Genomic DNA, 115,343 nt, shown 5'->3' with positions numbered 1-115,343 from the left:
AGCAGGTTGTGCACGCGATAGTAGATCGCGGCGGCGGTGCGCTTCGCGAACGAATCGCACGCGCGGTTGCTGCGCTTGGCCGCGACGACCTCCGCGCCGTCGCGCCAGTGTTCGATCATCACCGGAATCAGGCTCGGCGGGTCCTGCAGGTCGGCGTCGAGCGGGATCACCGCATCGCCGGCCGCTTCGTCGAGGCCGGCCGTCAGCGCGGCCTCCTTGCCGAAGTTGCGGGTCAGGTCGATCACGCGCACGCGCCGCTCGGCGGCGCCGATCCGGACCAGGCGTTCCAGCGTGTCGTCGCGGCTGCCGTCGTTCACGCAGACGATCTCGAAGCGGATCGCGTCGATCGCGCTCAGCAACGGAATCACGACGTCGAAGAAGCGCTCGACGGCTTCGCCTTCGTTGTAGAACGGCACGACCAGCGAGACGAGCGGCGTGTAGATGGATTCCCGCATGATGATTCCCCTTGTGATGTCGCTTTACCTGCCGGCGCCGAGCGTCGGGCGGCCGGTGCGGCGCATGCCGTGCGCCGGGCGGTGGTGTGGCCGGAGCCGGTGGGTGAACCCGGTCTCGGTCGAGGTGTCGCGCGCGTCGGGCATCGACGGCACGTCGCGTCTTTCCCGGGCGATCCGGCTGACGAGCAGCGCGAGCGACGCGAGTGTCGCGAGCGGCATGAACTGGAACGACAGGTGCGGCACGATCGCGAGGCCCGCGAGCGGCATCGGCCACAGCAGCATCAGCCATTCGCGGTCGAAGCGCCGCCAGCCGCGCGTCGACGCATAGCGTGCGTACCACGCGATCACGATGCCGTACCACGTCAGGTCGTAGTCGTACAGATAGGGGCTGACGAGCAGGCATGCGCACGCGAGGGTCGCGGCGCGCAGGGCATACGAGCACGCGCCGCGCCACGCGTAGACGACGGCGACCGCGGCAACCGCCGCCGACAGCAGTTGAAGGCCGCGCGCGACGAGGGCGGGCCAGCCGGCCATTGTCGCGAGCGCGAACATGGTCGGCATGCGTGCGAGCTTCGCGTGACCGGTGCCCACGATCGTGTAGACGTGGGCGATCAGGTGCGCGAACGCGATCCACGGGGCGACGCCGAACGCGAGCGTCGCGAGCAGGGCGCTGACGGCGATCGTCGCGGCCCATGCGGCCAGCGCGCGCCATTGGCCCGCGCACAGCAGCGCGAGCGGGAACAGCACCGCGAGCTGCGGCTTCATCGTCAGCAGCCCGAAACAGATGCCGGCGCAGACGGGGCGGCGTTTCAGCGCGAGCAGGCCGACGGCGGCGAGCGTCGCGGTGAAAAGGCTCGTCTGCCCGACGATCACCGTGAGGAACACGCCGGGGAACGCGAGCGCGCACAGCCACGCGACATCGCGCTGCACGGTCGCGCGCATTGCTGCGGCGAACAGCGCGATGCCGATGCCGAGCCACAGCACGAGCGCCAGCGTGTACGGCAGCCAGCCCAGCGGCGCCACGAGCAGCAGCATCGTCGGCGGATAGAGCCACGGCAGCGTGCCGTCCGCGAGCGTCATCGTCGGGACCGCGAGCTTCTGGACCGCGAACAGCGCGGAGTAATGCCACGCGTCGGCGCCGTGCCCGTGCGCGGCGAGCCATGCGGCGCTCCAGACCGGCGAGAAATCCTGCGACAGCGGCTCCAGCGCGCCGCCGTGCGACAGGTGCACGCGGATCAGGTAAATGGCGATGAACAGCAGTTCCGTCAGCAGCACGGCGGCCGCATAGAGCCGCACGCGATCGCGATTGAGCCAGTGCGGATGGCGGCGCGGGCCGGCGATCGGGAGTTCCGGATGCAGATCGGCATTCGGGTGCGCGTGACGGGCGAACGACGGCGTCTTCATCGTGCGCTCCGCGACGCGAGCGCCGTACGGCGCACGACGACGAACAGCACCGCGAGCAGCACGACCGGCCCGATCTGCGGCAGCTTCATCAGCCGGTTCAGCATTTCGAAGATCGGCAGCAGCCACGCGAGCACGAGAATGCCCTGGTCGCCGGGCAGCCAGCCTTCGTCGAGGCCGTGCGCGATCAGGCAGAAGAGCGCGATGCCGAGCCACGTCAGCTCGTAGTTCCACAGGTACGGCGTCGTCAGCAGCGTGGCGACGGCCAGCACCGCGCCGCGCAACCGCATGTCGCGCGTGCGGCGCCATACGTTGACAGCCGCGGCGAGCGCGACGAGCGCGACCGCCGCCTGGGCGGCCAGCGCTGCCGCCACCGGCGCGCCCGCGAGCCGCAGCGCGGCGAACGGCGTCGGCGACGCGAGCCAGTACGACGCGAGCATGAAATGCTGCGCGCGTACCGTCGACATCGCATGACTCAGCCCGTGCAGCGCGGCGGGGCCGGCCAGCGCGACGCCGGCCGCCGCGAACAGCGTCGCGCTGAGCGCCGCCGCCGCGAAGGTGCGCCACGCACGCGTCGCGATCAGCACGAACGGGAACACGACGGCGAGTTGCGGCTTGATCGCGAGCAGCCCGATCAGCACGCCGGCCAGCACCGGCCGCCTGCCGAGCAGATGCAGCGCGAGCGCGGCGAGGCCGGCGGTCAGGATGCTGTTCTGGCCGAACAGCGCGGACATGCACACCGCCGAATACGCGACGACGACGAGCGCCGCGGCGCGCGGCACGGGAAGATGCGCGCGCAGCCCCGACAAGCGCGAGACGGCGAACGCGTAGCATAAAAGACTGCCCGCGAAAAAGAGGAAGTAAGCGGGCAGGAAAGGCACGAGGGCAACCGGCGCGATGAACAGCAGCATCGTCGGCGGATAGAGCCAGGGAAGCGGCCGGTTTTGCAGATACGCACCGAAGTGCGCGAACTCGGCCTGCAGGAATGACGACGTGTCGTAGGCCGCCGCGGCATGGCCTTGCAACACGAGATGCGATGCGGTCCAGAAGACCGAGAAGTCGGTGCCGGGTCGGGCGGTGGCGTTCGATGTGAAGCCGTCGGTCACGACACCCCAGACGATCAGGAGCGCGACGAAGAGCATCAGCATGATGCAGCTGTACGGAATGATCCGGTCGGCCGTCAGCCATTGAGCACAGCGTATTGCGCGATCGCGCGTTTCACGATTGGCTGTGTACATGATGCCCCGTCTGTGGTTTGGCCGCGTGGTTTGTCGCAGCCGTTCGATGTTGTCGTGCCTGCGGATCGAATCGCGCTGAATTGGCGTTGTCCGGTGAATTCATTGTTGAAGAAAAAATCGCGTGATGCAAACCGCGCACGGCCGGCCGACATTGAATGTGTTCAGCGATTCGGGTGAAAACCGCCGTTTCTGGTATGAGAAAACGCCGCCGCCGGCATTCGTGTTTCTGGCGTGAAACATTCCGCGATTTTTAGCGGCCGGGCATGCCGCGGAACCCGCGACGCCTGGGCGCGCCGCCGCGTCCGGGAAAATCCCGAGAAAATTTTTTTGGACCTTTGTGCAGCGCGATGACGGGGTTTCATGCCGGCTACATGCGCCGGCGCCGCATATATCAAAGTTGAAACATTTCGGCGGCCGGGCGGTTGGCGGGAGGCCGGGTCGATCGCCGAAACCCTTGGTGCGCCTCGATTTCGCCCGGGATGGTCCGCTCTTTGCGTAAGCGTTGGCACGGCAGTCGACGATGTGACGACCGGGCGGTTCGGGCAACAGGCAGCGGAACCGGCTCGCGAATCACCTGCGGAAAAAGTCGGGCCGGAGCGCGTCGGGGTACACGCAGCTCCCGTTCGATCCACCGCGGCAACCGTCGTCGAACGACCCGAGAGACCCGGTCGCTTCAGGGCAATAAGAAATCGGCATGGCAGTACATGGGGAATAAAAATGAAAGACCACAGCACATCGCGGATCGCAAGCCGCGTTAAAGACACATTGCGGCTTTGCCGGGAATTCATCTCCCGTTCAACCGGATTCCATGCGTCGGACGGCCGTCGTGCCGTTCAGTTCGATCGACCTGCCCGGTTCATCCGGCCGGTCGCACCGTACGCGCGTCTCTCATGCTCCGTCTCGCCGATACCCGTTCGCACGGACCGCGGTGGTCCGCCCCGTTTCCGCGACTGATCGTCGGCTTCCGATTTCCAGAGTAGTGCCGGTGGTGCCCACCCCCGACGTCATGACCGACGAAGGGTATTTCATAGCAGTCCGAAAGGAGAACGCTCATGTCAAGAATCATCGAAAAGATCGCGTGGTTCGTCCAGGATCAGGACGGTGTGACGGCCATTGAATACGGCCTGATCGCCGCGCTGATCGCGATCGGCATCGTCGCCGCGCTGGCGACGGTCGGTACGGATCTGAAGACCGTGTTCAGCACGATCGCCGCGGATCTGGACTCGGCGGTAGCAGGCATCTGATGGACGGTACGACGAACGGTTCGCCCGAATCGTCCGGATCGTTCGTCGGCGCCACACGGCATCAACGACATTCCTCGACGTATCGATGCACGGTCGTCCGACCAGCCGGTGCGCGAGGGTTTTGAAAGTCACCACGCAAGGAGAACATCATGTCCAAGTTCATTCAACAAGCCGGCCGTTTCATTCGCGACGAAGACGGCGTGACCGCCATCGAATACGGCCTGATCGCCGCACTGATCGCAGTCGGCATCATCCTCGCGCTGTCGACCATCGGGAAGGATCTGAAGACCGTGTTCAGCACGATCGCGGCCGACCTCGATTCGGCGGTTGCAGGCATCTGATGGAGCGTGCCGTGGACGGCTCGGCTGGTGCAGCGTTCGAGCCGTCCCCGGCGATTCCGTCAACCGGACACCGGAGACCATCATGAAAGCCATCATGCGTGTCGCCCGTCGCTGGATCGCCGACGAACGAGGTGTGACGTCGATCGAGTATGCGTTGCTCGCGTCGATGTTCGCCATCGCGGTACTGGGCAGCGTCGTCACGCTGAAGGGTTCGCTCGGCGATGCGTACGAGACCATCGCCGCGGCCGTGAGCACCGCCGTGACCACCGCGCTGGCGATGGCTTCCTGATCCACCGATTCGACCCGCGAGGTTCGCCATGTTTCCCGTTGCGCCGCCTTACCCGGTTCCGTTGTGCGTGACGCTGCTCGTGATCGCCGCGGCCAGCACCGACATCGCGACCCGTCGCATTCCGAACCGTCTCGTGCTGCTCGGCCTGGCCGGCGCGCTGGTTGCTCAGTGCCTGTTGCTCGGCGTGCCCGCGGGCGTGCTCGGCTGGCTCGCCGGCGCCGCGACCGGCTTCGGCCTGCTGCTGCCGTTCTACCTGCTGCGCGGCATGGCGGCGGGCGACGTGAAGCTGATGCTGGCGATCGGCGCATGGGTCGGCGCGGAAATGACGTTTTACATCGTGCTGGCCACGTTCCTGGCCGGCGGGATCGGCGCCGTCGCCTACGCGCTGCTGCGCGGGCGGATGCGCCGGATGTGGGCGAACGTGCGCACGCTGGTCGCGCGGCGCTCGCACGCGGCGCGCGCCGAGGCCGCCGACGGCCCGGTCGAGATCGCGTCGGTCGGCACGCTGCCGTACGGCGTCGCGATCGCGGCCGGCACGCTGGGCATGCTGTTCGCGTCGTGCGCATAGCGCGGCGGATCCGAAACGAGGACGCAACGATCATGAACACGAACCATACCGAACCGAGACGCGACGCGCAGGTGGCACGCCTGCCCGATCCGCTGCCGTCGCGGGAGGTCCACACGAAGCTGGGCGCGCAACTGCCGCCGGCGCCGCGCTCGCTAGCGGAAACCGGGTTGAGCATGGCGTTCGTCGCCGGCCTCGTGCTGAAGTCGACGCTGGTGCTCGGCCGCCCGTCGTACGGCGACCTGGTCGAGCGGCACTGCCTGCCGCTCGCGGTGCTCGACGACGTCTTTGCATTCCTGGTGCGCGAGCATCTCGTCGAGCTGACCCATCGCGGCGCGACCGATCTCGACGTGACGTTCCGCCTGACCGATGCGGGCCGCGTGCTCGCGCTCGAGGAGCGGGAACGCAGCGGCTACAGCGGTCCCGCGCCGGTGACGCTCGACGCGTATCTCGCGAGCGTGGCCGCGCATTCGGTGCGCAAGCTGCACATCGGCCAGAGCGACGTGTGGGCCGCGTTCGAGGGCGTCGTGATCGACACGGCGGTGCTCGATGCGGCGGCCGCCGCGCTGAATGCGGGCCGGCCGCTGCTGATCTACGGCCCGGCCGGCAGCGGCAAGACCTTTCTCGCCGAGCGGCTCGGCTCGCTGATGCACGGCCGCGTGCCGGTGCCGCACGCGATCTGCGCGGCGGGCGAAGTGATCCAGGTCTACGACCCGCTCGTGCACGTCGATGCGCAAGCCGCGTGCGGCGGCCAGTCGGTCGATCGGCGCTGGCGTCTGTGCCGGCGGCCGGTGGTGATGTCGGGCGGCGAGCTGACGCTCGACGAACTCGACCTGCGTCGCGACGAAGCGGCCGGCTTCTACCAGGCGCCGCCGCACATGAAGGCGAACATGGGCATGTACGTCGTCGACGATCTGGGCCGCCAGCGCGTCGAGCCGCGCGACCTGCTCAACCGCTGGCTGCGTCCGCTCGATCGCGGCGTCGATTTCATGACGCTCGAATCCGGCAACCGCTTCGTGCTGCCGTTCGACGTGTGGCCCGTGTTCTCGAGCAACCTCGCGCCGGAGCAGTTCTGCGACGACGCGTTCATGCGCCGCCTCGGCTCGAAGCTGCATGTCGGCGCGATGTCGATCGACGACTACCGCGCGGTATACGACGCGGCCTGCGCGACGCTCGGGCTCGTCTCGGCGAGCGATGCCTTCGATTTCCTGCTGCATCGGCTGCATCTGCCGACCGGCAAGGCGTTTCTTGCGTGCTTCCCGGCGGACCTGCTGCGCCTCGTGGCCGCCGGCGCGCGTTACCGCGGCGATCCGCCCGAGGTGACGCACGACGCGCTGTACGACGCGTGGGCGAGTTATTTCGGCGCGGCGCCCGAACGGGACGGCGGCCATCCGCCGCCCATCGAGCGCGGAGGCCGTACGTTCGTCACCGGTTGAGCGGTTTCTTTCACGATTCGTCGAGGAGCATTGCCATGAAAAACAGTCGAGCGGTCATGATGCTGGTCGTCGCGATGATCGCGGGTCTTGCCGCGGTCGTATTCGCCTCCCACTGGCTGATGCAGACATCCACGAGCTCGGTCACGTCCGTCGCGGTGGCCACCACCGACCTGAACCTGGGCGAGCCGCTCGGGCCGAACCAGATCCACATGGTGAGCTGGCCGTCGGGCAGCGTGCCCACCGGCGCGTTCACCGATACGAAGGCGCTCGAAGGGCGCGTCGTACGCACCAGCCTCGCGCGCGGCGAGCCGGTGATCGAGTCGAAGCTCGCGCCGGTCGGCACGAAGGGCGGGCTGTCCGCAGTGATCGCCGACGGCAGCCGCGCGATCACGGTGCGCGTGAACGACGTGGTCGGCGTCGCGGGCTTCGCGCTGCCCGGCAACTACGTCGACGTGATCGTCAACACGCAGGAACAGCAAGGCAAGACCGACGGGCAGAGCATCTCGAAGATCGTGCTCGAGCACATCCTCGTGCTCGCCGTCGCGCAGCAGGTCAGCCGCGACGACACGGCGCCGAAGGTGGTCAACGCGGTGACGCTGGAAGTCACGCCCGACCAGGCCGAACGGCTCGACCTCGCACGCAGCGTCGGCACGCTGTCGCTGGTGCTGCGCAACCAGGTCGACCAGAAGACGCTGGCCACCGGCGGCGCGACGAAGATGACGCTGCTCGGCAAGGCGCCCGCACCGGAAGCGCCGCCGGCGCCCGTCCATGCGCGGCCGGTGCGCGTGCACGTCGCGTCGCATGCGGCACCGGAAGTCCGGCGCGACTGCGTCGGTGTGCTGTCGGGCGTGAAGGGTAGCGTCGAATGTTTCTGAAGCAGATCGAACCAGCCAGATAAACAAACCGGCCGCCGGCAACGCGCGACGGCCTTGGAAGTCGATAACCGGCACGGCGCCGGTCTCTCGGGGGATCAGACGAAATGAAGATCAAACCGCAACGCACAGGTACCGGCCCACTGCGCACACGCGTCGCACGGGGCACGATGATGGCCGCGATCCTCTGTTCGGGATGGCTGACCGTATATGGCGCACTCGCCCAGGAAGGCATCGAATCGGCGGTGCTGACCAAGGGCGGCGCCAGCGCGCCGGCCGCGGTCGGCAAGGGGCCGATGCAGATGACGATCAGCATGTCGCCGGCGCCGGCCGCCGCGCCCGCCGCATCGGCGGGGCCGCTGCGCGGGCCGAACTGCGTCGGCGCCGTGCGCGAATCGACCAGCGTCGCGGTGCCGCTCGGCAAGTCGCTGCTGGTGCCGATGCCGGAGCCGGTCCGCAACCGGACGATCGGCAATCCGGCCGTCGCGCAGGCGACGATGGTGTCGCCGCAGACGCTGTACATCCTCGGGCTCGCGGTCGGCACGACCAACATGATCGTGCAGGGCAGGAGCGGTGCGTGCCGCGTGATCGACGTCGCGGTCGGCGCGGACGCAGGCGGCCTGCAGGCGTCGCTGCTGCAACTGATGCCGAACGAGCGCGACATTCACGTGTCGACGGCGGCCGGCACGATCGTGCTCGCCGGCACCGTGTCGAGCTCGCAGGCCGCGCAGCAGGCGGTGCAGATCGCCCACGCATACGGCGACAGCGCGGGCGATGCAGCGGGCGGCGGCAAGCAGGGCGGCGGCGTGCTCAACATGCTGAACGTCACGTCGCCGCAGCAGGTGATGCTCGAGGTGAAGGTGGCCGAGGTGTCGAAGACGCTGATCAACCAGATGGGCAGCGCGTTCAACATCCAGGGCGGGTTCGGTTCGTGGAGCGGCGCGCTGGTCAGCAACCTGCTCGCCGGTGTCGCGAGCGGCGCCATCTTCAACAAGGCGAACAACAAGCCGTTCAGCATCGCGGCCGACGCGCAGAACACCGACAACCTCGTCAAGATCCTCGCGGAGCCGAACCTCGTGACGATCAGCGGCCAGGAAGCGACGTTCCTCGCGGGCGGCAAGATCTTCATCCCGATCCCGCAGAGCAGCGGCAACGGCACGTCGTCGATCACGCTGCAGGAAGAGGAATTCGGCGTCGCGCTGAAGTTCACGCCGACGGTGCTGGCCAACGGCCGGATCAGCCTGAAGGTCGCGCCGGAAGTGTCGGAGCTGTCGCAGACGGGCGTCACGCTGAGCGCGACCAACATCGGCGGCACGTCGATCCTGCCGCTGATCACGACGCGGCGCGCATCGACGACGGTGCAGATGAGCGACGGCGAATCGTTCGCGATCGGCGGGCTGATCAAGGACAACGCGACCGGCGCGCTGAAGGCGATCCCCGGCGTCGGCGAAGTGCCGGTGCTCGGCGCGCTGTTTCGCAGCACGTCGTTCCAGCAGGACCGCACCGAGCTGATCTTCCTGATCACGCCGCACCTGGTGAAGCCGCTGCAGACCGCCGACGTCGCGCTGCCGACCGACAGCTTCTCGAAGCCGAACGAAATCGACGTGTATGCGACCGGCAACATGGAAGGCCGCCGCGGCGTGCGCAAGGCAGGCGCCCAGCCGATGCAGCCCGCGAACGATGCCGCCGCCGCGCCGCAGACACCGGCCCAGGGGCCCGCACCCGCTCCGGCGCCGAAATCGGAAGCCCCGGTCGCGCCGGCCGCGCTGCCCGCGCCGCGCGCGCCGCAAGCCGCCGTGCAGCCGCCGGCGCCGGCCGAGCCGCCGAAAGCGGCGCCGGTCGCGGCCGCCGCGCCGCAGCCCGATGCGGCCACCGCGGCGCGTGTCGCGCGCATCGAAGCCGCCGCCGCGCGCCTCGCGGCAGCCGGCCCCGATACGCCAGCCCAGCCGGCGGGGCGCGCGAAGCACCGGATCGCCGCGGCGCCCAACGCGCAGATTGCGCGCGCCGGCGCGGAACCGCAGTCCACCGATCGTTGAAGCCATCCAAGGGGAAGCTCATGAAATCCGCCTACCTCGTATTCGTGCGCCGCGCGGCGCTCGCCGTCCCGCTCGCGTTCGCGCTTGCCGGCTGCATGTCGTCGACGCCGGTGTGGGACAGCCGCTTCGGCGACTCCGTCCGCACCGTGATGCACGCCCAGATCATCGATCCGCATGCCGGCGAACATCCTTCGTCGGCATCGGGAGTCGACGGCAACGCCGCCGCGGCCGCGCTCGACAACTACGACAAGTCGTTCAAGCAGGCCGTGCCGCCCGCCAACGCATTCGTGATCGGCATCGGCAAGGCCACGCAGTAACGACACCACGCTCAGGGAGAACGCCATGAACCGCGCAGCCCGCTATCCGAAACTCACGCGTCGCAGCCCGCATCGCCAGCGCGGTGCCGTCGCGATCATCGTCGGCCTTTCGCTGGCGGTGATGATCGGGTTCGTCGGGCTCGCGCTGGATCTCGGCAAGCTGTACGTCACGCGCAGCGAACTGCAGAACAGCGCCGATGCCTGCGCGCTGTCGGCTGCGCGCGACCTGACCTCGGCGATCAGCCTGTCGGTGGCCGAAGCCGACGGCATCGCCGCCGGCCATCTGAATTTCGTGTTTTTCCAGAAGAAGTCGGTGCAGATGTCGACGAACGCGAACGTCACGTTCAGCGATTCGCTGACCAACCCGTTCCTGACCAAGAACGCGGTCACGAACCCGGCGAGCATCAAGTACGTGCAGTGCACCGCGACGCTGAGCAACATCGCGCACTGGTTCATCGAGGTGCTGAACGTGCTGCCGGGCACGAAGCTCGCGAATGCGGCGGAAGTGTCGGCGAGCGCGATCGCGACCGTCGGCGGCGGGCAGACGACCTGCGCGATTCCGGTGTTCGTGTGCCGCGGCCCGTCCGACCCGGCCTACAAGGTCGGCGACTGGATTTCGTCGCCGTCGGGGTCGTCGTCGACGTACGGGCCCGGCAACTTCGGCTGGGCGGCGCTCGACGGCTCGGCGAACGAGACGACGCTCGCGAGCGAACTGTCGGGCAATACCTGCAACATCACAAGCCCGCCCGATCTGGCCACCACGGGCATGAAGGCGGCGTCGCAGCGTGCATGGAATACGCGCTTCGGCATCTACACGAACGGCGCGAACGGCTCGAGCGGCCAGCCCGACTTCACCGGCTACGCGTATGTCGGCCCGAACTACGGGCCGCCGGGAACGCCGGGCATCAAGGGTGATGCATACACGCAGTTCGTGGCCGACCGCGCGAGCTTCAAGCCGTACCAGGGCGACGGCGCGCCACCGTCGGGCAGCGGCATCGCCACCAACGGCACGGCGACGGCGAGCAACTACGCGACCTACGGCAGCGACCGCCGCCTCGCGCTCGCGCCGGAAGGCGACTGTTCGGCGCTGAAGGGCACCAGCGGCAAGGTGCACGTCACGCAATGGGATTGCGTGTTGATGCTCGATCCGCTCCCGTTCAGCGCCGGCAGCGGCGCCGTCGTCGCGCACCTCGAATACCTCGGCTCGTCGGTGTCGGGCAACAACCCGTGCGCGACGCACGGCTTGCCCGGTAGCGGCAGTGCATCGGGCACGCAGGTGCCGATGCTCGTTCAATAGCGGAGAGACGATCATGAAGAAGCCGCCGATTCGTCGTTCGCGCACCCGCGGCGTCGTCGCCGTCGAGTTCGCGCTCGTGCTGATGCCGATGATCATGCTCGCGACGGGCGTGGCCGAATTCGGCCGCGCGATCTACCAGTACGAGACGCTGACCAAGGCCACGCGCGATGCGGCACGCTACCTGTCGGTCTGGCTGCCGACCGACAGCGCGTATCCGGTGTCGCAGGCGCAGTGCCTCGTCGTCTACGGCAGCACGACGTGCGGCACGTCGGGCACCGAGCTCGTGCCCGGGCTCACGACGTCGATGGTCACGATCTGCGACGCACAGCGCACGACCGGCTGCAGCGATGCGTCGGACCCGTCGCAGTTCGCGAACCTGCCCACCTACGATTCGAACAACAACGCGCCAAGCGGCACGGCCACGGGCGCGATCAACGTCGTCGAAGTGAAGATCTCGGGCTACCAGTACCAGCCGATCCCCGCGTTCCCGGGGCTGCCGTCGATCACCTTCGGCAACATCGTCACCGTGATGAGGCAGGTGTCATGAATGCGCGCCATTTCCCGCTGTCACGCCGGCGCGCGCAGCGCGGCGTCGCGATCGTCGAATTCGCGCTGATCGCGTCGGTGCTGATCATGCTGCTGATCGGCATCTTCGAGTTCGGCCGCGTGCTGTTCTACTGGAATACCGCGAGCGAGGCCGTGCGCCTCGGCGCGCGCACCGCGGTGGTGTGCGACGTGAACGCCGCGGGCGTCGTGAAGCGCGTGCGGTCGCTGCTGCCGCTGCTGTCGAACGCGAACGTGTCGGTGAACTACACGCCGGCGAGCTGCGACATCAACACGTGCTCGTTCGTGACGGTGAGCGTCACGAACGTCACCGTCAAGACCATGATCCCGTTCATGAACGTCACGGTGAAAATGCCGCCGTTCACGACGACGCTGCCGCGCGAAAGCCTGAATTCCGCGACGGGCGGCTCCGCCTGCAACTAATCGAAAAGACGAGGCACACGACATGATCAACATCCTCGTAGCTTCCGACGATACCGCGCGGCTTTCGCAGATCGCGCGTCTCGTGGCCGACTGCGGACGCTATCGCACGACGCGCGCCACCGGCCGTCCGTCGCAGATCGAACATCGCACCGACGGGCTCGACGCGTTCGACATCCTGCTGATCGACGGCACGTCGCTCGAGCCGTCCGAGCTGTCGGCGATCGAGCGCATCTGCCGCGCGCATGCGGGCCTGACCTGCATCCTCGTGACGGCCGACGCTTCGCCGCACGTGCTGCTCGATGCGATGCGGGCGGGCGCGCGCGACGTGCTGCAGTGGCCGCTCGATCCGCAGGCGCTCGGCAACGCACTCGGCCGGGCGGCCGCGCAAAGCACGCCGCGCGATACCGACGACACGCGCATCGTGTCGTTCCTGTCGTGCAAGGGCGGGGCCGGCACGAGCTTCGCGGCCGGCAACGTCGCGTTCGAGATCGCCGAGGGCTTCAAGCGCCGCGTGCTGCTGATCGACCTGAACCAGCAGTTCGCCGACGCGGCGTTCCTCGTCAGCGACGAAGCCCCGCCGTCGACGCTGCCGCAGCTGTGCGCGCAGATCGAGCGGCTCGACAGCGCGTTTCTCGACGCGAGCGTCGCGCACGTGACGGACAACTTCCACGTGCTCGCGGGCGCGGGCGACCCGGTCAAGGCCGCCGAGATGCGCGAGGACGCGCTCGAATGGATACTCGGCGTCGCCGCGCCGCGCTACGACTTCGTGATCTTCGACGTCGGCGTCGCCATCAACCCGCTGTCGATGGTCGCGCTCGATCGCAGCGACCAGATCCAGATCGTGCTGCAGCCCGCGATGCCGCACGTGCGCGCCGGCCGCCGGCTGCTGGAGATTCTCGTGTCGCTCGGCTACTCGACCGACCAGATGCGGCTGATCGTGAACCGCACGACGCGAGCGAGCGAGCGCACCCGCACCGCGCTCGAGGAAGTGCTCGGCCTGCACGCGGCCTGCACGATTCCCGACGACGCCGACACCGTGCTCGAAGCGATCAACCAGGGCCATCCGGTGTCGCGGCTCGCGCGCGGCTCGGCGGTCGCGCGTGCGTTGCAGGGCTGCGCGAAGCAACTCGTCGACGGCGGAGTGCGCGCGGGACGCGGCGCGACGCACAGCGAACCGTTGATGTCCCGGCTGTTCGGTCGCAAGGCCACGCCGAAGCTCAAGTCGATGTAATTCTTTCGGGGAACCATCATGTCATTGCGCGAACAGATGTCGTTGCACCGGGCCCAGCCGCTGGCGGCGGGCAGCGAGCCGGCCGGCCCGGCGCATTCGTCGGTGCGCGACGCATACCAGAAGCTGCGCCGCGAAATTCACCTGGCCGTGCTCGAGCGCGTGGAGCTCGAGCGCCTGTCGCGGCTGCATCAGGATCAGGTCCGCATGGAGATCGGCTCGCTGATCGCGCGCATCCTCGACGAGGAGCGGATGCCGGCGAACGACATCGAGCGGCGCCAGCTCGCGATCGACGTGTACGACGAGATGTTCGGCTTCGGCCCGCTCGAGGCGCTGCTGCGCGACCCCGGCATCTCCGACATCCTCGTGAACACCTATCGGCAGGTCTACGTCGAGCGGTGCGGGCAGCTCGAACTGACCGACGTGACGTTCTACGACGACGCGCACCTGATGAAGGTGATCGAGAAGATCGTGTCGCGCGTGGGGCGCCGCATCGACGAATCGAGCCCGATGGTCGATGCGCGGCTGCCGGACGGCTCGCGCGTGAACGCGATCATCCCGCCGTCCGCGATCGACGGGCCGCTGATGTCGATCCGGCGTTTCGCGGTCAACCCGTTGAAGATGGACGACCTGGTGCGCTTCCACAGCCTGACGCCGCCGATGGCCGAGCTGCTCGACGCGCTGTCGCGCGCGAAGGTGAACGTGCTGGTGTCGGGCGGCACGGGCAGCGGCAAGACGACGCTGCTCAACATCCTGTCCGGCTTCATTCCGCGCAACGAGCGGATCGTGACGATCGAGGACGCGGCTGAGCTGCAACTGCAGCAGCCGCACGTGCTGCGGCTCGAAACGCGTCCGCCGAACATCGAGGGCAAGGGCGAGATCACGCAGCGCACGCTGGTGCGCAACGCGCTGCGGATGCGCCCGGACCGGATCATCCTCGGCGAAGTGCGCGGCGCCGAAGCGCTCGACATGCTCAACGCGATGAACACGGGCCACGAAGGCTCGCTCGCGACGATCCACGCGAACACGCCGCGCGACGCGCTGACGCGGCTCGAGAACATGGTCAGCGTGTCGGGCCTGACGCTGCCGCCGAAGACGATGCGTCAGCAGATCGCGTCGGCGATCTCGGTGGTCGTGCAGGCGGCGCGGCTGACCGACGGCAAGCGCAAGATCGTCAGCATCCAGGAGCTGACCGGGATGGAAGGCGACATCATCAACATGCAGGAGATCTTCACGTTCAAGCGCACGGGCGTGGACCGCGACGGCTCGGTGCGCGGCCACTTCTGCGCGACCGGCGTGCGGCCGAAGTTCGTCGAGCGACTGCAGGCGTTCGGCATCAACCTGCCGGATTCGCTGTACGACCCGTCCGTGCGTTACGAAACGGACTGACGACAGGCGCCGTGTGCTGCCGGGGAGGCCTCATGAATGCGATCTTTTACGGTTTTGTGATTCTTACCTTCGTCGCGGTCGTGCTGTCGATCGAAGGCATCTATCAATGGTGGAACGCGCGGCACGGCACCGCCGCGCGCCGGATCGAATCGCGCATTCGCGCGATGTCGGCCGGCGGCAACGTCCAGCAGGAGCGGCTGTCGATCCTGAAGAAGCGGATGCTCGACGAGTCGAAATCGTTCGACCGGCTGCTGCTGCGCATGCCGCGCGTGCACGCGCTCGATCTCGTGATCCAGCAGTCGGGCCTCGACTGGACGCTGCCGAAGCTGATCGCGCTCAGCGCGACGTTCGCGGCGTTCGCGTGGTTCGCGGCGAGTTTCGCGCGCTTGCCGCAACTGGCCGCGGTGCCGATCGCGCTCGTCGCCGGCTGGATGCCGATGGCGTACGTGCTGCGCTGCCGCGCGCGACGGATGCGCAAGCTCGAGCGGCAGTTGCCGGACATCTGCGACATGATCGCGCGCGCGCTGCGCTCCGGTCATTCGTTCACGAGCACGCTCGGGATGGTCGGCGACGAGTTTTCCGAGCCGATGGGCGGCGAGTTCCGCGTCACGTTCGACGAGGTCAACTACGGCGTGTCGCTGCACGACGCGCTGATGAACCTCGCGACGCGCGTGCCGGTGCAGGACCTGCGCTACTTCGTGATCGCGGTGCTGATCCAGCGCGAGACGGGCGGCAACCTGGCCGAGCTGCTCGACAGCATCGCCGGGCTGATCCGCGAGCGCTTCAAGCTGTTCGACAAGGTGCGCGTGCTGTCGGCGGAAGGGCGGCTGTCGGCGTGGATTCTCGGGCTCTTGCCGTTCGGCACCGCGGCGGTGATGGCGCTGCTGAACCGCGAATTCCTGTCCGTGCTCTGGGAGGATCCCGCGGGCATCCGGATGGTCGGCACGATGCTGGTGTCGATGCTGTTCGGCCTGTTCTGGATCCGCCGAATCGTGCGCATTCGCGTCTGACGCGCGCGCCGAATAACGAACCGTTGCGAGGTTGTCATGCAAAACCTGAGCGTGGTCCAGGCCGTGATGCTGGGCGGCTTGTTCATCTTCGTGGCCGGCGGCGTGCTCGTCGCGATGCTGCTGTTCGCGCCGCGCAGCATCCAGCGCCGGATCGAGCAGGCCGGCGGAGCCGGGGCGGGCGCCGTCGCCGGCCCGGGCGACGGCGACGACATGGCGTCGCGCTGGGTCGCGAAGCTGGTCGAGCTGTCCACACCGATCTCGAAGCTGTCGGTGCCGAAGGAAGGCTGGGAGAGTTCGCCGCTGCGCATCCGGCTGATGAATGCCGGCTGGCGCAACCAGAGCGCGGCCGCATTGTATTTCACCGCGAAGACGGTGCTCGCGCTCGGCCTGCCGTGCGCGGCGCTGCTGGTGCTGATCACGACGTCGCTCGGCGACGAGCGCGCGCTGCTGTCGCTGATCCTCGTCGCGCTCGCCGGCATCGGCTACTACATCCCGAACGTCGTGCTGTCGCAGCGGGTCAAGGTGCGCCAGCAGAAGATCTTCGAGGATTTCCCGGACGCGCTCGACCTGCTGACGGTGTGCGTCGAAGCGGGGCTCGGGCTCGACGCGGCGCTGATGAAGGTGAGCGAGGAACTGCGGTTTCGCAGCGAGGTGGTCGCGAGCGAACTCGATCTGCTGCTGCTCGAGATGCGCTCCGGCTTCACGAAGGAAACGGCGCTGCGCAATCTCGCGCTGCGCACCGGCGTGGAGGACATCGAATCGTTCTGCGCGATGCTGATCCAGGCCGACCGGTTCGGCACGAGCATCAGCGAATCGCTGCGCGTGCTGTCGGACATGCTCCGCACGCGGCGCCGGATGCGCGCGGAGGAACGCGCGGCGAAGATCGCGCTGAAGCTGCTGTTCCCGCTGATCTTCTGCATTTTCCCCGCGCTGATGGTGGTGCTGCTCGGCCCGGCGATGATTCACGTGTATCGCGTGCTGCTGCCCACGTTCGTCGGCATCGCGCAATGAGCGATGCACGGATGCGGCTGCGTTCGCATCGATACAGGCTACGTGTGCCGGCCTCCGGTCCAATCGGCGGCCGGCACCGCGACAGGCTTCATGGAGGCTCCCTCCCCAGGCGGCGCCGCGAGACAGATCGACCATAGCGGCGACAATGCATCCTGGACCCATGGTCGATCATGGAACAAGCCGTAGTCCACCGCCTTCACGGCTGCCCCCTACTGCTAACCGTTTGACACGGCGTGCGCCGGATCGGGGCGGCCGGCGCGCGGTGCGTCACTGAAAATGATGCACGTAGCGCAGTACCATCCGCGTCCCCTGGGGCCGGTTGCGCGCATACGTCTCGAAGTACGCGTTGAACAGCAGGTGATCGTGCGGCGAGAAGCTGACCATCGCCCCCGGCCCGATCGCGAATACCGCTTCCCGCGTGCCCGGCACCTCGTGCCCGTTGGCCTTCATGTCGGTGGTCTGGCGCAACCAGTAGCCGTTGAGGCCCAGCCGCAGGCCGGGCCGCACTTCGTACTCGGTCGCGAAGTTCACGTGGATCGCCTGGCCGGCCTGCGTCGACGTCACGTCGGGCCCGAGTGCCGTGGCCGGCCGATGGTTGGTCGCGTTCCACAGATAGTGCAGCCGCCACGATACGGTCCATTTCGGCGTGAGCCACAGCGTCGCCGCCCAGTACGGATCGAACGACCAGAAATGGCTGCCCGGATTGATCGCGCGCGACGGATCGTACGCGCCGGTCGGCACGATGAACTGGAATTCGACGCGCTGCGCGAAGCGCGGGCCCTGCGCGCCCATCACCGGGTCGAACTGGACGAACGGGCCGATCAGCAGATCGCCGAAGCCGGCGCGCGCATTCAGCGCGACGTTGCCGATGCCGTCGTCGGTCCGCGCGGACGCGATCCACGGCAGGATCACGTCGAGGCCCGGATGCATGCCGGCGAACGTCAGCGGCGACTGATAGACGAGCTGGCTCAAGCCCGCGAACAGGTCGATGTCCTGCTTCGGCAACCCGACCTTGTTGCCCGCATTGTCGTTGACGCGGCCGGCCGTGTAGTACTGCAGGTATTGCGTGCCGTACCAGCCGGCGCCGGCCGGCGGCATGCCGTCGAGGAAACTCGTCATGCCGAGGTTGACGGCCGGCAGGTCGGCCGCAAGGGCCGGCGCGTGGCCGGCGAGACCGACGAGCGCGAAGCCCGCGGCGACGAGCAGGCGAGAGCCGAATTTCATGTTCACCACCTCCTGGATATTATTTGTATGTACTAATCAAAACGCGCGCGAAAGATCGGGGTGATCGGCGATCGCGCGATACTGGCCGGCATGGAACACGAGCGGCGCCTTGCCGAACGCGTCGAATTGCTCGATCTCGCCGATGAAGAGCAAATGATCGCCGCCTTCGTAGTGGCCGACGTTGCGGCACACGAAGCGCGCGCTCGCGCCGTCGAGGCAGGGCACGCCGCCGCTTTCCGACTCCGCGTGCGGCACGCCGTCGAACTTGTCGGCGCTGGGCGTCGCGAAGCGGCGCGACAGGTCGATCTGGTCGTGCGCGAGGATGTTGATCGCGAAATGGGTCGCCGCGACGAAATCCGGGCGGCTCGGCGCGACCTTGCGCAGGCTCCACAGCACGAGCGGCGGATCGAGCGACAGCGACGAGAACGAATTCGCGGTGAGCCCCACCTTGCGCCCGTCGGCCGCGCACGTGGTGATCACGGTGACGCCGGTCGGGAACTGTCCGAACGCGGCGCGCAACTGCATCGGGTCGAGGGCCGGACGGTCGGTAACGGTCGTTTCCATGACGGTTACTCCGCTCGCACGCTGTGTTGCCGGATCAGCGCCGCGCATGCCGACGGCTCGAACCACCACGGCGAGAACCGGCGCGGATCGTCGAAGCCGTCGACGATCACCTTGGCAAGCGACGGCGACTGGCCGGCCGCGCCGAGCAGTTCGAGGATGTGCGGCGGCGGCGGGGTGAGCAGCGAGTTGGTCCAGCGCACGACATGCTGCGCATAGGCCCAGTAGCTTTCGAACGTCTGCTGCATCCAGTCTTCGCCGAACGGCGCGGCATCGCGCGCGACGATCGCCGCGAAATACGCGTTCGCGCATTTCGCGGCGTTGTTCGAGCCCTGGCCGGTGATCGGATCGTTGACCACCACCGCGTCGGCCATCCCGAACACGGTGCGGCCCGACGGCAGCCGGAAGAACGGCATGCGTACCGTCGGCGCGAAGCGCCCGGCCAGCGTGCCGTTCGGATCGGTAAGCTCGACGTCGCGGCAGCGCTCGAATTCCCACGGTACGTACTGCTGCAGGAACGACAGGCTCCGGTCCAGATGCTGCTCGGGCGTCTTCACGTCGGCCCAGCAGTCGAGCGGGCCGCCCGGGATGCCTTCGAACACCATGATTTCGCACGGGCCGGTGGTGGTCAGCGCGGGAAACACGAAGTACTCGCCGATGCCCGGCAGCAGGTTGAAGCGCACGCGCGAATACGGCTCGCTCGGCGTCATCCCTTTCACGTAGGTGAGCGCCAGCGCGCGCTGGGGGCGGTCGAACGGGCTGCGCGCATCGTCGCGGCCGAGCAGGTTGACGATGTCGCCCTTGCCCGCCGCGAGCAGCACGAGGTCGTGGCTGCGCGCGAGTTCCTCGAGTTCGGGCACGCCGATGTCGCCGATCCGCACGTCCGCGCCGCGGCGGCGGACGCCGTCGAGCCAGTCGGCCATCTTCACGCGCTGGTCGACCGACTGCGCGTAGCGGGTCAGCCGCGACGACCAGTCGATCACCTTGCGGCCGTTGCCGTCCGGGTGCGGCACCGCGATGCCGATGCCTTCGACGGACGGGCACGCTTCCTCCCACGTATTCAGGCCGAGATCGCGCTCGATCTGCAGCGACGTGTGGAACATGCACTGGCTCGACATGACCTTGCCCGAGCGGATCTGCTCCGCGTCGCGGTTGGTCGCGAGCGTGACGTGGTAACCCTGGTCGAGCAGGGCGAAGGCAAGTTGCAGGCCGGACTGGCCGGCGCCGACGATAGCGATGCGTCTCATGGGAGTGTCCTTGGTTGGCCGTGTGGCGGCCGGAATGATTGCGTGAAGGGGCGGCGCGAAGCGGTCATTCCGCGAGCCGCGGAATCGCCGGTACCGCCTGTTCGGGGCCCATCGCGGCATAGCCGCCGTCCACCGCGTAGTCGGCGCCCGTCACGAAGCTCGCGGCGTCGCTGCACAGGAACGTGACGACCTGCGCGACTTCCGACGGATCGCCGACGCGGCCGAGCAGGTGGAACGGCGCGGCGACGCGATCGGTCTTCGCGCGGTCGCCGTGCGTCAGCTCGTCCATCACGCGCGACCAGGTCCAGCCCGGCGACACCGAGTTGACGCGAATGCGATCGGGCGCGAGATCCATCGCCATGCTGCGCGTGAGCTGTCGGATCGCGGCCTTGGAGGTCGGATACAGCCAGCGGCCGGTCTGCGCGCACTGCGCGGAGATCGAGCTGAAGTTGACGATCGCGCCGCCGCCGCGCCGGGCCATGTGCGGATGCACGGCCTTCGCGAGCATCGCCGCCGACACGACGTTGACGTCCATCGCCGCGAGCCAGTCGTTGCGGGTCGCGTGGATGCCGTTGTCGACGTAGCTGCACGCGAGGTTGACGAGCACGTCGATCGCGCCGAACCGTTCGACGATCGTCGCGATCGCACGCTCGATCGCGCGGTCGTCGGTGATGTCGAGCGCGAGGAACAGCGCCCGTTCGCCGAGCGATGCGGCAACGCGTGCGCCGTTGTCCGCATCGAGATCGAGGATCGCGACGCTCGCACCGGCGCGGCTCAGGTCCTGCGCGACCGCGGCGCCGATCAGCGTGGCGCCGCCGGTGACGAGCGCGACTTTGCCAGCAAGGGCATTCATGGGGTGTCTCCGGGAATCGTGGGGTGAGGGTGGGGCTGCGTCAGCGCGCCTCCGTCGACGGCGCGCTGTCGTGCCAGCGGCGCATCAGGCCGTTCGACGGCACGGTTTCGTCGAGCAGCTTGCGGGCCGTGTCGACGCCCGCGACCGGCAGGCCGGACGGGTCGAGCAGGCCGATCTGCACGAGCACGCTCGCCTGATCCCAGTAGATGTGCTCGTGATAGAGCTTGTCGCCGCGAAACTTGACGATCGCGACGAGCGGAATCTCGACGCGCTTGCCGGTCGGCGCGACGCCCGGCAGCATCCAGTCGATCTCGGTGGTGTGCGTGAAGCGGAACAGCAGCTCGTCGACGATCTGGCTCGCGCCGATCGTGCGCGAGATCGGCGTGATCGTCGTGTCGGGCGGGTTCGCATGCACGAAGTGATGCGTGTAGAAGCGCTTGAGCTCGTCGTGGCCGACGCCGCCCGTCAGCGTCGGAATATGGTTGACGTACGGCTGGGCGACCATCGTGGCCATCGTCGCGTCGACGTTGCGCGTGTCGAACTCGTGCTTCAGGTGCGTTTCCCACAGCGCGGACAGGTCGTAGTGCGGGCCGAGCGCGGCGCGGAACGCGGCGATCGCGCGCTGGTGAGCCATGACCGCGGCGGCCTTGTCGAAATGATCGCCGCCGGCGCGGGCGAACGCGTGATCGACGCCGGGGTAGACGTACACTTCGACGCCGTCGCGGTCCGACAGCGCATCCGCGATGCGCTGCTGCGCGTCGGGCGGGCAGAAGCGGTCCTGCGCGGCGATCTGCAGCACGAGCCGCCCGCGCAGGTGCGCCGCTTCGTCCAGCGCATGCTCGATGCCCACGCCGTAGTAACTGACCGCCGCGGCCACGCCCGGCAGCCGGCACGCGGCGAGATAGGCGAGCTTGCCGCCGAGGCAGTAGCCGAGCACGCCGGCCTCGCCCGTGCATTCCGGCCGCTGGCGGAGCATGTCCAGCGCGGCGCCGATGTCCTCCACGCCCTTGTTTTCGTCGAATTCGCGATAAAGGGCCATCGCGCGCTCGAAATCGGCCGCCGCGTAACCGAGCTCGATCCCCGGCGACTGGCGCCAGAACAGGTCCGGCACGAGCACGGTATAGCCTTCCTCGGCGTAGTAGTCGGCCACGTCGCGCATCGTCGCGTTCGCGCCGAAAATTTCGTGACAGAGCACGATGCCCGGCCCGGTTCCGCCGGCCGGCGTGCTCAGGTACGCGCGGAACGCGCCGCCGCCCGGCGATGGAACCTCGATGTGACGTCCGTTCATGTGTCCCTCCATGCTGTGGGTTTCGGTGATGGGCCCAGTATTGGCGGACGAAATGCGCGCTTCTATCCGCTTTCTTCGGCCGTTATCCGCGAATTCCGGAAACCTGCGACAGCGGCCGCGGCGGGCCGGCGGGCCTCGGCGGACCGCGGGTATGTGCGGATGCGGACAGCCCGCACAGTTTTCTACGATGCGCGAACGGTCCGCTTCTTGCGTGGCTTGGGCTGAACTTGCGTGTTTCGCGGGACGGACTGTCCGGATACTGCGAGCGCTGTCCGGATCGTGCGACGGATTCCCCGAGATCGGGAATGCGTGCACGGCGCGAGTGCGATCGAGCACGACGGGAGAACTTCGATGGCGCAATTTTCCGAAACCGGCTGGCTGGCCGACGCCGCCTGTTTCAATCACGACACGCTGCTGCTGGAGTCGAACGACGTCGACGAGGTGCGCGCGCGCGTCGCCGACGTGTTCAAGCCGCACCGGCTCACGCCGACCGGCGAATCGCGCGCGCTGCACAGCTGCATGCATCATGCGCGCTGGGGCAACCTGTCGTTGAACCTGCTCGATTACGGCGGCGGCGTCAGCATCGAGCCGGGGCCGCTCGAACATTTCTTCCTGCTGCAGATTCCGCTGCGCGGCCACGCCGAGATCGAATGCGGCGCGACGCGCTTCGTGTCGTCGCCGGGCACCGCGTCGCTGCTTTCTCCGACGCTGCCGCTGAAGATGCGCTGGGGCGATGCGTGCCCGCAGGTCATCCTGCGCATCGAGCGCGAAGTGATGGAGCGCCACGCGCAGCGGCATTTCGGCGACGACCGGCGCGCGAGCGTCGAATTCGAACCGGAATTCGACCTGTCGTCGCCGCAGGGTACCTGTCTCGCGCAATTGCTGCCGGTGCTCGCCGGCGCGATCGCGACGGACGCGCATCCGCTGCGTCATCCGCTCGCGTTCGAGCAGCTCGAATCGACGCTGCTCAACCTGCTGCTGCATGGCCACCCGAACAGCGCGCGCAACGGCACGCGACACGTGCCGACGGCGCTTGCGCCGTTCTACGTGCGGCGCGTGGAAGAATACATTCGCGCGCATCTCGACGAGCCGCTGACGATCGAACGGCTCGCCGAACTCGCGGGCGTCAGCCCGAGCACGCTGTTCGCCGGCTTTCGCCATCGCCACGGGATCACGCCGATGGGCTTCGTGCGACAGTTGCGGCTGCAACATGTGCGCGAGGAACTGCTGGCCGGCGACACGTCGGGGCTCGCGTCGGTCACCGACGTCGCGCTGAAATGGGGCTTCGCGCACCTCGGGCGGTTCGCGATCGAGTACAAGCGGGCGTTCGGCGAATCGCCGTCGGCGACGCTCAGGATGCGGCGCGGGCGGAGTTGAACGCAACGGCGGGAACGATGCCCCGCCGCCGCGCGGGTCGGTGCGGCCGATGGTCCGGAGGCGCGTGCCGTGCCGCCTAGGGCGTGTTCACGCTAATAACGGGCTTGCGAACGTGCCTTTCCGCCCGCAGTGCAAGGAGTAAGGAGCGCCGTTTGGCCGTGCCAAACAAGCGACGCACGACGCCGCAATGTGGGCGGAAAGGCACGTTCCCCTGTCTGAAAAATGCATTCGTGGGGCTGGCCCCCAGAAGGGCCGATCGCTGCGTCATGCTCCTCGCGAATACGTCGAGTATTCGCTTCGTCGCAATCCTCGCGCTCGGCCCTTCTGGGGGCCAGCGCAAGCCCGTTATTAGCGTGAACACGCCCTAGGTCACCGTTCCTTTCTTCAGTTCGTCGATGCACGGGATGCCCGCGCGCCGTTTCGGCCGCAGGAATTTCGGCACCGTGCTCGCCTGGCCGACGCCTGCGTGGCTTTGATCGATCCTCGGCTTCGACGCGACCGGCTTGGCCTTGCGCGGCATCCGGCAGCCGCCGGCCGGCAGGTCGCCGTATGGGTCCTCGTCGACGGCGGCCGCAGGGGCCGCCGGCATCGCGGGGGTGGCCGATGCGACCCGCATCGGCGCGAACGGTAACGCATGCAGCCGCTCGCCCGTCAGCACGAACGCACCGTTGGCCACCGCCGGCGCGATCGGCGGCACGCCGGCGTCGCTCAACCCGGTCGGCCGAGCGTCAGACGGCACGAAGAAGACATCGACCGGCGGCGCTTCCTGCATGCGCACGGGCGGATAGTCGGCGAAACCGGCGTTGCGGACGGCGCCATGGTCGACGTCGATCGCAAAGCCCGGCTTCGTCGTGGAGAGGCCGAACAGCGCGCCGCCCTGAATCTGCGCTTGCGCGCCGGTCGGGTTGACGATGCGGCCCGCATACACGCCGGCCGTCACGCGATGCACGCGCGGCTGCTGCGCTTCGATCGACACGTCCGTGACGTATGCGACGACCGAACCGGCCGTTTCGTGCATCGCGACGCCCCACGCGTGCCCTGCCGGCAGCGTGCGCGTGCCGTAGCCGGACTTGTCGACGGCCAGCGCGAGCGCCTGGCGATGGGGCGCGTGCTCGGGGCCGGCCAGCCGCGCCATCCGGTAGGCGACCGGGTCCTGCCGCGCCGCGTGCGCGAGTTCGTCGACCAGCGTTTCCATCACGAACGCCGTATGCGTATGGCCGCCCGAACGCCATGATTGGACCGGCACGTCGGCGTCGGTCTGATGGACCGATACCTGCATCGGGAAGCCGTACGGGTTGTTCGCGACGCCTTCGGTCAGGCCGGGATCGGTGCCATGCTCGAGCATCGTCGTGCGCTCGAGCGGCGAGCCCTTCAGCACCGACTGGCCGACGACGACGTGCTGCCAGTCGCGCACGGCGCCGCTGCCGTCCACGCCGATGTCGACGCGATGCAGCACCATCGGGCGGTAGTAGCCGCCGCGCAAATCGTCCTCGCGCGTCCAGATCGTCTTGACCGGGCCGAGATGGCCGGCCGCGAGATACGCGGCGGACACGCGGGCGGCTTCGACCACGTAGTCCGACGTGGGGGTCGAGCGCCGGCCGTAGTCGCCGCCCGACGTCATCGTGAAGATCTGGACTTTCTCCGGCGCGACGCCGAGCGCTTTCGCGACCGCGGCGCGATCGGCCGTTTGCAGCGACGAGCCGCCCCAGATCTTGATCCCGCACGCGCAGTTCGCCGGCCCGACGTCGACCGTGCAGCTGAGCGGCTCCATCGCCGCGTGGGCGAGATACGGAAATTCGTAATCCTTCACGATTCGCGTGGCCGCCGGCGGCGCGCCGCCGGCGTCGGCCGTGCGCACCAGGGTTCCCGGCGTGCCGGCGAGCTGTTTGTACGCCTGCATCTGTTCGGCGGACGTGACGGTCGAGCCGGCGTCCTTCCACGTGATCTTCAGCGCATCGCGGCCGAGCTTGGCCGGCCAGTAGCCGTTCGCGATGACGGCCACGCCGGTGCCGCCGCGATCGGTCGGGATCTCGACGACCTCGACCACGCCCTTGACGGCCCGGGCCGCCGCCGCGTCGTAGCTCGCGACCTGCCCGCCGAAGCGAGGCGGGCGCGCGACCAGGGCCACCTTCATGTCCGGCAGGCGCCAGTCCATCCCGTACTTGAGCGTGCCGTCGAGCATCGGGCGTGCGTCGATGCGCGGTGTCGGCTTGCCGATGAGGCGGAACTGGTCCGGCGACTTCAACGGCACCCGCCGCGGTACCGGCATCGCCATCGCGGCGGGCGCGAGCTCGCCATAGGTCGCGCGGTAGCTGCCGGACGTGACGACGCCATTCGCGGTCCGGCACGTGGCCGGATCGACGTTCCAGCGTTGCGCGGCCGCGGCGACGAGCATCGCGCGGGCGGATGCGCCGAGTTCGCGATATTGCGTGAACGAGTGATTGACCGACGTCGAGCCGGCCGTCATCTGGATGCCCGTTACAGGGTCCTTGTACGGCTCGCCAGCGGGCGCGAGCACGGTGCGCACGTTGCGCCAGTCGACATCGAGTTCGTCGGCCAGCGCCATCGGCAGCGCGGTGCTGACGCCCTGGCCGGACTCGGTGCGGTTGACGGCAACGGTCACGGTGTTGTCCGGCGCGATGATCAGGAATGCTTGAGGTGGTGAAAACTGCGGGGCTTTGCCCGCTTCGGCCGTGGCCCGGGTCGGCGCGATGCCCAGCGCCAGGCAGCCGCTTGCCGCCATCGTGAGCTTCAGGAAGCCGCGCCGGCCGAGTTTCGGAGAACCTGTTCCGGCGGCCGGCGAAGCGTCGGAGTGGGGGGTGTCGGTGCTCGCCGGGCGCCCGGCAGTGCGAGTACGCATGGTCAATGTCTCCCGGCAGGCTCAGGCAAGCGCGCCGGCCGCATCGTGAATCGCGGCGCGGATGCGCTGGTAGGTCGCGCAACGGCACAGGTTGCCGGCCATCGCGCGGTCGATGTCGGCATCGGTCGGCGCCTTGTTGCTCCGCAGCAGGCCGGCCGCACTCATCATCTGGCCGCTCTGGCAGTAGCCGCATTGCGCGACGTCGTGCCGGATCCACGCGTCGAGGACCGCCTTGCCGACCGCATCGTCGGCGAGATGTTCGGATGTCGTGATGCGCGCGCTGCCCACCGCCGACAGCGCCAGCGTGCAGCTTCGAGCGGGGCGGCCGTCGACGTGAACGGTGCAGGCGCCGCAGTCGCCGGTGCCGCATCCGAACTTGGTGCCGGTCAGCCCGAGATTGTCGCGCAGCACCCAGAGCACCGGTGTCGACGGATCGGCATCGATCTCGGCCGGCCGGTCGTTGATGTTCAACGTCACCATCGTGAAGTTCTCCCTTGGACACCTCGTTATCGTTCGAGAAACCAAACCGCTGCGCGGCGGATGTGAATTCATTAAAGCAGATTGGCGAATAAATCAGCGTCCCTGAAACTGGTTTTTTCCTTTCTTAATAATTTCCCTGCTTCGGTTAAAGCATGAAATTAACATCCATCATACGAATCGATGAATATTCGAGAAAGATTGTTGAGTTTTGACAAAAATATGTTTACCGCGTGGAAAACGTTTGCGGGTCGTGTCTATATTTGTCTCGCGATCACACCGGGAGGCTTATGGACCGAATATTGGGCGCCAGAAAACCTGTACGCGAATCATTCGCAATAGGGTTGATTCGGCGTCCGGTTATTCAGTGTTCGTTTACGACGGCAGAAGGGGTTGATGGAAATGGAGCACAGCGCGTTCGTCGTTTGATCTGTACAGGTACAGATGCCATGCGTGTGGATTGACGAGTCAGCGTGTGCTTTACCTCCGTGAAGCAGGAGTCTCCAATAACTGAAAAAATTACCGAGCAGGGGTCAAAAGTAAAAGATGCCGATTAAATAATACTGGTTGATTAATTCCTGACTGTTTTTAATTCGGCCATCCGCATCGGACTGATGGCGGGGCGGCGTTTTTCCAAAAAACATCGAATGGCGTATTCCGGTATTTGCCTCCGGCATTTCGAATGCGTGGACGGAATACCCGCAGTCGTCGATTCTCTTATGGGAAGGTGTGATTATGCGTATGCGCATGGGATCGAACAAAAAACGCGCGGAAGCACGTCCGAAACTCCTCGTTCCGACCGGCGTGCTGGTCGCGCTGGTCGGCGCCGGGATCGTCCCCGTCGACGCGCTGGCGGCCTGCACCGGAACCACGACCGTCAGTTGCAGCGGAGCCAGCACGTCCTATTCGAACGGCGCGAACAATCTCAACCTGACCGTCGAGCCCGGCGCGACCGTCTCCGTGGTGCCGTTGATCGGCGGCACCGCGCTGTCGCTGACGGGCAGCGGCGTCACGCTGACCAACAACGGCAGAATCGACCCCGCATTGTCCGGCTTGAGCCTCGTGTCGAACGGCACGGTGGTCGGCAATATCGCGTCGGCGAGCACGGTCAACGTCACGAACGCCAGCTCGGGCGTGATGATGGGCTCGACGAGCTCGCTGCTCAACGGCCCGGCGTTGACGGTGTACAACGGCATCGGCGGTACGACGAACATCACGAATGCCGGCACGATCGGCACGACCGGCCTGCTGGGCTTCAGCGCGGGGCCCACCGCGCAGGTCGTCACCACGTCGGGCGGAGCGCAGGCCAACTTCACCAACGCGAGCGGCGGCACGATCAACGGTTCGGTGGTGCTCGCGCCCAGCGGGACGGCGGGCGCCGGCAACACGTTCACCAACGCCGGCACCGTGACGGGCAACGTGTCGCTCGGCGCGTCCGCCGGCACGTCGAACACGTTCAATGCGCTGACCGGATCGTCGGTCGGGCTGGGCGTCGATGCCGGGCTGGGCGGCAACAATACGCTGAACCTGCAACTGAACACCGCGACCGGGAGCCCCGCGAGCGGCGCCATCGCGGTCGATACGTACGGCAATTTCACGCATCTCGCGGTTCAGGGCGGCACGTGGAACATCACCGGCGCGTCGAGTGCGGCCGACGCGTCGCTGGCCGGCGGCACCGCGATCATCAACAACAGCGCGGGGCTGGGCGTGGGGACGATCGTCGCCGGCGGCGGCACGTTGGAGGCCGGCGCGGCCGGCCTCAACCTCCTCAACGACGTGACGCTCGGCGCGGGCTTGACGGTGGACGGCGCGACCGGGCTCGCGCTGTCGGGTACGATCGCCGGCGGCGGCGCGCTGAACGCGAGCGGCACCGGCACGCTCGCGCTGAACGGCGCCAATTCGTTCACGGGAGGAACGAATCTGACGGGCGGCGGCGGGCTCGTCGTCGGCACCGGCACGGCGCTCGGCACGGGCGCGCTGAACGTGAGCGGCGCGGGCGGCACGCTCGGCACCACCGTCGGCGGCACGTTGATCGGCAATGCGGTGAATATCGATACCGGCGTGACGCTGGGCCTGACCGGTTCGGCCAACCTCGGCCTCGGCGGCACGATCGCCGGCAACGGCAGTCTCGCGCAAAGCGGCACGGGGACGACGACGCTGCTCGGCGTGAACACGTTTTCGGGCGGCACGGCGCTGAGCGGTGGCGGACTGATCGCCGGCAATGGCGCGGCGCTCGGCAGCGGCGCGCTGCATGTGACGGGGGCGGGCGGCGCGCTGGCGACGAATGTCGGCGGCACGCTGCTCGGCAATGCAGTCAATCTCGATGCAGGCGCCACGCTTGGCCTGAACGGCGCGGCCGATCTGAGCCTCGGCGGTGCGATCGGCGGGAACGGCGGCCTCGCGCAAAGCGGCACGGGCGTGACGACGCTGCTCGGCGTGAACACGTTTACGGGCGGCACGGCGCTGAGCGGCGGCGGGTTGATCGCCGGCAATGGCGCGGCGCTCGGCACGGGGGCATTGAACGTGTCCGGCGCGGGCGGCACGCTCGCGACGAGCGTCGGCGGCACGCTGCTCGGCAATGCAGTCAACCTCGGCGCGGGCGCGACGCTCGGGCTGAACGGCGCAGCCGATCTGAGCCTGGGCGGCGCGATCGGCGGGAACGGCAGCCTGGCGCAAACCGGCGCCGGTACCACGACGCTGCTCGGCGCGAACACGTTTTCCGGCGGCACGGCGCTGAGCGGCGGCGGATTGATCGCCGGCAACGGCGCGGCATTGGGCACGGGCGCACTGAACGTGGTCGGCACGGGCGGCACGCTCGCGACGAACGTCGGCGGCACCGTGCTCGGCAATGCAGTCAACCTCGGCGCGGGCGCGACGCTCGGCCTGAACGGCGCAGCCGATCTCGGCCTGAGCGGCGCGATCTCGGGCGCGGGCGGCCTGGCGCTCGGCGGTACCGGCGCGACGACGCTGTCCGGCGCGAACACGTTCACGGGCGGCGCGAGCCTGACGGGCGGCGGCAGCCTGATCGTCGGCGGCGGCACGGCGCTCGGCGTAGGCGGCGCGTTGAACGTGAGCGGCCTCGGCGGTTCGCTGAGCGCGGATCTGGCCGCCGGCGCGGCGCTTGCGAACGGCATCAACCTGAACGGCGCATCGTTGACGCTGAACGGTGCGAACGACCTCGGCCTGAGCGGCGCGATCGGCGGCACCGGCGGCCTCGTGCTGAGCGGCACGGGCACGACGACGCTGTCGGGCGCGAACACCTTCGGCGGTGGCACGACCCTGAGCGCCGGCACGCTGCTCGCCGGCAGCAATACGGCGCTGGGCGCCGGCGCGCTGAACGTCACGGGCACGGGCGGCGCGTTGGGCGCGAGCGTGAGCGGCACCACATTGGGCAACGCGGTCAACCTCGGCACGGGCGCGACGCTCGCGTTGACCGGCGCGAACGATCTCGGCCTGAGCGGCACGATCGCCGGTAACGGCGGTCTCGCACACATCGGCTCGGGCATCACGACGCTGCTCGGCGCGAACACGTTCACGGGCGGCACGACGCTGAGCGGCGGCGGCATCCTTGCCGGCAACGGCAGCGCACTCGGCACGGGCGCGCTGAACGTGACGGGCGCGGGCGGCTCGCTCGGTACGACCGTCGGCGGCACGGTGCTCGGCAACGCGATCCAGCTCGGCGCGGGTGCGGCGCTGACGGTTGGCGGTGCGAACGATCTCGGGCTGAGCGGGATCATTTCCGGTACCGGCGGCCTGTCCGTGAACGGCCCGGGCACGACGACGCTCACCGCGGCCGAGACGTTCACTGGCGGCACCACGATCGGCGGCGGCACGCTGGCGATCGGCGCGGGCGGCAGTCTCGCCGCGTCGAGCCCCGTGAACCTGACGGGCGCGAGCGCGCAGTTCAGCATCGCCGGCGCGACCACGCCGCAGTCGATCGGCACGCTGTCGGGCGTCGCGGGTTCGGCGATCGATCTCGGCGCGAACAACCTGACGCTGGCCGGCAGCGGCAGCGGCGTCTTCGCCGGCAACATCGGCGGGGCGGGCGGGCTGACGCTTTCCGGCACCGGCTCGCAGGCGCTCACCGGCAACAACACGTATGCGGGCGGCACGGCGCTGACGGGCGGCAGCCTGCTCGTCGGCAGCGGCGCGGCGCTCGGCCTCGGCGCACTCGACGTCGACGGTTCGGCTTCGCTCGGCGCGAGCGTGCCGGGCGTGACGATCGGCAACGCGATCAATCTCGGTACCGGCGTCACACTGGGGCTGAACGGTGCGAACGATCTCGGCCTGAGCGGCACGATCGCCGGCAACGGCAGCCTTGCGCAAACCGGCTCCGGCACGACGACGCTCGGCGGCACGAACACGTACACGGGCGGCACGACGTTGAGCGCCGGCGGGCTGATCGCCGGCAACGGCAGCGCGCTCGGCACCGGTGCGCTGAACGTGAGCGGCGCGGGCGGGACGCTCGCGACGAACGTCGCCGGCACCGTGCTGGGCAATGCGGTGAACCTCGGCGCTGGCGCGGCGCTGGGGCTGAACGGCGCGGCCGACCTGAGCCTCGGCGGCGTGCTGTCGGGCGCCGGCAGTCTTGCGCAAACCGGCACCGGCACGACGACGCTGCTTGGTGCGAACACCTTCACGGGCGGCACGACCCTGAGCGGCGGCGGGCTCATCGCGGGCAACGGCAGCGCACTCGGCACCGGCGCGCTGAACGTGACGGGCGCGGGCGGCACGCTCGGCACGAGCGCGGGCGGCACCGTGCTCGGCAATGCGGTGAATCTGGGCGCGGGCGCGACGCTGACGGTTGGCGGTGCGAACAATCTGGGCCTCGGCGGCGCGATCTCGGGCGGCGGCAATCTGTCGGTGAACGGCCCGTCGATCACGACGCTGACCGGCGCCGGCACGTACACCGGCAACACGACGATCGGCAACGGCAGCACGCTGGCGGTCGGTGCGGGCGGCAGCCTGTCGGGCGCCAGCCTGTTCGATCTGGCCGGCGCGGGGGCGACGCTCGACCTGAGCGCGGCCACGTCGCCGCAGACGACGGGCGGGCTGGTCGGCACGGCCGGCGCGGCGGTGAATCTCGGCGGCAATACGCTGACGCTCGGCGGCGCCGGTAACGGCACGTTCGGCGGCACGATCGGCGGTGCGGGCGGGCTGACGCTGTCCGGCACCGGCACGGAGACGCTGACCGGCGCGAACACTTACACGGGCGGCACGACGATCAACGGCGGCACGCTGGCGATCGGCGCGGGCGGCAGCCTCGCGGCGGGCGGCGCAGTGAATCTGGGCGGAGCCGGTGCAACGTTCGACCTGAGCGGTGCAGCGCTGCCGCAGACGATCGGCGCGCTGTCGGGCGTGGCCGGTTCGACGGTGAATCTCGGCGGCAACGGCCTGACGCTCGGCGGCGCCGGCAGCGGCACGTTCGGCGGCACGCTCGCGGGCGCGGGCGGCAGCCTGACGCTGGCGGGCACGGGCACCGAAACGCTGACCGGGGCCAACACGTATACGGGCGGCACGAACCTGACCGGCGGCGGCACGCTGGTCGCCGGCAGCGGAGCGGCGCTCGGTACCGGCGCGTTGAACGTCGCCGGCGCGGGCGGCACGCTGGCCGCGAGCGTTGCCGGCATGACGCTGAACAACGCAGTGACTCTCGGCACGGGCTCGGCGCTGACGCTCGGCGGCACGAACGATCTGGGCCTCGGCGGCATCATCGCAGGCGGCGGCAGCCTCGCGCAAACCGGCAGCGGAACGACCGCGCTCACCGGCGCGAACACCTACACGGGCGGCACGACGCTGAGCGCCGGCGGCCTGTCGGTCGGCGACAACCTGGCGCTCGGCACGGGCGCACTCAGCGTCACCGGCAGCGGCGGCACACTCAACGCGAGCACGGCGAACCTGCTGCTGGCGAACGCCGTCGATCTGGGCGCCGGCTCTGCGCTGAATCTCGGCGGCGCGTTCGACTTCGGCTTGAGCGGCATGATTTCCGGCGCCGGCGGCGTGGTGCAGTCCGGCTCGGGCACGACCACGCTCGGCGGCGCGAACACCTATGGCGGCGGGACGACGTTGAGCAGCGGCGGGCTGAGCGTCGGCAGCAATACGGCGCTCGGTTCCGGCGCATTGAACGTGACCGGCAACGGCACGCTGAACGCGAGCGTGAGCGGCACGACGCTCGGCAACGCGGTCACGCTCGGCGCGGGCGCGACGCTCGGGCTGAACGGCGCGAACGATCTCGGGCTGAGCGGCGCGATTTCCGGCAGCGGCGGCCTCGCGCAGACCGGCGCGGGCACCACGACGCTCACCGGCACGAACACCTATGACGGCGGCACCACGTTGAGCGGCGGCGGGCTCATCGCCGGCAACGGCAACGCGCTCGGCACGGGCGCGCTGAACGTCACCGGCGCGGGCGGCTCGCTCGGCACGAACACGGCAGGCACGACGCTCGGCAATGCTGTGAATCTCGGCGCGGGATCGACGCTGACCGTTGGCGGTGCGAACGATCTCGGGCTGGGCGGCGGGATCTCGGGCAGCGGCGGCCTGTCGGTCAGCGGCCCGTCGACGACCACGCTCACGGGCGTGAACACCTATACCGGCAACACGACGATCGGCGGCGGCAGCACGCTGGCGGTCGGTGCGGGCGGCAGCCTGTCGTCGGGCAGCGCGCTCGATCTCGCCGGCACGGGCGCGACGCTCGACATCAGCGCGGCGACCACGCCGCAAACGAGCGGCATGCTGTCCGGCGTAACGGGCACGAACGTGAACCTCGGCGGCAACACGCTGACGCTGGCCGGCACCGGCAACGGCACCTATGCGGGCACGATCGGCGGCACCGGCGGGCTGACGATGTCGGGCGCCGGCACCGAAACGCTGACCGGCACCAACACGTACACCGGCGCGACGACGATCAACAGCGGCACGCTGGCGATCGGCGCGGGCGGCAGCCTGTCGGCGAGCAGCCCGGTGAACCTGGCCGGTGCGGGTGCGACCTTCGACGTCAGCGGTGCGACCACGCCGCAGACGACGGGCACGCTGTCGGGCGTGGCGGGTTCGACCGTGAACCTCGGCGGCAACAACCTGACGCTCGGCGGCACGGGCAACGGCACGTACGGCGGCACGATCGCCGGCGCGGGCGGCAGCCTCACGCTGTCGGGCAGCGGCACCGAAACGCTGACCGGCAACAACACGTACACGGGCGGCACGAACCTGACCGGCGGCGGCACGCTGATCGCGGGCGGCGGTTCGGCGCTCGGAACGGGCGCGCTGAACACGAGCGGCGCGGGCGGCACGCTCGGCACGAGCGTCGCAGGCACGACGCTGACCAATGCGATCAATCTCGGTTCGGGCTCGACGCTGACGGTCGGCGGGGCGAACGACCTCGGGCTCGGCGGTGCGATCGGCGGCAGCGGCAATCTCGCCGTGACTGGTCCGTCGACGACGACGCTCACCGGCGCCGGCACGTACACCGGCAACACGACGATCGGCGGCGGCAGCACGCTCGCGGTCGGCGCGGGCGGCAATCTGTCGTCGGGCAGCGCGATCGATCTCGCCGGCGCGGGCTCGACGCTGGACGTGAGCGCGGCCACGTCGCCGCAGACGACCGGTACGCTGTCCGGCGCAGCGGGTTCGGCGGTGAATCTCGGCGGCAATACGCTGACGCTCGGCGGTTCGGGCAACGGTACGTTCGGCGGAACGGTCGGCGGCACGGGCGGGTTGACGCTGTCGGGCACGGGCACCGAAACGCTGACCGGCAACAACACGTACACGGGCGCGACGACGATCAACAGCGGCACGCTCGCGATCGGCGCGGGCGGCAGCCTGTCGGGCAGCAGCCCGGTGAACCTGGCCGGTGCGGGCGCGACGTTCGACGTGAGCGGCGCGACCATGCCGCAGACGACGGGCTCGCTGTCGGGCGTGGCCGGCTCGACGGTGAACCTTGGCGGCAACAACCTGACGCTCGGCGGCACGGGCAACGGCACGTACGGCGGCACGATCGCCGGCGCGGGCGGCAGCCTCACGCTGTCGGGCAGCGGCACCGAAACGCTGACCGGCAACAACACGTACACGGGCGGCACGACTCTCGCCGGCGGCGGCACGCTGATCGCGGGCAGCGGTTCCGCGCTCGGCACGGGGGCGCTCAACACGAGCGGCGCAGGCGGTACGCTGGCCGCGAGCACGCCCGGGACGACGCTTGCCAACGCGGTGAATCTCGGCAGCGGCTCGACGCTGACGGTCGGCGGCGCGAACGATCTCGGCCTCGGCGGCGCGATCGGCGGCAGCGGCAACCTCGCGGTGAATGGTCCGTCGACGACGACGCTGTCGGGCGCGAACACCTACACCGGCAGCACGACGATCGGCGGCGGCAGCACACTCGCGGTCGGCGCGGGCGGCAGCCTGTCGGCTGGCAGTGCGATCGACCTCGCCGGCACCGGCGCCACGCTCGACCTGAGCGCCGCCACTTCGGCGCAGACGACCGGCGCGTTGTCGGGCGGCACGGGCACGAACGTCAACCTGGGCGGTAACACGCTGACGCTCGGCGGCGCAGGCAGCGGCACCTATGCGGGCGTGATCGGCGGCACGGGCGGGCTGACGTTGTCGGGCACCGGCACCGAAACGCTGACCGGCACCAACACGTACACCGGCGCGACGACGATCAACAGCGGCACGCTCGCGATCGGCGGCAACGGCAGCCTGTCGTCGAGCAGCCCGGTCAGCCTGACGACGGCCGGCGCGACGCTCGACCTGAGCGGCGCCGCGTCGCCGCAATCGACGGGCGCGATCTCGGGCGTGGCGGGTTCGACCGTGAACCTGGGCAACAACAACCTGACGCTCGGCGGGTCGGCCAGCGGCACGTACGCGGGCAACATCGCCGGCACGGGCGGCGTGACGATGTCGGGCACCGGCACGGAGACGTTGACGGGCAGCAATACGTACACGGGCGCCACCACGATCAACAGCGGCACGCTGGCGATCGGCGCGGGCGGCAGCCTGTCGGGAACGACACCCGTGAGCCTGACGGGTGCGGGCGCAACCTTCGACCTGAGCGGCGCGACGACGCCGCAGACGACGGGCACGCTGTCGGGCGTGGCCGGCTCGACGGTGAATCTCGGCGGCAACAGCCTGACGCTCGGCGGCACGGGCAGCGGCACGTATGACGGCACGATCGCCGGTGCAGGCGGCAGCCTGACGCTGGCTGGCACGGGCACCGAAACGTTGAATGGCGCCAACACGTACACGGGTGGCACGAGCCTGACCGGTGGCGGCACGTTGATCGCGGGCAACGGCTCGGCGCTCGGCACGGGTACGCTGAACACGAGCGGCGCGGGCGGCACGCTCGGCACCAGCGTGGCCGGCACGACGCTGACCAACGCGGTGAACCTTGGCGCGGGGTCGACGCTGACTATTGGCGGTGCGAACGACCTGGGCCTGGGCGGCGCGATTTCCGGCAGCGGCAACCTCGCGGTGAATGGTCCGTCGACGACGACGCTTACTGGCGCCAACGCGTACACCGGCAACACGACGATCGGCAACGGCAGCACGCTGGCGGTCGGCGCGGGCGGCAGCCTGTCGGGCGGCAGCGCGGTCGATCTGGCCGGTGCGGGCGCGACGCTCGATCTGAGCGCGGCCACGACGCCGCAGGCGACGGGTGCGTTGTCGGGCGTGTCGGGTTCGACCGTGAACCTCGGCGGCAATGCGCTGACGCTCGGCGGTTCCGGCAGCGGCACGTACGGCGGCACGATCGCGGGCGCGGGCAGCCTCACGCTGGCGGGCACGGGCACCGAAACGCTGACCGGCACGAACACGTACACGGGCGGCACGAGTCTGACCGGCGGCGGCACGCTGCTGGCCGGCAACGGCTCGGCGCTCGGCACCGGTGCGGTGACGACGAGTGGCGCGGGCGGCTCGCTGGGCACGAGCGTGGCCGGCACGACGCTGACCAACGCGATCGATCTCGGCGCGGGTTCGACGCTGACGGTCGGCGGCGCGAACAACCTCGGCCTTGGCGGCGCGATCTCGGGCAGCGGCAATCTCGCGGTGAACGGCCCGTCGACGACGACGCTCACCGGCGCCGGCACGTACACCGGCAACACGACGATCGGCAACGGCAGCACGCTGGCCGTCGGCGCGGGCGGCAGCCTGTCGGCGGGCAGCGCGCTCGATCTCGCGGGCACGGGGGCCACGCTGGACCTGAGTGCCGCGACGACGCCGCAGACGACGGGTGCGCTGTCGGGTGTGTCGGGTTCGACCGTGAATCTGGGCAGCAACACGCTGACGCTGGCCGGTTCCGGTAACGGCACGTATGGCGGCACCGTGGCCGGCACGGGCGGTTTGACGCTGTCGGGCAGCGGCACGCAAACGCTGACGGGCACCAACACGTACACCGGGGCGACGACAATCAACAGCGGCACGCTCGCGATCGGCGCGGGCGGCAGTCTGTCCGGCAGCAGCCCGCTGACGCTGACCGGTGCGGGCGCAACGTTCGACGTCAGCGGTGCGACCACGCCGCAAACGACGACCGCGCTGTCGGGCGTCGCGGGTTCGACGGTGAACCTCGGCGGCAACAACCTGACGCTCGGCGGGGCGGGCAGCGGCACGTTCGGCGGCACGATCGCCGGCGCGGGCGGCAGCCTCACGTTGTCGGGTACGGGCAGCGAAACGCTCACGGGCGCCAACACCTACACGGGCGGCACGAACCTGACGGGTGGCGGCACGCTGATCGCGGGCAGCAACACGGCGCTCGGCACGGGCGCGCTGAACACCGGCGGCGCGGGCGGCACGCTGGCCGCCGGCACGCCGGGCACGACGCTGACCAATGCGGTGAACCTCGGGACGGGGTCGACGCTGACGGTGGGCGGCACCCATAGCCTCGGCCTGAGCGGCCCGATCTCCGGCAGCGGCACGCTCGCGCTCGGCGGCCCCGCGACGACGACGCTTTCCGGCGCCAACACCTACACCGGCGGCACCAGCGTCACGGGCGGCGGCACGCTGGTGGCCGGAACGTCGACCGCACTCGGCAGCGGCACGCTGACTGTGGGCGGCAACGGCGGCACGCTCGGGACCAGCGTGCCCGGCACGACGCTCGCCAATGCCGTGAATCTCGGCACGGGTTCGACGCTGACGGTGGGCGGCGCGAACAACCTCGGCCTGAGCGGGCCGATTTCGGGCGGCGGCAACCTGGCGGTGAGCGGCCCGTCGACGACGACCCTCAGCGGCGCGAACGCGTACACGGGCGGCACGACGATCGGCAACGGCAGCACGCTCGCGGTCGGCGGCAGCGGCAGCCTGTCGGCCGGCAGCGCGCTGACGCTGGCCGGCAACGGCGCGACGCTCGACGTCGGCGCGGCCACGACGCCGCAGACGACGAGCGCGCTGTCGGGCGCGGCAGGTTCGACCGTGAATCTCGGTGGCAATACGCTGACCGTGGCGGGTCCGACGGGTGGCACCTTCGGCGGCACGATCGCGGGCACCGGCGGCTTCGCGGTGCAGGGCGGCGGCACGCAGACGCTGACCGGCGCGAACACGTACACCGGCGGCACGACGATCGGCAGCGGCAGCGCGCTCGCGCTCGCCGGCGCAGGCAGTCTCGCGCCGACGAGCCCGGTGATTCTCGCGGGCAGCGGTGCGACGCTGAACCTGGCGGCTGCGGCGGCGCCGCAGGCGATCGGCACGTTGTCGGGTACGACCGGCTCGAACGTGAATCTCGGCAGCACACCGCTGACGGTCAACACCGCCGGCACCAGCACGTTCGCCGGCACGCTGTCGGGTACCGGCCCGCTGACGCTGGCCGGCACGGGCGCGCAGGTGCTGAGCGGCACGAACACGCTGTCGGGGCCGACCGCCGTGACGGGCGGCACGCTCGCCGTCACCGGTTCGCTGGCCAACTCGCCGGTGACGGTCGGCAACGGCGCGACCGTCACCGGGACGGGCACGATCGGCGGCCTGGTCGTATCGGGCGGCGGCACCGCATCGGTCCTCCAGCTCGGGCAGCCGCTGAAGGTCGCGGGCAACGCGACCTTCCAGCCCGGCTCGACGCTGCAGGTCGGCGCCACGCCGCAACAGAGCGGCGGCCTCGACGTGACCGGCTCCGCCGCGCTCAACGGTGGGTCGGTACAGGTCGTCGCGGCGACCGGGCAATACCAGCCGGGCAAGCTCTACACCATCGTGAATGCCGGCGCGGGCGTGCAAGGGCAGTTCAGCGCGGTGAACTCGACGTATGCGTTCCTCACGCCGACGCTCACGTACAACCCGGCGCAGGTGCTGATGTCGCTGGCGCCGAACGGCACGCCGTTCTCGTCGGTCGCGACGACGCCCGACGGGCAAGCGGTGGCGGGCGCGGTCGGCACGCTCGGCGCCGGCAACCCGCTGTTCGATACGGTGCTGACGTCGGATGCGCCGACCGCGAACCGCGCGTTCACGCAACTGGCCGGCGATCTGTATCCGAGTACGCGAAGCGTGCTGCTGTCGGATAGCCGCTACGTGCGCGACGCGGTGCTCGATCGTGCACGGCTCGGTTCGCAGCCGGGCGGGGCGCTCTGCGGATGCGAGGCGCCGGTGTCGGCGGACGATCACGCGGCGGCGCTCGACCGGCGCATGGCCGCGGAGAACGGCTGCACGCCGGCCAAGTCGTACAAGCCCGCGGTGTGGGGCCGACTGTACGGCTCGCATAGCCGGTTCGACGGCGACGGCGTCGCTTCGATCGATCGCAACCTGTACGGCTTCATCGTCGGTACGGATGCGGAAGTCAGCAGCCACTGGCGCGTCGGTATCGCGGGCGGCGCGTCGCGCAGCCAGCTCAATACCGACCAGAACGAGTCGGCGAAGGTCAACGGCGGGACGATCGCGCTGTACGCCAGCGGCCGATACGACGCGTGGAACGTGCGCGGCGGCGTGTCGCAGTCGTGGTACCGCGTGCATAGCGCGCGCAATCCGTCGTTCGGCAGCTTCGCCGATCACGATACCGCGAGCTACGACGCGAGCGCGACGCAGGTGTTCACCGAGATCGGCTACTCGACGGCGATTCGCAACGTCGCGCTCGAACCGTTCGTCGGGCTCGCGTATGCGAGCCTGCACACCGGCGGCTTCAAGGAGAACGGCGGCGCGGCGGCGCTGCAGGGCGATTCCGACACGACGGGCCTCGGCTTCTCGACGCTCGGCGTGCGGGCGTCGACGGACGTCGCGGTCACGACGAAGGGCAAGATCACGACCTTCGGCACGATTGGCTGGCGGCATGCGTTCGGCAACACGCAGCCGGGTTCGACGCTGTCGTTCGCGAGCGGCGGCGCACCGTTCAGCGTGGTCGGCGTGCCGATCGCGCGCGATGCGGCCGTGCTCGAGGTCGGTGTCGATGCGGCCGTGACGAAGAACCTGTCGATCGGCCTGTCGTATAGCGGCCAGCTCGGCGGCAACATCAGCGATCACGCGCTGTACGGCAATCTGCTGTGGAAGTTCTAAAGGGAGGGCGGCGGCCGCTTGCGATGAAGTTGTCGTGAGCGGCCGATCGTTTGTCGATGGTTCGATGATGGTGGGTTTTCAGATTCGCATTACAGAAGTTTCGTGATGCGAATCACTTTTCAAGAAGTACGTCACGTGGTGTCTGGTATCCCGTTGTATCAGCCTGTTTTAACTTGTTTCAACGCCTTGCCGTATCGGGCAATCCGCGAACGATTCGCGCCGCCTTCGGGCGACGGGGTCCATGCGTCATCGCTCGAGCTGTTCCGCGGTTTTCCAACCGAAATGAGGTTATTCATGAAAACGAAAACGAATGTGAAACTGACAGGCATCGCCTTGTCGGTCGCGGCTTTGTTCAGCCTGGCCGCCACGGCGTCTCAGGCGGGGGTGCTGGCTTCTCCGCTGGGAAGTGTCAGCAAATCCGACGGCCTCATCGTCGGAGGCGGATTGCCCGCGCCCGGGGAACTCGTCGGTACCGTGACGGGATGGGGGAACGGAGTGGTGACGGTCGGCAACCCGAATGCAGGCGGTATCTCGATCGGGCTGGCGGGGACCGGGACGGGAAGCGCGACCATCGATATCGGTAGCGGATTGCTCGAGCCGGTCGCCGGGGTGGCCGGTACGGTGACGGGGGCGTTGGGCGGTGTCGACGGTGGCGGGACCGGCGGTCTCGGCGGCATTGTCGGGACGGTGGGCAACGCGGCAAGCGGCGCAGTGGGTGCGGTGACGGGCGCCTTGGGTGGTGTTGGTAATCCGACCACTGGGCTTGGTGGCGTCGTTGGTACGGTAACCGGCGCACTGGGTGGTGTCGACGGTGGCGGGACCGGCGGTCTCGGCGGCATTGTCGGGACGGTGGGCAATGCGGCAAGCGGCGCAGTGGGTACGGTGACGGGCGCCTTGGGTGGTGTCGGTAATCCGACCGGTGGGCTTGGTGGCGTCGTTGGTACGGTAACCGGCGCACTGGGTGGCATCGGTGGTGGCAACCCGACGGGCGGGCTTGGCGGCGTCATCGGAACGGTAGCGAGCACGGCAACAGGCGCAGTCGGAACGCTGACTGGCGCACTGGGTGGTGTCGGCGGCGGCGCGACCGGTGGCCTCGGCGGCGTTGTCGGGACGGTGGGCAATGCGGCAAGCGGCGCAGTGGGTACGGTGACGGGCGCCTTGGGTGGTGTCGGTAATCCGACCGGTGGGCTTGGTGGCGTCCTTGGTACGGTAACCGGTGCGCTCGGTGGTATCGGTGGCGGCGGGACCGGCGGTCTCGGCGGCATTGTCGGCACGGTGGGCAACGCGGCAAGCGGCGCAATCGGTACGGTGACGGGCGCCTTGGGTGGTGTCGGTAATCCGACCGGTGGGCTTGGTGGCGTCGTTGGTACGGTAACCGGCGCACTGGGTGGCATCGGTGGTGGCAACCCGACGGGTGGTCTTGGCGGCGTCGTCGGAACGGTAGCGAACACGGCAACAGGCGCAGTCGGAACGCTGACTGGCGCACTGGGTGGTGTCGGTGGCGGCGGGACCGGCGGTTTCGGCGGCATTGTCGGCACGGTGGGCAACGCGGCAAGCGGCGCAATCGGTACGGTGACAGGCGCCTTGGGCGGCGTTGGCAATCCGACGGACGGGCTTGGCGGCGTCATCGGAACGGTAGCGAACACGGCAACAGGTGCAGTCGGAACGCTGACTGGCGCACTGGGTGGTGTCGGCGGTGGCGGGGCCAGCGGTCTCGGCGGCGTTGTCGGAACGGTGGGCAATGCGGCAAGCGGCGCAGTCGGTACGGTGACGGGCGCCTTGGGTGGTGTTGGCAATCCGACCGGTGGTCTCGGTGGCGTTGTTGGCACGGTAGCGAACACGGCAACGGGTGCAGTCGGAACGCTGACTGGTGCCCTGGGCGGTGCCGGCGGCGCGACCGGTGGCCTCGGTGGTCTCGGCGGCGTCGTTGGCACGGTCGGCAACACGGCAACCGGTGCAGTCGGAACGTTGGCCGGCGCAGTGGGCGGTGTCGGCGGCGGCGCGACCGGTGGCCTCGGTGGTCTCGGCGGCGTCGTTGGCACGGTCGGCAACACGGCAACCGGTGCAGTCGGAACGTTGGCCGGCGCAGTGGGCGGTGCCGGCGGCGCGACCAGCGGTCTCGGCAGCATCGTGGGCACGGTCGCCAATGCCGGCACTGGCGTCGTCAACGCCGTCACCGGTGTCGCAGGCAACGGCGGCGCGCTGATCACGCCGATCACGAGCATTGTCGGCAATCTCGGCGGCTCGCTGCCGATCGGCGCAGCCACCGGTGCAATCGGCGCAACGTCCGGCGCGATAACCGGCATCGCCGGCAGCGGCACGGCGGCCATCACACCGATCGCCTCGACCGTCACGTCGCTGATCGGATCCGCCACCGGCGGCGCCGGCAACGTCGTCGGCTCGGGAACCGGCGTCCTCTCCGGCGCAACCGGTGCGACGGGATCGCTCGCGACGGTCACCACCGGCCTGGCAGGCTCGCTCGCGCACACCGTGACCGGCACCGCCGGCGCGGTCGCCGGAACGCTTCCGGCACTCAGTGTCGCGCTCAACGGCGGCACGGCAGCCGGTGCGGTCGGCGGGGTGACGAACGCCGCCGGGGCGCTCATCTCCGGCGGTGCGACGATCGCCAACGCGGCGGTGCAATCGGTCGGTTCGGCCGTCGGTTCGGTGGCCGGCATCGTTCCCGCGCTGGCGGTTTCGCTGAACGGCAATTCCGCGCAAGGGGGGGGTAGCGCGTCGGGCGGTCTGCTGGCGCCCGTGACGTCGCTCGTCAGTTCGCTCACCGTCCCGGTGATCAAGAAGTAGTCGACGTCGATACCGCGGCCGCCGCATGCTCGGGCGGCCGCGAATCTTCACGCGTCACGCGCGTCGCCCACGACCCCGGCGGAACGACGAATCGTCTCGAATCGCGCGGCGCCGTCTCGGTGACGCGTCCTTTTGTGTTTCGGGGAACTGCGGCATCGGATGCGGCCATCCCGCACTTCCCGATCTCTTCCCGTCCGCATCGGTTTGCCGCGCATCGAAGGTCGCGATGTGCCGCTTTCCGCCGTCGTCGTCGAATGAGAGAACGGAACCCGCGCGACCGACGCCACGTCGTTCATTCCCGACGCATACGCCGCACGCCGCATGCACAAGCGCGTGCGTATCGAACCGTCAGTCCGGCGCCGTCCCGGTCGATTCGCGCACGACGAGCTCGGGCGCGCCGATCGTATGCACGGCCACGGCCGGCTCGATCCCGTCGATCATGTCGAGCGTCAGCGCGATCGCCCGCGCGGCGATCTGCGCGGTCGGGAACCGCACCGTGGTCAGCGCGGGACGGAACTGGTGGGCGAGCTGGATATCGGTCATGCCGACGACCGACAGATCGGCCGGCACGCGCAGGCCGAGATCGGCGGCGGCCTGCATCGCGCCGATCGCCATCAGGTCGTTGGTCGCGAACAGCGCGGTGAGGCCAGGCTGCTCCCGCAGCAACGCGGCGGCCGCTTCGTAGCCGCCTTCGATCGAGTCGTGCGCCGATACGGTCGTCAGCGCATTCGCGGGGTGGCCGCGTGCCGCGAGTTCGTCGGCGAAACCGCGCAGCCGCACCGACTGCGGACCGCCCGACCCCTTGCCGACGAGCGCGCCGAACGCCCGATGTCGCAGCCCGGACAGATGCGCGGCCGCCAGCGCGCCCGCCGCCGCGAAATCGACGGTCACGCACGGCAGCGTACGCGACGCATGCACGTGTTCCCACATGCACAGCACGATCGATGCGCCGTGACGCGCGATGTCGGCGAGTTCGGCTTCGGCAAGATCGGTGTTCATCACGATCGCACCGGCCGCGAGCGTCCCCGCGATCCGCTCGAGGTAGTTGCGGGTGATCGCCGGATCGTCGTCGGTATTGGACACGAGCAGGTAATGGCCGCGCTTGCGCGCCTCGCGCTCGGCTGCCAGCACGAATTCCGGATAGAACGGGTTCGTGATGTTCGACAGCATCAGCGCGAGCGTCGACGTGCGGCCCTCGGCGAGCGCGCGCGCGGTCAGGTTCGGCCGGTAGCCGAGTTCGCGGATCGCCGCCATCACGCGTTCGACGGTCGCCGGCTTCACCTTCTGCGGATTGCGCAGCACGTTCGAGACGGTCGCCGCCGTGACGTTCGCGCGCTGCGCGACTTGCGCGAGCGTCACCATACGCGGCCTCCGATCGGCCGGCTGGCGTGATGCAGCGGAAGTGAAGCGGGAGAGTGTCTGCTCATATTCTGGGAGTGCATCCCACAAGTTGCACGGCGGTAGCCGATACGCTAATTTCTCGATACATCAGAGGAAGGAGACGACATGGTACGGCGAAGCGGGCGAATCGCGCCATCAAAATTTAAGCGTTTAAATTTTCCGATCCGATGCGTGTGACGGACGACAGGAGAGCGCGATGACCGCCATTTCAATGAAGGACGTCTCGAAGCGCTACGGCGACCATGCGCCGGTGCTGCGCGACGTGAACCTCGAGATCGCGTCGCACGAATTCTGCGTGTTTCTCGGTCCGTCGGGCTGCGGAAAATCCACGCTGTTGCGGATGATCGCCGGGCTCGAGGACGTGACCGAGGGCGAGCTGCGGATCGGCGGCGCACGGATGAACGACACGCCGCCCGCGGCGCGCGGCGTCGCGATGGTGTTCCAGAGCTATGCGCTGTTTCCGCACATGACCGTGTTCGACAACATCGGTTTCGGGTTGCGGATCGCCGGCACGCCGAAGGACGAGATCCGCCGCCGCGTGACCGAGGCCGCGCGTGTGCTGCAGCTCGAAGCGCTGCTCGATCGCAAGCCGAAGGCATTGTCCGGCGGGCAGCGCCAGCGCGTCGCGATCGGCCGTGCGATCGTGCGCGAACCGCGCGTGTTTCTGTTCGACGAGCCGCTGTCGAATCTCGACGCGACGCTGCGCGGCCAGACGCGGGTCGAAATCGCGCGGCTGCACGCGCGCTTCACGCAATCGAGTTCGGTCTACGTCACGCACGACCAGATCGAGGCGATGACGCTGGCCGACCGGATCGTGCTGCTGCATGCGGGCGACGACGTCGCGCGCTTCGGCAGCATCGCGCAGGCCGGTGCGCCGCTCGAGCTGTATCACCGGCCGGCCAACCGCTTCGTCGCGGGCTTCATCGGCTCGCCGCGGATGAACTTCCTGCCGGCCGTCGTCGAGGCGGGCGAGGTGCACGGCTGCCGGCTGACGCTGGAAGGCACCGGCGAAACCCTGACGCTGCGCGATCGCGCGTTGCCGCGCCACGTCGGCCGCGGTGCGCGCGTGACGCTCGGGATTCGTCCCGAGCACCTGATGCTCGCCGCGTCCGGCGATGCCGGCTTGCCGTCGATCGTGCGCGACATCGCGCTCGTCGAGCAGCTCGGCGAAGCCGCATACGTGCATCTCGACCAGCCCGACGGTGTGCCGCTACTCGCTAAATTGCCGGGGCAGGCCGCGTTGCGGCGCGGCGAACGGCATGCGTTTCTCGTGCCGCCGTCGAGTTGCCATCTGTTCGACGAAGCCGGCATCGCGTTGCCGGCCCTTCACGCCGAAGCGGCGTTCGCGTAGCGGCGCCATGCCGACCGGCCGCGTGCGACGCGGCATTCAACACACCAATATCAGGAGACAACGATGAGACTTCGTGCGAGCCGACTGCTGCTTGCCCTGACGACTGCCGCGGCGTGCGCCGCGGGCGCGGCCGACGCGGGCACGCTGAAAGTGAACGTTGCCGCGCGCGGCAACCAGCGCGCGACGTGGCAGGCCGCGTTCGACCAGTTCCACAAGGCGAATCCGGATATCGACCTGAAGGTCAGCTACGTCGGCGAGGAGGCGTACAAGGTGCAGATGTCCGGCTGGCTCGCGACCGATCCGCCGGACGTGCTGAGCTGGAACAACGGCGAGCGGCTCGCGTATTTCGCGAAGCGTGGGCTGATCGAGGATTTGAGCGCGGACTGGCGGAAGAACGGCTGGAACGACACGTATGCGTCCGTCAAGCAGTCGTCGACCTACGGCGGCAAGCTCTACAGTTTGCCGCTCGGCTATGACGCGTACGGGCTGTTCTATCGCAAGGACCTGTTTGAGAAGGCCGGCATTCACGGCGAGCCGGCCGACTGGCCGCAGTTTCTCGACGCGTGCCGCAAGCTGAAGTCGGCCGGCATCGCGCCGATCGCGGTGGCCGCGCGCGATGCATGGACGCTCGCCGCGTGGTTCGACTACCTCGACCTGCGGATCAACGGCTATGCGTTCCACCAGAAGCTGATGGCCGGCGACGTCGCCTATACCGATCCGCGCGTGCGGGCCGTGTACGCAGCATGGAAGAAGCTGATCGACGACAAGTATTTCATCGACAACGCATTGTCCTACGACGTCGATTCGCTGAGCCCGTTGATCGTCAACGGTCAGGCCGCGATGACGCTGATGGGCACCTGGTATTCGGCAGGACTGCTGAGCGCGACGCGCAACCCGATCAGCTTCTTCCGCTTTCCGGTGATCGACGCGTCGGTGCCGCTTGCCGAGGACGGCCCGGTCAACGTGCTGATCGTGCCGGCGAAAGCGCACAACAAGGCCGATGCGCGACGCTTCCTCGCGTTCATGGGGCAGCCGGCGGTCAGCGGCGAGTTCGCGAAAGGGATGGGGCAACTGCCGTCGAACAACAAGGCGCCGGAGCCGCAGGACCCGATCTCGAAGATCGGATTCCATACGCTCGCGACGACGCCGGGCGGCATCGCGCAGTTCTACGATCGCGACATGACGAAGGAAATGGCGGACGAGGGGATGAAGGCGATGCAGCAGTTCCTGTCCGATCCGACGCAGCTCGATGCGATCCTGCAGCGCCTCGAGCAGACCCGCAAGCGCATCTACCGGAAGTAATGCGCCGCGCGGCCGGGCCGGCGGGAATGTCGGCCCGGTGCTGCGTCGTCACCGTCACGTTCGTTTCATCGAAGGTCATCTCATGTCAACCAGCCTGTCCGAAAGCGCCGCGCGCCGCGATGCCGGCCCACGGCGGCCTGCGCGCGCGTCGCTCGCGCGGCGGCGCAATCGCGCGGCCCTGTGGTTCGTGCTGCCGGGTTTTGCGCTCTTCACCGTGTTCGTGCTGTACCCGATCGTCAGCAGCATCTGGCTGAGCTTCCATCAGTGGGACGGGATGACGCCGATGACGTTCGCCGGGCTCGACAACTATCGCGAGCTGCTGCAGTCCGATACGTTCACCGTCGCGCTGAAGAACAACGTGTTGTGGCTCGCGCTGTTCCTCGCCGCGCCGCCGCTGGGCCTCGCGCTCGCGCTGTACCTGAACCAGAACGTGTTCGGCATCCGGCTCGTGAAGTCGCTGTTCTTCGCGCCGTTCGTGCTGCCGGGCGTCGTCGTCGGCCTCGTGTTCTCGTGGTTCTACGACCCGACGTTCGGGCTGCTGAAGCTGATCGTCGGGCACGGGATTCCGGTGCTCGGCGATCCGCGCTATGCGACCTACGGTGTGATCGTCGCCGCGCTGTGGCCGCAGATCCCGTTCTGCATGATCCTGTACCTGACCGGGCTCACCGGCATCAACGGCGAGATCGTCGAAGCGGCGCGGATGGAAGGCGCGCGCGGCTTCACGCTGCTGTGGCACGTGATCCTGCCGCAACTGCGGCCCGCGACGTTCATGGCGGTCGTGCTGACCGTGATCGGCGCGCTGCGCAGCTTCGACCTGATCTCGGTGATGACGGGCGGCGGCCCGTTCGACAGCTCGACCGTGCTCGCGTACTTCATGGTCGACCAGGCGATCAAGTACTACCGCGAAGGCTATTCGGCCGCGATCGCCGTCGTGCTGTTCGCGATCATGCTCGTCTATATCGTGTGGCAGCTGCGCAAGCTGGTGCGCGTCGAATCGTAAGGATCGCAAATGTATCCGATGCCCGTGTCCCGCTGGGGACGTCCCGCCCGCCTGCTGTACCGGCTGTCGCTGCCGTGTGCGCTCGCGCTGTGGCTCGTGCCGCTGCTCGCGGTGCTCGTCACGTCGATCCGCTCGACCGACGAGATCATGGCAGGTCATTACTGGAGCTGGCCGAAGCAGTTCGCGCTCGTCGACAACTACGGCGCCGCGCTCACGCAGACGCCGATGCTCCACTACTTCGCGAACAGCCTCCTGATCACGGTGCCGTCGGTCGCCGCGTCGATCCTGCTCGCGTCGCTCGCCGGGCACGCGCTCGCGAACTACCGGTTCCGCGGCAATCTCGTGCTGCTTGGGCTGTTCGTCGCCGGCAACTTCGTGCCGATCCAGATCCTGATGATCCCGGTGCGGCAGATCATGCTCGCCGTCGGCCTGTACAACACCGTATGGGCGCTCGTGCTGTTCCACACCGCGTTCCAGACCGGCTTCTGCACGCTGTTCCTGCGCAACTTCATCCGCGAGCTGCCGTTCGAGCTGATCGAGGCCGCGCGCGTCGAGGGCGCGTCCGAGTGGGCGATCTACTGGCGCGTCGTGCTGCCGCTCGTGCGGCCCGCGCTCGCGGCGCTCGCGATCCTCGTGTTCACGTTCGTGTGGAACGACTACTTCTGGGCACTGTGCCTCACGCAAGGCGACGACGCGGCGCCGATCACCGTCGGCGTCGCCGCGCTCAAAGGGCAGTGGACGACCGCCTGGAACATCGTGTCGGCAGGCTCCGTGCTCGCCGCGCTACCGTCGGTGCTGATGTTCTTCGCGATGCAGAAGCACTTCGTCGCAGGGCTCACGTTCGGCGCGACCAAGGGCTGACCCGTCCATCCTCTTTCTCCAAGGAATCCACGATGCACCTCGGCGTTTGCTACTACCCCGAACACTGGCCGCGCGAACAATGGGATCGCGATGCGCGGCGCATGGCCGAACTGGGCCTGACGCGCGTGCGGATCGCCGAATTCGCGTGGAGCCGGATGGAGCCGGAGCCCGGCCGCTACGACTGGGCATGGCTCGACGACGCGATCGACACGCTCGCACGCCAGCAGTTGAAGATCGTACTCGGCACGCCGACCGCCGCGCCGCCGAAGTGGCTCGTCGATCGTCATCCGGAGATTCTGCCGGTGGGTGTCGATGGCGCGGTGTGGCAGTTCGGCTCGCGTCGCCATTACGACATCGCGAGCCCCGTGTATCGCGAGCACTGCGTGCGCATTGCCGACGCGATGGCGCGGCGCTACGGCGCGCATCCGGCGGTGATCGCGTGGCAGACCGACAACGAACTCGGCTGTCACAACACGTTGCCGAGCTATACACAGGCGGCACTCCAGGGTTTCCGCACGTGGCTCGCCATGCGTTATGGCGATATCGACGCGCTGAACCGCGCGTGGGGCAACGTGTTCTGGAGCATGGAATATCGCGGCTTCGACGAGATCGAACTGCCGCGTCATACGCCGACCGACGCGAATCCCGCCCACCTGCTCGACTTCCGGCGCTATCAGTCCGACGAGGTCGCGCGGTTTCATGCCGCGCAGGTCGACGCGATCCGTCCGCACGCGCCGGGTCGCGACGTGCTGCATAACTTCATGGGTTTTTTCGCCGAGTTCGATCATTACGCGTTCGCGCGCGGTGGCCTCGACGTCGCCGCGTGGGACAGCTATCCGGTGCCGCGCACCGAAGTGCTGCCGCTCGATGAAGCGGACAAGCAACGCTGGGCCCGCACCGGGCATCCGGACGTGTCGGCGTTCTCGCACGACCTGTATCGCGGGGTCGGCAACGGCCGGATGTGGGTGATGGAGCAGCAGGCGGGGCCCGTCAACTGGGCGCCTTACAACCCGGTGCCGCACGCGGGCGCGGTGCGGCTGTGGACGTGGGAAGCCTTTGCGCACGGCGCGGAGCTCGTGTCGTATTTCCGGTGGCGGCAGTATCCGCATGCGCAGGAGCAACTGCATTCGGGACTCAACGCGCCGGACGACCGGCTGGCGCCGGGCGGTCACGAAGTGGCGCGCGTCGCACGCGAGATCGCCGAGCTGGATCCCGCGCTCGTCGCCGGCGAGCGTGACACGGCCCGCGTCGCGTTGCTGTTCGACTACGAGGCCGACTGGATGATCCGGATCCAGCCGCACGGCGCCGATTTCGACTATCAACAGCACGTGTTCGACTGGTATCGCGCGCTGCGCGAGCTGGGCCTCGACGTCGATATCGTCGCGGCTGGCGCCGACGTGTCGCGTTATGCGCTCGTCGTCGCGCCGACGCTGCCGGTCGTCACGGATCGCATCGTCGAGCAGGCCGCGAGCGGACACGCCCACTGGCTGTTCGGGCCGCGCACGGGTTCGCGCACCGCGGAATTCGCGATCGCGCCGGGTCTCGCACCCGGCAAGCTGCGCAACGTGCTACCGGTGCGGATTGGCCAGGTCGAGTCGCTGCGGCCGTCGCTCGCGCCGCGTGTGTCGTTCGACGGCGTCGATGGTCATGCGCTGAAATGGCGCGATCACGTCGATATGGACGCGGCGCCGGGCGTCGACGTACTGGCCGCATGCGACGACGGTGTGCCGGCGCTCGTGCGGCGCGCTCACGTGACGATGGCGACTGCCTGTTTCGATCGGACGCTGTTGCGCGCGATTGTTGCCCGCTGCGCACGCGATGCGGGGTTGCAAGCGTACGCGCTGCCGGACGGTGTGCGGTTGCGTCGACGCGGGCGCGTCACGTTCGCGTTCAACTACGGTGACACACCATGCATGCTGCCCGCGCCGGGCGGTGCGCGCTTCGTGCTCGGTAGCCGCGACCTCGGCGCGGTCGACGTGGCCGCCTGGGTCGAGCCGGACTGACGCGATGCAGTCGTTGCGGTCGCCGCGGTTGCATTTCGCGCGCCTTGCGGGAATCGCGTACTTCGTGCCGCTTTCCGCGGCGGCGCTGATGCTCGGCGTCGCGATGTCGTTCACCGCGCCGTACCTGTCGCTGTTCGGCGTCGAGGCGGCGGGGATGTCGCCGTTTCTGGCCGGCGTCTTCCTGACGATGATCGCGGCGAGCGGCGTCGTCGCGAGCACGTGGGCCGGACGCTGGTCCGACCGTCGCGACCGGCACCGGCCGCTGCTCGTGGTGTCGCTCGCGGCTGCCGCGCTCGGCTTTGCGCTGCTGTGCGTGCTGCGCGCGCATGGGCCGGTGATCGCCGCCGGCACGATCCTGCTCGGCGCGGGCGCCGTGTCGCTGTCGCAGATCTTCTCGTTCGCACGCGCGGTGCTGCCCGTCGCCGACGATGCACAGCGCGAGCTTGCATCGGCCGCGCTGCGCACGATGCTGTCGATCGCGTGGGTGTTCGGTCCCGCGCTCGGTGCGCTGATGCTCGCGCAGACGGGTTTTACCGGACTCTTTCTTGCGGCTTCCGCGGGCTTCGTCGCATGCGCGGCGATCGTCGTGCGGATTCCGGAGCCGGCGCGGCGGCCCGCGGCCGAGCACGTGCGGGCAATGGATCGCGCCGGGCCACCGCCTGACGATGCGCGTGCGGCGATGGCCGTCGCGCCGCGCGCCAGTGTGCTGCGCACCCTCGTCGCGCTCACGCTGATCGGGCTCGCGGCGAACGCGACGATGATCGTGCTGCCGCTCTATATCGTGCGCGCGCTCGGCGGCGCGCCGGCGAACGTGTCGGCCGCGCTCGGGCTGGCCGCGCTGCTCGAGATTCCGATGATGCTGTGGCTCGGCATGCGCTCGACGCGCCTCGACAAGGCGCGCTGGCTGACCGCGTGCGCGCTCGTGCATGCCGCATATTTCATCGGGCTCGCGGCGGTGACGCGCGCGAACCTGATCCTGCCGCTGCAACTGCTGAGCGCATGCGTGGTCGCGATCACGTCGTGTCTCGGGATGACGCGCGTGTGCGACCTGATGCCCACGCGCCCCGGCACCGCGACCGCGATGTTCTTCAGCACGGCGCGGGTCGGCTCGATCGCATCGGGGGTGCTGTCGGGCGCGTGCGTCGATCTGTTCGGCTATCGCGCGACGTTTGCCGGATGCTGCGGGCTCGCGCTCGTGGCGTGCGCGCTGCTCGCCGTGGATGCGTACGGCGAGCGGGGCGGCGCCGACGGTGAGAGCGGTACGGGCAGTGCGCGCCGCGGCTTCGATTCACCGCACTGACGCGGCATGCGCCGGTGCGGTGAAGCAGCGATGCCGTGACGCGTCAGCGCTGCCGGAACGCGTCGAGCGACGGCAGTGCGTGACCGTGGAAATCGAACAGCGTGTTGTTGTCCCACTGGTCGCCCGCACCGAGCTTCCAGCCGACTCCCGGCGTCGGAATCCATTCCGGCTCCCACCAGAATACGCCCTTGCCGCGATTGCCCGGCACCCCCTTCACGATATCGACGACCGCCGCGAGGAATTGCGCCTGGCCGGCCGGCGACGGCGGGAAGGTCGTCGATCCGGTGTTCGTCATCGCGTTCGGCTCCGAATCGCCGTCGCTCGTGGTCCACGGATAGGCGGTCTCCACGACGATCAGTTCCTTGTCGTAACGCACCGCGAGATCGTTCGCGTTGTCGCGCAGATCGTCGAGCGCGCCTTGCCATTGCGGGTAGTACGACAGGCCGATCACGTCGAACGCGACGCCGCGCTGCGTCGCGCTGTCGAACCACCAGCGGCTCTTGCCGTTGTCGCCGCCGCTGTCGATGTGCAGCATCACCTTGATGCGGGGATCGACGGCCTTCACCGCGTCGTGGCCGGTTTTCAGCAACTGCGCGAGGTTGTCCCACTGGTCGTAGCGGCCGAGCGGCCACAGCATGCCGCCCGTGATCTCGTTGCCGATCTGCACCCACTCCGGGCGCACGCCGGCGCGTTGCAGCCGGCGCAGCACGTCGGTCGTGTACGCCGACAGCAGCGCGCAGGTTTCGGTCAGGTTCTTGCCGGCCCATGCATGCGGCGGATACTGCTTGCCGGGGTCGGCCCACCAGTCGCTGTAGTGGAAGTCGATCAGGATGCGCATGCCGAGCGCGGCTGCGCGCTGCGCGAGCGCAACGGCGTGCGCGGCATTGTTGTAGCCCGCTGCAGCGCTCTGGTTCGCGGGGAAGAAATCCGGATTGCCGGGATCGTTCCAGACCTTGATCCGGATCGAGTCGACGCCGTGCGCGCGGAGAATCTTCAGGCAGTCGCGCGGCGCGCCGCCGCGGTCGAAGAAGGCCGCGCCATGCGCTTCGAGTTCCGGCAACGTCGAGATGTCGGCCCCCATCGCGAATGGGCTCGCCGCCGCACGGCGCGGGGCGGGTTGTGCGAAGGCGGGCAGCGGGCCAGCCAGGTCGAGGCACGCAAGCGCCGCGCTCGACATGCTCCAGCGCAGCATCGATCGTCTGTTCATCGTCATCCTCCGTGTGATGGACCCCGCCGGACGCGGGGTCGGCTTCTGGGTGTTTAAGCGCTTAAATTTTGACCCGCGATACGAGGTCGAATGGAGCGTAGCGCACCTGTCGCCGCCGATGCAAAGAACGCACGCGTTGCCTACTATCTGGCGCGCGCCGTCGCGCACCGCGCCTCGTCGCACCGCAGCCCGACGCATGGAACGCTTGGCGCGGACGCGGCCGTCGGCGTGCATCCGGCACCGCACCGCGGTCAGCGTGGTTACCGCGATCAGCGAGCGCGTGGCATGCGCGCCGCGCTACGACCGGTCGCGATTCCGGGCGCGCGTCGCGCCCGTGATGACCGCGATGCCGAACAGGATGACGGCCACGATCTCGATGACGTACTGCGCGACATGCAGCGTCATCAAACCCCAGGCGACGCCGCCGATGAAAATGATCCATCCCACCAGATAGATAAGCAGGGTCATCGCTTTTCTCCTTGCAGTGTTGGCCCATGGCGCCGGTTACCGGTCATGCAAGATTTACCGGGCGCACACGGCGGGCGCGATGAAGGGCGCGAGCCGGGAGAACCGGAGCATATTGCGCGCCTGCCCGCGCGGTGCCCGGACGGCATGCCCGATGCCCGCGGCGCGCCGAGCATTTCATTCGGTTACCGCATCATGCGCATGCAGCCCGAGCCGCGCCATCAGCCGCCCGGCATCGAACGGCGCCTGCGTTTTCGTGTCGTTGTCGAAGTAACAGTACACGTCGCGCGTCTGCGCACGCGGCGGTTGCAGCGCCGGTGCGGCGAGGCGCGCATCGTCGGGCTGCGTGCCCCGGCTCCACGCTTCGATTCTGCGCGCCCATCGTTCGAGCGCCGCATCGGCGTATTCGCCCGAATACTTCGTTTCGGTGCCGTGCAGCCGGATGTAGACGAACCGCGCGCTCAGATCCTCGAACTGCGGCCACGCCTCGGTCGAATCCGACACGACGAGCGCGACCTTGTGGCGGCGCAGCAGCTTCACGAATGCCGGGTCCACGAAGCTGTCGTGGCGGACTTCCACCGCATGACGCAACGGCCGCTTGCGGTCGATCCGCAAATACGGCTCGCGCACCCGCCCGTCGTGCCGGCGGGCGAGTGCGAGCGCGGCCTCCGTGTCGCGCGGCAGCAGGCTCAGGAAGCGCTCCATGTGCGCCGGGTCGAACCGCAGCGACGGCGGGAACTGCCACAGCAGCGGCCCGAGTTTCTCCTTCAGCGCGAACAAGCCCTGAGCGAAAAAATTCGCGCACGCGATCGTGGCCGTTTCGTCGCGAAAGCGGAGCATGTGCGTCAGGTAGCGCGAGCCTTTCACGCTGAATACGAATCCGGGCGGCGTATCGGCGTACCAGCGCCGCCAACTGTCCGGCGCTTGGAGGCTGTAGTGCGTGCCGTTGATCTCGATCGTCTGCATCCGGCCCGACGCGTACCGCAGCTCGGCCGCCTGCTTCAGGTCGTCCGGATAGAACGTGCCCCGCCAGCCTGCGTAGCGCCAGCCCGAAATGCCGATGTGAATTTTGCCGGATGTGCGTGTCACGTCGATGCCCGGCTGCGCCGGGGTGCCTGATGCGATCGCGGCGAGGCGCAAGATGCGTGCCGCGGCGCGGGCCGCCTGCGCGCGACGGGGTATGGGTTGTGCCGGCGGCCGGTGCGGCGGGCCACCGGCGCGAACCGGCGACCGCGATGACGCCGCCGCCCGCGGGATCGACAATGCGCCACTTTGAACCTGCGGGCAGTGCCGACCGGATTATTTTTTAAAGACCGCGCCACGTTCGGCCGGTATGATCGCTGCGCTCGCGAACGACGCAATCGGCCCGTGCTTGCCGGGCCACGCGGCAGCGTCATCGCGAGCACGACAATCACGACATCATCGGGCGGCCCTCCGGCGACATACGGTCCGCCGATCCGGCAGAACGGGCCAACCCAGCACGACGGAGTATCGACACGATGTGGACGGAGACAGGAGCGCGGCGGCGCGCGCGGGCGATCGCGGCCGGCGGGGCATTGTGCGTGGCCGCCGCGGGCGGCGCGCACGCGCAGGCATCGGCGCCGGGCGCGACGGCGGCCGTGCTGCCGGCCATCGACGTGCGAGGGCCGACGGACGCTTCGTCCGTCGGGCTCGTCGGGCGGCGCACCGCCACCGGCACGAAGACCGACACGCCGATCGACGAGATTCCGCAAACGATCAACCTCGTGACCGCGCAACAGATCGACATGACCGGCGCGGCCGACCTGAACCAGGCGTTGCGCTACGTGCCGGGTTTCGCGACGTTCGGCGCCGACAGCCGCACCGACTGGTATGCGGCATTGCGCGGCTTCACGCCGACGCTGTACGTCGACGGGCTGCCGGCGCCGGACACGGCCGTGATCGCGAACTGGCGGGTCGATCCGTACACGATCGACTCGATCGCGGTGCTGCGCGGGCCGACGTCGGTGCTGTACGGCGCGGGCGAGCCGGGCGCGATCGTCGATGCGCACACGAAGCTGGCCAACGGCGAGCGCGTGCGCGAAACCGGCGTGCAGATCGGCAACGATGCGCGCAAGCAGGCCATGCTCGACGTCGGCGACAGGCTCGACCCGGACGGCAAGTATGCGTACCGGTTCGTCGGCGTCGCGCGCGACGGCAATGCGGTGACCGGCCCGAACGGCGACCGGCGCGTCGCGCTCGCGCCGTCGTTCCGGTGGCGGCCGAACACCGACACGTCGCTGACGTTCTCCGCGACGTTCCTGCAGGATAGCGGCGACATCTCGTCGAACTTCCTGCCCGCGTCGGGCACGGTGCTGCCGAACCCGAACGGCCGCCTGTCGCAGGACCTCTACATGGGCGACCCGTCGTTCAACGACTACCGCAAGAAGCAATGGTCGCTCGGCTACGCGCTGGAACACCGCGTGAACGCGATCTGGACGCTGCATCAGGATGTGCGGTGGTCGCATCTGTCGCTCGACGACGCGACGGTGTTCGGCAACGGCCTCGCGCCGCGCAGCACGACGAACATGATGCGTTTCGCGGGGCTGTTCCAGCTCAACTACAGCCGGCTCGACGTCGACAATCACGCGCAGGCGCGCTTCGGCACGGGGCCGCTCGAACACACGCTGCTGTTCGGCGTGCAATTCGACCGGCAGACGACGACCAACAGCGTATGGCTCGCGCTCGCCCCGTCGCTCGACCTGTATCACCCCGTCTATCGGCCCGTGACGGCCGCGATCTTCGCCGGGCCGACGTCGCTCGGCCACGTCGATCAGTACACGGCGATGAACTCGGTTGGCGTGTACGCGCAGGACCAGATCCGCTGGCGGCGCTGGACGCTGACGCTCGGCGGCCGCGAGGATTTCGTGAATGCGCGCTTCGACGACCGCACCGCCGGCACGCATGCCCAGCAGGACGTCAGCGCGTTTTCCGGGCGCGTCGGGCTCACCTATCGCGGCGACGCCGGGTTGTCGCCGTACGTCAGCTATTCGACGTCGTTCGATCCGGTCATCGGCGTGCGGATGTTCGGCGGCGGCCTGCCGAAGCCGACGCGCGGCGCGCAGACCGAGGCCGGGCTGCGCTGGGAGCCGCCCGGCCGGAACCTGATGCTGAATGCGGCCGTGTATCAGATCGACCAGACTAACGTCGTGACGCCGACGCCGGTGAATCTCGACCCGACCGCCACGACTTCGGTGCAGACCGGCAAGGTGCGCTCGCGCGGCATCGAGCTGAGCGCGGTCGGCAAGGTGACGCGCGAGCTGTCGATCGTCGCGTCGTATGCGTATCAGGACGTCAAGAACGTGCAGGCGAACGACGCGTCGCTGAACCACTGGCCGGTGTCCGTGCCGCTGCCGCGGCAGATGGCGTCGATGTGGGCCGACTGGACCTGGCGCACGGGCGCGCTGGCGGGCCTCGGCGTCGGCGGCGGCGTGCGCTACCAGAGCGCGTCGGCCGGCGCACCCGACAATTCGCTGACGGTGCCGAGCGCGACGCTTTACGACCTCGCGATCCATTACGACCTGCCGCGCTGGCGTTTCGCGGTGAACGTCGCGAACCTGTTCGACCGGCGCTACGTGAGCGGCTGTCAGTCGTATGCCGTATGCGTGTTCGGCAACGAGCGGACCGTGCTGGCCAGCGCGAAATACAACTGGTAGGCGTGAGCGTGCCGCATCGGGCCTACGCGCGGCGTTGCGGCTGCCGGGTAGCGGCGCGCGCGCCCGTATCGCGCTGGCGCCGCCATTCCGTTGGCGTGATGCCGAACCGTTCGCGGAACGCGGTCGCGAAATTGGCCGGCGTGGAAAAGCCGATTTCCTTCGCGATGCTGGCGATGCTGAGCGTGGTCGAATCCAGCAGATCCTGCGCGATGCGCAGCCGTTCGTAGCGCAGATATTCGAACACCGTCTGGCCGAGATTGTCGCGAAACGCGCGCGACAGGCGCTTCTCGTGCGTGCCGACCGCGCGCGCCAGTTCCTCCACCGTCGGCGGATCGTTCAGCCGGCGCGACAGGTGGCGAATGGCCGCGCGCACGATGATGTCGTCGTCCTTGCCGCCGGCGAACGGGTTTTCCGCCGGTTCCGGGTCGGCCGGCCGTTCGCGTCGCGTCCGCGAGAGCTGCACGCGAATCCGCGCGATCACCTCCGCTGGCTCGAACGGCTTCACCACGTAGTCGACGCCGCCGATCTCGAGCCCCTCGAGCCGCTCGTGCAATGCGCCGGCCACGGTCAGGAAGATGACGGGGATCGCGCACGTCAGCGGATCGGCGGCCAGCAGGCGGCACGCGGTGAAGCCGTCCATGCGCGGCATGCGCACGTCCATCAGGATCAGGTCGGGCATCAGCGCCTGCGCGCGCTGGCACGCCTGCGCGCCATCGAATGCGATGCTGATCCGGCATCCCGTGCTGCGCAGGATGTCGGTCAGCAACCGGAGCTGGTCGGGTTGATCGTCGACGATCAGGATATGCGCGTCGCTCAATGCGGAGATCGATGAAGGCATCGTGCACCTGTGGTGAAAAGGCGGTTGGCTGCGTTTCCGCGGGTGGCCTGCCCGGTGCGGAGGAAACGTCGGAGCCCGCTCTGTGGCGATGCATCCGTCGCATCGCACGCTCGCATCGATTCCGGCACGGGCGGACCCGCGCGGCACGAACCGCTCGACGTATCGCGCGGCGTTCGTTGTCTGGATCGCCGAGCCGGTCGGGACGCGAGGGATTGCCGTGCTCGCGTCGAGAATGGCCGCGGCTGCCGGAATCGGTGCGAGCGGAATTGTAGGAGCATATTTCGAATCCGGCCAGCCATGGCGGCGCCATTCTCGCAATTCCTCCTTTTCGATTATCGAAAATGGCGGTTTCCGACAGGAAACATGAAGCGTCGATGCGCGTCGCACCTTGTGGTTTACGCGTATTTTTCATCGTGAATGCACACCTGCGGCCGGCTTGCCGATTGTCGCTTTCAGAAAAAACATCATTTGAATCCGCTTGGGCAAAGTATTTATCCGCTCGATAAAAGATCTGGATTAATTGCATCGTCGCGAAATCGTTTGCGGAATGAGCGTATTTAGTCTAACTCATTGAATATTTTGAATTTTACAATCTATAAAGAATGCCGCCTTTAATAATTCAGGCACGTGTCTCATAACTCGTCCGAACTTTGAATGGCGCGTGGGGCAGGGCAGCGCAAGCGGTGACGGACGTTGCCCAACCCGGGGCCGGCGCATCCATTGATGCCGGACCAGGCAAGTGCTCGCCGCACGGCAATGAAACTCCGGTTTCCGGAGATGAAATAAAAGAAGCGGGGTAGGTCGCGGTCAGCGCGGCAAAAAAATCGGAGATGTCACGACGGCGGATTGAATCTCGGGATTCAGTCGGGGAAAAGCTCGTCCACAAGAATCAATATGTATTCCTGATGAAGTTGTCGAATTAACGGAACGGAACGTCGATCCGGCGTCATGCCCGGGTCCCTCGAACGCCCTGCCGAAACGGGTGCTCGATACGCATCGTGTCGACATGGCCGGCCCGGCGGCGGAATGCGTTTCAGAACTGAAGTCGCAATCGAAGTCGAAGCTGTCAATAAAAGTAAGTAGTCCGTATTCAAACCAGACGCTACACAACGGAGCAGAAGACCATGAAGAGGAAGCAGATTTCGGCGCTCGCCGCCGCGATGTTCACCGGCGCGGGTGTGCTGATCGCCGGCGCCGCCCACGCGGACAATTTCGTCGACCGCGGCAACCCGGACAACGCGCTGAACGGCCAGTGCATCGACGGCACCAACCCGCTGTGCGTGGCGACGAAGAACGGCAGCTACGTGGCCGTCAGCACCACCAACGTGACGCAAGGCACCAACGCGAAGGCCGGCGCCAGCGGCATCGCGATCGGCGACCAGTCGAACGCGGGCAGCAAGGGCAGCAGCGGCAGCGGCGGCGCGATCGCGATCGGGGTCGGCTCGCAGGCGCTGGCGAACTCGGCCACCGCGATCGGCACGGTGGCGGTGGCACAAGGCAATACGTCGCTGGCGGTCGGCCGCCAGTCGGCGGCGGTCGGCGATTTCTCGATGGCGCTCGGCAACGTCGCCGATGCGCACGGCACGAGCTCGATCGCGCTGGGCCACTCGGCGCTCGCGAGCGGCGACCGCTCGGTCGCGATCGGCGGTGCGAATCCGACGTCGAGCGACGGCGTATCGGCCGGCGCATCGTACGACGCGGCCACGCAGACGCGCGCCGGCGGCACGCAGTCGGTGGCGATCGGCGCCGGCGCGCAGACGAACGACAACAACCAGGTGGCGATCGGCTCGGGCAGCATCGGCGCGAACAACGGCGGCACGCCGGTGTTCGGCGGCACGGCCGCGCCGGTCGGCGGCGCGGTCTCGTTCGGCGCGCTCGGCAGCGAACGCCAGCTCAAGAACGTCGCGGCGGGCGCGGCCGATACCGACGCCGTCAACGTCCAGCAACTGAAGAACGTGAACAGTACGCTGAGCACGGGCATCGGCAACGTCGACGCACGCGTGACGTCGGTCGGCAATGCGTTGTCGACCACGATCTCCAACGTCGACCAGCGCGTGACCAGCGTCGGCAACAGCTTGAGCACGAGCATCGTCACGGCGACGCAGAACGTCGTCAAATACACCGACGACTCGCATGCGGCGATCGCGCTCGACGGCGCCACCGGCACGACGATCGGCGGCGTGGCTGCCGGTGTCGCCGATACCGATGCGGTCAACGTCGGGCAGTTGAAGGGCGGCATCGCGCCGCTGCAGACGTCCCTTTCGACCGCGGCGTCGAACATCACGAACCTGCAGAACAGCGTGACCGGCATCAACGGATCGCTGAGCACGGCGGCCTCGAACATCGCCGGCCTGCAGGCGGCCGATACGCGCAACGTGAAGTACGACGGCGCGAGCGGCTTCGACTCGGTGACGTTCGCCGGCCCCGACGGCACCACGCTGCGCAACGTCGCGGACGGCAAGGACGCGCATGATGCGGTGAACGTCGGCCAGTTGAACGGCGGCCTCGCGTCGCTGAGCACGAGCGTGACGAACAACCTGAGCACGACGCTCGGCAACCTGAGCACGTCGATCGCGAGCCAGATCGGCAACGCGACGAAGAACGCGGTGCAGTACGACGACGATGCGCACGGCGGTGTCACGCTCGGCGGCACGGGTGCAACGGCGCCGGTCGGCTTGCACAACGTCGCGGACGGCGTGGCCGCGAACGATGCGGTGAACGTGGGCCAGCTCGGCAAGGCGACCGACGCGCTGAACCAGTCGATCACGGCGGTCGGCAACCAGGTGACGACGAATACCGGCAACATCGCGGCGCTCCAGCAGGACGCGCTGCAGTGGAACCCGGCCCTCGGCGCGTACGATGCGAGCCACGGCGGCCACGGCCCGCAATTGATCAGCAACGTCGCGGCCGGCAAGAGCGGCACCGATGCCGTCAACGTCGATCAGCTGACCGCGGCGATTCACGACGGGACGAGCCAGCTCGACGCGCTCGCGGTGAAGTACGACGATGCGAGCAAGCAGCAGGTGTCGCTCGGCGCGGGCAACGGCGGCAGCCCGGTGCGCGTGACCAACGTCGCGCAAGGCAACGTGGCGGCCGGCAGCACCGATGCGGTGAACGGCGCGCAACTGCGTCGCACGACCGACGGCGTGGCGGCCGCGCTCGGCGGCGGCGCGACGGCGAACGCGGACGGTTCGATCGGCGCACCGGACTACAGGATCGGCGGCAACGCGTTCAACAACGTCGGCGACGCGCTGACGAACCTCGACGGCCGTGTCGGCAGCAACACGACGACGCTCGCGAATCACGAAACGCGCCTCGGCAATGCCGAAACGAACATCGCGGGCAACACGGCCGCGATCGCCGGGCTGCAACAGGATGCACTGCAATTCGACCCGACGCTCGGCGCGTTCAACGCCGCGCGCGGCGGTGCGCCGACGAAGCTGACGAACGTGGCCGACGGCAACCTCGCAGCAGGCAGCACGGACGCGGTCAACGGCGGCCAGTTGTCGGGCGTGAAGACCGCGCTCGAACAGCAGATCACGAACGTGTCGAACCAGGCCGGCGAAGCGGTGAAGAACGTCGTCAAGTACGACGTCGATCCGGGCGGCAACCGGCTGAATTCGGTGTCGCTCGTCGGCGGCGACACCACGTCGGCGGTCGTGCTGAAGAACGTCGCGGCGGGCACCAGCGATACCGACGCGGTGAACGTGAAGCAGTTGAAGGACGTGCAGTCGAACCTGAACCAGCTCGGCGCGCTCGCGGTGCAGTACGACGACAGCTCGAAGAGCACGATCACGCTCGGCGGCGCGGGCGGCACGCGCATCACGAACGTGCAGGCCGGCACGCTCGGCGCGACCAGCACCGACGCGGTGAACGGCTCGCAGCTCTACGCGACCAACCAGCAGGTGGCGAAGAACACCACCGACATCTCGAACCTGCAAGGAAGCGTGACCAACATCGCGAACGGCAAGGCCGGCCTCGTGCAGCAGCAGGATCCGAACGGCGCGATCACGGTCGGCAAGGACGCGGGCGGCACGAGCGTGAACTTCTCGGGCACGGCGGGCGACCGCGTGCTGACCGGTGTCGCGGCGGGCGTGAACGACAACGACGCGGTCAACGTAGGCCAGTTCAACAACGCGCTGAAGAACGTGGCGGCCAACGACCGAATCCGCGCGGTCGCGACCGATGCGAATACCACGTGGATCGCACGTGCCGACGCGGGCGCGATCGGCTCGACGGCGACGGCAACCGGCAAGAACGCGGTGGCGGTCGGCCAGGGTTCGGTCGCCGATCGCGACAACTCGTTCTCGGTCGGCGCGAAGGGCAGCGAGCGCCAGATCACGAACGTCGCGGCCGGCACGGCGCCGACCGATGCGGTGAACGTGCAGCAACTGAACGACAATCTCGCGACGGCGTCGACGCAGGCGAAGGGGTATACCGACCAGCGCATCGGGCAGGTGTACAACGCGTTCAACGACCTGAAGAAGGACATGTACGGCGGCGTCGCATCGGCGATGGCGGTGGCCGGCTTGCCGCAGCCGACCGGCGCGGGGCGCTCGATGGTGTCGGCGGCGACGTCGAACTATCACGGCCAGCAGGGCTTCGCGGCCGGCTACTCGTACGTGACGGAGAGCAACCGCTGGGTCGTCAAGGCATCGGTGACGGGCAACACGCGGTCGGACTTCGGCGCGGTGGTCGGCGCGGGTTATCAGTTCTGATGCAGCTTGCATCGCGTTGAGCGATGCGCGGTGCTGGGCAACGCATGCGACGCCCGGCATCCGCTGTCGATCCGCGGCCCGGGATTCGTTCGCGAATCCCGGGCCGTCGTCGTTCGTCGTCGCCGGCCGATCGCGCATTTCGCACCGACGATGCCGTCGCGAATGCGAGCAGCGCCTTCCGCCGTGCTCGTCGCCATCCCGTAACGCCCGGCCCCGCAAGGGTTTGCACGCGCCCGCGGCGGAACGTCCAATGCGAGTTGTGGAATGCGAGCTTGCGCTCGTATTCTGAAGTCCTCGGGCGGCACGGCATGGGGCCTGCGCCCATCACCGCATCGGAGCACGCGACAATGACCGACACCACACAGACGATGAAGCTCAACCACCTGAGCTTTCCCTCCGCCGACACGCTGGCGACGGCCCGATTCTTCGAGCGATACCTCGGCTTCACGATCGCGGGAAGCTGGGACAAATCCTGGATCCTCAAGCGCCCGGGCTTCGACGTCGTGATCGATCACGTCGGCGACGGCGTGCCCGCGTGGCCGACCAATTTCCACGTCGGCTTCGAGCTGCCGAGCCTCGATGCCGTGCAAGCGCTGTTCGCGCGCTTCAAGGAAGAGGGCGTCGCGATGGAGACCGACGTCTTCAACAACGGGCGCGGCTCGCGCTTTTTTTGCCGCGCGCCGGGCGGCGTGATGTTCGAACTGAACACGCGCGCGGATGCGGCGCCGGAATATCAGGGCACCTTCGACGACTGACGCGACGCGGTTGCGGCCGCGCATGGGCGTGACCACGGGCAGAAGGTGAAGCCGCGCGGTATGCCCGATGCGCGACGGCCGCCACGCGGCCGTCGTCGCTCGTCGCGACGTGTCGCGCCGTCAGCGCGGCTGAAAGCGGATCCATGGCGTCGAGTTGTTGGTCGGATAGACCACCCACCAGTGCGCGTACACGTCGACCCGCAGCTCGTTGGCCAGCGCCTGCGCGAAACCGAAGCGGCCTGCCATCCCCGCGAAGCAGGTGACGAGCTTGATCGGCCTGCCCGACGCCGCGGGAAAGTTCGTATCGGCCGCGCCGTAGCCCTGCGCGCGCAGGAACCGCGCCAGCGTGGACGCGGAGATCGGCCGGTTGATCTGCACGCCGTTGTTGCCCGTCCACTCGACCATCGCGCTGCGCGAGATGCCATGCGTCGCCACGACGTCGACGTCGAGGTTGCCGATCCGGGTGAGATTCTGCGCGAACTGCTGTCGCTGCAGATCGGTGGTGAACGCATCCCACCTGCGTTTCACGCTGGTCGTGACCGGATCGTTCGGCATCAGGATCCGCACCTTCCCCACCAGGCCGCTCTGGCCGGGCTCGCTCGGCAGGCCGGGCGTGTTCGGCGGCGGATAGTTCGGGATTTCGCCGGCGTTCTCCAGCGGCGTCGGGTTGACGCCGAGCGATTCCTTGCCGGTGAAGAACGTGAGGTGCGCGCCCGCCGCCATCAGCCCGGCGCCACCGCCCGCCACCGCGCCGATCGCGATGTTCAGCGCGGTCGCGCGGCTGAAGAACGGCTGCCCGGTCATGCCTGCCGTCACGCCGGCCCCGGCCGCCCCGCCGGCCACGCCGCCCGCGATGCCGGAGACGAGCGACACCGACAGCGTGGTGGCCACCTTGCCCGCGCTCAAGCCGAGCGCCGCGCGCGCGGTCAGGGCGCCGGCGCCGCCGCCGGCCAGCGCACCGGCCGCGCCCGCCGCCGCGCCGGCCAGCGCGTCGATGCCGAACTGCTTCCAGCTGATCTGGTCGCCGGTGGCCATGCTCATGAGGTCGCCGGCCATCGACCCGACCGCGCCGGCCACCACGCCCACCAGGATCGCCGCGCCGATGCCGGTGCCGAGCAGCACCACGCCGGCCACGCCCACCACCAGCGTGACCAGCGCGCCGACGATGATGCCCCACACGTTCATGCCGCTCGGATCGGTGAAGACGAGCGGGTTGTTGCCGACATAGACGTACGGCGACGGCGTTTCCAGCATCGGATCGACGCTGAGGTAACGGCCGTATCCGGGGTGGTAGAAGCGCGCGTTGCAGTCATAGAAACCGGAATCCGCGTCGTAGTTGTGGCCGGTAAACAGCCGCGGCCACGCAAGCGGCGCGGCCACGAGCACGGTGGGCTGGCCGTATACGTCGTACTGCCACGCGCCGACGGTCTCGCCGCTCGCGTCGAGCAGCACGCGCACGCTGCCGAGATGGTCGAGCAGCCCGAAGTAGAAGCGCCCGTCGTGCCATGCCACCTGGACGTCGAGCGCGGCGATGAAGCGGGTCGGCTCGCTCGCGCCGTTTGCCGTATCGATCACGACTTCGCCGTCGGGCATCGACATCTGGAAGCGCTGCGTGGTCGCGCCGCCGCTCGTGCGGGTCAGCGCCGCGCGATTGCCGTCCGCGTCGCGCAGGATCGACAGCGACACGCCCGGATTGGCGTAGCTGACGGGGCGCCCGGTGCCGGCGTCATAGCCGATCTGCCAGCGCGCCGCACCGGCGCCGTCGCTCGCGCCGATGATCCCGCCCGCATGGTCGTAAGCGAACGTGGTGGTGTCTTGCGCGGCCGTGTAGCCGGTCAGTCGGTTGGTGCCGGCCGCATACGTGTAACCGGCCGAATCGGCGCCGCGCGTGTGCCGCTCGAAGTTGCCGTTCAGGTCGATGTCCCAGCGTTGCGCGTCGGCGCCGGCGCCGAACGCGGTCAACTGGCCGAGCGAATCCATGGTGGTGCAGGCCGGCCCGAGCGACCCGCCGGGCACGTCCGCCGTGACGGTCTGACTCGCGACTTCGCCATTGTAGTAGCCGCCGCCCTGACAGGCGCCGGTGTCGTAGCCGAGCGTTTCCCTGAGCACCGCCCCCGCATCGCTGAGGGTGGGCCAGCCGGGCGGCGTGTACGCGAAGCGCCGGGACAACATCGCCGAACCGTTGCCGTCGGGCAGCAGCCGGGTGAGCGCCGGCTTGCCGTTCGGCTCGTACTCGTGCGCGATCAGCACGGTCGTCGTGCCGCCGGTGTCGGCCGCGACCTCGAGCACGCGGCCGAGCGCATCGTAACGGCGCAGGCTGACGAGCCCCGTGGCCGAATCCGTGCTCGACAGCAGGTTGCCGCCGGCCGACCACGTATTCGCGATGACGCAGTCGCCCGCGGGCATCCCGGCGAATTGCCGGCGCCGCGCGAGCACGCGCCCGGCCCGGTCGTACGCGACCGTCTCGGTCAAGGCGGCCAGCCCGGCGTTGCCCTGGTTGACTTCGACCTTCCAGAGCCGGCCGACGAGATGGTCGTCCTGCGTCGCATCCGAGCCGTCGCCGTCGTAGTGGCGGCGCACGCTCCAGGTGGGCGGCGACGGCGGCCAGTCGGGGTCGTCGGCATGCTGCTGAAGCTGCGTGCGATCCCACGCGACGGCGAAGGTGCCTTCCTCGATCACGCGGCTCAGCGTGTCGTATTTGCGATAGGCGACGTAGCCGCCGTTCAACGCATTGCCGTCGGCGAGGAAGCGCATCAGCCCGGCGCTGCTGTAGACGATCTGCGTGGTGCCGCTGTCGGGGTCGGTCGAGCTGAGCCGATGCCCGGCGAAATCGTATTCGGCGGTGCTGCTGCCGGCCGGCACGGTTTTCGTGCCGGCGCCACCCGCCGCGTACGACGCGGGCGGCACCGACGCGACGGTGCGGCCCTGCGCGTCGTGGATCTGGCTCATGCGCCAGTCGAGGCTGTCGTCGGTCGTCGAGTTCTGCACCACGCGGCCGATCAGGTGCTCGGCCGTGTCCGACCAGGTTTGCGTGAGCGCGCCGTTGGGATCGACGTCCACCGTCAGGTGATACTCGCCGAGCGGCAACGGGTACGCGAAGCGCCCCGCATCGGTATTGACGCCGTAGCCGCGCGTCGCGTAATGCGTGTTGCCGGGCCGAATCGCATAGTCGTAGCCGGGCTGGCCGAACGCCACCGGCCGGCCGAGCGGCGCGTTTTCGTACGCGGTGCGCGAGAACGGATAGCCGCCGGCATCGGGGTGCCAGGCGGCCAGCGCGCCCTCGAGCGGCGCGCCTTCCCAGAGGCTGCCGCCGGCGCCGCCGTTGGTCACCAGGCCGTCCTGGTAGACGAACAGCGCCTGGGCGCCGGACACCGTGACGCGGCTCGTGAGCGCCTGGATCGCGCTGTTGCCGCGCTCGTCGTACACGCCGGTGTCGAGCACGGCGCTATCGGCCGATTCGAGCTTGAGCGTCTGCAGGCTGCGCGCGAGGCCGTCCCGGTACTCGACGCTCAGGGCGACGTCCTCGGCCACGGCCAGCGCCGAGAAACTGCCGGGCGCCGTCATGCCGAGCTGCAGGCCGAACGGGGCGGCGACCGCGGCGTTCGCATATTCGAACACCTTGCGCCCGTCGGCGAAGAACAGCACGCGGCCCGTCACGGCCACCAGCAGCCATTCCCGTGCGGCCGGCGCGCCGCTGTCGGATTGCAGCAGCACCGCGTTCGCGCCGTCGAGCCGCCACAGACGCCAGCCCTGCGCCTGGCTGAAGCCGACGAACCACGTGCCGGTGCCGAGCACCGCGTCGCCGAGCGTGGCGCGATCGACCAGCACGCGCGCGGCGATGCTCGTCGCCGCGAAGCCGGTGCGTTCGAGCCGCGCGCCGAGCGGCCCGCCGGCCTCGCCGTGATAGCTGAGCAGGCCGCCGCCCGCGGTCCAGTCGGCCGCATTGCCCGACGCGGCCGTGTAGAACGCCAGCGCGCCGTTGCAGAAGCCGTCGTACACGCCGGTCCCCTGGCCGGTGACGTTGATCGCCGCGTTCGGCGTGGCGTGCGGAAACGGGGCGGCCGGGCCGATCGTCGTGTCCTGCGCGGCGAACCAGGTCATGCTGATCAGGCTCGGGTTGTCCCAGGGGCCGACCGTCACGGAAGGCTCGGCGAACGGGTTGTAAAGCGTGCGCGAGCGCACGCCGTTCGGCGCGGTGGTGCCGAGCGTGCGCAGCCGTGCGCCGTCGTAGGCGATCGACTGGAACTGGCAGTCGAGCGGCGTGAAGAACACGTCGTCGAGCCGCAGCCACGCCGCGCCGCCCGCCGGCAGTTCCGCCTGAATGCCGAGCGTGACGGCGGCGTTCGCGCCGAGGCCCAGCGACGACGGATCGACGGTCCATTGCTGCGGTTGCCACTGGCCGGCGGTGGGCGCGAGGCGCCGGCTCACCTGCGCGCCGCCCGGCGCGGTGAGCGTCAGCGTCACGGCGAAGTCGCGCGCGGTCGCGCCGGGCGGGCTCTTGAACCAGAGGCCGAACAACTGCCGCGCGCGGCCGTCGGTCAACGTCACGGCGCGGGTGAGCGTCGCCGACGCGGTGATCTGCAGGCACGCGGTGCCGCTGGCCGCGTCGTCGCGATAGACGGCCGCGCCGGCCGGCAGGCTCCAGGTCGGCCGCTGGTAGTCCTCGAAACTGTCGTACGCATTACCGCTGGCCGAATTGACGAAGCCCGCGATCCGAAAACGCCCCGCGTCGTCGAACAGCGAAGCCATCGGCCGGCCGGTGACGTCGTGCGACAGCAGCACGTTGCCTTCGCCGTCGCGGGTGTCGATACGCTCTTCCAGCAGCCAGCCCGCGCCGGGCTGACCGCCGTTCCACGCGGCGAACGGCGGCGCATCCGCGTCGACCGCGACCCAGCTGTCGGCTTCCGCCAGATAGGTGGTGCCGTCGTCGCGGGCCCAACTGCGGAAGGTCTGCGCCTTCGCGGCCTGCAACAGCCAGCCGCCGTCCGCCTGCACCCGCGTCGACGCACTGGCCACCGGCGCGAGAATGTGCGCGCTCCACATCGCCGGGTAGACCTCGAAACCGAACAGCGACGTGCGCTGCGTGACGTTGAGCTCGCCCCGGCTGTCGTAGTAGGCGGTCTGCACCGTGGCCGGATAGCCCGAGGCCGCGTTGTACGCATAGGTCATGGTGCGCTCGACGCCCTGCAGGCTCTCGATCGACGTCGCGATCTGCGGCACGGCGTCGTAGAGATTGCGCAGCGCGGTGCCGTTCGCGTCGCTCGCCACTTGGTCGGTGTAGGTCCAGTCGCTGGTGGTGGACGACAGCAGCGTGCCGTCGCGGTCGTACACCGAGGTCGACAACAGCAGGCCGGCGGCGAGCGAATACGCGTCGTCGACGGGCGCGGCCGTACCGCATGCGCCGGCGCGGACGCGGCAATCGTCCGGCAACTGCAGCGTGCGCGCGGGCAGGCCGTTGTAGAAATGGCTCGTGGTCCAGCCGTAGCGCTGCGCCTGCGGCGTCTCGCACGCCTGGTATTCGGACACCGTCGAGAATTGCACGATGCTGCCCGACGGATCGGTGTTGGCCGACACGTCCGCGTACGCATAGCAGCGCAGCATCGTGTCGTAGCCGCTGTCCATCGCCAGCGCGGTCACGACGAAGGCCGCGAGCGGCGCATGCAGCGAGTGATTCGCATAGCGGTGCAGCGTGACGTGGGTCGATGCGTCGATCTCGTTGCCCGACGGGAAGGTCACGAAGCCCGACGGAATCGCCGGCAGCTTGCCCGAGATGGCCGTCTCGTACTGCAGCGTGCTGTTGAGCAGGCGGAACATCTGCTGCCCGGGGAACCGCTCGACCACCGGCTCGCCCTGCGCGTCCCGCAGCAGCCCGCCGTTGCTGAAGAAGCGCACCTGCGTGTCGAGCGGCGCGCCGTCGGCGTCGAGCGTCATGAACGCGAGGAAATCCGGCGCCTGGTTGATGACGGTCGTGCTGTCGAAGCGATCGACGGTGATTTCGCCCAGCCGGAATCCCGCGATCGGGTTCCACGCGGGCCAGACCGAACGGCCGTAGAGGTCGCGATTCTGCGACAGGAATTCGCCGGCCAGCGTCGGGAAGCCCTGCGTCTCGCGATCCGCGGGCGCCGGATCCTCGTCCTGCAGCACCTGGGTGACCCAGGGCGTGTCGGCATCGGGATCGAAACTGTCGAGCGCGGAGTAGAGCGCCGACGTCGTGTTCTCCGTCTTCAGCACGCCGAGCGGGTCCCACGCGTACCAGTAGAACTGGCGGTTCGCGTCGCTGCCGGGCGGGTACTGGATGCCCGCGAAGTGGTAGGACCAGCTCACGCCGTCGAACACCAGCACGTTCGGGCCCGAGCCGACCAGGCTGTTGCCGGCGATCACGGGGCCGAGCGTCTGCATGAACGCGGGCGACAGGTTCGTGAAGCCCGGGCCGTCGAATACGTCGGGCAGCGGGCGCAATGCGAGGTTGCCGTAGTCGTCGTCCCACGCGGGCACCGCCAGGCGGTAGTCGAAGGCCTTCACCACGCCGCCCGACGACGCATAGCGGTCGATCCACGCGGCTGCCGCGAAGCCCTGGCCCATCGACAGCTGGAAATACGACGTGGCGCCGACGGCCGGAATCGTGATCGCGTCGGTGTCCAGCGTGCTGCCGAGCCGCCACGCGAGCGTCGCCGCATCGCGGACCATCAGGCTGAACCGGCCGTGCGCCGTGTCCTCGTCATAGCAGAACACCAGATAGTGATTCGTGGCCGCCGCCACGTACGATTGCGTATTGATGCTGCCGGACGGGCAGCACGTGCCGCTCGCGAGCGCGGGCGCGACGTCCCAGCCGCGCGTCTGCCAGTTCAGCGCGTAGCGGTCGACGCGGCGATCGTCGTTGTCGATCACGACGAAGAAGTCGGCGCCGTTGGCGATACGCAACTGGCTGCTGGCGTAGCGGTACGGCGTGGGCGCGCCGGGCTCGCCCGCGAAACGCCAGTCCGCGTTCGCGACCGGCCGGCGCGACGCGAGATAGAGCGTCGATTGCGTGTCGTCGAGGCTCGCCAGCACGAGCACGAAGCTGTCGGCGCTGGTCGTGGCCACCGTCCGGTCGAGATCGAGCGCGCCGTCGAAGCGCTGCCAGTCCGTCCAGGCCGGAATCCAGCGGCCCAGCCACGTGTAGACGTTCACCAGCAGCGCGTTCTCGCTGGCCTCGTACCACGCGACGACCACGTAGTCGGCGCCGTACCAGATGCGCGGCGCGCCCGGCCGGCTCGCGCCGAACGGATTGTCGATGGTGAGATTGCGCGAGCCCGGATCGACGTTCTCGTCCGCGCCCACGTCGATCTCGGCGTACGTGTAGCGCAGCACGCCGCCGGTGGGCAGCGTCATCGACGTCATCGCGCCCGGGTTCGGCGCGCCGCCGGCATCGAAGTTGTAGTCGAACGCGATGCCGGGGCGGGCCGCGCCGCCGCTGAAGGTGTCCGTCACGCTTTTCAGATAGCGTTTGTAGCAGGCGCCGGTGGCGAGCGGATTGGCGGCGTCGCGCGGCGCGAGAAGGGTCAGGTCGTACCAGTCGAAATCGAGGCGGGTCTGCTGCGCGCCCGAGCCGTCGATCACGTCGACGTGGTCGAGATAGCGCGTCTCGTAACGGTCCTGCCACGCGTTCGGCTGGCCGCCCGGCACCTGGGTCGGGTCGCCGTGCGCGGCCAGGTATTCCTTCGGCGCGTCGAGCGAGCGGGTGTCGTAGGTCATCGGCTGCCACGCGAACCGGCACGACCAGCCGAGATCGTTTTCCATGCTCGCGATCTGGCATTCGCGCGTGTAGGTCAACGTGCCGTCGCCGACCGCCTGCTCGATCGTGCTGTACGAAAATTCGATCCAGTGCCCGAGCGTGTTGCGCAACTGCGCGAGATTCCACGCCACCGCATAGCGCTGCTGGTTTTCCGCGCGGCGGCTCGGGCCGACCCAGTTGCCCCAGCGGATGCCCCACTGGATCAGGCTGCGCGCGGCGGCGGCCGCATCCGAGCCGCCGTAGGTGGCGACCGTGCCGTCCGGGCGGACGACTTCCCAACTGTCCCAGGCCGGGTAGTGCGTGATCTGCCAGAACTGGTAGGGCGCCGTTTCATAGGACTGGCCGTCGGTGGTCACGGCGATCGTGCCGTCCGCTTGCCGGCGCAGCAGATGCGAGCGGCGGAGCGGCGCATCGTCGAGGCGCCACTCGCCGGGGCGGCCGGTGGGCGACACACGCGCGTCTCCCGACGGGCGCCAGCCGTGTCGCTCCAGCGCGGACGCGAGTGCCGCCGGCACCCGGTCGCTCGCGAACGGCGCCGCGCTCGCGGCGTCGTCGAACGCGTCGGCGGCCAGCGTGCCGCGGCCCCACGCCGTGGGGATCGGCACGAGCTGCATCGCCTGGCCCTGGCTCATCAGGTAGTACTGCACGTCGAGCGGGCTGCCCGTGCCCTGCGTTTCCGCGACGATGCGCTCGAGCGGCATGCTCCAGCCCACGCCGAGCGCGCCGCTCGGGTTCGTGAGGTTCCATTGCGAGACCTGGTCGGCGACGTTGCTCTGGTACAGCAGGGTCAGGTCGAACGCCAGCCCGCCACGCGCCGGCAGCGTCAGCAGCTTGAGCGGGAAGGCGAGATTGCCGCGGAACAGGTTCACGGCGGAACCGAAGCTGCCGGCGTCGAACTGGAGCACGCCCAGGGCGGGAATGTCGGCCTGCTGGCTGGCGCTGGTGGACATGGCGACTCCTCGAGAAAATGGTCCCCGGCCCGAACGCCGGGCGGAGGACCACGAAAGGCCCGACCGCAAACCGGGCAATGGAAACGACGCCGCCGCTCACCGCGGCGGCGCGGCGGCGAACGCCGCTTATTGCGCCCAGGCAATCACCGACGCGATCAGCGAGCAACTGCTCGGATTGAGCTCGTTGCTGCTGTTGTCGATCAACTGGAGCGAGCCCGTGATGGTCACCGTCGGCGAATTGTTCTGCGTCTGCACCTGCACGCTCGCGCCTACCGTGCGCAGGTGGTGGTCGGTGTTGCCGAACGAGACCGAGTAGCTGGCCACCGACGCGCCGGCCGCAATCACGTTGGTCGGGAAACTGTAGGTGGCCTGGGCCGTGATGACGCCCGAATCGGACGGCTTGGCGTCGCTCAGGGGAATCGAGATGTTCTGCACGTAGACGGACGGCATGAAAGACTCCTGTCGATCGGTAAGGTGGGGAAGACACGCTGCGCGCCGGATGACGCGCACGGGCCGTGCGACTGCCGATTGCCAACTGCCGCGGCGCGGCGGCCCGTCCCGCGCGCGGAACGCGGTTCAGGGCAGGGTGACGCCGTGAGAATCGTTCTCGCCGGTCACGCCCGACTGCGATTCGCTGTTGCGGGTCCAGAAGATGTACAGGTACTTGCGCTCGCCCGGGGCCGGATCGCCCCATTGGTTGCTGGCCGTGAATACGCGCTGGCCGTTCTTGTAGGCCGCCGCTACCTGGCTCGTGACATCGATGGTCGCGTTGTACACCCCGTAACCGGCACTTTCGATCGTCGTGGTACTCATTTTTATTCCTTCATCAATATATGAAATATCGAAGCGACAGATTTAAGAAAATCCCGAATTGATAATGCATCGCCGGTGAAATTCGGGATCCACCGGATTTTTAAAATGGATATTCCGCGAACATGCCGTCTCGCATTGAAACCCGACGCATGCGCGATGCGATTCGGGTGGACGACGCGCGTCGCGGCACCGCCCCGGTTCTATCGGAAAACCGGCGGCAGGCCTGCGGGGTCGGATGGCTGAATGGCGGGAATCAACCGCCAGGCGGCGGTTTGGTGGTAGCGGACATGGATGTGGCCCCCGGTCGGATCAAGCCTGTTTTACTTCTCGGTCTTGCATTTCGCCGACGCGTATTGCTGCGCGCCGCTGCAAATGCAGCTCTCAGTCCTGTTTTTCGTCGTGCGGTTTTTCGTATTGCATCGATTGCAATGGCAGTAAATACCACGCGATTCGGCATGTCAAGGATGCGTTTATGAAAAGCGTTTGTAATCTGCGGTAATTGAATATGCCCGTTTTTTCGGTGGCTCGGCGGGCGTGGTGTGCGCGCCGTCGCCGGTCGCGCATTCTCGAACGATGCCGATGTGAAGCGGGTGCCCCGAAGGGCGACGCGGGGGCTGATTCGTGCCGGTGAACGCTGGCGCCTCAATCGAGCGGCGGCACCGCGCCATCCTGCAAGGTCTTGATGAGCCGCGCACGCCGCTTTTCCAGATCGGCGATCTGACGGTCGATCGCTTCGAGGCGTTCGCGCTGAACCTCGGAGATCTGATCGCACGAACGCGCGCCCTCGATCAGCAGCATGCAGTCCGGAAAGCCGCGAATGTCGTCGAGGGTGAAACCGGTCGCGATCATGCGCTGGATCTGTCTGACCTGCGTCACCGCGTTGTCGGGGAACATGCGGTAGCCGTTGGCCGCGCGCACCGACGCGAGCAGGCCGTGCTCGTCGTAGTGCCGGATCGAGCGCACGCTCGCGCCGGTGAGCTGCGCGAGTTTGCCGATGGTCAGCAGGGGCTGCGGAGGCGGGTTTTTCATGCACGGCAGGTTAGCACGATTCGCTTGACTCTCACATCAGTGTGAGGGTTGAGACTGTGCGTCCGTTCATGCCTGGAGGAAAAATCGTGACTACCCGAGTGCTGATCCGCTGGCTGCTGGCCGTGGTCTGGTGGGCGACGCCGTTCGCGTTGGCGTACGACGCGGCGGCCGCGCCGCTCAGCTATACCGTGACGTCGACGGACGGCGTGAAGCTGGCCGTTCAGGAAAGCGGCGACCCCGACGGCGTGCCGGTCATCCTGATTCACGGCCTGCTCGGCAGCCGCCTGAACTGGGACGCGCAGGTCGCGAGCCCCGAGCTGCGCGGATTCCGGATCATCACGTACGATCTGCGCGGCCACGGGCTGTCGGACAAGCCGTCCGGCGCGCGGCCGTATCGCGACGGAACCCGCTGGGGCGACGATCTCGCCGCGGTGATCGACGGCGCGCATGCGCGCAAGCCCGTCGTGGTCGGCTGGTCGCTCGGCGGCGTGGTGATCTCGAACTACCTCGCCAGATACGGCGACGGCGCGATCGCGGGGGCCGTGTACGTCGACGGCGTGGTCGAGCTCGCGCCGGGCCAGATCGTCGATCACCCGGACGTGTACCGCGACATGAATGCGCCGGACCTGAAAACGCATCTCGACGGCGAGCGCACGTTCGTCGGTCTGTGCTTCAACCGCCGGCCGGATGCCGCCACGTTCGAGCGGTTGCTCGCCAATGCCGCGATGGCGTCGTGGGACATGCAAAAGGCCATCCCGACGATGTCGGTATTCGCCGCGGCGGGGCTCGGCCACGCGCGCGTGCCGCTGCTCTTCATCTACGGCGGCCGCGATGCACTGGTCGATACGCCCACGACGCTGGCTCGCGCGGCCGAGCTGAATCCGCGCATCGCCAGCAAGGTGTATGCGGAGTCGGGGCACGCACCGTTCATCGAGGAAGCCGAGCGGTTCAATCGCGATCTGGCCGCGTTCGTGCGGTCGGTGTCCACGCGATGACGTCGTGTGCGGTGCGGGCCGGCGATGTCAGTCCGGCGTGGCCGGGATCCCCGCCGTGTCGCCGGCCGCGCGATCGTGAAAGCGCTGGAACGCATCGAGCAGCCGCGCGCGCAGCGCGGCCAGCGACGGATCGCGCCGATCGCGCGGCCGCGCGACGTCGACGTGGAGTTCGTCGTCGACGCGGCCCGGGTTCGGCGCGAGCATCAGCACGCGATCGCCGAGATACAGCGCCTCGTCGAGATCGTGCGTGACGACGATCGCGGCCATCCGGTGCCGCTGGACGACATCGAGCAGCAGCGTCTGCAGACGCATCCGCGTGATCGCGTCGACCGCGCTGAACGGCTCGGCGAGCAGCAGCAGATCCGGCTCGCCGAACAGCCCGCGCGATAGCGGCGCGCTGCGCCATTCCGCCCGACAACGTGGCCGGCAGTTGCCGTGCGACGCCGGCCAGACCGACTTCGTCGAGCAAGCGCGCGACGCTCGGGTCGCATCCGCCCCGCGCGCCGGCCGCGAAGCCGACGTTGTCGGCGATCGACAGCCACGGCAGCCGCCGCGGCTCCTGGAAGATCACGCCGACGCGCGCGGACGGCCCGGCGAGCGCGCTGCCGTCGAGCGTCACGCTGCCGCGGAAGTTCGCGTCGAGGCCGGCGACGATCCGCAGCAGCGTGCTCTTGCCGCAGCCGCTCGGGCCGACCACGCAGACGATCTCGCGTGGCGCGACCTGCAACGCGATGTCGGCGAGGACCGTGCGATCGCCATACAGCTTGCGGGCGATCCGCAGGTCGAGCAGCGGCGCGGCGAGGCCGGCCGCCGGGCGGCCGGAAGGAGATAGCACGGCCCGCGCAACTTTATGACGCACGCCGATTAATTTATCGGTTTATATCGCTTGGGATTGCCGGGCCTGGAGAACAGAATTTCCGGTGCCGGCAAGCGACGCATGCGACGACGGCCGGAACGCATTCGTTCGACGGCCCGGGCCGCGATGCCCCTGTCGCGGCGGCCGGCATCCTGCAAACTTCGCCGCTCATTCGCCGGCCATCCGGCGACACACTAAGGAATCCGATGAGTTCGATCGACCTGAGCCCCGTTACGCCGGTTTCTTCCCCCATCCGCTCGGCCAGCGACGTCGCGCGCCTGATCAACACGGTCGACAGTTCGGTCAGCCATGCACGGATGATCGTGCTGCTGGCGCTCGGCGGCGTGTTTCTCGACGCGTACGACCTGACGACGCTGTCCTACGGCATCGACGACGTGACGCGCGAATTCGGGCTGACGCCCGCGCTGACCGGGCTCGTCGGGTCGGCGATCATGATCGGCACGATCTTCGGCAGCCTGATCGGCGGCTGGCTGACCGACCGGATCGGCCGCTACCAGGTGTTCATGGCCGACATGCTGTTCTTCGTGGTCGCGGCGATCGCGGCCGGGCTCGCGCCGAACGTCTGGGTGCTGATCGCCGCCCGCTTCGTGATGGGGCTCGGCGTCGGCATCGACCTGCCGGTCGCGATGGCGTTTCTCGCGGAATTCTCGAAGTTCAACGGCCGCGGCAACAAGGCGTCGCGGCTCGCCGCGTGGTGCCCGATGTGGTACGTCGCGTCGTCGGTGTGCTTCCTGCTGATCTTCGGCCTGTACTTCCTGCTGCCGGCCGAGCATGCGGGATGGCTGTGGCGTGCGTCGCTGATCTTCGGCGCGGTGCCGGCGCTCGTCATCATCCTGTTCCGCAACCGCTTCATGAACGAATCCCCGCTGTGGGCCGCGAATCAGGGCGATCTGGCCAACGCCGCGCGCATCCTGCGCCAGTCGTACGGCATTCACGCGCACGAAGCGCAGGACGTGCGACGCGAGCCGGGCCCGCAGCCGGTGCGGATTCGCGTGCTGTTCCAGCGCCCGTATCTCGGGCGCACGATCGTCGCCAGCGTGATGAACCTGTGCATCCCGTTCGAATACACGGCGATCGCGTTCTTCCTGCCGTCGATCCTGTCGCAATTTCTCGGCGCGGGCGTGTTCGAGACGATCGCGGCATCGCTCGCATTGAACGTGCTGTTCGCGTTCACCGGCGGCTTGCTGGGCATGCGTCTCGCATATCGGTATGCGTCGCGTCATGTCGCGATCGCGGGGTTCGCGCTGCAAACGGTCGCGCTCGTCGCCCTTGCGCTCGCAGGCCATCCGCACGGGGCGATCGCGGTCGGTGTCGTGTTGCTGATGCTCGGTACGTGGTTGTTCGCCGAAGGCTTCGGGCCCGGCGCGCAGATGATGATCTATCCGACGCTGTCGTATCCGGCCGCGATCCGCGGCACCGGTGTCGGCTTCGGGCGGTCGCTGTGCGGCATCGGCCAGGCGCTCGCGCTGTTCGTGCTGCCGATCCTGCAAGCCCGCCTCGGCACCGACATGTTCTGGGTCGTCGCGATCAGCGCGGTCACGCCGATCGTGTTCCTGCTGATCGTGAGGTATGAACCGACGGCGCACGACGTCGACGACGAAAGCGCGGCGTAAGCGCTGAGGGGGCGCTCGCCGTTGCCCCGGAAAATACGCACGGCTTCGTCGGACTGCACGAAGCCGTTTGTGCTGAAGCTGAAGCCGGTCGCCGCGCGAATGCGGACAGCCCGGCTTCGACGTTGTTGGACGTGCAGTTAAGCGCTGACCGCTTCGCGCTCGGCCGCGCGCTTGACCTGTTCGATATCGCGAAACTGGGCGGCCGGATGCTCGTCAGGCAACCGCGCCGAACCGCCGAACAATTTTTCGCGCAGCGTGCCCGGCGCATACGCGCTCGGATACACGCCGCGGCGCTGCAACTCCGGCACGAGATAGCGCACGACGTCCTCGAAGGTTTCATGCGCGACCGCATACGCGAGATTGAAGCCGTCCACGTCGGTCGCGGCCACCCATTCCTGCAGGATGTCCGCGACGGTCGCCGCCGACCCGACGAACACCGGGCCCATCCCGCCGATGCCGCCCCAGGCCGCCAGCGCCTCGATCGTCCACGCGGTGTCGCCGCCCGACAGGTGCTCGACCGCCGACACGATCGCGTTCGTGTCGACGCGCCGGACGGGATCGGTCGGCGCGTACTGGCCGAAGTCGATGCCGGTCCAGCCCGACATGAACACCAGCGAGCCGTCGTACGACACGTAGCGGCGATATTCGTCGAACTTGGCTTGCGCCTTCTCGTCGGTCTCGTCGACGATCACCGTGACGAGGTTGTAGATCAGCACCTTCGCCGGGTCGCGCCCGGCGGCCGCGGCCTGCGCGCGCACGTCGGCCACGTAGCGCGCGAGCTGGTCGCGGGTCGGCGCGGCGACGAACACGCATTCGGCGTGCCGCGCGGCGAACGCCTTGCCGGGGCCCGACGCGCCGGCCTGGAACAGCACCGGCGTGCGTTGCGGCGACGGCTCGCACAGGTGATAGCCGGGCACGTCGAAGAAGCGGCCCTTGTGGCCGATCTCGTGCACCTTCTCCGGATGCGTGAACACGCGGCCGTCGCGGTCGCGCACCACCGCGCCGTCTTCCCAACTGCCTTCGAACAGCTTGTACAGCACCTCGACGTATTCGGCCGCGACCGCATAGCGGTCGTCGTGCGTGCGCAGCCCGTGATCGCCGACGTTCTTCGCGCCGCTCTCCAGATACGACGTGACGATGTTCCACGCGAGCCGGCCCTTCGTGTGATGGTCCGCGGTCGACAGCCGGCGCGCGAACGTGTACGGGTGCTCGAACGTCGTCGACGCGGTGATGCCGATGCCGAGATGCTCGGTCGCCATCGCGATCGGCGCGGCCAGTTGCAGCGGATCGTTGACCGGGATCTGCGCGGCCTGGTGCAGCGCGTGATAGTTGCTGCCCTTGTACACGTCGTAGTAGCCGATCACGTCCGCGATGAAGATCGCATCGAAGATCCCGCGTTCGAGCACGCGCGCGAGGTCGGTCCAGTAGTCGAGATCCTTGTACTGCCACGAGCGGTCGCGCGGATGCGCCCACAGGCCGGGCGACTGGTGACCGACGCAGTTCATCTCGAACGCGTTGAAGCGGATGGTCTTGCTCATCGCGCGGCTCCGGTTTCCGCACCGGCGCCCGCGCCGTTACCCACGCGCCACACGAACGGCGGCGTGCGGCCGTTGATGATCCAGTCGCCGACGATGCGCGCCTTGTACACGAGCGGATTGTGCGACGACACCGTGCGTGCGTTGCGCCAGTGGCGATCGAGCGCGGTCGTGCTGCGGGTCGCGGATGCGCCGAGCGCGTCGAACAGGCGCGTCGCCGCGCGCAGCACGAGTTCGGACACGACGAGCTGGCTCTGCGCGGATTCGATTTCGGCCGCGACGTTCGCGGCCTGCTCGGCCGCTTCATCGCCGCCGAAGCGCGCTTCATAGGCTTGCTGAAGCGGCTGCGCGGCGCGCAGCGCGAGCGCGTCGGCCGCGTACGCCCATGACGCGATCTCGCCGATCACCTGCTGCAGCTGTGCATCGTCGCCGGCCCGCTGCGCATTGCCGTGGCTGTACACGCGCGTGCGGTTGCGCACGAGTTCGCCCGCATCGCGCACGATCGCGTGGCCGATCCCGGCCAGCGTCGCGACGTGGAACAACTGATAGAACGCGGTCTGGTACTTGAAGCGGCGCGCGAAATCGATCACGTTGTCCGCATCGACCGCCGCATTCTCGAAACGCGTCGTGCCGCTGCCGGTGGTGGTCTGACCGAAGCCGTCCCAGTCGTCGTCGCAGATCACGCCGGGCTGCGCGGTCGCGACGGCGACGATCACGTCGCTGCCGTCGTGCGCGCGCTGCGCGAACACGTCGATCCAGTCGGCGAACAGGCTGCCGGTGCTGTAGAACTTCCGGCCGTTCAGCACGAGCCGGCCATTGTGCTCCGACACCTTCGTGACGGTCTGGCCGAGCGGCACGTCGCCGGCTTCCGACCACGCATTGCCGACGAGCGCGCCGCTCGCGAAGCGGTCGAACCAGGTCGTGCGCCGCGGCCCGGCCGGCGCATTGAGCCAGTCCTCGACGAACGCGAAGTGCCCGCGCAATGCCTGCGGCAAATTGGAATCGGCGGCGGCGAGCTCGGTCAGCAGCCGGAACAACTGCGGCAGCGATGCGCCGGCGCCGCCGGCGCTCACAGGCAAACGTATCGCGCCGAAGCCGGCCGATTTGAGCCAGCCGATCGCCTCGTGCGGCAATTCGCGGCGGCGATCGCGCTCGGCGGTGCCGGCGGCAATGCGCTCGAAGATCGGCCGGAACCGGCTCGCGAGTGCATCGTAATCGGTACCGGTGGAAAGGTCGGGAACTGCGTGCGATGAAGTCATGCGGATTTCCTCGAAGAGCGTGGCCGTTTGCGCCGGGAGCCCAGTATAGGAAGCGCGACGCGGGCGTTCCAATAACGGATTCTCGGATCGTTATCGTCGCTGCGTATTACCGTCGCCGCGCGGCGCGTATCGGCGTTCCTGCATCGATTGCGACGTCAGAACGCACAATCGCCTTCGCCATTCGCGCATCGTTTGTGATCCAAAGGAATATCGTTTCGAGAATCGCTCGGTTTTCCCGCCCGCGCGGCGCTGCTAGATTGACTGCTTTGACTATTCGACAGGAGAGCCCGATGTCAGACACGAGCGCGACGATTCAGGAACGGCCGGCCGATGCACGACCGCAGGCGACCCGCGTGATCGCCGACGATGCGGAGGCGATCGAGGTCGCGCAGGCGCTGGCGCAACGCCTGGCGCAAGGGGCCGCCGAACGCGACCGCGAACGCCGCCTGCCGCGCGAGGAAATCGAATGGTTCTCGCAGTCGGGGCTGTGGGCGATCACGGTGCCGAAGGCATACGGCGGCGCGGGCGTATCGCATGTGACGCTCACCGAGGTGATCAAGATCGTCGCCGCGGCCGACGCGTCGCTCGGACAGCTTCCGCAGAATCACTTCGGGCTCGTCGACGTGATCGCGCTCGTCGGCAGCGACGCGCAAAAGCGTCATTTCTTCGCCGAAGTGCTGAGCGGCAAGCGGTTCGGCAACGGCTTCTCGGAGAAGGGCACGAAGCACGTGCTCGACCTGAAGACGCGCGTGCGCCGCGACGGCGACGACTATGTCGTCGACGGCACCAAGTTCTACTCGACCGGGGCGCTGTTCGCGCACTACGTGCCGGTGCTCGGGCTCGACGACGCGCGGCAGGCATGGCTTGCGTACGTGCCGCAGCCGACGCCCGGGTTGACCGTGATCGACGACTGGTCGGGATTCGGGCAACGCACGACCGCGAGCGGCACGGTCGTGCTCGACGCGGTGCGCGTGCCGGCGTCGCACGTGCTGCCCGCGCAGCGCGTGTCGGACGTGCCGACGCTCAACGGCCCGCTGTCGCAGATCATCCAGGCGGCGATCGACGCGGGTATCGCGAAGGCGGCCATCGACGATACGCTCGCGTTCGTACGGACCCGCGCGCGGCCGTGGGTCGACAGCGGCGTCGAGCGGGCCGCGGACGACCCGCTGACGATTCGCGAAATCGGCCGGCTGCACATCCAGCTGCATGCGGCCGACGCGTTGCTCGAACGCGCGGCGCGCACGCTCGACGAGATCACGGCAAAGGGCGACGTGACCGAGGACGACGTCGCGCGGGCGTCGGTGGCGGTGGGCGAAGCGAAGGTGCTGACGACCGAGGTCGCGCTGCTCGCGGGCGAGAAGCTGTTCGAGCTGGCCGGCACGCAATCGACGCTCGCCGAGCACAACCTCGACCGCCATTGGCGCAACGCGCGCACGCACACGCTGCACGATCCGGTGCGCTGGAAATATCACCTCGTCGGCAACTACTATCTGAACGGCGCGCGCCCGGCGCGCCATGCGTGGAATTGACACGCGGGCGGCAAGCGGCTCGTCCGGCCGCCGCGCATCGCGCTAGCGGTCGGACGCCAGCAGCGCGCGGGTCAACCCCCGCGCGATGCCGTCGAGCGTGAAGCCCAGTGCGCCGATCACGACGATCACCGCGGTCAGTTCCGCATACGCGAGCCGGTCGCGCGTGTCGAGGATCAGGTAGCCGAGGCCCGCGTTGACGCCGAGCATCTCGGCCGGCACGAGCACGATCCACAGGATGCCGATCGCGAGCCGGATGCCGTTGAGCAGCGGCCCCGCGATGGCGGGCAGCACGATATGCACCAGCAGCTCGCGGCGGGTGGCCGCGAGGCTTGCGCCGAGCTGCAGCCAGCGCCGGTCGATCTGCGTAACGCCGGCCGCCGTGCTCATCAGCACCGGCCACAACGCAGCGAACCCGAGCAGGAAGTAGATCGCGCGATCGCCGATGCCGAGCGACATGACCGCGAGCGGCATCCACGACAGCGGCGACACCATGCGCAGAAACTGGAACGTCGGCGACAGCATCCGCTCGACCCATCGCACGCGGCCGAGCAACAGCCCGAGCGGGACGCCGGCCAGCAGCGCCGCGCCGAGCCCGACGCCGATGCGTCGGAGGCTGACGAGCGCGTGTTCGAGCAGATGATCGTCCGCGCACAGCGATCGCAGGCTGGCGAGCGCGCTGTCCGGCGCGAACTGCCGGCCGAGCGAGCCGGGCTCGGTCAACGCATGGATCGCGGCCCACCAGACGACGATCGTCGCGACGAGCCCGGCCACGCCGAGCCATCGCGCGGCCGCGCGTGCCGGGTAGCGGGAGCCGCCGGCCCGGCGCGTGTCGGGTGCGGACGAACGGCGGGAGGCGAGCGCATCAGACAACGATGGTCTCCTCGCGCTGGAACGCACCCGATTGACCGAACGCGCTCAGCCCGCCGACCGCGTCGATGCTCTTGCGCACGAACCGGTCGTCGACGAGATCGCGGGCCGCGAACGCCGGGTCCAGCGACGCGAGGAAGGCGCCGTCGCCGTCGACCACCGTGCGCTTCAGCCGTTGAACCAGCGCCTCGGTATAGCTCGGGAACGGATACGGCTGGAAGTCGATCCGCTTTGCGTGCCAGTCGGCATGGCGGATCGCGCCGCTCGCGCGATAGGTGTCGGCCAGCGACGACGACGGCACCAGCACGCGGTCGAGCGACGCGAGCGTATGCGGCGAATAGCGGTGCGTGCCGTCCTTCGACAGCAACTGCGCGGTTTCCTGCGGATGCGCGCGCGCCCACAGCTGCGCCTTCACGATCGCGTTGACGACCTTTTGCGACCACGCGGGGCGCTGCGTTAGATCGTGCTCATGCATGAACACGACGCAGCATGCATGGTTCTTCCAGACATCGCCGGTAAAGCGCAGGATCTTGCCGATCTTCATCAGTTCCGCGGTCGCGTTGAACGGCTCCGCGACGATATACCCGGCGATCTGGCGCGCGGCGAGCGCGGGCAGCATGTCCGACGGCGCCATCACGACGAGGTTGACCTCGTTCGCCGCGGGCGTCCCGCGCCGCTTGAGCACGGGCACGAGCCCTTGCTGACGCAGCAGGTCCTGCAGCACGACGTTGTGAATCGAGTACCAGAACGGAATCGCGACGGTCTTGCCGCCGAGATCGCGCAGCGAATCGATGTCGGGCGCGACCGTGAGCCCGGAGCCGTTCACGTGGTTCCAGGCGACCACCTTCGCCGGTGCGCGGCTGCCGTAGCGCGCCCAAAGCGTCATCGGCGACAGCAGGTGCACGACGTTGACCTGGCCCGACAGGAATGCCTCGACGAGCTGCGCCCAACTGCGCAGCAGCTTCGGTTGCTCGACGGTCAGTCCTTCGGACGCGAAATAGCCGTTGTTGTGGGCCACCAGCAACGGGGCCGCGTCGGTGATCGGCAGATAGCCGATCCGGACCGGCGCATCCGGTTCGGCCGCGGCGTGCGCGTTCGCCATCGAGAGCAACGGGGCGGCGCCCGTCGCGGTGAACAGGGCCGCGAGCTTCAGCCATTCGCGGCGCGACATCGGAATCTGGCACATGGATAGGCGGGTCAGGTCAGTTCAGGGAATGAAGTTCGGACGCGTGCGGGCGCTTCATGCCGGCCTGCAACGCCTTCAGGATGTCGATGCGCATCGTGCCGAGTTCGCTGACGAACGCGTCGCGCGGATGCGGGAAATCGACCCGCCACGCGTCGATGAAGCGCCCTTGCGTGCCGAGCAGCACGATGCGATCGGCCACGAGCAGCGCTTCGTCGATGTCGTGGGTCACGAGCACCGTCGCGCAGCGTGTCGTCGACACGATGTTCACCAGCAACTGCTGCATCGCGGCGCGCGTGACTTCGTCGAGCGCCGAGAACGGCTCGTCGAGCAGCAGTGCGTGCGGCTGACGCGCGAGTGCACGCGCCAGCGCCGCGCGCTGCGCCATCCCGCCGGAGAGCTGGGCCGGGCGCAGCGACGCGGCGGCTTCGAGCCCGACCGCGCGCAGCGCCGCGCGGACGCGCTCGCGTTGCTGATCGCGCGTGAGCCGAGCCTGATGCGCGAAGGCGAGGCCGAACGCGACGTTCTTTTCGGTCGACAGCCACGGCAGCAGGCACGGATCCTGAAACGCGATCGCGATCCGCGGGTGTGGGCCCCGCAGCGTCGTGCCGTCGAGCGACACGGTGCCGGATTGCGGTTGCTCCAGCCCGGCCAGTGCGCGTAGCAGGCTCGACTTGCCGGTCCCGCTCGGGCCGATCAGCGCGACGATTTCACCGCGATCGACCGACAGCGACACATCGGCAAGCACGGGAGTGCGCAGCTCGCCGCCGTAGCCGAGCGTCAGATGGCGCGCGTCCAGCAGCGGCGGCGTCATGCGGCGATGCTCCGCGTCTGCGCGGCGAGTTGCGCCTTCAGTTGCACGACGCTCGGCGTGACGATCGGAATGAACGCCGCTTCGCGCCAGCGTCGCTCGAAGCCGAGCCCCGCGTCGCGCAGGTAGCCGCGGCCGCCGCTCGCCTCGAGTTCGAGGTTCACGGCCGTGGCCACGTGTGTCGCGAGCGCGATGCGCAGCTCGAACAGGCGGTTCGGGTGCAGGCGCAGGCTGCCGTCGGCGATGCCGGACGACAGTTGCGCGCATGCGGCGGCCAGTCCGGCCGCGCAGGATTCGACTTCGGGGCCGAGAATGCCGCGCGTCGTCTCGGCCGCGCGTCGCGCTTGGGCCAGCGCGCGCCGCGCGAGTCCGATCGACAGCCCGCACTGCAAGCCGAGGAAGGCCGGTCGCACCGCGGGCAGGAACGTTTGCGCATCCGGATGGATCAGCCACGCGGTGTCGCTCGGCACGTCGTCGAGATGCAGCGCGGCGGTGTTGCTGCCGCGCAGCGCGATCAGGTCGAGATCCGTGCTGCGTGTCAGGCCGGGCGCGTCATCGGGAATCGCGACGATCGCGGACGGCCTGCCGTCGCCGAACGCAACCGCGGCCGCCACGACGAACCGTTCCGTGCGCAGGTTCGTCACCCACGCCATCCTGCCCGTCAGCCGCCAGTCGTCGGCGCTTTCCGCGTGCGGCGTCGCGTCGATCTGAAGCGACTCGATGCCGGACAGATACTTCATCGCGTTCGACAGGCCGCTCGCGCCCGCGCAACGGCCGTCGAGCAGCGCCGGCAGCCAGCGCTCGCGCAGCGCGGCGTTCGGGCTTTGCAGCAGGTATTCGATGAAGCTGCGCTGGCCCCACAGCACGAAGGCCGCGGTCAGCGAACGTTCGGCCACCGCCGCGATGCCCGCGATGGCGTCCGTGGTCGTCCCGCCCGCGCCGCCGAGGCTCGCCGGCACGCCGGTCCGGAACAGGCCGGCCGCCGCGAGACGCGGCACGACGTCCGCTTTCAGCGCGGCGCTCGTGTCGAGCTGCGTGGCGTTCGCGTCGAGCCAGTCGGCGAGCGACGCGTCGAGTGCGGGCGCCGTCAGGCGGCCTGTGTCCGGGGTTCCCATCGGTATGCGGCCAGTTCGGGGTTGAGTTCGTTGCGCGCCAGGTTGTTCGCGAAGTTGCACAGCGTCGCGAGGCTCACGCCCAGCACCACTTCGAGCGCGTTCGCTTCGGTGAAGCCGGCGGCCAGGAATGCGTCGAGCGCGTCGTCGGTCACGCCGCCGCGCGTCGCGATCACGGCGCGCGTGAAGGCCGCGACCGCGTCGAGCCGCGGATCGGCGACCGGCTCGCCGTCGCGCAGTGCGTCGACGTCGGCGCGATCGACATGGGCTTTCTTCAGCGCGGCGGCGGTGTGTCCGGCCACGCAGAACGCACAGCCGTGGACGGCGGCCGCGGTGATCTGCACGGCTTCGCGCTCGGCGAACGTGAGGCCCGCGCGGCTGTTGATCTCCGCGACGGTCAGATAGGTTTCGAGCGCGACCGGCGCATTCGCGAGCGAGCGCACGAGGTTCGGCAGGAAACCGTTCGCGCGCTGCGATTTTTCCAGGAAAGGCTGGCTGGGTGCGGGCGCGGTTTCGACGGTAGGCAAGGGCAGGCGGCTCACAGGATTCTCCGGAGGGGCAGTGAGAGCATTGTCGAGGCGGCGCCCCCGCCGGACAATGCGCGAACATCCGCGATTCCTGTGCGTTCGTCCCGCGTCGTGCGTTTCGACGGCGCGCCGGCCCGTCGGCTAGTGCAGGCGCGCCGCCGATTGCGACGCGTCGTCGCGCCCGCGCCGCCACGCGCCGGGCTGCATGCCCATCGTGCGCTTGAACGCATGCGCAAAGGCCGACTCCGACTGATAGCCGACGAGTTCGCCCGCACGCGAAATCGGCAGGCCCTGTTCCAGCAGGTCCGCCGCGAGCCGCATCCGCACCAGCGTGACGAACTGCATCGGCGGATGGCCGGACGCTTCGCTGAAGTGCTTGCAGAACGCGGTGCGGGACATGTTCGCGAACGCGGCCATCGAGTCGGTGGTCCACGCGTCGGCGGGCGCGTCGATGATCGCGGCGACGAGCGTGCCGAAGCCGGTCCGCTGCATCAGCGACGCGAGCCCGCTGGCGACGGTATCGTGCCCGGCGGCGTCCCGTACCGCATAGAACAGCAGCAGTTCGACCAGCTTGTCGATCAGCGGGGACGGCGCGTCGACGCCGTGACGGCCTTCGGCGCGAATCAGCTCGAACAGCCCGTGGATGCCGCGATAGGCGTCGTCGCCGCGCCGCACGATCAGGTACTCGGGGAAGAGCGACACGATCGCGCGCGACACGGTGGCGTGGAATTCGATGAAACCGCAGGCAAGGCCGACGCTGCCGTCGACCGACGCGTCGAGCGGCTGCATCGACCCGCGTCGCTCGAGCGGGTGGCTGCCCGCGACCGCGCAGGCCTGCGGGTTGACCGGGCTCGGCGACAGCCCGTGCGGCACGTCGCGCAACAGAAAGACGGCTTCACCGGCGGCAACCGGAATGCTGTCCCGCCCGTCGGCGAAGTGAAGCCATGCCGATCCATGCAGGAGGATGTGGAAGCTCGCCTTCGCACGGCCGGCGGTGGACGCCTGCCAGTCGCCGCAATACTGGCCGACGTGGAAAAGCTGGCTTTTCGGCTCCAGGCTGGACAGCAGCCAATGGACGACCTTGTCTGTTTGCGCGGACATTCCGATGCTGGAGGATGGGTGACGCGCCCATGCTACGGGCTGCGCCGCGCCGCTCAAACCAACGAATCGTAGAAAGCATTTTCCTGCCGTCGCAATGTCACGCGAGGCGGCGCGGCATCGCGATCGGCCGGAATTCGCACGGCGCTACCCGGGCGCCGGCGATGCAGCCCGCCCGCTATGCATGCACCCCCACCCGATACCGCGTGGTCTGTCGATACACGTCGCCCGGATGAACGATCACGTCGTCGCGCAGGCCGTCCATGTTGACCTGATTCGGGAACCCGCCCGCCTCGACGCACAACGCCGCGTGCCGCACGCACGGCGTGCCGCCGCTCACGCGCAGGCCGTCGAGATAGTTGCCCGTATAGAGTTGCAGGCCGCGCTGATCGGTCGATACGGTCAGCTCGCGGCCGCTTTCCGGATCGTAGATTCGCGCGACGGGCCGGACTTCGCGCGCGCCGTTGCCGACGACGTAGCAGTGATCGAAGCCGCGCGCCCGCGCCAGTTGCGCATGCGGCCAGTCGAGGCGCGCGCCGAGCGGCGCGCTTTGCCGGAAATCGAACGCCGTTCCCGTCACGTCGGCCGTGCCGGTCGGGATCAGCGCGTCGTCCACTTCGAGGAATGCGTCGGCGTCGATGTGCAGCAGATGGCCGCGCACGTCGCTGCCCGCGCGCCCGTTCAGGTTGAAGTAGCTGTGATTCGTCAGGTTCAGCGGCGTCGGCGCGTCGGTCCACCCCGTGTAGTCGATCGTCAGCGTGCCGTCGTCGTCGAGCGTGTAGCGCACCTGCACGCTCACGTTGCCGGGGAAGCCCGCGTCGCCTTCCGGCGAATCGAGCCGCAGCGTGAGCCCGCCGCCATCGTCGAGCACGTCCCACCGCGCGCGATGAAAGCCGTTCGCGCCGCCGTGCAGCAGGTTGCCGTTCTCGTTGCGGTCGAGCAGGTAGTCGACGCCGTCGAGCGTGAAGCGCGCGCCGGCGATCCGGTTCGCCCAGCGGCCGACCGTCGCGCCGAGATAGGCGCCGGATGCGAGGTATTCGGCCGGCGTGTCGTGCGCGAGCACGATATCGGCCAAGCGCCCCGTGCGGTCGGGCGCGAGCCACGACACGACGGTCGCGCCGAGGTCGCTGACGACGACGCGCATTCCGTGCGCATTGCGCAGCGTATAGCGCCGCACGGGCTCGCCGTCGGGCAACGTGCCCCACGGCTCGGCGTGTACGCGTGCGACGCCGGGCGTCAGGTATGAGGAATCGGTATCGATATGCATGAGTGGAGGTCGGGTGGGCGGCGGCGTCAATTCGTGGCGGCCGCGCGTTCCTGATATTCGCGCGGCGTGCAGCCGAGTTCCCGCCGGAACACCGCGTACATGTATTGCAGCGACGTGAAACCGCAACGGATCGCGACTTCGGCGCTCGACGCCTGCCGGCCGGCAAGCAGCGCCTGCGCGGCTTCGAGCTTGTGGCGCAGGATCTCCTGGTGCACGGTGCGCTGCAGTTCGCGCCGGAAGTGCTCCTCGAGCAGCGAGCGCGACACGCCGACATAGTCGGCGACCTGTTCGGTCTTGATCCCCTGGCACGCGTACTGGCGGATGAAATGCCGCGCGCGCATCACGTGCGGACTCGCCAGCGGCTGGTGGCGCGTCGATTCGAGCACGTTGATGCCGACCGGCGGCACGAGAATGCGCTGCCCGGGAAAGCGCGCGCCGCGCAGCATCCGGTGCAGCAGATGCGCGGCGGTGCGGCCCATTTCCTCGGTGCCCTGGATCACCGACGACAGCGGAATGCGCGTCAGCGTGCGCGTGAGCGGATCGTTGTCGATGCCGATGATCGCGACCTGTTCCGGCACCGCGATGCCGGCGATCAGGCAGGCCTGCAACAGATGCCGCGCGCGTGCATCGGTCACCGCGATCACGCCGACGGGCTTCGGCAGCGCATGCAGCCAGCCGATCAGTTGCTCGATCGCGTGATTCCAGCCCGACGCGCTCGTCGACAGCCCGCGATAGATCGGCGCGTCGAGCCCGTCCGCGTGCGCGAGCCGGTCGAACGCGAGTTCGCGCTGCTGCGCCCAGCGGTTCTCCTGTGCGACCGGCAGGCTGTACATCGCGAAGTGCGCGAGCCCCGCGCCGATCAGGTGCGTATAGGCGAGCGACACGAGCTTCGCGTTGTCCGTCGCAATATATGGGACATCGTCCGGGTATTGCGCCGGGTCCTCGTACGACGAGCCGATCGCGACGATCGGCAGCGGCGAGCCGGCGAGCGCGTCGGCGACGGCCGGATCGTCGAAGTCGGCGATGATGCCGTCGCCGTCGAAACGCTCGATGCCGGTGAGCCGGCAGCGGAAATCGTCTTCGAGGAACAGGTCCCACACGACGCGCGTCGTGTGCAGGTACTGGCCGATGCCGCTGATGATCTCGCGGTCGTAGACCTTGTTCGCGTTGAACAGCAGCGCGATGCGGTGCGGTGTCTGGGCGGAAGGGGCGCGTGTCATCTCGGTGTCGGGGCGCGCGTCTTGCGGGCGCGGTGCCATTGTCTCCGGGGCGCGCCCGGGACGGCGGCGCGCGGGTTGGTGTACGGCGATTGTAGGACGGAACGCGCGCCGCACGCAGCGGCTGGCAAGAAACATCAAGCGTGCTGCGCAATTTCGCAATTGCCGGGCGGCAGGCGCGGGGGCACGATCCAGCCAACCGAATTCGGCCGCGTGCGTCGTCGCGATGCACGTTGCGCCGCAACAAGAACCTGCACGGAGACGCCATGTCGTATTTCGAACACATTCCCGCGATTCGCTACGAAGGCCCGCGGTCGGACAACCCGCTCGCCTATCACCATTACGACCCCGAGCGGCGCGTGCTGGGCAAGACGCTCGCCGAGCATCTGCGGATCGCGGTGTGCTACTGGCACACGTTCGTGTGGCCCGGCCACGACATCTTCGGGCAGGCCGCGTTCCGGCGGCCGTGGCAGCAGCCGGGCGACGCGCTCGAGCGCGCGCGGCAGAAGGCCGATGCGGCGTTCGAGTTCTTCACGAAGCTCGGCACGCCGTTCTATACGTTCCATGACACCGACGTCGCGCCGGAAGGCGACAGCCTGCGCGAATACGCGGCCAATTTCGCGCGCATGGTCGACTATCTCGGCGAGCGCCAGCAGGCGAGCGGCGTGCGGCTGCTGTGGGGCACCGCGAACCTGTTCTCGCACCCGCGCTTCGCGGCCGGCGCCGCGACGAACCCGAACCCCGACGTGTTCGCGTGGGCCGCGACCCAGGTGTGCCATGCGCTCGACGCGACCCACCGGCTCGGCGGCGAAAACTACGTGCTGTGGGGCGGCCGCGAAGGCTACGAGACGCTGCTCAATACCGACCTGAAGCGCGAACGCGAGCAGTTCGCGCGCTTTTTGTCGATGGTCGTCGAGCACAAGCACCGGATCGGCTTCAAGGGCGCGCTGCTGATCGAGCCGAAGCCGCAGGAGCCGACCAAGCACCAGTACGACTACGACGTCGCGACCGTGCACGGCTTCCTCGTGCAGTACGGATTGCAGAACGAGATCCGCGTGAACATCGAGGCGAATCACGCGACGCTCGCGGGCCATTCGTTCCATCACGAGATCGCGAACGCATTCGCGCTCGGCGTGTTCGGCAGCGTCGACGCGAACCGCGGCGATCCGCAGAACGGCTGGGACACCGACCAGTTCCCGAACAGCGTCGAGGAACTGACGCTCGCGTTCTACGAGATCCTGCGCCACGGCGGCTTCACGACCGGCGGGATGAACTTCGACTCGAAGGTGCGGCGCCAGAGCATCGACCCGGAAGACCTGTTCTACGGTCACGTCGGCGCGATCGACGTGCTCGCGCTCGCGCTCGAACGCGCGGCGGTGCTGGTCGAGAACGACCGGCTCGACGCGCTGCGCCGGCAGCGCTACGCGCAGTGGGACGACGCGTTCGGCCGCAAGATCCTGTCGGGCGGCTATACGCTGGAGTCGCTCGCGGCTGACGCGCTCGCGCGCGGCGTCGACCCGCGGCACGTGAGCGGCGCGCAGGAGCGGCTCGAGAACATCGTGAACCAGGCGATCTACGGGCTGCGCTGACGCCATGTACATCGGACTCGATCTCGGCACGTCCGGCGTGAAGGCGGTGCTGCTCGACCGCGACGGCGCGGTGCGCGCGAGCGCGAACCGCCCGCTGACGGTGAGCCGGCCGCAGCCGCGCTGGTCCGAACAGGCGCCGCGCGACTGGTGGGACGCCGCATGCGGCGCGCTCGCCGCGCTCGTGGCGGATGCACGCGCGGCCGGCATCGACCCGCGCGACATCCACGCACTCGGGTTGACCGGGCAGATGCACGGCGCGACGCTGCTGGATGCGCATGGCGACGTGCTGCGCCCCGCGATCTTGTGGAACGACGGCCGGGCGGACGCCGAGTGCGAGGAGCTCGAACGGCTCGCGCCCGCGCTGCGCACGGTGGCCGGCAACGTCGCGATGCCGGGCTTCACGGCGCCCAAGCTGCTGTGGGTGCGTCGGCACGAACCCGACGTGTTCGCGCGCATCGCGTACGTGCTGCTGCCGAAGGATTATCTGCGCTACCGGCTGACCGGCGCGTTCGCGACCGATCCGTCGGATGCCGCGGGCACGTTGTGGCTCGACGTCGCGAAGCGCGACTACGACGATACGCTGCTCGCCGCGTGCGGGCTGTCGCGCACGCAGATGCCGGCCGTGTTCGAGGGCAACGCGGTGACCGGCACGCTGCTGCCGGCCGTCGCGCGCGCGCTCGGATTGCGCGAGATTCCGGTGGTGGCCGGCGGCGGCGACAACGCGGCCGGCGCGGTGGGCGTCGGGATCGTGCGGCCCGGCGACGCGCTGCTGTCGCTCGGCACGTCGGGCGTGTATTTCGCGGTGTCGGACGGGTTTCGCGCGAATCCCGAATCGGCGGTGCACAGCTTCTGTCATGCGCTGCCCGATACGTGGCACCTGATGTCCGTGATGCTGAACGCGGCCGGCTGCATCGACTTCACCGCGCAACTGGCCGGTTACGACGGCGTCGCGGCGCTGCTCGACGATGCGCAGACCCACGCACGCGAGAGCCGGCCGTGGTTCCTGCCGTACCTGAGCGGCGAGCGCACGCCGCACAACGACGTGAACGCGAAGGGCGTGTTCTACGGGCTCACGCCCGACACGCGGCGCGCGGATCTCGCGAACGCGACGCTCGAAGGCGTCGGCTTCGCGCTGCTCGACGGCATCGACGCGCTGCATGCGGCCGGGCTCGCGCCCGACAGCATAACGGTGATCGGCGGCGGCTCGCGCAGCGCGTACTGGACGCAGATGCTTGCCGACCTGAGCGGCCGTGCGCTGACGCTGCGCGCGGGCGGCGAGATCGGGCCGGCGCTGGGCGCCGCGCGCCTCGCCCGTCTCGCGCTCGAACCGGATGCGGCGCTTGCCGACGTGTGCCCGCAGCCGAGCGTCGTCGCGGTGCGCGAGCCCGATGCCGGGCGGCACGCGTGGTATCGCGACGTGCGGCGGCCGACGTTTCGCGCGCTGTACCGTGCGCTCGAACCGGTATTCGCGACGGGCGCCTGACCGGCGGTGCGCCGGCGCGAACCCGCGCGCGGCAGTGACTCGATGCGGGCGGTGCAATCCGGCGGCCGCCCGCGGTTCGTGAGGTGGTTCCATAACAAGGAGTGGAGACATGAAATCCGTGACGCGTCGTACCGTACTGAATTCCCTTGCCGGCGCCGCCGCGCTGGCGATGTTCGCGCTGGGCACGCCGCTCGCGCACGCGAGCAAGGACAAGCCCGAGATCGGCTTCTGCATCGACGACTTGCGCGTCGAGCGCTGGTCGCGCGATCGCGACTATTTCGTTGCATCCGCAACCAAGCTCGGCGCGAAGGTGTCGGTGCAGTCGGCCGATGCGAGCGAGGCGCGGCAGATTTCCCAGATCGAGAACCTGATCTCGCGCGGCGTCGACGTGATCGTGATCGTGCCGTTCAACTCGAAGACGCTCGGCAACGTCGTCGCCGAAGCGCGCAAGGCCGGCATCAAGGTCGTGTCGTACGACCGCCTGATTCTCGACGCGGACGTCGACGCGTATATCTCGTTCGACAACGAGAAGGTCGGCGAGCTGCAGGCGCAGGGCGTGTTCGACGCGAAGCCGAAGGGCAACTACTTCCTGCTGGGCGGCGCGCCGACCGACAACAACGCGAAGATGCTGCGCGAAGGGCAACTGAAGGTGCTGAAGCCGGCGATCGACCGCGGCGACATCAAGGTCGTCGGTCAGCAGTGGGTGCCCGAGTGGAGCGCGTCGACCGCGCTGCGGATCGTCGAGGACGCGCTGACCGCGAACAACAACAAGATCGACGCGATCGTCGCGTCGAACGACGGCACGGCCGGCGGCGCGATTCAGGCGCTCGCCGCGCAGCATCTGGCCGGCAAGGTGCCGGTGTCCGGGCAGGATGCGGACCTGGCCGCGGTCAAGCGCGTGATCGCCGGCACGCAGACGATGACCGTCTACAAGCCGCTGAAGCTGATCGCGAGCGAAGCCGCGAAGCTTGCCGTCGATCTCGCGAAGGGGACGAAGCCCGCGTTCAATGCGCAATACGACAACGGGAAGAAGAAGGTCGATACGGTGCTGCTGCAGCCGACGCTGTTGACCAAGCGCAACGTCGACGTCGTCGTGAAGGACGGCTTCTATACCCAGGCCCAGCTGGCGAGCCAGTAAGCGGGCGTCGGACGCGACGCGCGGCCGCCGCGACGGCGGCCGCGTTTACTGCGAGGCAATGAACGAATGACGGAACCCTTGCTGACGATGCGCGGCATCGTCAAGGCCTTCGACGGCGTGAAGGCGCTCGACGGCATCGACCTGAGCGTGCGCCCCGGCGAATGCGTCGGGCTGTGCGGCGAGAACGGCGCCGGCAAGTCGACGCTGATGAAGGTGCTGTCGGGCGTGTACCCGCACGGCACGTGGGACGGCGAGATCCGCTGGGAAGGCGCGCCGCTCGTCGCGTCCGGCGTGCGCGATACCGAGCGCGCGGGCATCGTGATCATCCACCAGGAGCTGATGCTCGTGCCCGAGCTGTCGGTCGCCGAGAACATCTTCCTCGGCAACGAGATCACGCTGCCGGGCGGGCGCATGCATTACGCGGAAATGGTGCGACGCTCTGAAGCGCTGCTGCGCGAGCTGCGGATCGATGCGATCAACGTCGCGCAGCCGGTGATGAACTACGGCGGCGGCCACCAGCAACTGATCGAAATCGCGAAGGCGCTGAACAAGCGCGCGAAGCTGCTGATCCTCGACGAGCCGTCGTCGTCGCTGAGCGCGTCGGAAACGCGCATCCTGCTCGACATCGTGCGGGACCTGAAGCGGCGCGGCGTCGCGTGCGTCTACATCTCGCACAAGCTCGACGAGATCGACGCGGTGTGCGACACCGTGACCGTGATCCGCGACGGCCGCCACGTCGCGACCGAACCGATGGCCGCGCTGACCACCGACCGGATCATCGCGATGATGGTCGGCCGCGAGATCCGCGACCTGTATCCGCGCGAGCCGCACGAGATTGGCGACGTCGTGCTCGACGTGCATCACGTGACCTGCCACGACGTGACGAACCCGCGCCGCAAGCGCGTCGACGACGTGTCGTTCAGCGTGCGGCGCGGCGAGATTCTCGGCGTTGCCGGGCTGGTCGGCGCGGGCCGCACCGAGCTGATGCAGGCGATTTTCGGTGCGTATCCGGGCGACTGCACGGCGAGCGTGCGGATGAACGGCCGGCCGCTCGCGATCCGCTCGCCGGCCGATGCGATCCGCGCGGGTATCGCGATGGTGCCGGAGGACCGCAAGCGCCACGGGATCGTGCCGCAGCTCGGCGTCGGCCACAACATCACGCTGGCGGTGCTGCGCCGGTTCGCCGCGCGCGGCCGGATCGACGCGGCCGCCGAACTCGACGCGATCCGCACCGAGATGCAGCGGCTGTCGGTGCGTGCCGCGCATCCGTTCCTGCCGATCGCGAGCCTGTCCGGCGGCAACCAGCAGAAGGCGGTCCTGGCCAGGATGCTGCTGGCCGACCCGCAGGTATTGATTCTCGACGAGCCGACCCGCGGCGTCGACGTCGGCGCGAAGGCGGAGATCTACCGGCTGATCTTCGCGCTCGCGAAGCGCGGCGTCGCGCTGATCGTCGTGTCGTCGGAGCTGCCGGAAGTGCTCGGGCTCGCCGATCGCGTGCTCGTGATCGGCGAGGGCGAGCTGCGCGGCGATTTCGTCAACGACGGCCTCACGCAGGAACAGATTCTCGGCGCCGCGCTGACGCCCGCGCGGCGTCCGGCCGAACCCATTGCAGCGAGCACGACATGAACACCGAACTTTCGTCTTCCCGGCCCGTGTCGCCGGACACCGATACGCGCGTCGCGCGCGGCCATCCGCTGCGACGCATCTTCGTGCGCTACAAAATCCTCGCGCTGCTGTTCGCGGTGGCCGCGATCTGGGCGTTCTTCTCGGTGCTGACGGACGGCGCGTTCGTCACGCCGCGCAACCTGTCGAACCTGCTGCGGCAGATGTCGATCACCGGCATGCTCGCCTGCGGGATGGTGTTCGTCATCATCGCCGGCGAGATCGACCTGTCGGTCGGCTCGCTGCTCGGGCTGCTCGGCGGCGTCGCCGCGATCCTCGACGTCAACCGCCACTGGCCGGTGGCGGCGACGGTCCCGGCCGTGCTCGCGCTCGGCGTGCTGATCGGGCTCTTCAACGGCTGGTGGTCGACCTATCGGCGCGTGCCGTCGTTCATCGTCGGGCTCGGCGGGATGCTCGCGTTCCGCGGCATCCTGCTCGGCGTCACGGGCGGCTCGACGATCGCGCCGGTGTCGGACGGCTTCGTGTTCATCGGGCAGGGCTATCTGCCGCGCGTGGCGGGGGACGGCCTCGCGGTCGTGCTGTTCGCGCTCGCGGCGCTGCTGGTGGTGCGGCAGCGCGGCACGCGGCATCGCTACCGGCTCGCGGTCGCGCCGCTGTGGCAGGACGTCGCGAAGATCGTCGGCGCCGGCGCCGTGCTGTTCGCCTTCGTCGCGACGCTCGACCGCTACGGCGGCATTCCGGTGCCGGTGCTGCTGCTGCTCGCGCTGCTCGGCGTGTTCTCGTGGATCGCGACGCAGACGGTATTCGGCCGGCGCATCTATGCGGTGGGCTCGAACCTGGAGGCCACGCGGCTGTCGGGCGTGGACACCGATCGCGTGAAACTCGCGATCTTCGCGCTGATGGGGCTGATGTGCGCGTTTGCCGGCCTCGTGAACACGGCGCGGCTCGCGGCCGGGTCGCCGTCCGCCGGCACGATGGGCGAGCTCGACGCGATCGCCGCGTGCTTCATCGGCGGCACGTCGATGCGCGGCGGATCGGGCACGGTGTACGGCGCGCTGATCGGTGCACTCGTGATGGCGAGCCTCGACAACGGGATGTCGATGCTCGACGTCGACGCGTACTGGCAGATGATCGTCAAGGGCGCGGTGCTGGTGCTGGCGGTGTGGATCGACGTGGTATCGCGGTCGAACCGGCGGTGACGGGCCGGCCGGTCGCGTGCCGGAAAAGGGGAGGACCATGGAACGAAACACGATGCGCGTGCCGGGTGTTTCCGTGCGGGCGGCCGGGCCGTTCGCGATGCGCATCGCCGACCAGTGCGGCCGTTCCCCGCCCGACGCGGCCGACTTCGCGCCCACCGACATCATTCGGCTGGCGCGCATCGTCGAGCGGATCGAGCGGGACGGCGCGTAGAAGCGCGCTGCCGTATCCGCGGGTGCGCGCCGACGGCCGCGCGTGACGTCGACGGTGCGGCCGTTCGGCAGCACGATCGACGCGTTTTTCTCTCCCTGGCGGCTCGCCCCGTACGATACATGGCGGCCGTGGCGGCTTCACATCGCATGCAATACGCTATGCTGTCGTCCTCGACCGCCAGCCTGATCCGATGAAGCGTCCGTCGTTTTCCACCCAACTCGTCATGCTCTGGGCACTCGTCGCGGCGCTGTGCGCGACGCTGGTCGCGGTCGTCTGGGTCACGGCGAGCTCCGCCGAGAGTCAGCAGGTGGCCGGCGCGAAGGCCGCCGGCGCGTCGGCGTGCGAAGCGGTCGCGTCGCGTTACGGCGCTTCCGCGTCGGCGGGCGCCGAGCCCGCGCCCGAACTGATGCACGCGATCCTCGACATCGTGCTCTCGCGTGCCGCGGACATGGAGGGCGGGTTCTGGATGCCCGGTGCCGCGCCTGCCGCGAGCGGCTTTCTCGCGTATTCGTTTCCTACTTATCAGGGCAGCGGCGTCAAACGCGACGTTCCGGAAGCGGAAACGCCGCTGATCCTCCGCACGCTGCGAGCCGCGGCCGCGACGCATGCCGCGACGGCGAACGTCGTCGAAGGCGCGCAGGACGCCGTGATCGCGGCGGCGTGTCCGGTGCGCGGCGGATCGGGGCTGTACGTGTGGATGCTGACACGCGCGCGCCCGCCGCTGGGCCGGCACGGGGAATTGCTGGCAACGGGGCTCGCCGCCGTGCTCGCGGTGATTCTCGCGATCGCGGCGGCGCTGGCCGTGGCGCTGCGCCGATGGAAGCGCAATCTCGCACGGATCGAGAGCGGGCTGGGGCCCGACGGTCGCGAGCATCACCTGCCGTACGTCGGCGAACCCGATCTCGACCGCGTCATCGATGCGTTCAACGAGCGGGCGCGGCGCGCCGACCTGCTGCAACAGCAGGCCGCCGAGCTCCGCACGCGCCTCGCGCAGGCCGAACGCTTCGGGATGCTGGGCAAACTGGCCGCGCAGGTCGCGCACGAGATTCGCAATCCGATGGGCGCGATGCGGCTGAAGGCGGAAAACGCGCTGGCCGGCGACGGCCGGCGGCAGCAGGATGCGCTGCGCGTGATCCTCGCGCAGATCGAGCGCATCGATGCGCAGTTGTCGAGCCTGCTCGCGCTGACGCAGCCGGTGCGTCCGCATGCGACGCGTGTCGACGTCGACGCGTGGCTCGCGCAGGTCGTCGACGCGCACCGCGAGCTGGCGCAGCGGCAGGCGATCGACTTGACGCTGTCGCTCGCGGGGCAGGGCGAACGGCTCGCGTGGCCGTCGGATTTTCCCGCCTTCGATCCCGACCAGATGCGGCGCGCGCTCGACAATCTGCTGCTCAACGCGCTGCACCACGCGGGCGCGGGCGGCGCGGTCACGCTCGCGGCCGAACGATATCCGTTCGCCGGGCGCGACTGGCTGCGCATCACCGTGTCGGACAGCGGCCCCGGCGTGCCGGCCGCGCAGCGCGAGCGGATTTTCGAGCCGTTCGTGACCGGGCGCGCGGACGGAACGGGCCTCGGTCTCACCGTCGTCCGCGAAGTGGCGGCGGCGCACGGCGGGCACGCGCGCCTCGACGACGGCGCCGCATTCGTGATTGAAATTCCATGGCAAACATCCTCATAGTCGACGACGACGCGGCATTTCGCGACGGCCTCGCCGAAACGCTGGCCGATCTCGGCCATCGGGCCGTCGAGGCCGCATCCGGCCGGGCCGCGCTGAGCGCGCTGCGCGACGGCGGCAACATCGAATGCGTCTTTCTGGATTTCCGCCTGCCGGACCTGGACGGGCTGGCCGTGCTGGCGCAATTGCGCGACGATCCCGCCCTGGCCGCGATGCCGGTCGTCATGCTGACGGCCCACGCGACCAGCGACAACACGATCGAAGCGATGCGGCTCGGCGCATTCGATCATCTGACGAAGCCGATCGGGCGCCGGGACATCGCGCAACTGCTCGAACGCATCGTGTCGGCGAATCAGCCGCCCGCGCTCGCGCCGGTGGAAGGCGGTTTCGCGGGCGAGCCTTCGGCGGACCGGCCGCGACTGCTCGGCGTGAGCGCCGCGATGCGCGACGTGCAAAAGCAGGTCGGCCGGGCCGCGATGAGCGACGCGACCGTGCTCGTGACCGGCGAGACGGGTACGGGCAAGGAAGTGGCGGCCCGCGTACTGCATGCCGCATCGGCACGGCACGCGGGGCCGTTCGTCGCCGTCAACTGCGCGGCCATTCCGGCTGACCTGCTCGAAAGCGAGTTGTTCGGGCATCGTCGCGGCGCGTTCACGGGCGCGCATGCCGATCGCGCGGGGCGCCTCGTCGAGGCCGACGGCGGGACGCTCTTTCTCGACGAGATCGGCGACATGCCCGCCGCGATGCAGGCCAAGCTGCTGCGCGCGCTGCAGGAGCGCCAGGTGACGCCGCTCGGCGCGGATCGCGCGACGGCGATCGACATTCGCGTCGTGGCCGCGACGCACCGCGACCTCGCCGCGGCCGTCGCGAACGGTACGTTCCGCGAAGATCTCTTCTATCGGCTGAACGTCATTCCGCTGCACCTGCCGCCGCTCGCCGATCGCGTGGCCGACATTCTTCCGCTCGCCGCGCATTTCCTGGGTAGCGCGGCTGGCATGCGGCCGTTGCACCTGACGAACGACGCGCAACGGGCGTTGCTCGATCACCGCTGGCCGGGCAATGTCCGCGAACTGCGCAACGTGATGGAGCGCGCGGCCGCGCTCGCTCCCGGGCCGGCCGTCAGTGCGGCCGATCTCGGCCTGCCCGCCGTGCCCGCGCGCCAGCCGGGCGCCGATGCGGTGCCGGCGCACCTGCTCGACATGCCGCTGCCCGATGCGCTGGCGACGGTCGAGCGCGCGGCGATCCTGCGTGCGCTCGAGCGCGCGAACGGCAATCGCGCGGAAGCGGCGAGGCAGCTCGGGATCGGCCGCCAGTCGCTCTATGCGCGCATGGCGAATCTCGGGATCGAGCGCGACGACTAGGCGTCGAGTCGCGCGGTTTCGACTGTCGGAATGGCCGACAGCCGGTGAAGCCACGTGTCGGAAAACCCGACACGTTGGGCGTACATCGGCGCTCGGCGCACGGCCGCGCGGTGCGTCGCGGGTTGGCACGGGTATTGCGGATATCGATGCATCGCAACCCGTCGCCGGAACCCGTCATGAAGCCGTACCCGCCTGTCGTTCGATCGCGGCCGCGAGGCCGCGCCGCCGTTCGCCGTTCGTCTCGCATGCTCTGCGCCGCCGCGTTCGTTGCCGTCGCAACGGTCAGCGTGGCGCAGGTGCCGCCGGCACCGCGCGCGCAAGACCCGGCCGGCGCCATGCCGCCTCCGCCTCCGTCCGGGCCGCGTGCGCTTTTGCCCGTCGGGCCCGGCAACGACACCGGATCGGATGCGCTGGTTTCCGGCACGCTGTCGCGCCTGACGATCAATCCGGAAGGGACGGTCGACGGCTTCGTGCTGACCGACGGCACGCTCGTCCGTCTGCCGCCGCATCTCGGTTCGCAACTGGCTGCGCTCGTGCGGTCGGGCGAGCGTGTCACGGTGGCCGGCGAACGGCGCTTCGACGATGAAATCCATGCACGCGTGGTCCGCAACGACGGCACCGGCGCGTCGCTGTCCGATCAGCCGCCCGCGCCCGTCGCGCCCGTGCCTGCCATGCTGCGCGGCGTCAACCTCGCGCGCCTGAGCGTGTCCGGCGTCGTGCGCCGCGTGACGCACGCGCCGCGCGGCGAGCCGGACGGCGTGATGCTCGACGGCGGCGCGATCGTCAAGCTGACCGTGCCGGCCGCCCGGCAATTCGGCGCGCTGCTTGCGCCCGGGGAGCGCGTGGCCGCGATCGGCTACGGCACGCGCAACGCATACGGCGAAGCGCTGCAGGCCACGGCGTTCGGCGCGCCGGGCCATGTCGTGAATCTCTATGACGATGTCGCGCGCTGAAACGCGCGGCGCCGTTCCGCAATCCATCGAAAGGAGTCCTGTCATGCACTGGATCGATCCCGCCTGCCTCCCCGAAACGCGCGGCCGCGTCACGCAGTTCCTGCTCGATCCGCACGGAGAAATCGACGGCCTGATCCTGAACGGCGACCTGCAGGTTCACGTGCCGCCGCATCTGGGCCGCGAACTGGTGCGCCATGTCGCGGTGGGCGACCGCATCCGCGTGCGGGGCATCAAGCCGCGTCGCGCGGCGATGATCGCGGCCGTGCAACTGACCGGGCGTGGCGGCGTCGACATCGTCGACGCCGGGCCCGAGCACGCTGTCCCGAAGCCGCCGCGACCGGCTCGACGGCCGATGGAATTCAGCGGAGAAGTCGCGTTCGGGCTGTACGGCCCGAAAGGCGAGTTGAACGGCGCGTTGCTGACGAGCGGCGTCGCGTTGCGTCTGCCGCCGCATGCGGCGCAAGCATTGCACGACTACCTGCAGGCCGGCATCCATGTGCAGGCGTGGGGGCACGGCGTCGTCACGCCGCACGGTGCGACGCTCGACGTGAGTGACATTGCCGAGCTCGTCGATGCGGATGTCGCATGACGGCGCGGCGACCGTGAGACCGGCACGCGCGCTCGAGGCGCTCAACTTCTTCGTGGCCGACGTGCAGGCCGGCATCGGCCCGTTCATCGGCGTCATCCTGCTGTCGCGCGGCTGGGGCGCCGATGCGATCGGCTCGGTCATGACGCTGGCGGGGCTCGCCGCGATGGCCGCGACGCCGCTGGCCGGCGCGCTCGTCGATGCGGTGCGTGCGAAGCGGGCGCTGATCGTCGCGGCGACCGCGGCGACGGCACTCGCGTCGCTGGCGCTGATGTTCGTGCGCGGCTATCCGGCGGTGGCGGCGTCGCAGATCCTGGCGGCGGTCGGCGGCGCGGTGCTCGCGCCCGCGGTCGCGGGCGTGACGCTCGGCATCGTGCGTCGCCAGGGTTTCGATCGGCAGTTCGGGCGCAACCAGATGGCGAACCATGCCGGCAACGTCGCCGGCGCGGCGCTCGCGGGGTGGCTCGGCTGGCATGTCGGATTCGACGCGGTGTTCGCGCTCGTCGGGGTGTTCACCGTCCTTGCGGTTGCGAGCACGTTGGCGATACCCGGGCACGCAATCGATCATGCTTGCGCACGTGGTCTCGAGCCTGATGGCCGCGCACCGGGAACGGATGCTGCGCATCCGCATGCGTTGGACGCGGCGTCGACGTCGCGCGTCGGCGGCCTGCGCACGCTCGCCGAGAACCGGCCGCTGGTACTGCTCGGCGCGTCGCTCGCGCTGTTTCATCTCGGCAATGCCGCGATGCTGCCGCTCTACGGGATGGGCGTCGTCGTCACGCATCGCAGCAACGCGAGCGCGTTCACCGCGCAGACCATCGTCATCGCGCAGTGCGTGATGATCGCGGCGGCGTGGCTCGCGCCCCGGCTGATTCGCGCGCACGGCTACTGGCGCGTGCTGCTGTTCTCGTACCTCGTGCTGCCGGTGCGCGGGGCGGTCGCCGCGGCGTGGATGAGCGAAGCGGGTGTATGGCCGGTGCAGATGCTCGACGGCATCGGCGCCGGCCTGCAAAGCGTGGTCGTGCCCGCGCTCGTCGTTCGCCTGCTGCATGGCTCCGGCCGCGTGAACGCCGGGCAGGGCGCCGTCGCGACCGCGCAGGGGATCGGCGCGGCGCTCAGCCCCGTGCTCGGCGGCGTGCTCGCGCAGCACTTCGGCTATCCGGCCGCGTTCGTCGTACTGGGCGCCGTGTCGACGGGCTCGCTCGCGCTGTGGCTCGGTCATGCGCGATCGCTGAGCGGCGCGTGCGGCAAGCCCGCCGATCTATCGGCGACATCATCGTGAAAGCGATTTCGATTTCCATGCCTGTGTCGACTTGCCCATGAATCCTGTTTCGCTTGCCTGGCTGATTTCCGCGCTCGCCACCGCGGGCGTCATCACGCGTCCGTTCGGTTGGCCCGAGGCCACGTGGGCCGTGAGCGGCGCGCTGCTGCTGGTCGCGTTGAACCTGTTGCCCGTCGCGCAGGCGCTGGACGCCGTCGCGAAAGGGGGCGACGTCTACCTGTTCCTGACGGGCATGATGCTGTTGTCCGAGGCGGCCCGTCGCGAAGGGCTGTTCGACTGGGTCGCGACGCACGTCGTCAATCTCGCGCAGGGCTCGCCGCGGCGATTGTTCGCGCTGATCTACGGGGTCGGTGTCGTCACCACCGTGTTTCTGTCGAACGATGCGACCGCCGTCGTGCTGACGCCCGCGGTCCTTGCCGCCGCCCGCCGCGCGAAGGCCGACCCGATGCCGCTGCTGTACAGCTGCGCGCTCGTCGCCAATGCCGCGAGTTTCGTTTTGCCGATTTCGAATCCGGCGAACCTGGTGCTGTACGGCGCGCACATGCCGGCGCTCGGCGTATGGCTCGCGCATTTCGCGGCGCCGTCCGTCGCGTCGATCGCCGGTACGTTCGTGATGCTGAGGATCGTGCAGCGACGGGCGCTTGCCGGCCGCTGCGAATCCGGGCTGCCGGTGCAGCCGCTGACGGGCGGCGGGCGCATCGCGCTCGCGGGCATCGCGGCAACGGCCGTCGCGCTGATGGCGGTGTCGGTCCTCGATCGCCCGCTCGGGTTGCCGACCGCGCTCGCGGGTGTCGTCACGGTCGCATGCGTGGTGATGCGGGATCGCGCGGCGTGCGTGCCGATCGTTCGCGCGATTTCATGGAGCGTGCTGCCGCTCGTCGCGGGGTTGTTCGTCGTCGTCGAGACGCTCGACCGGACCGGCGCGGTGCGCGTACTGGCGGGGCTGCTGCACGCGTTGATGCAAAGCGGAGAGCACATTGCCGCCGCCGCGGCCGGCGTCGCGGTCGCGCTCGTGTCGAACGGGGTCAACAACCTGCCTGCCGGGCTGATCGCGAGCTCGACGATCCAGGCTGCGCACAGCCCGCAAACGGTGATCGATGCGATTCTGATCGGCGTGGATCTCGGCCCGAACCTGTCGATCACCGGATCGCTCGCGACGATCCTGTGGCTGGCGGCGATCCGGCGCGAAGGGTTGCAGGTCGGTTTCCGCGCATTTCTCGCGATCGGCGCGTGCGTGATGCCGCCTGCGTTGCTGCTCGCGCTGGGCGCGCGATTCGTGGTCGGCGGCTGACGCGCGATGCGCGTCGCGTCAGCCGTCCTGGTCGTGCTAGAACGAGTAGGCGAGCGACGCGAACAGGCTGCGCGGCGCGCCCGGCGTGACCCACAGGCTGTTGTACGAGCTGACGTATGTGGTGCGATTGAACAGGTTGTTCAGCACGACCGACGCACGAAGGTGCTTGTTGACCTGAAGATAGCCGTTGAGCTGCACGGTCGCGTAGGCCGGCAGCTCGAAGCCGTCCTGCGTGTTGGCCGTGTTGCCGGCGCGGCGCCCGACGTAGATCACGCCGGCGCCGGCACCCGCCTTGTCCGCGAACGGCAGGGTCGTCTCGTACATCAGCAGTGCGCTGCCGCTCAGCCGCGGTACGTCGACGAGGCGCGAACCGGGCGCGAGCACGGTGTCGCGTGTGACCTCCGCGTCGACGTACGCGAGATTGGCGATGCCGCGCAAGCCGTGACCGAGGTCGCCGCTCCATTCGAATTCGATGCCGCGACTGCGTACTTCGCCGGCCGCGCGCGAGAAGCCGGCATTCGCCGGATCGGCGGTGAGCACGTTGCGCTTGGTGACGTAGAACGCCGCGACGGTCGTGAGCGAGCGCGCGCCCGCCCATTTCGCGCCGGCTTCGTAGCCGCGGCCCTTTTCGGGATCGAACGCGCGGCCGCCGACGTCGGCGCCGTTGTTCGGCCGGAACGAATACGCGGTGTTCGCATACAGCGACAACGCCGGGCTCATTTCATACACGACGCCGAGACGCGGGCTCAGCGCGGTCTGCAACTGGCTCGTCGTCACGCCCTTCAGGCGGTTGTCGATCGACTGGTGGAAGCGATCCCAGCGCAGGCCGGCGAGGATTTTCCAGTGCGGCCCGAACGCGAGCGTGTCCTGCGCGTAGACGCCTTGACCGTCGTCGCGCTCGAGCAGGTTGGTCGCGGTGCGCGGCGTGGGCGCGGGCTGGCCGTAGACCGGATCGAAGATGTCGATCGCATACGGTGCGGCGGCGCTCGGCGTGGAGCGCGTGACGAACTGGTCGTAGTTGAAGCGGTACGCGTCGACGCCCATCACGAGCGTATGGCCGATGCCGCCCGTGCGGAACGCGCCGGTCGTCTCGAGGCGGCCTTGCAGGTCGTTCGAATGAAACGCGACTTGCCGGTAGCGCCGCCACAGCGTGCGGCCGTCCGGCTGCAACGCGAACGCCTCGGACGAGCGCCCGGACAGGTCGGTGTTGCGTTGCGCGACGCCTGCGTTGATTGACCAGCTTGAATCGATGCGATGCTCGAGCGTGAACTGGTGGCCCGTGTTGCGCACGTCGTAGTCGCCGTCGCGCGGCTCGCCGAGAAAGCGCGACGCGGGGATCACGCCGAGCTGCCCGTTGACCGCCAGCACGCCGCGATCGAGCGGCGCGCGCTGACGCGCGCTCTCGAACTCGTAGTGCAGCGTCGTGTCCGCGCCGATGTCCCAGGTGAACGACGGCGAGAACAGGTAGCGTTTGCTTGACACCGTGTCGCGAAAGCTGCCGTTGTTCTCGTTCATCGCGACGAAGCGGTACGCCAGCGATTTCGTGACGGGGCCGGTCGAATCGAGCGTCTGGCGCAATGCGCCGTAGCTGCCGGCCGACACGCCGATGGTGTTCGCGCGGGTGAACTGCGGCTGCTTCGTCGTATAGCTGATGATCCCGCCCGGATCGCCGCGGCCATACAGTGCGGACGCCGGCCCCTTGAGCACTTCCATGCGCTCGAGGTTCACGGTGTCGCGCGGCACGCTCATGCCGCGATTCCACGAAAAGCCGTTGACCAGGTAGTCGGTGCCGGACGTGTTGCCGTCGCCGGCGAAGCCGCGCACCGCGTAGTTGTCCCACAGGCCGCCGAAGTTGTTCTGGCGCGAGACGCCCGCGACCCAGTCGTAAAGATCGTCGCCGCGCGTCGCGGCCACGGTCTGGATCAGCTTCGTATCGACGCTGCCGACCGCGAACGGAATCTCCATCACGTCCGCCTCGCTGCGCGTCGCGCTCGTCGATTCGCGCGTGCGGAACGGCGCCGTCGCGCGTTGCGCGGACACCTCGATGGTCGGCAGCGCCGTTTCCTGCGCGTCGGCGGCGCCCATGCCGGCCGTGCCGACGACGATGGCCATCGGTGCGGCCGCCCAGTTCCTCCTGCTCATACTCCTCCCTTTTGATGTGCTTCGCGTTCGGGCACGGCGGGCGGCCTTGCGCCGACATCTGTGTTCCAAACAGTACATTCGCGCGGCAATTTAATGCAAATGAGAGGCATTTGCAATCGTAATTTTGAGATTGAGTGCGGGAAGCAAAACGGCGCGCCCGACGGATGCGATCGATCTGATGTGTCGATTTCGTTAAATTCCGAATTGTGGGAAATAGGTCGTTGGTTGATGGAGGCTGAACAGTTCGCCTGTCTTGTTACTTGCAGAATTGAACGGTGAGATTACGGGTAAACGCGGGCCTCGATGGAGTGCGAAATTGAAACTGGATGGTTTGACAAATCCCGTAATTCGGGATTACAGTAAAAACACTTCAGCCAAACCCGTCGAGCGGCCGCATGAACATTCCAGCGTTGAACAGCGATATCGAAGCAACAAGCGGGGCGAGCGTCGTGCTCACCACGGCGCGTGATGCCGGCGTCGACGTCTGTTTCGCCAATCCCGGCACGACCGAGATGCCGTTCGTCGGTGCGCTCGACACCGTGGCGGGCATGCGCTCGATCCTCGGGCTGTTCGAGGGCGTGTGCACCGGCGCCGCGGACGGCTATGGCCGCATGGCCGGCAAGCCCGCGATGACGCTGCTGCACCTCGGGCCCGGCCACGCCAACGGCATTGCCAACCTGCACAATGCGCGCCGCGCCCGCACGCCGATCCTGAACATCGTCGGCGATCACACGCGCGAGCATCTGAAGTACGACGCGCCGCTGACGTCCGACATCGAATCGCTCGCCCGTCCGGTGTCCGTGTGGTATCGCAGCGTGGCGCGCGACGCGGACCTCGCGACGGATACGGCCGACGCGATTTCGGCCGCGATGGGCGCGCGGCGCGGCGTCGCGACGCTCGTGCTGCCCGTCGATCTCCAGTCGGCCAAGGTGCGCGGTGCTGCGTGGCCCGCCGTCGTGCGCCCGGCCGCGGTGTCGTTCGATGCCGCTCGCGTCGAACAGGTTGCCGATCTGCTGCTCGGCGGCCATCGCGCCGTCCTGCTGATGGGCGCCCGCGCGCTGTCGGCGCGCGGCCAGCGTGCGGCGGCGCGCATCGCGGCGGCAACCGGTGCGACCTGCTTCAGCGAGACGTTTCCCGCGCGGGCGGAGCGCGGCGGCGGCCTGCCGGACATCGACCGCCTGCCGTATTTCCCCGAGCCGGCGCTCGCGGCGCTGGCCGGCCGGCGCGTGGTGCTGGCCGGCGCGCTCGCGCCCGTCACTTACTTCGGCTACGAAGGCATTCCGGGCGAACTCGCGCGGCCGGAGGACATCGTGACGCTGGCGGCGCCGGGCGACGCGGCGGACGACGCGCTGGAGGCGCTGGCCGATCGCATCGGTGCGGCGGCAACGAATGACGATGGCGTGCGCGTCGAGCGCTGGCGCGTGGAGGACGGGCCGCTCACACCGCAGGCCGTCGGCCGCGTGCTCGCGAATGCACTGCCCGACGATGCGATCGTGTCGATCGAGGGCGGCACGTGCGGCTACCCGTTCGTGACCGCGTCGGCACGCGCGCGCCGCCACACCATTCTCACGAACACGGGCGGCGCGATCGGCCAGGGGCTGCCGGTGGCGCTCGGCGCCGCCGTCGCGTGCCCGGCGCGCCGCGTGTTCGCGCTGCAGTCCGACGGCAGTGCGCAGTACACGATCCAGTCGCTGTGGACGATGGCGCGCGAGCGTTTGCCGATCGTGATGCTGATCGCATCGAACCGGCGCTACGGCATCCTGCAGACCGAGCTCGCGCGCAGCGGCCTGCCGGCCGACACGCCGCACGCCAGCCGCCTGACGCTGCTGGACGATCCGCCGATCGACTGGCTCGCGCTGTCGCGCGGCTATGGCGTGCCGGCCCAACGCGTGAGCGACACGCATGCGCTGGTGCAGGCGCTCGACGGCGCGCTCGCGCGCACCGACGGGCCGACGCTCGTCGAAATGCGGTTGTCCTGATCGCGTCACGCGCTCGTTTCCTCAATCCCGACTCTCACCTTTCATCGACATGGATCTGCAACTGCACGGAAAAGCCGCGTTCATCACCGGCGGCAGCATGGGCATCGGCAAGGCCGTCGCGCTCGAACTGGCGCGCGAAGGCGTCAACGTCGCGATCGCCGCGCGACGCATCGAACACCTCGAAGTCGCGGCCGCCGAGATTCGCGCGGCGCTCGCGCCGCTGGGCAGCGCGGCCGGCGCCATCGTGCCCGTCACGGTGGACACGACCGACATGGCGTCGGTCGAAGCGGCGATGGCAGCGAGCGTCGAGCGCTTCGGCCGGCTCGACATCCTGCTGAACGGCGCGGCGCACCCGGGCGGGCTCGTGCGGGCGGAGCTGGAGCATGCCGATCCGCAAGGGTTGCTGCAGGACATCGATATCAAGGTGGTCGGCTACCTGCGTTGCGCGAAGGCGGCCGCGCCGTACATGCGGCGCAACGGCTTCGGCCGGATCGTCAATATCGGCGGCCTGACCGGCCGCGGCAGCAAGCAACTGTCGGGCATGCGCAACGTGGCGATCGTCCACCTGACCAAGACGCTGTCCGACCAGCTCGGCCCGTTCGGCATCACGGTCAACACGATTCACCCGGGCGTCGTCGAAACGCCGCACATCCACGAGCTCTACGAGACGGAGGCGCGCAAGCAGGGGCTCACGGCCGCGGAGGTCGAGGCCAACTACGTGAAGGTCACGCCGATCCGCCGCGTGCTGCAGCCGGAAGAAATGGGGTGGATCGTCGCGTTTCTCGCGTCGCCGAAGTCCGGCTCGATCACCGGCGAATCGATCGGCTGCGACGGCGGGCTCACGCGCGGCATTTTTCTCTGACACGAGGAGCATTTCATGACCGCAACCGTACTGGTCGCCACCGCGGGGCAAGGCATCCTGCGCTCGAACGACGACGGCAAGACCTGGCATCGCCTCGGGCTCGCCGAACCGATCGAGTTCGACGGCATCGTGCGCGCGCTCGCGGTGGATCCCGCGACGCCGTCGCGCGTCTATGCCGGCGCCGATTCGGGGCTGTGCATCAGCGAGGATGGCGGCGCGCACTGGTTTCGGCCGGACAACCTGCTGAACGGGCAGACGGTCTGGTCCATCGCGATCGATCCGGCGAACCCGGCGGTGCTCTATGCCGGCACCGGCGCGCCGTCGCGTGCCGCGCTTTACAAGTCGAGCGACGCGGGCTTGACCTGGGCGAGAACGGCCCCCGAGCTGCCGGAGTTCTGCTCGGGCGTCAACCGTCCGCGGCTGCTGACGATCTGCGTGGATTCGGACGACAGCAGCAACGTCTGGTACGGCGTGGAGGAGGGCGGCGCGTGGCGCAGCCGGGATGCCGGTGCGAGCTGGGCGCGCGTGGACGGCCCCGGCAGCGCGATCCGCAACAGCGACATTCACGCGATCGCCGTGCTGCCCGCCGCGCAAGACCGGCCGAAGACCACGGTGCTGCTGACGGTCAACGCCGTGTACGTGAGCGAGGACGACGGCCGGACCTGGGACGGCAAGCTGTCGCGCGACCGCTTCGACGGGCTGTACTACACGCGCACCGTCGTACAACTGCCGGAGCCGGAAGGCGACCTGCTGATGGCGATCGGCGACGGCACGCCGGGCACCCGCAGCCGAATCTACCGCTCGGCCGATCGCGGCCACGCGTGGCGCGAGATGGACCTGCACACGCCGCCGAACTCCACGTTCTGGGCGTTCGGCGTGCATGCGGCCCGGCCGGCGCTCGTCTATGCGGGCACCAAGTATGGGCACCTGTTCCGTTCGAGCGACGGCGGCCGGAACTGGATCAAGGAATGGCGCGATTTCAGCGAGATCACGGCGGTGGCGTGGACGCCGTTCGAGGCGCCGCTGGCCGCCCACGCGCAGTCGACCCACTGAGCGGAGCGAACGATGACACCGTCCGATATCCGGCAACACGCCGAGCGCGCGAACGCGAGCGGCCTGCCGCTGCCGACGCCGCGCGTGCAGCGCACGCACCTGTCGCTGTTCGTGCGCGACCCCGTCCGTTCGAGCACGTGGTACGCCGAGGTGCTCGGCATGACGGAAACCGCGCGCGGCGAGCAGTGGGTGTTCATGTCGTTCGGCCAGAAGCACCACGACATCGCGCTGATTCGCGCGGCGTCCGATGCGGAGCTCGGCACGATCGGCCTGCAGCACTACGGCCTCGAGATCGCCGGCGGGCTGACCGAATTGCGTCGCCTGTACGGGATGCTGCTTCGCCGCGGCGTGCCGATCGTCAAGATCACCGATCACAAGGTCGGGATCGGCGTGTATTTCACGGACCCCGACGGCAACCGGCTCGAATTCTTCTGCGAGACCGTCACGGACGACGAAGAGGGCAAGCGCGTGCTGCATCGATACAACGCGCCGAGCGATCCGTTCCAGCTCGAACCGTTGTTCGACTGAAGCGCCGCGTCTCAATCCGCATCATCGACGTTTTATAAAGGAATACTGATGAGCAAGACCGCCAATTTCGAAGGCTTTCATATCCGCAAGTGGTACACGCAGATCGAGGATTCGCTCGCGAACGAAACCGGCCAGCTCGCGGATGGCGAGCCGCTGCGCAAGATCGTGATCGCCGCGGCCGTTCACAACCCGTACGCGGGACGATTCAGCGAAAACCTCGACGATCTCGTGCGCCCGTCGCCCGCGCTCGGCAAGGAATTCGCGCGACGCATCGAATCGCTCGCCGCCGGCCGCGCGATCGAGAGCTACGGCAAGGCCTGCCTGGTCGGCTCGGCCGGCGAATACGAACACGGCAACGCGTTCCTCACGTCGATCTTCGCCGAGCCGATCCGGGCGGCGCTGGGCGGCGGGAAAGCGTGGGTGCCGTCGAGCGGCAAGCGCGGCCCGATCAATACGGTGATCGACGTGCCGCTCGCGCACAAGGATGCGCTCTACGTGCGCTCGCACTACGACACGGTGACGTGCCTGTTTCCCGATGCGCCCAACGACGACGAAGTGCTGGTGATCTTCGCGTTCGCGACGCGCGGCCGGCTGCATGCGCGGCTCGGCGGCCTGAAGGCGAGCGAGATCGTCGGTCGCGACGGTCTGGTCTGATCGCGCATGCCGGCCGGGGAGCACATGATGAACGCGGCATCCGCCAGGGATGGATGGATCGACAACGATGGATTGCGGCTGCACTACGTGAGCTGGGGGCGTGACGATGCGCCGGCCGTGGTGATGCTGCACGGCTTGCGCAGTTACGCGCATACCTGGGCGAGCGTCGCCGATGCGCTGGTCGACCGCTACCGGGTCGTCGCGCTCGATCAGCGCGGGCGCGGGCTGAGCGACTGGGATCCTCGGCGGGACTACTACGCGGCGGCCTACGTGCGCGATCTCGACGCGCTGGTGCGGGCGCTCGACCTGCGACGGTTCGTGTTGGCCGGGCACTCGATGGGCGGGGCCAACGCGTTCGTCTACGCGGCGGCACGACCGGAGCGGCTCGCCGGTCTCGTGATCGAGGACATGGGCCCCGGTGCGTCGGCCGGATCGCCGGGTTCCGAGCGCATCAAGCGCGAGCTGCGGGACACGCCGGACGCGTTCGCGTCGTGGGACGACGCGCGCGCGTTCTGGCGACGCCAGCGGCCGAACGTCGCGGAATCCGCGCTCGACTCGCGCCTCGCACACTCGCTGAAGGCGGACGCGCGCGGCCGGATCGTATGGCGGCACGACGCGCAAGGGATCGCGGCGGCCCGGCTGGCCGCGACACCGGCGCAACTCGTCCATCTTTGGCCGCTGATCCTCAATCTGCACGTGCCCACGTTGTTGTTGCGCGGCGGAGACTCGGATTTCCTGTCCGCGGACGTGGCGGCCGAAATGGCGGCCGCCAATGCGGAGATCGAACGGATCGACATACCCGGCGCGACGCATTACGTGCACGACGATCGGCCCGATGCATTCAATCACGCGCTGCGCACCTGGCTCGATCGTCTCGACGACGCCGCATGGCGCGCGGGAGGCGCCGGCGAATGAAAGCGAACAACCGGAACCGGACCAAGGTCGCCATCGTCGGCGCGGGGCCGAATGGTGCGGCCATGGCCAACCTGCTCGGCCTGTATGGCGTCGATACGATCGTCGTCGAACGCGAGGCGCGGATCGTCGAGTTCCCGCGTGCGGTCGGCATCGACGACGAGGCGCTGCGGCTGTTTCAGACGGCCGGTCTGGCCGACGAGCTGAGCCGCGACATCATCCAGAACGTGCCGCTGCGCATGTTCAAGGCGAACGGCGAATGTTTCGCCGACATCCGTCCGTCGATACGCGAGTTCGGCTGGTGGCGACGCAACATCTTCATGCAGCACCTGGCCGAGCGTACGCTGCGCGACGCGCTGGCGCGCTATCCGCACGTGTCCCTGCGCACGGGCGAAGAGGTGGTCGGCCTGGAGCAGGACGACGAAGGCGTGACGCTTCAGGTGCGTGCCGCCGACGGGCGGCAATACGAACTCGATGCCGACTACGTGGTGGCGGCCGACGGCGGACGCAGCCCCGTGCGCGAGATGCTCGGCATCAGGCTGGCCGGTACGACGCATCCGATCAAATGGGTCGTGGTCGACGTGAAGAACGCGCAGCTCGACCAGCCGTGTACCGCGCTGAACTGCGACCCGCGACGCCCGAACGTCTGCATCTATCTGCCGTTCAACTACCGACGCTGGGAATTTCTCGTGTTTCCGCACGAGGACGAAGCGGCGATCGCGCAACCGGAGTCGATCCGCGCGCTGATCGAACCGTACGTCGACGACGTCGATCGCATCGAGATCGTGCGTGCGCGCACCTACACGCATCACTCTCGCGTGGCCGAACGTTTCGTCGCCGGACGCGTGGCGCTCATCGGCGACGCCGCCCACCTGAGCCCGCCGTGGATCGGCCAGGGGCTGAACGCGGGGCTGCGCGACGTGGGCAATCTCGCATGGAAGCTCGCGGGGGTCGTGAACGGCACGTTGCACCGGAGCGTGATCTCGACGTACGAATCGGAGCGCCGCGATCACGCGAAGGCGATGATCGATCTCGCGGACACCTTCGGCGCGATGCTGATGCCGACCAGCCGTCTGGTCGCGTTCCTGCGCGACCGGTTCCTCGGGCTCGCGCGCCATGCGCCCGGCCTGAAGGATTACGTGCTGCAGATGCGCTTCAAGCCGATGCCGAGCTATACGCACGGGATCGTGGTCACCGGCGCGTCGGGCGCCGTCGGGCGCATGATCGTCCAGCCCGACGTCGAAACGGCCGACGGCGCCCGTCGCAAGCTCGACGACGTGCTCGGCCCGTGGTTTTCGGTCATCGGCTGGCGATGCGACCCACAGGCGTGCCTGAGCGACGACGATCGCGCGTTCTGGGCCGCGCTGGGCGCGAAATTCGTGCAGATCGTCCGTTCGCGCAGCGGAACGTGCCGCGAGCAGCGCATCGCGAGCGCGCACGGCAGCGAGTGCGTCGAGGACGTCGACAACGCGATGGCCGAATGGTTCGACAGGCACGCGGGGCCGCTCGTCGTCGTCCGTCCGGACCGCTATGTGGCGGCGCAGACGGACGCGGCCGGCATGGCGGGCGTGACCGCGGCATTCCACGCGTTTGCGGCGCGACAACGGGAGAGCGCGCATGTTTGTTGAGCAACGCACGTACACGCTGGTGCCGGGCGGCGTCGCCGAGTATCTGCGGCTGTACGCGGAATGCGGTCGCGCACCGCAGGAGCACGCGCTCGGCACGATGGTCGGGTGTTTCGCGACGGAGATCGGACCGCTGAACCAGCTCGTCTATCTGTGGGCGTTCGATTCGCTGGACGATCGTGCCCGGCGTCGTGCGGTGCTGATGGCCGATCCCGAATTCAGGACGTTTCGCGGCAAGGTCCGGCATCTGCTCGTCCGGCAGGAAAACCAGATCCTCCGACAGGAAATCGGCGGCCTGCTGCGCGCACCGCCATCGGCCGCGTGATGCGATCGTCGCGTTGCCCGGCCCATCGTGCAGTTTCTACCGAGGTATCCGTCTTGATTCCGTTTACGCCCTTGACCTCCCACATAGCACCCGATGTGCGGCGCGATTACGCGTCGCTCCATCTGTATATCGACGGCCGGTTCTTTCAGGCCGACGGCCGGCGCACGCAGCCCGTTCTCGATCCGGGCACCGGCGACGTGCTCGGCGACCTGCCGCATGCGACGCCGGCCGATATCGACGCCGCGGTGCGCGCCGCGCATCGCGCGTTCGCGACGTGGCGCCGC

General features: G+C 69.0%; 82 protein-coding genes and 1 pseudogene (2 of these 83 cut by a window edge). 52 read left to right on the top strand and 31 right to left on the bottom strand.

Annotated features, from left to right (window positions below; genetic code table 11):
- The 3 genes in view from CFB52_RS33430 to CFB52_RS33420 are tightly spaced (at most 24 nt apart) and all read right to left on the bottom strand, a layout consistent with a single transcriptional unit that may run on beyond the window.
- Positions 1–455: the start of a glycosyltransferase family 2 protein gene (locus tag CFB52_RS33430; RefSeq protein WP_089466202.1), read on the bottom strand. It extends 589 nt beyond the left edge of the window; the window shows 455 of its 1,044 coding nt (coding positions 1–455); its start codon is at positions 453–455; its stop codon lies beyond the left edge, outside the window.
- A gap of 24 nt (positions 456–479) precedes the next feature.
- Positions 480–1,859: a glycosyltransferase family 87 protein gene (locus CFB52_RS33425; RefSeq protein WP_059577613.1), complete on the bottom strand. Its 1,380-nt coding sequence runs from the start codon at positions 1,857–1,859 to the stop codon at positions 480–482.
- Positions 1,856–3,094, bottom strand: a complete 1,239-nt coding sequence (locus tag CFB52_RS33420) for a glycosyltransferase family 87 protein (RefSeq protein ID WP_059577618.1) — start codon at positions 3,092–3,094, stop codon at positions 1,856–1,858. The genes CFB52_RS33425 and CFB52_RS33420 overlap by 4 nt, the downstream gene beginning before the upstream one ends.
- A 1,052-nt stretch (positions 3,095–4,146) precedes the next feature.
- Between CFB52_RS33420 and CFB52_RS33415 the strand changes: the two genes are divergently transcribed.
- From CFB52_RS33415 to CFB52_RS33345, 15 genes are all read left to right on the top strand, one after another.
- Positions 4,147–4,338 (top strand): Flp family type IVb pilin, encoded by a 192-nt coding sequence (locus CFB52_RS33415; RefSeq protein WP_006483618.1) that lies wholly within the window; start codon positions 4,147–4,149, stop codon positions 4,336–4,338.
- Between the two features lie 149 nt (positions 4,339–4,487).
- Entirely contained in the window at positions 4,488–4,679 is a 192-nt protein-coding gene (locus CFB52_RS33410) for a Flp family type IVb pilin (RefSeq protein ID WP_059577621.1), read from the top strand.
- Between the two features lie 82 nt (positions 4,680–4,761).
- Positions 4,762–4,968, top strand: a complete 207-nt coding sequence (locus CFB52_RS33405; protein ID WP_059577623.1) for a Flp family type IVb pilin — start codon at positions 4,762–4,764, stop codon at positions 4,966–4,968.
- Between the two features lie 28 nt (positions 4,969–4,996).
- Positions 4,997–5,536, top strand: a complete 540-nt coding sequence (locus CFB52_RS33400) for a prepilin peptidase (RefSeq protein WP_059577626.1) — start codon at positions 4,997–4,999, stop codon at positions 5,534–5,536.
- Positions 5,537–5,568: 32 nt separating this feature from the next.
- On the top strand, positions 5,569–6,969 hold the full coding sequence (locus CFB52_RS33395) for a hypothetical protein (protein WP_059577629.1): 1,401 nt from the start codon (positions 5,569–5,571) through the stop codon (positions 6,967–6,969).
- A gap of 35 nt (positions 6,970–7,004) precedes the next feature.
- Positions 7,005–7,844 (top strand): Flp pilus assembly protein CpaB, encoded by an 840-nt coding sequence (cpaB, locus tag CFB52_RS33390; protein ID WP_059577632.1) that lies wholly within the window; start codon positions 7,005–7,007, stop codon positions 7,842–7,844.
- A 104-nt stretch (positions 7,845–7,948) separates the two neighbouring features.
- On the top strand, positions 7,949–9,877 hold the full coding sequence (locus tag CFB52_RS33385; protein ID WP_059577633.1) for a type II and III secretion system protein family protein: 1,929 nt from the start codon (positions 7,949–7,951) through the stop codon (positions 9,875–9,877).
- A 20-nt stretch (positions 9,878–9,897) separates the two neighbouring features.
- Complete coding sequence (locus tag CFB52_RS33380; RefSeq protein WP_059577636.1) at positions 9,898–10,194, top strand: hypothetical protein; 297 nt, start codon at positions 9,898–9,900, stop codon at positions 10,192–10,194.
- Between the two features lie 25 nt (positions 10,195–10,219).
- Positions 10,220–11,491, top strand: a complete 1,272-nt coding sequence (locus CFB52_RS33375; protein ID WP_060010537.1) for a pilus assembly protein TadG-related protein — start codon at positions 10,220–10,222, stop codon at positions 11,489–11,491.
- Between the two features lie 13 nt (positions 11,492–11,504).
- The gene (locus CFB52_RS33370) at positions 11,505–12,038 is read left to right on the top strand and encodes a TadE/TadG family type IV pilus assembly protein (protein ID WP_060010534.1); all 534 of its coding nucleotides are present in this window, start codon (positions 11,505–11,507) and stop codon (positions 12,036–12,038) included.
- Positions 12,035–12,478, top strand: coding sequence for a TadE/TadG family type IV pilus assembly protein (locus CFB52_RS33365; RefSeq protein ID WP_060010532.1), 444 nt, complete (start codon positions 12,035–12,037; stop codon positions 12,476–12,478). Before CFB52_RS33370 ends, CFB52_RS33365 begins: the two co-directional genes overlap by 4 nt.
- 22 nt (positions 12,479–12,500) lie before the next feature.
- The gene (locus tag CFB52_RS33360) at positions 12,501–13,709 is read left to right on the top strand and encodes an AAA family ATPase (RefSeq protein WP_060010530.1); all 1,209 of its coding nucleotides are present in this window, start codon (positions 12,501–12,503) and stop codon (positions 13,707–13,709) included.
- Positions 13,710–13,727: 18 nt separating this feature from the next.
- Positions 13,728–15,095 carry a CpaF family protein gene (locus CFB52_RS33355; protein WP_059577652.1) on the top strand — a complete coding sequence of 456 codons (1,368 nt, stop codon included), beginning with the start codon at positions 13,728–13,730 and terminating at the stop codon, positions 15,093–15,095.
- A 32-nt stretch (positions 15,096–15,127) separates the two neighbouring features.
- Positions 15,128–16,105 carry a type II secretion system F family protein gene (locus CFB52_RS33350; RefSeq protein WP_099318543.1) on the top strand — a complete coding sequence of 326 codons (978 nt, stop codon included), beginning with the start codon at positions 15,128–15,130 and terminating at the stop codon, positions 16,103–16,105.
- Between the two features lie 36 nt (positions 16,106–16,141).
- Positions 16,142–17,116, top strand: a complete 975-nt coding sequence (locus tag CFB52_RS33345) for a type II secretion system F family protein (RefSeq protein ID WP_060313788.1) — start codon at positions 16,142–16,144, stop codon at positions 17,114–17,116.
- Positions 17,117–17,383: 267 nt separating this feature from the next.
- Here the strand turns inward: CFB52_RS33345 and CFB52_RS33340 are convergent, their stop codons facing one another.
- The 5 genes from CFB52_RS33340 to CFB52_RS33320 all read right to left on the bottom strand — a co-directional run bounded on the left by CFB52_RS33340 (position 17,384) and on the right by CFB52_RS33320 (position 22,289).
- Positions 17,384–18,340 (bottom strand): transporter, encoded by a 957-nt coding sequence (locus CFB52_RS33340; RefSeq protein ID WP_059578017.1) that lies wholly within the window; start codon positions 18,338–18,340, stop codon positions 17,384–17,386.
- A 36-nt stretch (positions 18,341–18,376) separates the two neighbouring features.
- Positions 18,377–18,904 (bottom strand): flavin reductase family protein, encoded by a 528-nt coding sequence (locus tag CFB52_RS33335; protein WP_059577660.1) that lies wholly within the window; start codon positions 18,902–18,904, stop codon positions 18,377–18,379.
- Between the two features lie 5 nt (positions 18,905–18,909).
- The gene (locus CFB52_RS33330; protein ID WP_059577663.1) at positions 18,910–20,148 is read right to left on the bottom strand and encodes a styrene monooxygenase/indole monooxygenase family protein; all 1,239 of its coding nucleotides are present in this window, start codon (positions 20,146–20,148) and stop codon (positions 18,910–18,912) included.
- A 64-nt stretch (positions 20,149–20,212) separates the two neighbouring features.
- Positions 20,213–21,001, bottom strand: a complete 789-nt coding sequence (locus tag CFB52_RS33325) for an SDR family oxidoreductase (protein ID WP_059577664.1) — start codon at positions 20,999–21,001, stop codon at positions 20,213–20,215.
- Between the two features lie 40 nt (positions 21,002–21,041).
- Positions 21,042–22,289: a dienelactone hydrolase family protein gene (locus CFB52_RS33320; RefSeq protein WP_099318542.1), complete on the bottom strand. Its 1,248-nt coding sequence runs from the start codon at positions 22,287–22,289 to the stop codon at positions 21,042–21,044.
- A 351-nt stretch (positions 22,290–22,640) separates the two neighbouring features.
- Between CFB52_RS33320 and CFB52_RS33315 the strand changes: the two genes are divergently transcribed.
- Positions 22,641–23,666 carry an AraC family transcriptional regulator gene (locus CFB52_RS33315; protein ID WP_099318541.1) on the top strand — a complete coding sequence of 342 codons (1,026 nt, stop codon included), beginning with the start codon at positions 22,641–22,643 and terminating at the stop codon, positions 23,664–23,666.
- Between the two features lie 364 nt (positions 23,667–24,030).
- On the opposite strand, the gene CFB52_RS33310 is transcribed toward CFB52_RS33315, so the two are convergent.
- Both CFB52_RS33310 and CFB52_RS33305 read right to left on the bottom strand, forming a co-directional pair.
- Positions 24,031–26,526 carry a xanthine dehydrogenase family protein molybdopterin-binding subunit gene (locus CFB52_RS33310; RefSeq protein WP_099318540.1) on the bottom strand — a complete coding sequence of 832 codons (2,496 nt, stop codon included), beginning with the start codon at positions 26,524–26,526 and terminating at the stop codon, positions 24,031–24,033.
- A gap of 21 nt (positions 26,527–26,547) precedes the next feature.
- On the bottom strand, positions 26,548–27,006 hold the full coding sequence (locus CFB52_RS33305) for a (2Fe-2S)-binding protein (protein WP_059577675.1): 459 nt from the start codon (positions 27,004–27,006) through the stop codon (positions 26,548–26,550).
- A 732-nt stretch (positions 27,007–27,738) separates the two neighbouring features.
- Between CFB52_RS33305 and CFB52_RS33300 the strand changes: the two genes are divergently transcribed.
- The gene (locus CFB52_RS33300) at positions 27,739–40,452 is read left to right on the top strand and encodes an autotransporter-associated beta strand repeat-containing protein (protein WP_099318539.1); all 12,714 of its coding nucleotides are present in this window, start codon (positions 27,739–27,741) and stop codon (positions 40,450–40,452) included.
- A gap of 294 nt (positions 40,453–40,746) precedes the next feature.
- Positions 40,747–43,257: a hypothetical protein gene (locus CFB52_RS33295; RefSeq protein ID WP_099318611.1), complete on the top strand. Its 2,511-nt coding sequence runs from the start codon at positions 40,747–40,749 to the stop codon at positions 43,255–43,257.
- Between the two features lie 348 nt (positions 43,258–43,605).
- Here the strand turns inward: CFB52_RS33295 and CFB52_RS33290 are convergent, their stop codons facing one another.
- Positions 43,606–44,619 carry a LacI family DNA-binding transcriptional regulator gene (locus CFB52_RS33290; protein WP_059577678.1) on the bottom strand — a complete coding sequence of 338 codons (1,014 nt, stop codon included), beginning with the start codon at positions 44,617–44,619 and terminating at the stop codon, positions 43,606–43,608.
- 235 nt (positions 44,620–44,854) lie between these two features.
- Here CFB52_RS33290 and CFB52_RS33285 point away from each other — a divergent pair, with 235 nt between their 5' ends.
- The 6 genes from CFB52_RS33285 (at position 44,855) to CFB52_RS33260 (ending at position 52,475) form a co-directional block, all read left to right on the top strand.
- On the top strand, positions 44,855–46,009 hold the full coding sequence (locus CFB52_RS33285) for an ABC transporter ATP-binding protein (protein WP_099318538.1): 1,155 nt from the start codon (positions 44,855–44,857) through the stop codon (positions 46,007–46,009).
- A 63-nt stretch (positions 46,010–46,072) separates the two neighbouring features.
- The gene (locus CFB52_RS33280) at positions 46,073–47,311 is read left to right on the top strand and encodes an ABC transporter substrate-binding protein (protein ID WP_099318537.1); all 1,239 of its coding nucleotides are present in this window, start codon (positions 46,073–46,075) and stop codon (positions 47,309–47,311) included.
- An 82-nt stretch (positions 47,312–47,393) separates the two neighbouring features.
- The gene (locus CFB52_RS33275) at positions 47,394–48,311 is read left to right on the top strand and encodes a carbohydrate ABC transporter permease (RefSeq protein ID WP_059577685.1); all 918 of its coding nucleotides are present in this window, start codon (positions 47,394–47,396) and stop codon (positions 48,309–48,311) included.
- Positions 48,312–48,320: 9 nt separating this feature from the next.
- Positions 48,321–49,172 (top strand): carbohydrate ABC transporter permease, encoded by an 852-nt coding sequence (locus CFB52_RS33270; protein ID WP_059577686.1) that lies wholly within the window; start codon positions 48,321–48,323, stop codon positions 49,170–49,172.
- Between the two features lie 32 nt (positions 49,173–49,204).
- Positions 49,205–51,175, top strand: a complete 1,971-nt coding sequence (locus CFB52_RS33265) for a beta-galactosidase (RefSeq protein WP_099318536.1) — start codon at positions 49,205–49,207, stop codon at positions 51,173–51,175.
- A gap of 4 nt (positions 51,176–51,179) precedes the next feature.
- The gene (locus CFB52_RS33260; protein WP_099318535.1) at positions 51,180–52,475 is read left to right on the top strand and encodes a sugar efflux transporter; all 1,296 of its coding nucleotides are present in this window, start codon (positions 51,180–51,182) and stop codon (positions 52,473–52,475) included.
- A 43-nt stretch (positions 52,476–52,518) separates the two neighbouring features.
- On the opposite strand, the gene CFB52_RS33255 is transcribed toward CFB52_RS33260, so the two are convergent.
- From CFB52_RS33255 to CFB52_RS33245, 3 genes are all read right to left on the bottom strand, one after another.
- Positions 52,519–53,682, bottom strand: a complete 1,164-nt coding sequence (locus CFB52_RS33255) for an arabinogalactan endo-1,4-beta-galactosidase (protein WP_099318610.1) — start codon at positions 53,680–53,682, stop codon at positions 52,519–52,521.
- 297 nt (positions 53,683–53,979) lie between these two features.
- On the bottom strand, positions 53,980–54,150 hold the full coding sequence (locus CFB52_RS34910) for a hypothetical protein (protein WP_167351632.1): 171 nt from the start codon (positions 54,148–54,150) through the stop codon (positions 53,980–53,982).
- A 174-nt stretch (positions 54,151–54,324) separates the two neighbouring features.
- A complete protein-coding gene (locus CFB52_RS33245; protein WP_060010507.1) occupies positions 54,325–55,236 on the bottom strand; it encodes a DUF72 domain-containing protein in 912 nt (303 codons plus the stop codon).
- Between the two features lie 410 nt (positions 55,237–55,646).
- On the opposite strand from CFB52_RS33245, the gene CFB52_RS33235 reads away from it, so the two are divergent.
- Positions 55,647–57,821 carry a TonB-dependent siderophore receptor gene (locus CFB52_RS33235; protein WP_060010506.1) on the top strand — a complete coding sequence of 725 codons (2,175 nt, stop codon included), beginning with the start codon at positions 55,647–55,649 and terminating at the stop codon, positions 57,819–57,821.
- 22 nt (positions 57,822–57,843) lie between these two features.
- Here CFB52_RS33235 and CFB52_RS33230 read toward each other — a convergent pair whose 3' ends face one another.
- Positions 57,844–58,659 (bottom strand): response regulator, encoded by an 816-nt coding sequence (locus CFB52_RS33230; RefSeq protein WP_060010504.1) that lies wholly within the window; start codon positions 58,657–58,659, stop codon positions 57,844–57,846.
- A gap of 1,124 nt (positions 58,660–59,783) precedes the next feature.
- On the opposite strand from CFB52_RS33230, the gene CFB52_RS33220 reads away from it, so the two are divergent.
- The gene (locus CFB52_RS33220) at positions 59,784–63,377 is read left to right on the top strand and encodes a YadA family autotransporter adhesin (protein WP_099318533.1); all 3,594 of its coding nucleotides are present in this window, start codon (positions 59,784–59,786) and stop codon (positions 63,375–63,377) included.
- A 347-nt stretch (positions 63,378–63,724) separates the two neighbouring features.
- Complete coding sequence (locus CFB52_RS33215) at positions 63,725–64,132, top strand: VOC family protein (RefSeq protein ID WP_179231829.1); 408 nt, start codon at positions 63,725–63,727, stop codon at positions 64,130–64,132.
- A gap of 120 nt (positions 64,133–64,252) precedes the next feature.
- Here CFB52_RS33215 and CFB52_RS33210 read toward each other — a convergent pair whose 3' ends face one another.
- From CFB52_RS33210 to CFB52_RS33200, 3 genes are all read right to left on the bottom strand, one after another.
- Positions 64,253–72,856: an RHS repeat domain-containing protein gene (locus CFB52_RS33210; protein ID WP_099318532.1), complete on the bottom strand. Its 8,604-nt coding sequence runs from the start codon at positions 72,854–72,856 to the stop codon at positions 64,253–64,255.
- Positions 72,857–72,982: 126 nt separating this feature from the next.
- Positions 72,983–73,306, bottom strand: coding sequence for a hypothetical protein (locus CFB52_RS33205; protein WP_059577704.1), 324 nt, complete (start codon positions 73,304–73,306; stop codon positions 72,983–72,985).
- A gap of 126 nt (positions 73,307–73,432) precedes the next feature.
- A complete protein-coding gene (locus CFB52_RS33200) occupies positions 73,433–73,669 on the bottom strand; it encodes a hypothetical protein (protein WP_060310291.1) in 237 nt (78 codons plus the stop codon).
- A 149-nt stretch (positions 73,670–73,818) separates the two neighbouring features.
- On the opposite strand from CFB52_RS33200, the gene CFB52_RS34485 reads away from it, so the two are divergent.
- Positions 73,819–74,145, top strand: a complete 327-nt coding sequence (locus CFB52_RS34485) for a hypothetical protein (protein ID WP_144029786.1) — start codon at positions 73,819–73,821, stop codon at positions 74,143–74,145.
- A gap of 166 nt (positions 74,146–74,311) precedes the next feature.
- On the opposite strand, the gene CFB52_RS33195 is transcribed toward CFB52_RS34485, so the two are convergent.
- Positions 74,312–74,698, bottom strand: a complete 387-nt coding sequence (locus tag CFB52_RS33195; RefSeq protein WP_059577708.1) for a MerR family transcriptional regulator — start codon at positions 74,696–74,698, stop codon at positions 74,312–74,314.
- 86 nt (positions 74,699–74,784) lie between these two features.
- Here CFB52_RS33195 and CFB52_RS33190 point away from each other — a divergent pair, with 86 nt between their 5' ends.
- The gene (locus tag CFB52_RS33190) at positions 74,785–75,693 is read left to right on the top strand and encodes an alpha/beta fold hydrolase (RefSeq protein ID WP_099318531.1); all 909 of its coding nucleotides are present in this window, start codon (positions 74,785–74,787) and stop codon (positions 75,691–75,693) included.
- A gap of 27 nt (positions 75,694–75,720) precedes the next feature.
- On the opposite strand, the pseudogene CFB52_RS33185 reads toward CFB52_RS33190, so the two are convergent.
- Positions 75,721–76,528 (bottom strand): annotated as a pseudogene (locus CFB52_RS33185) (ABC transporter ATP-binding protein).
- A 227-nt stretch (positions 76,529–76,755) separates the two neighbouring features.
- On the opposite strand from CFB52_RS33185, the gene CFB52_RS33180 reads away from it, so the two are divergent.
- Positions 76,756–78,183 carry an MFS transporter gene (locus CFB52_RS33180; protein WP_099318530.1) on the top strand — a complete coding sequence of 476 codons (1,428 nt, stop codon included), beginning with the start codon at positions 76,756–76,758 and terminating at the stop codon, positions 78,181–78,183.
- Between the two features lie 137 nt (positions 78,184–78,320).
- Here CFB52_RS33180 and CFB52_RS33175 read toward each other — a convergent pair whose 3' ends face one another.
- Together CFB52_RS33175 and CFB52_RS33170 are read right to left on the bottom strand one after the other, a co-directional pair.
- On the bottom strand, positions 78,321–79,721 hold the full coding sequence (locus CFB52_RS33175; RefSeq protein WP_099318529.1) for an LLM class flavin-dependent oxidoreductase: 1,401 nt from the start codon (positions 79,719–79,721) through the stop codon (positions 78,321–78,323).
- Positions 79,718–80,977 (bottom strand): acyl-CoA dehydrogenase family protein, encoded by a 1,260-nt coding sequence (locus tag CFB52_RS33170; RefSeq protein WP_099318528.1) that lies wholly within the window; start codon positions 80,975–80,977, stop codon positions 79,718–79,720. Before CFB52_RS33170 ends, CFB52_RS33175 begins: the two co-directional genes overlap by 4 nt.
- 290 nt (positions 80,978–81,267) lie before the next feature.
- On the opposite strand from CFB52_RS33170, the gene CFB52_RS33165 reads away from it, so the two are divergent.
- On the top strand, positions 81,268–82,506 hold the full coding sequence (locus CFB52_RS33165; RefSeq protein ID WP_099318527.1) for an SfnB family sulfur acquisition oxidoreductase: 1,239 nt from the start codon (positions 81,268–81,270) through the stop codon (positions 82,504–82,506).
- A gap of 42 nt (positions 82,507–82,548) precedes the next feature.
- On the opposite strand, the gene CFB52_RS33160 is transcribed toward CFB52_RS33165, so the two are convergent.
- The 8 genes from CFB52_RS33160 to CFB52_RS33125 form a co-directional block, all read right to left on the bottom strand.
- Entirely contained in the window at positions 82,549–83,376 is an 828-nt protein-coding gene (locus tag CFB52_RS33160) for an ABC transporter permease (RefSeq protein ID WP_099318526.1), read from the bottom strand.
- Positions 83,369–84,559: an ABC transporter substrate-binding protein gene (locus tag CFB52_RS33155; RefSeq protein ID WP_099318525.1), complete on the bottom strand. Its 1,191-nt coding sequence runs from the start codon at positions 84,557–84,559 to the stop codon at positions 83,369–83,371. Before CFB52_RS33155 ends, CFB52_RS33160 begins: the two co-directional genes overlap by 8 nt.
- A 16-nt stretch (positions 84,560–84,575) precedes the next feature.
- Positions 84,576–85,370: an ABC transporter ATP-binding protein gene (locus tag CFB52_RS33150; protein ID WP_099318524.1), complete on the bottom strand. Its 795-nt coding sequence runs from the start codon at positions 85,368–85,370 to the stop codon at positions 84,576–84,578.
- Positions 85,367–86,482, bottom strand: a complete 1,116-nt coding sequence (locus CFB52_RS33145; protein ID WP_099318523.1) for an acyl-CoA dehydrogenase family protein — start codon at positions 86,480–86,482, stop codon at positions 85,367–85,369. The genes CFB52_RS33150 and CFB52_RS33145 overlap by 4 nt, the downstream gene beginning before the upstream one ends.
- Entirely contained in the window at positions 86,455–87,021 is a 567-nt protein-coding gene (locus CFB52_RS33140) for a carboxymuconolactone decarboxylase family protein (protein WP_059577736.1), read from the bottom strand. Before CFB52_RS33140 ends, CFB52_RS33145 begins: the two co-directional genes overlap by 28 nt.
- A gap of 126 nt (positions 87,022–87,147) precedes the next feature.
- Positions 87,148–88,107 (bottom strand): AraC family transcriptional regulator, encoded by a 960-nt coding sequence (locus CFB52_RS33135; RefSeq protein WP_060310302.1) that lies wholly within the window; start codon positions 88,105–88,107, stop codon positions 87,148–87,150.
- Positions 88,108–88,282: 175 nt separating this feature from the next.
- Positions 88,283–89,371: an aldose epimerase family protein gene (locus CFB52_RS33130; RefSeq protein ID WP_059608811.1), complete on the bottom strand. Its 1,089-nt coding sequence runs from the start codon at positions 89,369–89,371 to the stop codon at positions 88,283–88,285.
- A 26-nt stretch (positions 89,372–89,397) separates the two neighbouring features.
- Positions 89,398–90,591, bottom strand: coding sequence for a DNA-binding transcriptional regulator (locus CFB52_RS33125; protein WP_099318609.1), 1,194 nt, complete (start codon positions 90,589–90,591; stop codon positions 89,398–89,400).
- A 263-nt stretch (positions 90,592–90,854) separates the two neighbouring features.
- Between CFB52_RS33125 and xylA the strand changes: the two genes are divergently transcribed.
- The 12 genes from xylA (at position 90,855) to CFB52_RS33065 (ending at position 104,979) form a co-directional block, all read left to right on the top strand.
- On the top strand, positions 90,855–92,177 hold the full coding sequence (gene xylA / locus CFB52_RS33115) for a xylose isomerase (protein ID WP_099318608.1): 1,323 nt from the start codon (positions 90,855–90,857) through the stop codon (positions 92,175–92,177).
- 4 nt (positions 92,178–92,181) lie between these two features.
- On the top strand, positions 92,182–93,660 hold the full coding sequence (gene xylB, locus CFB52_RS33110; RefSeq protein ID WP_099318522.1) for a xylulokinase: 1,479 nt from the start codon (positions 92,182–92,184) through the stop codon (positions 93,658–93,660).
- A gap of 109 nt (positions 93,661–93,769) precedes the next feature.
- Positions 93,770–94,798, top strand: coding sequence for a D-xylose ABC transporter substrate-binding protein (xylF, locus tag CFB52_RS33105; RefSeq protein WP_099318521.1), 1,029 nt, complete (start codon positions 93,770–93,772; stop codon positions 94,796–94,798).
- A 66-nt stretch (positions 94,799–94,864) separates the two neighbouring features.
- Positions 94,865–96,424 carry a D-xylose ABC transporter ATP-binding protein gene (gene xylG, locus CFB52_RS33100; RefSeq protein WP_059577752.1) on the top strand — a complete coding sequence of 520 codons (1,560 nt, stop codon included), beginning with the start codon at positions 94,865–94,867 and terminating at the stop codon, positions 96,422–96,424.
- On the top strand, positions 96,421–97,620 hold the full coding sequence (locus CFB52_RS33095) for a sugar ABC transporter permease (protein WP_099318520.1): 1,200 nt from the start codon (positions 96,421–96,423) through the stop codon (positions 97,618–97,620). The genes xylG and CFB52_RS33095 overlap by 4 nt, the downstream gene beginning before the upstream one ends.
- Before the next feature lie 37 nt (positions 97,621–97,657).
- Positions 97,658–97,831 (top strand): hypothetical protein, encoded by a 174-nt coding sequence (locus CFB52_RS34905; protein ID WP_180278299.1) that lies wholly within the window; start codon positions 97,658–97,660, stop codon positions 97,829–97,831.
- A 190-nt stretch (positions 97,832–98,021) separates the two neighbouring features.
- Positions 98,022–99,509, top strand: coding sequence for a PAS domain-containing sensor histidine kinase (locus tag CFB52_RS33090; protein ID WP_099318519.1), 1,488 nt, complete (start codon positions 98,022–98,024; stop codon positions 99,507–99,509).
- Positions 99,491–100,867: a sigma-54 dependent transcriptional regulator gene (locus tag CFB52_RS33085; RefSeq protein WP_059577757.1), complete on the top strand. Its 1,377-nt coding sequence runs from the start codon at positions 99,491–99,493 to the stop codon at positions 100,865–100,867. The genes CFB52_RS33090 and CFB52_RS33085 overlap by 19 nt, the downstream gene beginning before the upstream one ends.
- 335 nt (positions 100,868–101,202) lie before the next feature.
- Positions 101,203–101,820, top strand: a complete 618-nt coding sequence (locus tag CFB52_RS33080; RefSeq protein ID WP_226094203.1) for a hypothetical protein — start codon at positions 101,203–101,205, stop codon at positions 101,818–101,820.
- A 43-nt stretch (positions 101,821–101,863) separates the two neighbouring features.
- Entirely contained in the window at positions 101,864–102,409 is a 546-nt protein-coding gene (locus tag CFB52_RS33075) for a hypothetical protein (RefSeq protein ID WP_060310308.1), read from the top strand.
- A 13-nt stretch (positions 102,410–102,422) separates the two neighbouring features.
- Complete coding sequence (locus CFB52_RS33070) at positions 102,423–103,688, top strand: MFS transporter (protein ID WP_099318607.1); 1,266 nt, start codon at positions 102,423–102,425, stop codon at positions 103,686–103,688.
- Positions 103,689–103,725: 37 nt separating this feature from the next.
- Positions 103,726–104,979 carry an arsenic transporter gene (locus tag CFB52_RS33065; RefSeq protein WP_099318518.1) on the top strand — a complete coding sequence of 418 codons (1,254 nt, stop codon included), beginning with the start codon at positions 103,726–103,728 and terminating at the stop codon, positions 104,977–104,979.
- Positions 104,980–105,015: 36 nt separating this feature from the next.
- On the opposite strand, the gene CFB52_RS33060 is transcribed toward CFB52_RS33065, so the two are convergent.
- On the bottom strand, positions 105,016–107,121 hold the full coding sequence (locus tag CFB52_RS33060) for a TonB-dependent siderophore receptor (RefSeq protein WP_099318517.1): 2,106 nt from the start codon (positions 107,119–107,121) through the stop codon (positions 105,016–105,018).
- Between the two features lie 395 nt (positions 107,122–107,516).
- Between CFB52_RS33060 and CFB52_RS33055 the strand changes: the two genes are divergently transcribed.
- The 9 genes in view from CFB52_RS33055 to CFB52_RS33015 are tightly spaced (at most 53 nt apart) and all read left to right on the top strand, a layout consistent with a single transcriptional unit that may run on beyond the window.
- A complete protein-coding gene (locus tag CFB52_RS33055) occupies positions 107,517–109,100 on the top strand; it encodes an acetolactate synthase large subunit (protein WP_059577767.1) in 1,584 nt (527 codons plus the stop codon).
- A gap of 49 nt (positions 109,101–109,149) precedes the next feature.
- Positions 109,150–109,962 carry an SDR family NAD(P)-dependent oxidoreductase gene (locus tag CFB52_RS33050; RefSeq protein WP_059577770.1) on the top strand — a complete coding sequence of 271 codons (813 nt, stop codon included), beginning with the start codon at positions 109,150–109,152 and terminating at the stop codon, positions 109,960–109,962.
- Positions 109,963–109,977: 15 nt separating this feature from the next.
- On the top strand, positions 109,978–111,015 hold the full coding sequence (locus CFB52_RS33045) for a sialidase family protein (RefSeq protein WP_099318516.1): 1,038 nt from the start codon (positions 109,978–109,980) through the stop codon (positions 111,013–111,015).
- Between the two features lie 12 nt (positions 111,016–111,027).
- Positions 111,028–111,543, top strand: coding sequence for a VOC family protein (locus tag CFB52_RS33040; protein WP_059577776.1), 516 nt, complete (start codon positions 111,028–111,030; stop codon positions 111,541–111,543).
- A gap of 48 nt (positions 111,544–111,591) precedes the next feature.
- The gene (locus tag CFB52_RS33035) at positions 111,592–112,197 is read left to right on the top strand and encodes an amino acid synthesis family protein (protein WP_059577779.1); all 606 of its coding nucleotides are present in this window, start codon (positions 111,592–111,594) and stop codon (positions 112,195–112,197) included.
- 27 nt (positions 112,198–112,224) lie between these two features.
- Complete coding sequence (locus tag CFB52_RS33030) at positions 112,225–113,112, top strand: alpha/beta fold hydrolase (protein ID WP_179231827.1); 888 nt, start codon at positions 112,225–112,227, stop codon at positions 113,110–113,112.
- Positions 113,109–114,737, top strand: coding sequence for a bifunctional 3-(3-hydroxy-phenyl)propionate/3-hydroxycinnamic acid hydroxylase (locus tag CFB52_RS33025; protein WP_099318606.1), 1,629 nt, complete (start codon positions 113,109–113,111; stop codon positions 114,735–114,737). Before CFB52_RS33030 ends, CFB52_RS33025 begins: the two co-directional genes overlap by 4 nt.
- Positions 114,727–115,059: an NIPSNAP family protein gene (locus CFB52_RS33020; protein WP_059577785.1), complete on the top strand. Its 333-nt coding sequence runs from the start codon at positions 114,727–114,729 to the stop codon at positions 115,057–115,059. The genes CFB52_RS33025 and CFB52_RS33020 overlap by 11 nt, the downstream gene beginning before the upstream one ends.
- A gap of 53 nt (positions 115,060–115,112) precedes the next feature.
- Positions 115,113–115,343, top strand: partial view of an NAD-dependent succinate-semialdehyde dehydrogenase gene (locus CFB52_RS33015; RefSeq protein ID WP_099318515.1) — the beginning only. 1,257 nt of this gene lie beyond the right edge of the window; only the first 231 of its 1,488 coding nucleotides appear in the window; the start codon lies at positions 115,113–115,115; the stop codon falls past the right edge of the window.

The sequence above is a fragment of the Burkholderia sp. AU18528 genome (assembly GCF_002223215.2).
Classification (GTDB): domain Bacteria; phylum Pseudomonadota; class Gammaproteobacteria; order Burkholderiales; family Burkholderiaceae; genus Burkholderia; species Burkholderia semiarida.
This window is presented reverse-complemented; position numbering and strand designations above follow the sequence as displayed.

Coding starts and splice junctions, on each gene's coding strand:
- CFB52_RS33425 (WP_059577613.1), bottom strand. CDS start 1,859: ATGAAGACGCCGTCGTTCGCCCGTCACGCGCACCCGAATGCCGATCTG.
- CFB52_RS33420 (WP_059577618.1), bottom strand. CDS start 3,094: ATGTACACAGCCAATCGTGAAACGCGCGATCGCGCAATACGCTGTGCT.
- CFB52_RS33415 (WP_006483618.1), top strand. CDS start 4,147: ATGTCAAGAATCATCGAAAAGATCGCGTGGTTCGTCCAGGATCAGGAC.
- CFB52_RS33410 (WP_059577621.1), top strand. CDS start 4,488: ATGTCCAAGTTCATTCAACAAGCCGGCCGTTTCATTCGCGACGAAGAC.
- CFB52_RS33405 (WP_059577623.1), top strand. CDS start 4,762: ATGAAAGCCATCATGCGTGTCGCCCGTCGCTGGATCGCCGACGAACGA.
- CFB52_RS33400 (WP_059577626.1), top strand. CDS start 4,997: ATGTTTCCCGTTGCGCCGCCTTACCCGGTTCCGTTGTGCGTGACGCTG.
- CFB52_RS33395 (WP_059577629.1), top strand. CDS start 5,569: ATGAACACGAACCATACCGAACCGAGACGCGACGCGCAGGTGGCACGC.
- cpaB (WP_059577632.1), top strand. CDS start 7,005: ATGAAAAACAGTCGAGCGGTCATGATGCTGGTCGTCGCGATGATCGCG.
- CFB52_RS33385 (WP_059577633.1), top strand. CDS start 7,949: ATGAAGATCAAACCGCAACGCACAGGTACCGGCCCACTGCGCACACGC.
- CFB52_RS33380 (WP_059577636.1), top strand. CDS start 9,898: ATGAAATCCGCCTACCTCGTATTCGTGCGCCGCGCGGCGCTCGCCGTC.
- CFB52_RS33375 (WP_060010537.1), top strand. CDS start 10,220: ATGAACCGCGCAGCCCGCTATCCGAAACTCACGCGTCGCAGCCCGCAT.
- CFB52_RS33370 (WP_060010534.1), top strand. CDS start 11,505: ATGAAGAAGCCGCCGATTCGTCGTTCGCGCACCCGCGGCGTCGTCGCC.
- CFB52_RS33365 (WP_060010532.1), top strand. CDS start 12,035: ATGAATGCGCGCCATTTCCCGCTGTCACGCCGGCGCGCGCAGCGCGGC.
- CFB52_RS33360 (WP_060010530.1), top strand. CDS start 12,501: ATGATCAACATCCTCGTAGCTTCCGACGATACCGCGCGGCTTTCGCAG.
- CFB52_RS33355 (WP_059577652.1), top strand. CDS start 13,728: ATGTCATTGCGCGAACAGATGTCGTTGCACCGGGCCCAGCCGCTGGCG.
- CFB52_RS33350 (WP_099318543.1), top strand. CDS start 15,128: ATGAATGCGATCTTTTACGGTTTTGTGATTCTTACCTTCGTCGCGGTC.
- CFB52_RS33345 (WP_060313788.1), top strand. CDS start 16,142: ATGCAAAACCTGAGCGTGGTCCAGGCCGTGATGCTGGGCGGCTTGTTC.
- CFB52_RS33340 (WP_059578017.1), bottom strand. CDS start 18,340: ATGAAATTCGGCTCTCGCCTGCTCGTCGCCGCGGGCTTCGCGCTCGTC.
- CFB52_RS33335 (WP_059577660.1), bottom strand. CDS start 18,904: ATGGAAACGACCGTTACCGACCGTCCGGCCCTCGACCCGATGCAGTTG.
- CFB52_RS33330 (WP_059577663.1), bottom strand. CDS start 20,148: ATGAGACGCATCGCTATCGTCGGCGCCGGCCAGTCCGGCCTGCAACTT.
- CFB52_RS33325 (WP_059577664.1), bottom strand. CDS start 21,001: ATGAATGCCCTTGCTGGCAAAGTCGCGCTCGTCACCGGCGGCGCCACG.
- CFB52_RS33320 (WP_099318542.1), bottom strand. CDS start 22,289: ATGAACGGACGTCACATCGAGGTTCCATCGCCGGGCGGCGGCGCGTTC.
- CFB52_RS33315 (WP_099318541.1), top strand. CDS start 22,641: ATGGCGCAATTTTCCGAAACCGGCTGGCTGGCCGACGCCGCCTGTTTC.
- CFB52_RS33310 (WP_099318540.1), bottom strand. CDS start 26,526: ATGCGTACTCGCACTGCCGGGCGCCCGGCGAGCACCGACACCCCCCAC.
- CFB52_RS33305 (WP_059577675.1), bottom strand. CDS start 27,006: ATGGTGACGTTGAACATCAACGACCGGCCGGCCGAGATCGATGCCGAT.
- CFB52_RS33300 (WP_099318539.1), top strand. CDS start 27,739: ATGCGTATGCGCATGGGATCGAACAAAAAACGCGCGGAAGCACGTCCG.
- CFB52_RS33295 (WP_099318611.1), top strand. CDS start 40,747: ATGAAAACGAAAACGAATGTGAAACTGACAGGCATCGCCTTGTCGGTC.
- CFB52_RS33290 (WP_059577678.1), bottom strand. CDS start 44,619: ATGGTGACGCTCGCGCAAGTCGCGCAGCGCGCGAACGTCACGGCGGCG.
- CFB52_RS33285 (WP_099318538.1), top strand. CDS start 44,855: ATGACCGCCATTTCAATGAAGGACGTCTCGAAGCGCTACGGCGACCAT.
- CFB52_RS33280 (WP_099318537.1), top strand. CDS start 46,073: ATGAGACTTCGTGCGAGCCGACTGCTGCTTGCCCTGACGACTGCCGCG.
- CFB52_RS33275 (WP_059577685.1), top strand. CDS start 47,394: ATGTCAACCAGCCTGTCCGAAAGCGCCGCGCGCCGCGATGCCGGCCCA.
- CFB52_RS33270 (WP_059577686.1), top strand. CDS start 48,321: ATGTATCCGATGCCCGTGTCCCGCTGGGGACGTCCCGCCCGCCTGCTG.
- CFB52_RS33265 (WP_099318536.1), top strand. CDS start 49,205: ATGCACCTCGGCGTTTGCTACTACCCCGAACACTGGCCGCGCGAACAA.
- CFB52_RS33260 (WP_099318535.1), top strand. CDS start 51,180: ATGCAGTCGTTGCGGTCGCCGCGGTTGCATTTCGCGCGCCTTGCGGGA.
- CFB52_RS33255 (WP_099318610.1), bottom strand. CDS start 53,682: ATGAACAGACGATCGATGCTGCGCTGGAGCATGTCGAGCGCGGCGCTT.
- CFB52_RS34910 (WP_167351632.1), bottom strand. CDS start 54,150: ATGACCCTGCTTATCTATCTGGTGGGATGGATCATTTTCATCGGCGGC.
- CFB52_RS33235 (WP_060010506.1), top strand. CDS start 55,647: ATGTGGACGGAGACAGGAGCGCGGCGGCGCGCGCGGGCGATCGCGGCC.
- CFB52_RS33230 (WP_060010504.1), bottom strand. CDS start 58,659: ATGCCTTCATCGATCTCCGCATTGAGCGACGCGCATATCCTGATCGTC.
- CFB52_RS33220 (WP_099318533.1), top strand. CDS start 59,784: ATGAAGAGGAAGCAGATTTCGGCGCTCGCCGCCGCGATGTTCACCGGC.
- CFB52_RS33215 (WP_179231829.1), top strand. CDS start 63,725: ATGACCGACACCACACAGACGATGAAGCTCAACCACCTGAGCTTTCCC.
- CFB52_RS33210 (WP_099318532.1), bottom strand. CDS start 72,856: ATGTCCACCAGCGCCAGCCAGCAGGCCGACATTCCCGCCCTGGGCGTG.
- CFB52_RS33205 (WP_059577704.1), bottom strand. CDS start 73,306: ATGCCGTCCGTCTACGTGCAGAACATCTCGATTCCCCTGAGCGACGCC.
- CFB52_RS33200 (WP_060310291.1), bottom strand. CDS start 73,669: ATGAGTACCACGACGATCGAAAGTGCCGGTTACGGGGTGTACAACGCG.
- CFB52_RS34485 (WP_144029786.1), top strand. CDS start 73,819: ATGCGCGATGCGATTCGGGTGGACGACGCGCGTCGCGGCACCGCCCCG.
- CFB52_RS33195 (WP_059577708.1), bottom strand. CDS start 74,698: ATGAAAAACCCGCCTCCGCAGCCCCTGCTGACCATCGGCAAACTCGCG.
- CFB52_RS33180 (WP_099318530.1), top strand. CDS start 76,756: ATGAGTTCGATCGACCTGAGCCCCGTTACGCCGGTTTCTTCCCCCATC.
- CFB52_RS33175 (WP_099318529.1), bottom strand. CDS start 79,721: ATGAGCAAGACCATCCGCTTCAACGCGTTCGAGATGAACTGCGTCGGT.
- CFB52_RS33170 (WP_099318528.1), bottom strand. CDS start 80,977: ATGACTTCATCGCACGCAGTTCCCGACCTTTCCACCGGTACCGATTAC.
- CFB52_RS33165 (WP_099318527.1), top strand. CDS start 81,268: ATGTCAGACACGAGCGCGACGATTCAGGAACGGCCGGCCGATGCACGA.
- CFB52_RS33155 (WP_099318525.1), bottom strand. CDS start 84,559: ATGTGCCAGATTCCGATGTCGCGCCGCGAATGGCTGAAGCTCGCGGCC.
- CFB52_RS33150 (WP_099318524.1), bottom strand. CDS start 85,370: ATGACGCCGCCGCTGCTGGACGCGCGCCATCTGACGCTCGGCTACGGC.
- CFB52_RS33145 (WP_099318523.1), bottom strand. CDS start 86,482: ATGGGAACCCCGGACACAGGCCGCCTGACGGCGCCCGCACTCGACGCG.
- CFB52_RS33135 (WP_060310302.1), bottom strand. CDS start 88,107: ATGTCCGCGCAAACAGACAAGGTCGTCCATTGGCTGCTGTCCAGCCTG.
- CFB52_RS33130 (WP_059608811.1), bottom strand. CDS start 89,371: ATGCATATCGATACCGATTCCTCATACCTGACGCCCGGCGTCGCACGC.
- CFB52_RS33125 (WP_099318609.1), bottom strand. CDS start 90,591: ATGACACGCGCCCCTTCCGCCCAGACACCGCACCGCATCGCGCTGCTG.
- xylA (WP_099318608.1), top strand. CDS start 90,855: ATGTCGTATTTCGAACACATTCCCGCGATTCGCTACGAAGGCCCGCGG.
- xylB (WP_099318522.1), top strand. CDS start 92,182: ATGTACATCGGACTCGATCTCGGCACGTCCGGCGTGAAGGCGGTGCTG.
- xylF (WP_099318521.1), top strand. CDS start 93,770: ATGAAATCCGTGACGCGTCGTACCGTACTGAATTCCCTTGCCGGCGCC.
- xylG (WP_059577752.1), top strand. CDS start 94,865: ATGACGGAACCCTTGCTGACGATGCGCGGCATCGTCAAGGCCTTCGAC.
- CFB52_RS33095 (WP_099318520.1), top strand. CDS start 96,421: ATGAACACCGAACTTTCGTCTTCCCGGCCCGTGTCGCCGGACACCGAT.
- CFB52_RS34905 (WP_180278299.1), top strand. CDS start 97,658: ATGGAACGAAACACGATGCGCGTGCCGGGTGTTTCCGTGCGGGCGGCC.
- CFB52_RS33090 (WP_099318519.1), top strand. CDS start 98,022: ATGAAGCGTCCGTCGTTTTCCACCCAACTCGTCATGCTCTGGGCACTC.
- CFB52_RS33085 (WP_059577757.1), top strand. CDS start 99,491: ATGGCAAACATCCTCATAGTCGACGACGACGCGGCATTTCGCGACGGC.
- CFB52_RS33080 (WP_226094203.1), top strand. CDS start 101,203: ATGCCGCCTCCGCCTCCGTCCGGGCCGCGTGCGCTTTTGCCCGTCGGG.
- CFB52_RS33075 (WP_060310308.1), top strand. CDS start 101,864: ATGCACTGGATCGATCCCGCCTGCCTCCCCGAAACGCGCGGCCGCGTC.
- CFB52_RS33065 (WP_099318518.1), top strand. CDS start 103,726: ATGAATCCTGTTTCGCTTGCCTGGCTGATTTCCGCGCTCGCCACCGCG.
- CFB52_RS33060 (WP_099318517.1), bottom strand. CDS start 107,121: ATGAGCAGGAGGAACTGGGCGGCCGCACCGATGGCCATCGTCGTCGGC.
- CFB52_RS33055 (WP_059577767.1), top strand. CDS start 107,517: ATGAACATTCCAGCGTTGAACAGCGATATCGAAGCAACAAGCGGGGCG.
- CFB52_RS33050 (WP_059577770.1), top strand. CDS start 109,150: ATGGATCTGCAACTGCACGGAAAAGCCGCGTTCATCACCGGCGGCAGC.
- CFB52_RS33045 (WP_099318516.1), top strand. CDS start 109,978: ATGACCGCAACCGTACTGGTCGCCACCGCGGGGCAAGGCATCCTGCGC.
- CFB52_RS33040 (WP_059577776.1), top strand. CDS start 111,028: ATGACACCGTCCGATATCCGGCAACACGCCGAGCGCGCGAACGCGAGC.
- CFB52_RS33035 (WP_059577779.1), top strand. CDS start 111,592: ATGAGCAAGACCGCCAATTTCGAAGGCTTTCATATCCGCAAGTGGTAC.
- CFB52_RS33030 (WP_179231827.1), top strand. CDS start 112,225: ATGAACGCGGCATCCGCCAGGGATGGATGGATCGACAACGATGGATTG.
- CFB52_RS33025 (WP_099318606.1), top strand. CDS start 113,109: ATGAAAGCGAACAACCGGAACCGGACCAAGGTCGCCATCGTCGGCGCG.
- CFB52_RS33020 (WP_059577785.1), top strand. CDS start 114,727: ATGTTTGTTGAGCAACGCACGTACACGCTGGTGCCGGGCGGCGTCGCC.